Origin of the sequence: Anaerococcus nagyae (assembly GCF_017874535.1) — a bacterium.
Classification (GTDB): Bacteria; Bacillota; Clostridia; order Tissierellales; family Peptoniphilaceae; genus Anaerococcus; species Anaerococcus nagyae.
Genome location: NZ_JAGGLS010000001.1, coordinates 173015 through 288003, shown reverse-complemented (window position 1 = coordinate 288003; position 114989 = coordinate 173015). Strand labels below are relative to the sequence as shown.

Genomic DNA, 114989 nt, shown 5'->3' with positions numbered 1-114989 from the left:
AATTTAGACAACTTCATTCAAACACAGCAGGACACCCAGAACGTGGGCATATAGATGGAGTTGAGGTTACTACTGGTCCACTTGGTCAGGGTATTGCCCAAGCAGTTGGTCTAGCAATAGCAGAAAAACATATGGCAGCTTTATATAATAAAGAAGATGCGCAAATTATAGACCACTATACCTATGCACTTTGCGGTGATGGTGACCTTATGGAAGGTGTATCTTATGAAGCAATGAGTCTTGCTGGGCATTTAAACTTATCAAAATTAATAGTTTTATATGATTCAAATGATGTCTGTTTAGACGGAGCTACTAACACAACATTTTCAGAAGATATGAAAAAGAGAGCAGAAGCTCTTAATTGGAATTATATCTTTGTTGATGATGGCAGAGATTTAGATAAGATTTATGAGGCTATTAATCATGCAAAAGGTAACTGGCATGGGCCAACCATTATAGAAATTAAAACTGTAATAGGATATGGTTCTACCAATCAAGGGACTAACAAAGTTCACGGGGCTCCAATAGGCGCCGAGGATTTTAAGAGAGCTAAGGAAATCTATGAATGGAATGAAGATGATTTTTCAATTCCAGAAGACATTTATAAGACTTTTGAGGAAGGGATAGCTCATACAGGTAGTAAAGAAAATCAAAAGTGGGATGAGCTTTTAGAATTCTATAAAGAAAACTACAGAGAAGATTATAATAATTTGATGGCAGGAATTAATAGAGAACTACCAGAAAACTTTATGGATGAGGTTAGGAAATACTCATCAGAGGATAAGGCTCTTGCAACTCGTGCATCAAATGGAGAAATTATCCAAGATTTAGCAAAAATCACACCGAATTTCTGGGCTGGATCTGCAGATTTATTTTCATCCAATAAAACTAATATTAAAGATACTATAGCTTTTACAGATAGAACTCCAGAAGGACGTAATATTTATTATGGTGTTCGAGAATTTGCAATGGCTGCCATAGGAAATGGAATTATGGCTCACGGTGGAAGCTGGCATCATGTTTCAACTTTCTTTGTATTTACTGACTACCTAAAACCAGCTATTAGACTATCAGCCCTATCAAAACTCCCACTAACCTATGTTATGACTCATGATTCAATAGCAGTTGGTGAAGATGGTCCAACTCATGAGCCAATAGATCAACTAGCGATGATTAGGGCTATTCCAAACACTATCATGCTAAGACCGGCAGATGCTAATGAGACAAGACTTGCTTGGGAAATTGCTTTAGAAAGCAAGGAAAGTCCGGTAGTTATGGCTCTTACTCGCCAAAGTATTTCAAATCTTAAAGAGACAGAAAATATAAATGATATAGAAAAAGGAGCTTATATAATAAGTGATGCAAAAGGCACACCAGATCTTATATTAATAGCTACAGGTTCAGAAGTAGAACTTGCTCTAGAAAGTAAAAAACTTTTGCAAAAAGATGGTAAAAATGTAAGAGTAGTGTCTATGCCATCTATGGAATTATTTAGAAAACAAGACGAAGCTTATAGACAAGAAGTTTTGCCAAAAGAGGTTAAAAATAAAGTTTCTATAGAAATGGCAACAACATTTGGCTGGGCAGAATGGACAGGAAGCGATGGTTTAAATATAGGTATTGACAGTTTTGGGCTTTCTGGAAAAGGAAATGAAGTAACAGCGGAGTTTGGCTTTACACCAGAAAAAATTTCAGAAAAAATTAATGATAAATACTATAAAGCCTAAGCTAAAATCTATGATTGCAATACCCTTAACTTCTATAAAGGAATTAAGGGTATTATTTTATCATAAGAAAATAGAAATGGGGACTTATGAAAAAAGAAAAAAACTTATGGGACCTTTTTAAGTCGACTCTTTATTTATCAGCGTTTACCTTTGGTGGAGGTTATGTAATTTTATCACTTATGAAAGAAACTTTTGTTGATAAGCTAAAATGGCTTAGTAAAGAACAGATGCTTGATATGACAGCTATTGCCCAATCAGCTCCTGGAGCTGTAGCTGTCAATGCTGCTGTTGTTGTAGGCTATGAGACATTAGGCCTTACTGGTATGCTTGTTGCCATATTAGGAACAATTATTCCACCTCTTGTTATAATTAGCTTAATTTCCCTTGCCTATGAGGCCTTTATTACTAATAAATATATAGCCCTATTTTTAAAAGGTATGCAAGCTGGTGTCGGAGCTCTTATTATTAAGGTCGTAATAGATATGTCTGGAGATTTATTGAAAGCAAAAGCTCCTATAATCCCAATAATTATGATAGTAAGTTTTATCTTAGGATTTTTCTTTGATATGAATGTAACCTATATAATACTTGGACTCATAATTATAGGGACAATCTATACACTAATTAAAAGGAGCCGTCATGCTAATTAAATTATTTCTAAGCTTTTTAAAAATTGGTCTATTTAGTTTTGGAGGAGGTTATGCTGCCTTGCCTTTAATACAAGAGCAAGTTGTTGATATAAATCAATGGTTATCTTTAAATGAATTTAATGATTTAATAACCATAAGTCAAATGACACCAGGTCCAATTGCTATAAACTCAGCAACTTTTGTAGGAACAAGAATAGCAGGTTTTCCTGGAGCTATGGCTGCAACCTTTGGATGTGTCTTGCCTTCAGCACTTATTGTAGGAACTATTTCTTATTTTTATAAAAAATATTCTGACCTGGATGCTATTTCCAATGTATTATACTTTTTAAGACCTGCTATAGTTTCCATGATTTTGATGGCTGGTATAAGCATTCTAAGAACAGCCTTTTTTAATACAAATACTATAGCGTTTAATAATCTAGATTGGTTAATGTTCATTATCTTTGGACTATCCTTATTTGCGATGTTTAAACTAAAGACAGATCCTATCAAAATAATGCTTGCAAGTGGTATAATTTACCTTTTAATTTCAATTGTTTTTATGTAATGAATGGAGATGTATGTTAAAAAATAAAAAAGCGGCAATTATAGCAACTGTCATAGCTATGCTCTTGTGGGGGTCTGCTATACCAACTATAAAAACTACTTATCAAGAATTAGGAGTAGGAAGAAGTGATACTGGAGCTCAAATTTTTTTGGCTGGGATTAGATTTTTCTTAGCTGGAGTTTTGGGCTTTATTTATTTGAAATTATTTAATAAAGAAAAAATTATAAGAGAAGATGTCGATAAAAGATATATTGTAATCCTATCATTAATTCAAACCTTTATACAATATATGATTTATTATATAGCTTTATCAAATACAGCTGGAGTAAAGGCTGCAATAATTCAGTCAACCAATGCTTTTATGGTAGTATTAATTTCTCTAATACTTTTACCAAACGAAAAAGTCCAAGCCAATACAATATTTGCAATAGGATTAGGTACACTAGGTATAGTAGTTGTGAATGGAGGATTTAGAGAAATGGGAAGCGAATTTAATCTCATGGGAGAGGGAATGATATTATTGTCCACATTTTTTAATGCTTTATCGTCAGTATATGTAAGAAAATATGGAAAAGATCAAAATGAATTTTTAGTAACGGCAAGTCAGTTCATACTAGGCTCTCTACCACTTATAATTATTGGTTATATTATGAACAAAAGTAAATTGGTATTTACACCAAAAGCAGTAGGTTTACTATTATATGGAGCTTTTATTTCAGCAACAGCCTACGTAATTTGGAATTCGGTTCTTAAACATCATAGAGCCAATGAAATGGCAATGTATAAATTATTTATCCCCATCTTTGGTTCGATATTATCAATTATAATCATGGGAGAAAGTTTTACTATAAGCCTACTTATCGGACTAATTTTAGTAATGCTTGGGTCTGCTACTTTGAATATGGACTTGGAAAATATTAGGAATATGGGAAGATAAATAATGTTTTCGGATCGAAATAATTGTTAAATATAAAAATTAAAATAAGACGACACAATTATCTTAAGGTGATTACCTAATACCAGAATTAACATTAAATCTTACACTAGTATTTCTTTGTTCCTTCCCTTACCCCTAGGGGTAAGGGAAGATTTATGAAGTTATTATATTTTAGTAAATTAATTTGATTTTATTTTTCTTAAGGTAATCTATATATGCTTCACTAGGTTTTTTATCTGTTATTAAAATATCTAAATCTTTTAAGTCTAAAACTTTAAGCATATAAAAATTATCGAATTTGCTGGAATCCATCATGGAATAAATTTTGTCAGATATTTTAGAAGCATTTGCTTTTATCTCTTGTTCTAAGGGATTTCTATTTGTAAGACCTTTATCTACAGTTATTCCACTTGCGGATATAAAGGCTTTATCAATATTAAGATTTTCATAATTAAGCTTGGAAAAATTGGACCTATAAATAAAAGAATTGCTAATCCTACTGTAAAAATCCCCTATAAGCACTATATCTACGTTAGGCATGTTTACAGCTTTATTAACTATACTTAAATTATTAGTAAAAATAGTGAGGTTGATAAATTGATCAATATTATCAAGTAATTTAGCAGCGGTGGTACCAGAATCTATAAATATAATATCGTTTTCTTCTATTAACTTTCCTGCTTTATATGCTATACTATCTTTACCGCTTAAATTTTCGTTTAGTCTAAGGGTGAAGTTGCTCATATTTTCAAGTGCTGGTTTTACTCCACCATAATATTTGCTAATTATGCCTTTTTTTTCTAATTTACTTAAGTCTCTTCTAATAGTTACCTCTGAAACATTAAATTTTTTTGCTAATTCTTCAACTGATGCATCACCTTTGTTTATTATATACTCAGCTACTAATGTGGTGCGCTCTTTATTCATCTTTCCTCCAAGCTATTTATATTACTTTATTACTATATGATTGAAATAAAAATTATCAAATTTAGGAAAACGTACATTTTATCTTGACAAATTGATAAAATTGAATTAAAATAAACACAAAAGATGATTAAATTGATCAAATTGATCGAAAGGAGAAATTGTGGCCGATTTAAAAGTTAAAAATTTGGATCTTGATATTGGTAACGGGTTAACTTATCTTCAAAATATAGAAGTTAACAAGTCCATATTAAAATATATTGGTTTGAAAGCTTTAGTTTTTGAAGAAGGAGCACATTATAGTGAATCTTTAGAAGGAATAGAAGCCTGTGTAGTCGTAGTAGAAGGAAAAGTTAATGTAAAAGTTAATGGAGAAGAATCTTATTATGATATAGGTCAAAGAAAAAATAATTTTGATAAGAATCCAACTGATGCTGTATATGTAACAAATGGAGATAGTTTTGAGATTACAACAAATTCTAATGGCCGAGTTGTAATAGGATATGCTAAGACTGACAAAAAGATGAAATCAGTATTAATAAAAGCTGAGGAAATAGAAACTGAGCATAGAGGAAAAGGTATGAACATTCGAGATGTGAACAACATCTTAGCTGACGATAGTCTTATATCAGATCAATTAATTGTAGTTGAAGTTTATACTGGAGAAGCAAATTGGTCATCTTATCCACCACATAAGCATGATACTGCCAGTGAAGAAGAGACTCTGTTAGAAGAAATTTATTATCATGAACAAGACAAAGAACAAGGATTTGTTTTTCAAAGAATTTATACAGATGATTTAGACTTGGATGAAACTATGACGGTAAATAATTATGATACTGTACTAGTTCCAAAAGGATATCATCCAGTAGCAGTTCCTTATGGATATAATTCATATTATCTAAATGTAATGGCAGGACCACGTAAAGAATGGAAATTTCACAATCAAGAAGAACATGAGTGGATTATAGAAAGGAAGGATGTATAATGCACGAAATAAAAAATTATATTAATGGTCAATTTGTAGAGGCAAAAACAGATAAATTTGAAGATGTTTACAATCCGGCTAGCGGAGAGGTAATTGGAAAAACTCCAATGTCAACCCGAGAAGAAACAGCGGAGGCTATTAAAATTGCTTCTGAAACATTTGAAAGTTGGTCAAAAGTTTCAACTTTAAAAAGACAAAAGATTCTATTTAAATTACAAAATTTACTCACAGAAAACAAAGAAGAGCTAGCTAGACTTATTACTTTAGAAAATGGAAAAGTTTTTAGTGATGCTCTTGGTGAAGTAGGCAGAGGTATAGAAAACTGTGAGCATGCAGCAAGTGTATTCAATTTAACAATGGGTGACAGCTCGCCTTCTGTAGCAACAGATGTAGAAGTTCATAATTATAAATATCCGATAGGTGTAATAGGATGTATTTGTCCGTTTAATTTCCCGATGATGGTTCCTTTCTGGATGTTTCCACTTGCTATAGCAGTAGGCAATACTGTAGTTTTAAAACCTTCTGAAAAAACACCTTTACTTATGAAAAGAGTGGTAGAGCTATGTGAAGAAGCTGGTGTACCAAATGGAGTTTTAAATATAGTTAATGGTGGCCCAGATGTAGTAAATGAACTACTTGAAAATAAAGACGTAAAAGCTATATCTTTTGTTGGTTCAACACCAGTTGGAAAATATGTTTATCATCACGGTACAGAAAATAATAAGAGAGTACAAGTCCTAGCAGGAGCTAAGAACCATACAATTGTCCTAGATGATGCTGATATAGATGATGCTGTTACAAAAATTATAGGAGGTGCATTTGGTACTGCAGGTCAAAGATGCATGGCTTCTCCAGTTTTATTGGTTCAAGAAGGTATCTATGATAAATTTATGGAAAAATTCATAGAAGCGGCACAAGAACTTAAGATGGGTGATGGATCTAAAGATGATAGCGTAGACTTAGGTCCAGTTATAAGGAAAGAAAATCAACAAAGAACTTTCGAGCAAATAGCAAAAGGTATTGAAGAAGGAGCCACTCTAATACTTGATGGTAGAAAAAATATTCCTGAAAATGGATTCTTCGTTGGACCTACAATATTTGAAAATGTAACTACAGATATGACTCAATACAAAGAAGAATTGTTTGCCCCGGTAGTATCAGTGTTTAAAGTAAAAACTTTAAAAGAAGCAATAGGTATAGCGCAACAACATGAGTTAGCTAATGGATCTTGTCTATTTACTAATGATGCAGCTGCTATTAGATACTTTAGAGAAAATATTCCTGCAGGTATGCTTGGAATCAATTTAGGAGTACCAGCTCCAGTAGCATTCTATTCATTCTCAGGCTGGAGAAACTCATTCTTTGGTGATCTTCATACAAATGGAAAAGACGGAGTAGAGTTTTACACAAGAAGAAAAGTTGTTACAGCTCAACTTAGAACTGGGAGATTTGAAGAACAATGAAATATATAGATTTACCAAAAGATAGAGATCTAGATATTATTACAATTGGTAGGATTGCAGTAGATTTCAACCCTTCTCCTGAGGAAGGGTTTGGTCCGCTAAAAAATGTAGTTAAATTCGAAAGATATATTGGAGGATCAACCGTAAATACGGCAATAGGTACCAATAGGCATGGTCTTAAGATAGGAATGATAGCAAAGATATCTGACGATCAGCTGGGAGATTTTGCCCTTGAGCTTTTAGAAAATGAAGAAAATATAGATACTAGCCACATAATAAGAGCTAAAAATGGTGAAAAAATTGGGCTTACATTTACTGAGATGAAATCAGAAAGTGAAAGTAGCATCTTAATGTATCGTAATCAAGCAGCTGACCTTGCCTTATCCGTAGAAGATATAGACTATGACTACATTAAAAAAGCTAAAGCGATTTTAGTATCTGGGACTGCCTTAGCTGAGTCACCATCAAGAGAAGCTATTTTAAAAGCTATGTCCTTTGCTAAAAGAGCGAGAACAAAGATTATTTTTGATGTGGACTTTAGAGATTATAATTGGAAAAATGAGGATGAAATATCAATATATTATTCGATAGTTGCTCAAGAAGCTGACATAATAATGGGATCACGTAAAGAATTTGATCTAACAGAGAGATTGCTTGTAGATAATAAATTAAGTGATGAAGAGTCTGCTAAGTATTGGTTTAACGAAGGAGTAAAGCTTTTAGTCATTAAACATGGTAAAGAGGGATCTAATGCTTATACTAAAAATGGCGAGAGTTATTCTATTAAACCTTTCCCTGTAAAAGCAAGAAAAGGTTTTGGCGGTGGAGATGGGTATGCTTCAGCTTTTCTATATGCTTTATTTAATGATTATGACATTATAGATTGTCTAGAGATGGCATCTGCTCAAGCTGCTATGATGATAAGAAGTAATTCTTCTTCAGACTTGCCAAATACAGAAGAAGTTAAGAAGTTTATAAAACAAACAAAAGAGCAATACGGAGATATGGTAGCGAGAGGTGATAAGTAATGGCAAAATTGACTATGTCTCAAGCAATAGTGAAGTTTTTAGATAATCAATATATAGAATTTGATGGTAAAGAAGAAAAATATGTTGAAGGAATATTTACAATTTTTGGTCATGGGATGGCTGTAGGTTTAGGCCAGGCTCTTGAGCAAGGAAATCATAATCTAAAAACTTATCAAGGCAGAAATGAGCAAGGTATGTGCCATACAGCCATAGCTTATGCGAAACAAAATAATAGAAGAAAAATAATTCCCTGTTCAGCATCAGTTGGGCCAGGTTCTGCAAATATGGTAACTGCAGCAGCAACTGCTACGGTAAATCAAATTCCGTTGCTATTATTTCCATCTGATACATTTGCAAGCAGACAGCCTGATCCTGTTTTGCAACAAGTTCAGCAATCATATGACCTATCAATTACAACTAATGATGTCTTTAAACCAGTTAGCAAGTATTGGGATAGGATAAATAGACCGGAACAACTTATGAGTGCTCTAATTAATGCTATGAGAGTATTAACTGATCCTGAGGAAACAGGCGCATGTGTAATAGCTATGCCCCAAGATGTAGAAGGTGAATCCTATGATTATCCAGATTATTTCTTTAAAAAACGTATTCATAAAATTAGAAGAAGTGTTCCAGTTGATTCAGATATAAAAGATGCAGTAGAACTTATTAAAAATTCTAAGAAACCATTAGCTATCATTGGAGGAGGTGTAAAATATTCGGAAGCTGGTGAGAGGATAGATGAATTTTTAAATAAGTACAATATACCATTTGGAGAAACCCAAGCTGGTAAGTCAGCTATTAAATCATCATCTGACATGTGCTTAGGTGGTATAGGGGTTACTGGTACATACGCTGCAAATATTATAGCTAAAGAAGCAGACTTGATTTTGACTTTTGGATCTAGATTATCTGATTTCACAACTTCATCTAAGTGGTTGTTCCAAAATCCAAAAGTAGAATTTGTGAATATAAATGTAAGTAGATTTGATGCATATAAGATGGATGGCCTTCAAATAGTTGCTGATGCAAAATTATCAGCTTCATATTTAGATGACGAGCTTTCAAAAATTAATTACAGATCATCTTATAGTAATGAAATTTTGGAGGCTAAATCATGGTGGAGTGAAGAGTTAACTAAGCTTAAGAACTATAATTATGATGATCCAAATTTTGAACCAATAATAAAGCTAAGAGATCCGAGGACGGTAGATGAATTTGTAAAACTTACAGGAGGTACAATAACCCAAACATCTGCAATCATTGCGTTAAATGAATTTATTAAAGATAATGGAATCGTTATCACAGCTGGAGGTTCATTACCTTCTGACCTACAAAGATTATGGCAAACAGATGTTAAAGATGGATATCATGCTGAATATGGATATTCATGTATGGGCTATGAGGTAGCTGCAACTTTAGGCGTAAAGTGGGCTAAGCCTGATAAAGAAGTATTTGCTGTAGTAGGTGATGCATCTTTTCAAATGTTAAATAGCGAGCTACAAACAATTATTCAAGAAAAACAAAAAGTAAATGTAGTTATATTTGATAATAGTGGTTTTGGCTGTATCAATAACCTTCAGATGAACCATAAAGTAGGAAGCTTAGCAACTGAGTTTAGATATAGAGATGGTCAAACTACGTCAGGAGATTTACTTACAGCTGACTATACTAAAGTAGGTGAGGCATATGGCTGGACAACTTATAGCTGTAAGACACTAGATGAATTTAAACAGGCTCTAGAAGATAGCAAATCAAGCGATAAGCCAGTACTGTTCGATCTAAAAGTTATACCAAAAACTATGATAGATGGATATGAAGCTTGGTGGAATGTAGGAGTAGCAGAAGTAGGTAAAGACGAAGCTCAAAAAGAAGTCTATGAAAATATAATAAATCATAGAAATGAATCAAGAAAATATTAAGGAGATTATAATATGGCAATTAAATTAGCATGTGCACCAATAGGTTGGACTAATGATGATCTACCAGAATTAGGTGGTGAGTTAACTTTTGAACAATGTATATCTGAGATGGCTCTTGCTGGTTACCAAGGAACAGAAATAGGGAATAAGTATCCAAGAGATCCTAAAATTCTAAGATCGTATCTTGAGCCTAGAAATTTGGAAGTAGCATCAGCTTGGTTTTCAGCTTTCCTAACAACTAAACCGTTTGAAGAAACTGAAAAAGCATTTATAGACCATAGAGACTTTCTACATGCTATGGGCGCTAAAGTTATAGTGGTTGCAGAACAAGGTCATTCTGTACAAGGATTAGAAGATACACCTGTGTTTGATAATAAGCCTTCTTTTACAGATGAAGAATGGGATAAACTAGCTGAAGGACTTAATAAACTAGGTGATCTGGCTTTAGAAAAGGACATGAAGATAGTTTATCACCACCATATGGGAACAGGTGTTCAAACAACAGAAGAGGTAGATAAGCTAATGGAAATGACAGATCCAGAAAAAGTGTTCTTATTATATGATACAGGACATTTAGTATTCTCAGGTGAAGATCATATAGCTTTTCTTAAAAAATATATTGATAGAATCAAACACGTCCACTTTAAAGATATCAGACCAGAAAATCAAAAGAAATCAAAAGAAGAATCATGGTCATTCCTTAAATCAGTAAAATCAGGAACATTTACAGTTCCATCTGATGGATGTGTTGATTTTAAGCCGATTATTGATATGCTTTTAGAAAATAACTATCAAGGTTGGATAGTAGTAGAAGCTGAACAAGATCCAGCTTTAGCAAATCCATATTTATATCATAAGAAGGCACATGATTATATTGACTTACTAATGTCTAATAAAATAATTGAAGGGACAGAAAAATAAAATAGCAGAGAGGTAATATATGTTTTTTGTATTTGCAAGCTTTGCTATAGTAATCACGCTCATTGGTTTTATAGCCTATAATAAGACCAAAGGGAGTAATACTACAGAAAGTGCAGATGATTACTTTCTAGGTGGTCGCTCTCTGAGTGCTGCTGTTGTAGCAGGGACAATAATAATGACCAACCTATCTACAGAACAGATAGTTGGTCAAAATGGACAATCTTATGCTGCAGGTATGCAGGTAATGGCTTGGGAGGTTACATCAGCAATAGCGATTGCCTTACTTGCTGCAGTATTTTTGCCAAAGTATTTTAGACATGGTATAGGAACTATATCAGATTTTCTTGAAATAAGATATGATACTACAACTAAAAGAATCGTTTCCTTACTATTTATTATTACTTACATGGTAAGTTTTATGCCGGTTGTACTTTACTCTGGATCATTGGTTTTTAATAGAATTTTTGGTCTAGATCAAATGCTAGGTGTTAGTCGTGAAGTAGCAATAGCTATTATGGCTATACTGATTGGAGTAGTAGGAGTTTTATACTTATTCTTAGGTGGGATGAAGTTATCAGCTTATTCAGATACTATATATCAATTTGGCCTAATAATTGGAGGTCTTGCTATACCATTTTTAGGATTAAAGTTATTAGGAAATGGCAGCTTTGTAAGTGGTGTTGAGTCAGTTGTGGATAATACTCCAGAGTTACTTAATTCTATTGGAGCAGTTGATTCCGAGATAGTTCCTTGGCCTACCTTGTTTACTGGTATGTTTTTTAATAACTTATTCTTTTGGTGTACTAACCAAATGATAGTTCAAAAGGCTTTTGCAGCTAAAAACTTACAAGAAGCACAAAAAGGTGCTTTAATGGTGGGTACTTTTAAGATATTTGGAGCTTTATTTTTAGTATTCCCTGGAGTAGTAGCAAGAAATATTTTTGGAGATAAATTCTTAAACTTGCCAGATGCAGCTTATCCAAACTTAGTGGTTGAAGTTTTACCACAGTGGGCTTTAGGTTTCTTTGGAGCAGTTATATTTGGAGCTATACTTTCATCATTTGCAGGAAGTTTATCATCAACTTCCACTTTGTTTGTGCTAGATTTTTATAAACCGCTCATAAATAAAGAAGCTAGTCCACAGCAAATGGCTAAGATGGGCAGGATCACAAATGTGACACTAGGCATTATTGCTATTATAGTTGCACCTTTTATATCTAAAGCTGGTTCAGGACTTTATGCTTTCGTACAAGAGTTTAATGGACTTTACAATATGCCTTTACTTGTGATGATATTATTTGCTTTTTATTCTAAAACTGCAACAGCTCAAGGTGCTAAGGTAACCATGATATTCCATGTAGTATTTTATGGACTATCAAAAATACTATTAAAGAATGTCCACTACTTATATGTACTAAGCGTATTGTTCTTATTAGACTTACTGGTAATGTGGATAGTATCAAAAATTACAAATAAAGGTGAAGAATTCATTATAGAGGATTACTCAATAGCTTCAGAAGTTGGAACGGTTCAATGGCCACACGTTAGACAAGTAGCAATGATAATCAGTATTGTAGTAGTTTTAGTTTACTTATTATTCTCACCGTTGGGAATTGCAAAATAATATAGAGTCATAGGAGGTAAAATTATGGCAGATAAATTAATGGTAGGCATTTTAGGAGCAGGCAGGATTGGACAGATTCACGCAAGAAATTTAAGTACTAATCCAATTATCAAAATTAAGGCTATAGCCGATGCTTATGCAAAAGATATGGAAGAATTTGAAGAAGCAGTAGGAGTAAAAATTACGAATGATCCAGCAGTTATTTTTAATGATCCAGAAATAGATGCTGTTTTAATATGCACACCAACAAGTACACATGTTGATTACATAATAAAAGCTGCTGAAGCAGGAAAACATATATTCTGCGAAAAACCAGTTTCACTTTCAGATGAAGAAACGGTAAAAGCTTATGAAGCTGTAAAAAAAGCTGGTGTTCAATTCCAAATCGGAGTTAACAGAAGATATGATAGAAATTTCAAATATGTTAAAAAATTAGTAGATGAAGGAAAAGTTGGGAAATTAGAGTTATTAAGAGTTGATTCTAGAGATCCAGAAGCACCAGGAGTTGATTATGTAAAAACATCAGGTGGTCTATTTATGGATATGATGATTCATGATTTTGACATGGCAAGGTATATTTCTGGTCAAGAAATAGTTGAAGTTTATACTCAAGGAGATGCTCTAGTAAATCCTGATATCAAAGACCTAGATGTGGATACTGCTATAGTTAATTTAAAATTTGCAGATGGATCAATAGGTGTAATACTAAATTCAAGAAGAGCAGTTTATGGTTATGACCAAAGGCTAGAAGCGTTTGGTTCTGAAGGAACAGCTATGGTGGAAAATGACCTTGATGCAAATGTTGTTTACGCAACAAAAGATGGCTACCACACCCCAAATCCACTCCACTTTTTCTTAGAAAGATATACACAAGCATATATTGATGAACTTAATGATTTTGCAGATGCTGTCTTTAATAATAGAGAAACATCAGTGACATTTGATGATGCGATTATGGCCCAAAGATGTGCTATAGCTGCAAAAGAATCCCTAGATTTAGGTGAACCTGTGAAAGTAAGAATGATAGATGAAAAATAAAAAAAAGATATTAATAATTGCGGAAACAGGGATATCTTCAAAACTGTTTCATGAAAGATTCCAAAGATTTATAGATTTTTCTGGATCATGTGCTGAGGTTTATTTATGTAGTTTAAATATATTCGACAAAGCGATGGAAGAAAAGAGACCGACCCATATTCTCCTAGCTCCAAATGCATATGTTTTAGAAGAATATGTAAATCAATATAAGGATAGAATAGATTTGGATGCTGAGGTAGTGAAACTTCCAAATGAAGATTATACTTCTATGAATATTGAAAAAATAATGCTTGATGAATTCTAGGAGGTAAGAATGATTAATATTGGTCATATAGGTTTAGGACGCATGGGTATGTTTCATGCTGAAACTATAGCAAGTCTTAATAATGCAAATTTATACGCTCTTTGTGATTTGAATGATGAATTATTAAAAGATACAGCTCAAAGATTGGGCGTTGAGAAAACTTATAATAATTTTGATGATATGATAGAGGATGACAATATAGATGCTATTACAATTACAAGTCCATCATTTTTGCATACAGAACAAATATCTAAAGCTTTGAAAGCTGGTAAGCATGTATTCTCAGAAAAGCCACTAGGAACAACTGTAGAACAATGTAAAGAAGCAGAAAAAACAGTAGAAAAATGTCCGGATCAAATATTTATGCTAGGATTTATGAGAAGATTTGATAATTCTTATAAATACGCCAAAGAAGCTATAGATAATGGTGAAATAGGAGAAGTATACTTAGTAAGATCTTACTCTCAAGATCCTACTAAAAATATAGAAGGAGCAATTGCCTTTGGGCCACATTCTGGTGGAGAGTTCTTAGATATGGCGGTTCATGATATAGATCTCATGAGATGGTACATAGGATCTGAGCCAAAGCAAGTTTGGGCTATAGGTGGGGCTTATGCTTATCCAGAGTTTAAAGAATGGAATGATGGTGATAATGTATCAGCATTAATGAAGTTTGAAAATGATGCTATGGGATTCCTTTTTGCAGGAAGAACAGCTCCACATGGATACAATGTAGAAACTGAAATTATGGGGACTAAAGGAACTATAAGAATAGGTTCGGTTCCACAAAAGAATCTTGTTGAGATCATGGATGAAAATGGCATTAGAAAAGAGATGAGCCAAGACTTTATCGAAAGATTTGCCGAAGCTTATAAAGCAGAAATTGTAGAGTTTATAAGATGTATAGAAGAAGATACAAAGCCTGAAACTACAGTTTATGATGGTACAGCTGTTTCAAGAATAGCTTATGCAGCAAAAGAGTCGTTTGAGACTGGAAAGTTAATAGATATTCAATAAAATATGCAGTTTAAATATTTGCTAACTTAGTAACTAATAATATTTAAAATGGGGTTGTTTTGAAACTGTGGATAATTATCGTACCCTAATTAGAAAGTTCTCTTAGAAAAATTTTTATATAGCTTGCCGGCTATGGAGACAAAATTTTTGTAGATGTTCTTTTCTTCTTATGGTTTTGGGATGATTTATTCATTCTGCAACAACCCCATTTTCTGCTTGATATCATTAAATGCTTATAGCACGTAGTTACTTTATAAAATCACCAATATCAACAAAAACAGGCATTCCATTTTTGTATGTTTGTTCTATACTTCCTTCTATAAGTGGGAGGGTATAAGTTGTTATTTTTTCTTCTAATGTTTTTTTATCTACCAACCATTCTTCAGGGATTTTCATCTCTTTGTTGGCTATTTGACCTGGACTTACTGATTCGTAGTATACTTGATATTCAGGTGTATCTTTTCTTTTTAGTACTGGAATTAGATTTGTATTATCTATTCCAAGTTCTAGAGCATTATAGCCTAGATTGTAGGCTTCGTTTGCATCTATTTTGCTTATGAGATTACTTGTTCTTTGAGCTATAGAAAGTTCTACTGCTCGAGATTTTATGTCTAGTTTATCACGTACTAAGTCGGAAAGTCTGCTTGCTACACCTGCTACAATCTTATGACCAAAGGCATCGTCTTTATTTTCGAATCTTTCTTCATCTAATTTATTATCTTTGTCTCTAAATCCTTCTGCTATTGCAACTATGAGATTATTTTCATTCTCAAGTTCTGCCTGTATTTCTTCTAAAACTTGATCTAAGGATTTTTTATCTTCTGGTAGATAGACTAAGTTTACCACTTCCTTATCCATGCCATAGTTAGCTGTAAGAGCTGATGCTGCAAGCCAACCTGCATGTCTTCCCATTATTTCTACAAAAGTTACTGATTTTAAATCATAAATGTCTACATCAGTTCTAAGTGTCCTTAAAGTTGAAGTTATATATTTAGCAGCAGAAGCAAAGCCTGGTGAGTGATCCATTTCCATTAGGTCATTGTCTATGGTTTTTGGACAACCTATGATGTTTATGCCTTCTATATTATGGGCTTTCATATATTCATTTAGCTTCATGACTGTATCCATGGAGTCATTTCCGCCTATATATACAAATGTTGATATCTCATAATCTTTTAATGTTTTGAAAATATTTTCGAAAATTTTGTCGTCAAAGGATTCTGGAAGTTTGAATCTACAAGACCCCAATATTGAAGAAGGTCTTGCCATTAATCTTTCTTTTGCATTTACTTCTTCATATTTTTTCTTATCAACTTCTACTATCTCATTATTGATAATTCCCTCTATACCGTGAAGACTAAGATAGATTTTATCAAAACTATTTTCTATTCCTGCAGATATTACTCCTGCAAGTGATGAGTTAATTACACTTGTTGGTCCACCAGATTGAGCAACAATAATATTCATTAAATTTTCTCCTTTTTAAGTATAAATTTTTCCAAATAATCTGCTATTCCATCTTCATCATTTGATAAAGTTATATAATCAGCAGCTTCTTTTACTAAGTCTGTCGCATTTCCCATTGCGACACCGATACCAGCGGTTTTGATCATTGTCAGGTCATTTTCTTCATCTCCAAAAGCTATTGTATCTTCTATTGGAATATCATAATATTTTGCAATTTCTAGAAGACTTTCACCTTTCCCTATACCTTTTGGCATAACCTCATAGTAATATGGTGTTGATTTTACAAAAGTAAACTTATCATTAAAGCTATCATCAATTTGCACTATAGCTTCCTCTATTTTGTCAGGATGACAGGCAAATAGTACATTATTTGGTTCGAAGTCTATATTATATGATAGTTTCGGATCGTATATGATTTCCATATTATTTTTTGATCTAGTATCTTTAAGCTTATATGTATCCATGGAGTTGGTATAGCACTTACCATCGTAATAAATAGTATAATTTATATCCAAATCTTCAGAAAACTCTAATAATTTTTTCATTTCACTAATATTTAGTGTATGGTTGATTAATATCTCTTGTGTATTATAGTTTGTTATTCTGGCTCCATTATAGTTTGAAAGTAGGCCGTCATATTTGTCAAGCTTTAGAATTTCTGCATATTGGATGACTCCTTTAGGATCTCTTCCTGATGCTATGACAACAATATTACCCTCTTGCAAAGCATCTTCTAATGCTTTTTGAGTTTTTTTGCTGATTTTACCTTTGCTATTTAAAAGTGTTCCATCAATATCTACTGCAATAATTTTAGACATAAAACCTCCTGCTATTAATACAATGGTTTGCGCATTGATTACAATTATACCATATTATGTTGTAAACCTTAGAGAATAAATTTGTCTAGATAATACCCGATTCCGTTTTCGTTATTAGATAGAGTTATATATGAGGCCATTTCTTTTATAATATCATCTGCATTCGCCATAGCAATTGGAGTTGCTGCCATTTCAAACATACTTATATCATTTTGGGCATCTCCAAAGGCTATTATATCCTTTTGATTTATTCCGTAGTGATTAGCTATCTCTATAAGAGAATTGCCTTTGGATAGATTTTTGGGCATGATTTCGTAAAAAGATCTTAGGCTTCTGACTTGACTAGTTCTATCAGAAAAATTTTCTTCTAAGAAAGGAATTAATTCATCAATTTTTTGAGGATAGTTGACGAATATAATTTTGTGAGGATTAAAGTCAATAGCATGACTTAAATCTTCTATAATCAAAGGCTTGAGACCTAATATTTGTGTTTCAACTGTAAGAAAAGCGTTTTCTTTATTTGAGAGCATGGTGTACTCATTTGTTATAAGTGGAAATACATCAAAGTTTTTTGTTTTTTCTAAAATTTCTTTTGCTAAATCTATATTTAGAGTGTGATTTGTAACTTTTTCTCCTGTTTTAAAGTTTGTTATTACTCCACCGTTATATGATGATATTAAACCACCGTATTTTTCAAAAGATAGTTCTTTAGCTATAGGTAGAATAGCTTCTGTTGGTCTACCTGAAACTATAACTACTTTGTGACCTGCTTGCATTGCTCTTATAATTGAGTCTTTGGTATTGGATAATATTTGATGGTCATCATTTAAGAGTGTTCCATCTACATCCACAGCTATTAATTTATTCATTATAAGTTCCTTTAAGTACGAATTTTTCTAGATAATTTGCAACTCCGTCTTCATCGTTTGATAGCGTGATGTAGTCTGCTATTTCTTTTATAGCTTCTATTGCATTTGCCATTGCAATACCTACACCGGCTATCTCTATCATAGTTTTATCATTCATCTGATCCCCAAAGGCTATAATATCTTTTTGCTCCATGTTATAGTACTCTGCTATCTCTAAAAGGCTATTGCCCTTGGATAAGCCTTTGGGCATCACTTCATAGTAAAAATCTTGGCTGCGAACTAAGCTTGTTTTTTTACCATATTTTTTTTCTAGAACTGGAATAAGCTCATCTAGAGTTTTCTTGTCACTAGCAAGGAGTAATTTGTTTGGATTAAAGTCTATGTTTTCTATAATATTTTCTCTAACCTCAGTTTCAAATCCCAAAATCTCTTTTTCAAGGTCTAAATATTTATTGTCCCTATAAGATATCATAGTTTTATTTTTAGGAATTAGTACATCTATATCTAGTTTTCTGCTTTCTTTTATAATTTCTTTAGCAAGGTCAAGGTCTATGGTGTGATTAGTAAGTTCATGTCCAGTTTCATAGTTGATAATTGTCCCACCATTGAAGGCTGATATAAGTCCTCCATATTTATCAAGGCTTAGCTCTTTTGCTATATGATTTATAGCTTTTGTAGGTCTACCTGAGACTATAACTACTTTATGACCTTCTTCTAAAGATTTTATAATTGCTCTACGAGTTTTCTGGCTTATTTCATGATTAGAGTTTAAAAGTGTACCGTCTACATCAAGTGCAATTAATTTCATAATAATCCTCTATGTATAAATTTTATAAAAATAGGGCTTTTGTAAACCATAAAGTTTATAGAAAAGCCCTTATTTTTTATCTTATTTCTATTAATTCGTCGCCATGGTTAACTGCACCAGTTTTTAATACATTTATTTCATAACCATCTGGATTTGTAATAATAACAGGTGATTCGATTGATTTACCACTAGCTTCGATTTTTGCTATATCAAATTCTAATAATAAGTCTCCAGCATTTATTTTTTGATCCTTGCTAGCTTTTATATTAAATGGTTCACCTGCTAATTCTACTGTATCAAGTCCAACGTGGATTAGGATCTCAAGCCCTGAACTTGATGTAATTCCAACAGCATGTCCTGTATCAGCAAGCATTGAGATAGTTCCATCAACTGGGCTATATAATTTTCCTTCATTGGGAATTATCATAGTTCCCTTACCCACTAGCTCTTGAGCAAAAACTGGATCTTGGCAGTCTTTTATATTTTTAGCTTCTCCTGTCATAGGAGCTAATATAATATTTTCGTTAATATTTATATTTTCTGCTTCTTTATCTGTTTTTGATTTAAATTTATCAAATAATCCCATATTTCCTCCTTATAATGAGTTAGTAAATCTTTTTACAATTATACCCAATATCAAAATCTGTGAATAGTCGTATATTTATTTTTAGAAAAATTTTGGAAATGTAACATATGTTACAGATTTTATGATGGGTATATTCTATAATGTAATCATAAAAGATATTAGATATTAGACATTTAGGTTTATAAAGGAGTAATAATATGTTTTGTTATCAATGTCAAGAAACAGCTAAGAATGAAGGATGTACAGTACAAGGTGTTTGTGGTAAGAAAGAAGATACTGCAAATGCTCAAGACTTATTAGTATATGTAACAAAAGGACTTGCAGAAGTTGCCAATAGAATTGGTGATGACAATGAAGAAGTATATGATAGGATTTCAAATAATTTATTTGTAACTATTACAAATGCAAACTTTGATACAGACGCTATTATGAAAGTTGTTAAAGAAACTATAAAAATGAAAGATGAGCTAATTGAAAAGTTAGATAATAAAGATAACTTATCTGAAATAGCTCTTTATTCATCAATGGATGATAAGGAACTTGAAAGAAAGGCCATTGAAGTTGGTGTGCTTAATACAATGAATGAGGATGAAAGATCCCTTGTTGAACTTACTACATATGGCTTAAAGGGAATGGCAGCTTACAATCACCATGCGAATGTATTAGGTTATAGAGATCAAGAAGTAGATAGATTTATTGCTCATGCTCTAGAAGAAACTACTAAATCTGACAAAGAAGTAGCAAGTTTAATTGATTTAGTAATGGATACAGGAAGTCATGGAGTTAAGGCTATGGCTTTACTTGATAAGGCAAATACCGAAAGTTTTGGTAACCCAGAAATTACAGAGGTTGATTATTCTGCAGGGGATAAGCCAGCTATCCTTATATCAGGTCATGATCTAAATGATATGAAAATGCTTTTAGATCAAAGTAAAGATAGCGGCGTAGAAATCTATACTCACTCTGAAATGCTACCAGCAAATTATTATCCAGAATTCAAAAAGTATGATCACTTCCATGGTAATTATGGTAATAGCTGGTGGACTCAAAATGATGAATTTGAGGCATTCAACGGTCCAATACTTATGACAACAAATTGTATTGTTCCAATGAAAAAAGATAATACTTATCAAGATAGAATGTTTACAACAGGGGATGCTGGTTATCCAGGATGTAAACATATAGAAAAAGACGAAAATGGATACAAAGACTTCTCAGAAATTATAGAACTTGCTAAAAGTTGTAAAGCTCCAACAAATCTTGAGGATACTAAAGTTGTAGGTGGTTTTGCTCACAATCAAGTTGTTCAACTAGCGGATAAAGTTGTAGAAGAGATTAATGCAGGAAATATTAAGAAATTTGTAGTGATGGCAGGCTGTGATGGCAGATTTAAAGATAGATCATATTATACAGACTTTGCTGAAGCTATACCTAAAGATTGGGTGATTTTAACAGCAGGATGTGCTAAGTATCGTTATAATAAATTAGGTCTTGGAGATATCAATGGAATCCCAAGAGTATTAGACGCTGGTCAATGTAACGACTCTTACTCACTAGTACAAATTGCTCTTACTCTACAAGAAGCATTTGGCTTAGATTCAATAAATGATCTACCAATAGAATATAATATTGCTTGGTATGAACAAAAAGCAGTAATAGTACTACTTGCTCTATTGAGTCTAGGAGTTAAGAATATTCATTTAGGACCAACTCTTCCAGCCTTCCTATCAGAAACAGTTGTAGATTTCTTAGTAGAAAATTTTGGTATTGCTCCAAATACAAGTGTTAAAGAAGACTTAGAAGAAATGACTGCTTAAATAGAGAAAATTAGATAAAGATAAAGCTCGAAGTTCCTATGTGAATTTCGAGCTTTAATTTTTAATTTTATTTTACTATTTTGCTAGATTAGCTTTCTTTTCTTCTTTTCTTTTTTCCCAGATTTCATCTGCAGTTTTATTCCAATTTTTAGCATATGGACTACATTTTGCTTCTAGATCTTTAGGATCTTCTGGTGATATAAAGTCAGTTGATTTTGCTTTTGATTCCTCTACGATTTTTGTAAGTTTTCCAGCATTTTCTAGCATTGGACAAGGTTTAAACATATTGTCATTAAATGGTTGGTTATCATGATAAGCCATAAATAGAGGACTTTGTAAACTTTCCATAAGTGTTTTTTCTCTAATATTTGAATCTGAATAGTGGATAAATGCACAAGGTTCTACATCTCCTAGAGAATTAATATGCAAATAGTTTCTTCCACCTGCTATACAACCATTTATAAATTCACCATCATTTTGGAAATCTATAGCGTATATCTTGTATGGACTAGAGCCAGATCTTATATATCTTATTCTTTCACAAACATATTGTCTTTGTTGTGGTGTTGGTAAAAGTGAAGGATCGGCATCGTTACCAACAGGCATATAATGGAAGAACCAGGCTAGCTTACATCCGTGATCTATCATTTTTGATATAAATTCATCTGAAGTAATTTGTTCATAGTTTTTAGATGTATAGCATACAGAGACACCATATAAAAGTTTGTGCTCTCTAAGTCTATCCATGGCATCTAGAACTCTTTTATATACACCCTCTCCTCTTCTAAAGTCTGTAGACTCTTCTGTACCTTCAACACTAAGACCAAATGATATATTTCCAGCTTTTACAACTTCATCGCAAAATTCATCGTCAATTAATGTACCATTTGTAAATAAGAAGAATTCGGATTCATTAAACTCGTTAGCAAGTTTAATAATGTCATCTTTTCTAACCATAGGTTCTCCACCTGTCAATAAGAAGAAATAGCAACCGATTTCATTTGCTTGTCTAACAATATCTTCCATTTCTTCATAGCTTAGGTTGTTTTTATGTCCATATTCTGCAGCCCAGCAACCTTTACATTCTAAGTTACAAGCAGAAGTAGGATCAAAAAGAATTGCCCATGGAATATTGCAATTATATTGTCTTTGAAGCTCATTTCTTTTAGCATTTCCTTTATAAACAGCATTATAAGCTACTGTCATGATAAATTGCTTTAATACATGATCATCAACTTCATCTACTATTTCTTCAGCAAAAGAAGCCCACTTAGATGAAGGATTAGCAAATTCTGCTCTAATTCTTTCAAGAGCATGCTTTGCACTGTTTTCTTCTGAAGATTTAGGCATTATGTACTTATCCATTATCTTAGTAATATCCTTCATACCTTCAACAGGATCTTTTTTTACATGCTTTAGTGCAAGATCAATAGCTTTAGAAAAAGCTACTTTAGTAGTCTTATCTTTTAACTTAGTTTCCATAAGATTATCAAATACCTCCTATATAATGAATTTTAAAAATAACTATTAATTATATTAATTATCTGGCAAATAGTTAAGTACATAACTTTTTTTAATTATAATATGTAAAAATTAATAATAATTAAGTTATATTATTATAATACCCAAATAAATAAAGAAATTAGCTACTATGAAAAATCCACTATTTGACATCTTATATTAGTATTGGCATTAGCAATACTTCATCCTTGTATAGTGTTTTTAGAATGATTAAAGGCTAGTCAATTAGAAGTATTAAAGATAGTATAGACTTTTTTTATCTATAGTAATTTTATTGATAAATTGTGTAGTTGAAAAATTAGACGATCTTTTTTATACTTAATCTGAGGTGAAATATGAATTTAAGAGACATTTCAATTTTTAATAATCTAAGTGATGAAGATTTATCATGTATAAGAAAAAATGTGAATATAGAAGAAAAACTTTATAAAAAGGGGGAGCAGATATTTAGGGTAGGAGAAGTAGCTTCTCACATGTACTATCTTATAGAAGGTAGCATATTGGTATATAAAATAGATCCAAATGGCAAGAGATTTATTATAAAAAAGCTTAATAAACCCTCTATCTTCGGTGAAGTTTATTCCTATCTTGGTGAACCTTTTGACTTTTCAGCTGAAGCAGAAAATGATAGTAAAGTTTTAATAATTAACGATTTTAAAAAAATATTTGAAACAGATGTATCAAAAGAATTTTTGCAATCTTATATAGACCTTTTATCTAAAAAATGTCTTCAATTGAGCCGCACTAACCAAATTACCTCCCAGTCTACTCTTAGACAAAAAATAGTCAAATATCTAATACTAAATCAAGAAAATTCTAAAGTATCTATAGATCATTCCAGAGAAGAATGGGCGGATATACTTGCAACAACAAGACCTTCTTTATCTCGTGAGTTATCAAATATGATAGATGATGGATTAATAACGTTATCTGATAAATCAATAGAAATCGAAGATATAGAAAGACTGAAGGATATCATTTAGGATTTTGGGTAGAATTCTATAAAGGAGTACGCTATGAATTTAAATAAAGAAATAAAAGTAGAATATAACGACTTAGGTCGCTCTGATCTTGAAGCAAGAGTAGCAAGGCTTGCAAGGATTTGTCAGAATTTAGAAATTCCAGTCCTTGTAATGGTAGATGGATTTGAGTCGGCAGGTAAGGGCTATGTAATAAATTATCTAAGCCAAGATTTGATACCAAAGTACTTTGATGTAGATGTTTTTGAGAAAAATGAAGAATATGATAATAGGTTTCCTTTTGAGAAGAGATTTTTTGAGAATGTTCCCAAAAAAGGTCATATAAAAATTTTTGATAGATCATTATATTACAAATTATTTGATGATTTAAGCCTAAAAGAGAAAGAACTTGACAAAAAGATAAAGTCTATGGAAAATATGGAAAAGATGCTATATGATGATCAGACTATAATAATCAAGTTTTTTCTAAATGTAAGTAAGGATGAGCAAAAAAAGAGAATAGAAAAACTTAAAGATTCTAACGAAAAAAGCTTTTATCTAAAGAGAAATGATGAAGAGCAAAATAAAAATTATAAAGATTATCAAAAACATTTTGAAAATATAATAGAAAAAACAGATTTCTCTTTTAGCCCGTGGACTGTAATTGATAGTAATGATTTAAAGAAGGCTAGTAAAGAAGCACTTTATCAAATGCTTGAAGCCTTAACAATTGGTTTAGAGAGGGTATCAACCCAAAGGCTAGATAATGAAAACACTGAACGTTCTTACCAAAGTAATAATAAAATAATAGAAAATCTTGACCTTACTAAAACAATAACTGAAGAAGAATACAAAGAAAAGAAAGATAAACTTGAAAAAGAAGTGAGAGATATGATGTTTGAATATTACAAACGTGGCATATCTACTGTTTTAGTTTTTGAAGGTGTTGATGCGGCTGGAAAAGATGGTGCTATAGAAAGACTTGTAAAAAAAGTTGATCCAAGACTTTACACCGTGCATGCAATTTCAGCTCCAACTAAAAATGAATTGGACCATCATTATTTATGGAGATTTTATAATAAATTGCCAGAGGATGGTTATGTAGGAATTTTTTCTAGGTCCTGGTATGGCAGAGTCATGGTAGAGCGTGTAGAAGGCTTTGCAACAACTTATGAATGGGATAGAGCCTATGATGAAATGCTAGATATGGAAAAGCAAATACATGATCATGGAAGCTTGATACTCAAATTTTTCGTAGTTATAGATAAGGATGAAGAGTATAAACGCTTTATGGCACGTGAAAATAATCCTGATAAAAATTATAAAATCACAGATGAAGATTGGCGCAATAGAGCAAAATGGGACTCATATATAGAAGCTATGGATGAAATGCTAGATCGTACTAATGTTGATTATGCCCCTTGGATAATTGTAGAAGGCAATCAGAAATATTATGCAAGGATTAAAGTTATGGAAGAATATTTAAAGCGTGCTAAAAAGCATTTGAAAGAATTTGATAAGAATAATAATTGATAATTTTTTATTTTTAAATATTGTAATATAATTAGCTTTGGAAAGTACTGGTATGATGGATAATTTAACTATGTAGTTCTTACAGAGGGAGAAAATATTGTTACGCTAGAAATAACCCTAGATAAGGATGAAATAAGCAAGATAGTTGAATGTATCAAATAGAATATGTAAAATATACTCTTAAGAAGTAATTCTTAGGAGTTTTTTTTATTTATGCAATATTACATATTTTATTTTTTTATATATGCTATTATAGGCTGGATTTTAGAAGTATCTTTTCATGTTATTACTAAAGGAAGATTTGTAAATAGAGGATTTTTTAATGGCCCATATTGTCCTATTTATGGTTTTGGTGCTGTAGCAGTAATTCTACTATTAAATAAAGTGGGAAATATTAATAAGCTATTATTATTTTTTGTATCAATGATTATAGCAACTCTTTTAGAACTTGTAACAGGTTTTATATTAGAAAAGATATTTCATAAAAGATGGTGGGATTATACGGGCTATAAGTTTAACTTAGGAGGATATATTTGTGCTGAATTCTCATTAATATGGGGAGCTGCCTGTTTTGTATTATATGAAGCTGTCCATCCTTTGATAAAAAAGGCTACAGAACTAGTTCCTATAAAAGTAATTATAATACTAAATATAATACTAGGAATCGTGTTTTTAGTTGATTTTATATCAACAGTAATTACAATTATGGGCTTAAGTGCAAAATTCAAATCATTGGAAAATCAGTCTAAAGATATCAAAAAAGTATCTGATGGTATAGGACAAAAGGTTGCAGATAAGACATTTGTAGCTCTCGATAAGAAAAAAGAGTTTGAAAATTCTAGATTTGTAAAGGAATTTGATGAAAGAAGTGCAGAATTTAGAGCTAAATTTGATTCCTTTGGAGAAAAGAGACTACTACGTGCTTATCCGAATTTAATTAAAGATTTAGAAGATAGGTGGGGAAATAGAGACTTTATAAAAAGAAAAGAAGAAAAATAAAAGTCTTGCCTATTATTATAAATTTTGCTATTCTTAATTAAATAAAGATTTATTTAGGGGTATTTATGCTTAAAATCTATATAATTTATTTTTTTATTTATGCCATCATAGGTTGGGCGTTGGAAGTAACCTATAATGCAATTAGACAAGCAAAATATATTAACTGTGGAGTATTAAATGGGCCTTGGTGCCCTATTTATGGCTTTGCAGTTATTAGTATTTTGATACTACTAAAGTCAGTTAGAACTGATAGTAAACTTTTTTTATTTTTTGCTTCAATGATTATAGCTTCAATAATAGAACTTATAACAGGCTTTATCCTAGAAAAAGTCTTCCATAAAAAATGGTGGGATTACTCTGATAAGAAATTTAATATAGGTGGCTATATTTGTGCAGAGTATTCCATTGCATGGGCAGCTTTGTGCTTTATTCTATATGAAGCTATACATCCGATGATTGCAAATTTAGTAAAATATATTCCTTATAAATTGACTATAGGAATAAATATAATTGTGGCTGTATTATTTATCATAGATTTAGTAGCAACAATAAATTCAATTCTAGGAATCAATAAAAAGTTTAGTCAGGTAGAAAAATCTTCAGAAAAAATTAGCGAGTTTACAACAGATATTGGAGAAAAAATTGCAAATAAGGGTATAGAAGCGGCTGGTAAAACAAGTAATAAAAGAAAAGAATTTGATCAAAGGAGCAAAGACTTCAAAGAAAGCTTTGATAAATACGGTGAAAAGAGAATCCTAAAAGCTTTTCCAAATCTTATAGAAGACTTGGAAGATAGAGGATATGACTTTAAAGAAAAAAATAAATAATGCAAGCTACTGAGATTAAATCTTGGTAGCTTTTTTTAATGTGTATTTTTAGGATATAATCATATGAAAGGGGTTAATTATGGATAGATTTAAAATATTTTTGATAGAAGATGATGAGATTATAGCTAAATCGCTTAAAAAATTTTTGGAAAATTGGTCTTATGAAGTTTATCTAGTTAAAGATTATGAGAAAGTTTTTGAGGAATATGAAAGAATAGACCCAGCTATTATTTTGATAGATATATCTCTACCATTTTTCAATGGATATTATTGGTGCGAAAAAATTAGAAATGTTTCGAATGTTCCCATAATTTTTATATCTTCAGCTAGTGAAAACTTAAATAAGATAATGGCAATGAATATGGGAGCTGATGACTATATAACTAAGCCTTTTGATTTGGAGTTATTATTGGCGAAAATTAAGGCCTTACTTCGAAGATCATATGAGTATACAGAAGTAACTCACAATATTTCATATAAAGATATATTTATAGATAGGAATAGAATGTTATTGATATTTGATAATAAAGAAGTTAGCTTGTCAAAGAATGAATACTTAATTTTAGAGATGATGTTTACATATCCAGAGAAAGTATTTAAGCGAGAGGAACTGATGGATAAGATATGGCAGACTGATGAATTTATTGATGACAATACACTTACTGTAAATATTATGAGACTTCGTAAAAAACTTGAGGATGTTGGCCTAAAAGATTTAATAAAGACTAAAAAGAAAGTTGGTTATTATATTGAAAGAGATAGTTAGATTTTTAAAAATAAAGACTCATGTATTAATAATATTTTCACTTTATATAGTTTTCTTATTTGCAAGCACTTTATTTGGAATTGATAGAAATTATATCCTATATATAATATTGGTATCAGTTCTACTATTTTTAGTGGATATAGTAATTTCTTTTATAAACTATAAAAAAATTTCAAACGCATTGACCTATTGGGCTGATGATCCTTCCATGGATCCACCTGATATAATTAATAACACAAAGTTTTTTGAAGAAATTGATTCTATTAATAAGTTAAATAAGGAAATGGAAAAATCTTTTGACTTAAAGATGAAAGAATTTAAAGATTATATGACCATGTGGGCCCATCAAGTAAAGACTCCTCTTTTTTCTCTAGACCTGATATTAAATGATCACCCTGTTGATAGTCATGCTGCTAGGGCAGAGGTTTTTGAAATAGAAGAGTACATAGAAAGCTTATTATCCTATATTAGACTTGAATCCTTATCCACTGATTTTGTTTTTAAAAAGCAAAGCTTGGATAAGCTTATAAGATCATCTATAAAAAAATATTCTAAACTGTTCATAAAAAAGAAAAACAAGGTAAAATTTTGTCCTACTGAATTGTTTATAACTACTGATGAAAAATGGTTTGGCTTAATATTAGATCAAATATTATCTAATTCAAATAAATATACTCAAAATGGAGAAATCAGTATTTATATGAAAGGTAAAAATTTGGTAATTGAGGATACGGGTATAGGGATCAGAAAGGAAGATTTGCCAAGAGTTTTTGATAAATCATATACGGGCTATAATGGTAGGATTTATAAAAAGTCAACCGGGATTGGGTTGAATTTAGTAAAAACTACCGCAGAAAACTTAAGTATAGATGTAGATATTGAATCAGAGGTGGGAATAGGTAGCAAACTCATACTTAATTTAGCTCGAGAGATAAATTAAATTACTAGTAGGATCAAGAAAAATGTATAGAAAAGTTAAATATATAACGTTAAATTATTGACGATTAGAGAAAACGATATATAATGATATTGAAATAAAAATAAGGAGGTTTATATGAAAGGTTTTGCAATGTTGGGAATTGGTCAAACAGGATGGATTGAAAAACCAGAGCCAGAGATTGGTCCTCTGGATGCCCTGGTAAAGCCGATTTCTTTAGCACCTTGTACATCTGATATTCACACAGTGTGGGAAGGTGCGATCGGAGATAGACACGATATGATTTTAGGTCATGAATCAGCAGGAGAAATTGTAAAAGTTGGAGAGCTTGTAAAGGATTTCAAAGTAGGAGATAGGGTATTAGTACCTGCTATAACTCCTGATTGGTCATCTCTTGAAAGTCAAGCAGGATTTCCTATGCATTCTGGTGGAATGCTTGCAGGATGGAAGTTTTCGAACTTTAAGGATGGAGTTTTTGCAGAAGTTTTTCATGTAAATGATGCTGACGCTAACTTAGCATTGATTCCAGAAGGGGTTGATCCAGTCCTTGCACCTATGTTATCGGATATGGTAACTACAGGTTTCCATGGAGTTGAACAAGCTGATGTGCAATTTGGAGATGAAGTTTTAGTTATAGGAATAGGTCCTGTTGGCTTGATGTCTGTTGCAGGAGCAAACTTAAGAGGCGCTGGTAAAATTTATGCTGTAGGTACTAGACCAAAATGTGTAGAAGCTGCTAAATATTATGGAGCAACCGACATAATTTCTTATAAGGAAGGGTCTATTTCTGAACAAGTATTAGATCTTACCAATGGTAAGGGTGTAGACAGGGTTATTATAGCTGGTGGTGGAGTAGATACTTTTGAAGAAGCTATAAAAGCTATGAAGCCAGGTGCTAAGATTGGCAATGTGAACTATCTTGATGGCGGTGATTATGTAAAAATTCCTAGAGCTGAGTGGGGCGTAGGTATGGGACATAAAGTCATAAGCGGAGGACTAACACCAGGTGGAAGACTTAGGATGGAAAAATTGGCTAGTCTCGTATCTTGTGGCAAGCTTGATATCTCCAAACTTGTAACTCATAAATTCTATGGTTTAGATAAAGTTGAAGATGCCTTATATCTTATGAAAGATAAGCCAGCTGATTTGATTAAGCCAGTTGTAGTAGTAGCAGAAGATTTGATGGATAAATAATATGCAAATAATAATAGTATCTGGCTTTCTGGGCAGTGGAAAGACTACTTTTATAGAAGAATTTCAAAAGAGATTAGAAAACGTAGCAATATTAGAAAATGACTATGCTAAAGCAAATGTGGATTATGATATATTAGCTAATACAGGAAAAGATATTCTTTCTTTGGAGGAAGGTTGTGTATGTTGTTCAAAAAAGAAGGATTTCGCAACAACAGTTATAACTATAGAAAATACTATAGATCCTGATTACTTAATCATTGAGCCTACTGGCGTAGGATATTTATCTAATATCATCGCTAATATTAAGTCTATAGAATATGAAAAAATAAAATTATTAAATCCTATAACTATAGTAGACTACAACAGCGTTGATAGCTTAATTAGGAACTATGAAGATCTTTTCTTAGACCAGATTAAAAACTCCGGATACTTATTATTATCTAAAACCGAGAATACCAGTAAAGAAGAAATAGAAGAGGTAATAAGTAAGTTAGAAAGATTAACGAAGGCAAGTATATACGCAAATCATTACAAAGATTTTGATAAAGATATATGGCAAGAATTACTTAGCACTTATGATATAGATATAGGAGCTAATTCAGCTAGTAAAGAATTAAAGTTAGATAGCTTTAGCTATGATAATGTAAATTTTAAGGATTTTAATGAGCTAGGAACCAAGCTAAATGCTGTTACTTGTAATAGATTTGGAAAACTTATTAGAGCTAAGGGTATAGTCGATGTTACTAATAAAAAAGTAAGAGTGGATATTGTAGATAATAAATTTAATGTAGAAAAGTATGAGGGGAAATCTTCAAATAATTCTCTTATTTTTATAGGAGAAGATTTGGAAAAGGATTCTTACGATATATTATTTTCCAAATAAGCTAAAAATTAATAGTAATTAAGGAAGAGCTAAGCTTGGCTCTTTTTTTGATGGAACTATTAAAACTAACAAATTGTCACTTTAAGTCTTAAACTGTTATATAAATCCAAGGATTTTTATTTTTATCTATTGTATTATATAGACAAGAAAAGATAAGAAAGGAAAGTGATAATATGCTACTTGAAGTTTCAAACTTAGAGAAAATATATAAAACTAGATTATCAAGCAATCAGGTTGTGGCTTTAGATAATGTTAATTTTTCGGTAGAAGAAGGAGAATACATAGCTATTATGGGAGAGTCTGGTAGTGGAAAAACTACTCTATTGAATTTACTTGCTCTTTTAGATAAATCTACCAAGGGAGAAATAATTTTAGAAGGTAAAGATTTTTCGACTATAAGTGATTCTGAAATGTCAAAATTTAGACGTGAGCATTTAGGTTTTGTTTTTCAAGATTTTAATTTACTAGATACTTTAACTCTTAAAGAAAATATAATATTACCATTAATACTTGCAGAGGAAGATCCTGCAAGTTTTGATAAAAGAGCAGATGATATTGCAAAATCTTTAAGAATAAATGAACTTTTAAATAAATACCCTTATGAGGTATCAGGGGGACAAAAGCAAAGATGTGCAGTAGCTCGTGCCCTAATAACAAATCCCAAATTGCTTTTAGCAGATGAGCCTACAGGAGCCCTTGATTCTAATAGTTCTAGAGAGCTTATGGAAGTTTTTAGTAAATTAAACGAAAGTGGACAAACTATTATAATGGTAACCCACTCAGTCCAAGCAGCTGCAGAAGCAAAAAGAGTTTTATTTATAAAAGATGGAAAGATCTTTCATGAACTTTATAATTCTAGTTTTACAAGCTATGAAATGGGTGAAAAGATAGCTGATACTATGCAAATGCTTGCTAGAGGTGAGATAAAATGAAATCACTTTACAAAAATCTCGCCGAAGATGGCATAAGAAGACATAAAAGACTCTATTATCCATTTATAGGAACTACGGTGTTTTTTATAGTTTTAATAAACTTATGTCTATCTATAAGTGCCGATCCTGTTATAGAAACTTTTTTTGGGGCAACTACAATAGGAACACTTATGGATCTTGGTTCTATAATACTATTGATATTTGCCTTACTTACGATTTCGCAGAACTATAACTTTATTCAAAAGAATAAGGCAGATGAGTCGGCTCTATATCTGATGCTAGGAATGGAGAAAAAGCATTTAATAAAGATATATCTTCATGAACTATTGATTTTATACTTAAGGTCATTAATAATAGGGACTCTTATATCACTAATATCATATAAATTAGTTTTTGCTGGATTTTTGAAATTGATGAATTCTGATATTAATGTATTAGAAAGTGGGATTTTTCCAGTAATACAACCACTGATGCTTACAGCTTTAATATTTTTAGCCATATTTGCATTATTGCTTTTAAAACAAGTTTTTAAGAATAGGAATTTTACTCCTCTTAATTATATGCAAGAGTCGAAAGCAGGACAAAAAGCTCCTAAACATCCTGCTATTATAGGAATATTAGGGATTATTTGTATAGGTCTAGGGTATTATATAAGCCTTAGCACAGATAATCCTATGAAAGCTTTTAGATTATTTTTTGTAGCTGTCTTGCTAGTAATTTTAGGAACATATCTTGCTTTTTCTGTAATAATATCTGGAATATTAAAATTATTACAGAAAAATAAAAGATTTTATTACAAAAAATCAAACTTTACAGCAGTTTCTGGTTTGATTTATAGAGTGAAAAATAGTGCTAATACTCTTGCTAGTATTGCTGTCTTATCAACCATGGTAATAGTTGTTTTAACTTCGGGCTTTTCCCTTTATTTTGGAACTATTAAAATGCAAGATCAACTGTATCCAACTGATTACAAAATGAGTTTTCCTAAAAAAGAAGAAAGTTTAGATTATTATGAGAAATTAGTAGCAAACGCATTAAAAGAAGAAAATAAAACTGCTAAGATAAATTCTTTTAAGTCAAATTATTTTATTATAGATAAAAATGGAACTATAATTACCAAACGTGATTCTGAAGCTACTCTTGAAGAAGAGTTTGGAGGTTCTAGTTTTCTAGGACTTTATCTTGATGAAAATTCTACTTATAATTTCAATGGAGCTGATGCTATACTCTTATCAGATGATCAAGGTTATAATATAACGAAAATTGAAGGTAAAGATTTAAAAATTAACAAGGAAAAAGAAGAAAATTATCCTACGAAATTTCCTTCTACTGATATAACTATGACAAATACCTCTAAACTTGTTTTTAAAGATCCTAAGCTTTTTAAGGAAGTGACAGATAGTCTAAAGATAAGTGATGATCCTAGGTATGACGAAAATTGGAATATAACTTTTGATGTAGATGGACCCTATGATCCACAGTTAAAGGAAAATTTGTGGAAGAAATTTGCTGATAAGCTATCAGATCAGTGGTTTTCTTTAAGTGATGGTAGAGCTGATAGGGCAGAATTATTAGCTATGTATGCTGGAATATTCTTTGTAGGTATTATCCTAGGTTTAGGATTTTTAGTATCTACAGTACTAGCTATTTATTACAAGCAACTTTCTGAGGGTCTTGATGATAGAGCAAGATTTAAAACTATGAGACAATTGGGCATGACTAATAAAGAGGCTAAAAAAAGTATATCTAAGCAAATGGGCTTGGTATTTTTCTTGCCACTAGTATTTGCTTTTGTACACTCATTATTTGCTCTACCAATCATTACTGAGTTTTTAAAAATTCTTGGGCTTACAAAAATATCTTTATTTATAAAATGCCTATTAGCTGTCTTTGCAGCTTATATACTTTTCTACCTTGCTACATTTAAAATGACAGAAAAAACATACAACAATATCGTATTGGAATAAGCATTTAACTAAAAAAGTAGGCAAGAGAGTAAATGAGCTGAACCCCCAAAATTCGGAATACGGATGTATGGGTTCAGCTCATAAACTGACCTACTTTTTTATATTTTAAACTTCATTTTAACTACAGCTCCTTGATTGTCCTTCTCACTGTAATTATTGATTTCTAGTATACCATTATTATTTTTTGTTATTTGATTTATAATATTTAAACCGAAGCCATGATTTATCTTATCTTTTTTGCTGGTGAGTTTCTTTTGAGGGAAGGATTCTAAGATTTCATTCTCAAAACCGTCCCCTTCATCTTTTACGCTTATTACAAATAAATTATTTTCATTTTCAAAGGATAGATAAATATTTCCGTAAGGTTTACTATGCTCAGTCGCATTAACAATTAGATTCTGTAAGGCGCTTGCTATTTGCTCTTTATCTAGTCTTATTTTAGAAGTTTCTCTTTTGCTAAGGACTAAATTAATATCTTTATTAGACATAATTGTCTCTGCTATGTCTATCCAATAACTGATAGCATTTTCATCTACTGGCTGTGGATTTGTTTTTAGAGTCTTTGAAAAATTTTTAAGCTTATCGACGTAAATTTCTAGCCTAGCTGTTCCACTTTCTATACCATTTAAGTATTCAATTTGACTTTCAACTATATCTTCTTTAAGCAATTCGGTATTGCCTTTTATAATTGTAATAGGAGTGCGAATGTCGTGAGTGATTTCTTCTAGTAATTCTTTTTCAGAAGTCTCAGCTTCCCATTGGTCAGTTAGAGATCTTTTTAGCTCTTTAGATAAGGTGTCTAGGGAGTTCAAAACCCCATAGATTTCTCTATACTTTGACTTTTCTCTTTTATAATCTAAGTCCATATCTTTTATATGGCTGTTTGTTACTGATATTTTTTCTATTTCAGCTTTCAATAATCTGACAGACTTTCTTATAAAAAGTGAGAAACCTATTAGCCAGATGATAAATATGGTAAGTACATATAATATCTCTATATTATTTATTTTTTCGTATAGATTTTTGGATGTCAAAATTGGTGATATTTGATAAGCTAAAATCAGTGTTTTATCACCTGCCGAAAGCTTTTTTAAAAATTTAGGATTTAGTAGCGAACCTATATATGATAATTCATTTTTGTAAGCTTCTTTTACATAATTTGAGTATTTGTCATCGATAGTATTCTCTATAACATTACCATTTTTAGTATACTCATAATCGTAAAAATAGGGGATATTGCTGGTTTTAAAGTCATCTTGCGTGAGCATTGCATCTATTTCACTAATATGATTTTCTGCGTAATTTGCTGGATAAATAATAGACCTATTTAGGGCAAATCTTACGAGGTAAAGTGCAAGTAAAAATATAAATGCAGAATAAATAATTTCAAAAATAGCGTATTTTCTTATTAAGAAACCTAAAGATTTTCTATTTCCCATTTATATCCCACTCCCCAGACTGTTTTGATCGGATCTAGCTTGTGTTCAACAAATTTGCTTCTAATCTGTTTTATGCGCTCTGTTATAGAAGATTTGCTGTCACCATCTGCATCGTACCCGTAAATTGTCGTATAAATATATTCTTTTGAGAACACCTGACCCTTGTTTTTTAAAAGTAGGACACATATTTCGTACTCACTTTTGGTCAAATTGATTTCATTTTCGTAAGTATAAAATTTACGATTTAATAGATCACAGGAAATAGGATAATCGACTAAACGATTGTGTTTTTCTCGCCTTTCGCGTCTGATATGAGCTGCAACTCTAGCGCGAAGCTCGTTTATTGAAAATGGTTTGGTGATATAATCGTCAGCCCCTAGAGCAAAGCCCTCAATTTTATCAGCTTCAAAGTCTTTTGCAGTAAGCAAAAGTATAGGAATGTCTATCATATTCCTATACTTTTCTAAAAATTCAAAACCAGACATTTTTGGCATCATAATATCCAAAATGATCAGATCAAAATTTGAAAAAATATCTGGATCTATTATGGATGAGTCGTTATAAATTGTAAGATCATATTCTTTTTTTAGGGTATTTTTTATCAAGTTTGTAAGGTCTATATCATCATCAATTAGTAAAATATTCATCTATTCCTCCGTTTTTGCGATTACATCCCATTTACTAAACCAATCCATAGCACAAAGTAAAAACACAGATGTAAGGACGATAGCAAGAATTAAGAAAATTATAACATTATTTAGATTTATTTTGCTAGAAGCTAATAAATAAATAAGTTTAATCGGCCATACAAAAGGAAAAATAGGCCAAATAAGTTCTACAAGCCCTGTTGAACCAAACAAAATGGCAGCAAGGGTGATAAAAATTCCAGCTAAAATACTTATAGATTTACCAAATTTTAGGGTCAAAAATTGATATATAGGAATTAGGGGAACTAGAGTCAAAAAACTTATTCCAAGCAGAGTGAAATTTATTTTGTGGCTCGGTATGTCAATTCTTATTATTTTTGTCCCAAGGAAAATTCCAATGCTAGCTAGGGCTACTATTAAGACAAATAAAACTAAGATAAATAAAAATTTTCCTAAAAAAATTTTCTTTCTAGATACAGAAAATCTTATCTCGTTAAAATAGTAGCCTGCTTCTTTATCAGACTCATAGGCCATAGGTACAAAAAAACTTAAGGCAAAGGTTGCAAGTATGGTAAAGATACCAAAGAAAGAATGTATTTCTTGTCCCTTTAGGTTATGGGTAGTTGCTATATAAATAGAGAAAAATAAAGTATACATAATCGGGGCAAAGATTGATACCCAAATAAGTGCAGTTCTTTTATTTCTTATAAAATTTGATTTTATAATATTAATCATTGTTATTCCTCACATAAATTTTACTGCTAAATATCATCGTAAATGTAAAAATTATTGGACTTAATATCATCCCTATATAAATAGCACTCGGATTTGCTAGGTAAGATCCTTTCTCTAAAAAAATGCCGTTCGGGTTAAGATTAATAGCAGGTGCAAGCATCCTAAAAGTATAGGAGTGGGGGTAAATTAGCCAGTAATTTTTGATTGCAATTATTGGTCCTAGTAGGGATAGAATAAAATTAGCAATATATACTATAAAATTTTTACCAAAAGCCACCATCAATAAAAATGAAAAGGAAATTATTGGAAGTGACCCTATAAAAGTTACAAAAGTGGCTTTAACTATATCAATAAAGTATACATTCTCCTGTAACATAAATTTTCCTACTATATATAAAAGTAGACCTGAAATTACTAGTATTATAAATAAATGGCGAGTCACCACAATTACTTTTGCCCAAATGACTTTTTCTTTATTTAAGCCGAGACTTTTATAAAGATTAATATGATAATCTTTTTCCTTTACTATAATATTTACTACTAAAAGACTTAAAATTATTGGCAGAATTAAAATAGGGTACCAGTTATAAGCAGCAGCTAACAAATAACTCTTATTCTCTATGCTTCTAACCATGAGTAAAACAACTAGACTTGTAAAAATAATAAAAATAAGTGGAACTATCTTTATAAGTTTACTATTAGCTGATCTCTTTTCTTTAATAAATTCAGTTTTTATAAATTTATTCATATTAATAACCTTCTTTTTTTAAAATTTCCATAAAAAGACTTTCCAGATGATCACTTCCCTTATCATTAGCGCTTTCATAGGCAAGTTTGCCATTTACAATTATGCCGACTTTATCAGCAACTTGGTCTACTTCGCTTAAAATGTGGCTAGAAATAAGTACGGTTATACCGTCATTATTAAAAGATTTTATTAGTTCGCGCAGCTCGGCAATACCTATTGGATCTAGGCCGTTTGTTGGCTCATCTAGTATCAAAAATGATGGATTATTTATTAAAGCCATAGCAATGCCAAGTCTTTGCTTCATACCTAGGGAAAATTCACGAGCTAATTTATTACTAGTATTAGTAAGGCCAACTATTTTTAAAACTTCATTTATTCTATTTTCATCTATATTTAATAAAGTAGTTAGGACTTTTAAGTTTTCGTAAGCTGTTAGATTTGGATAAATAGCAGGACTTTCAATAATTGCTCCTATTTCAGAGAGATCTTTTTGGCAGATAGGATGCTCTTTATAAAAAATTTCTCCAGAGCTTGGCTTTATTATTTGTGTTATCTGTTTAAGTAGAGTCGATTTACCAGCCCCATTTGGACCTAAAAGTCCATAAACTTCACCTTTATGAATATTGATAGACACTTCATCAAGAGCTTTAAAATCTCCGTATTGTTTTGTTAAGTTTTTTGTTTCCAAAATATTTTTCATAATTGCCTCCTTGTTTATGATTAATTATAGAAGGTGAGAATAATTAATTTATAACTGAAAATATAAATGTTATTAAAAAAATTAAAAATTTACTCTAGCATAGAATAGATTAAAATTAGAGAGAAAAGTTGTTGACAAATATAGGATAGGTAGTATATTAAGAAGCACTTAGCAAATGGCTAGATAGCAATGGTTTTAATATAGTTTTAGGTATATTCATAAATTTTACTAAAAGTTTGTAAAATCCATTAAAAGTGCTTGCTATTATAAGCTTTTTGTTGTATTATAATAGGGTGCTTTGAAGCAAGATGTTGCTTGGAGACTAAGGCCAAGCCCCAAGGGAACTCTTGTCTAGCAAGTTTAGAAATAATTCTAAGCGGTTTCCAAAAATATCAAACGCCCGGATGGGTGGTATAGAAAGAGAGAGGAAAAATGGCTAATCAACAAAAAATCAGAATTAGACTTAGAGCTTACGATCACGAAGTAATCGATAGCTCAGCAGAAAAAATCGTAGAAGCAGTAAAAAGAAGCGGAGCGGAAGTATCTGGACCAATCCCACTTCCAACAGAAGTAGAAAAGATTACGATCTTAAGAGCGGTTCATAAATACAAAGACTCTAGAGAACAGTTTGAACAAAGAACACATAAAAGATTAATCGATATCATCAATCCAAATGCTAAAACACTTGATGCACTTAAGAAACTTAACTTACCTGCAGGTGTTGATATCGAAATTAAGTTATAATAACTGTAATTAGAATGATTGATAGATTCTAATAGAAGGAATCAATCCGCTGTAATTAAGGAGGTACTCATGAAGAGTATATTTACAACAAAAGTAGGCATGACTCAAGTCATCGATGAAGACGGAGTAGTTACTCCAGTTACTGTTCTAAAGGCTGATGAAAATGTAGTTGTACAAGTTAAAACAGAAGAAACAGACGGTTACAACGCAGTGCAAATCGGTTATATGGACAAAAAAGAAAAAAATGTTAAAAAACCAGTTAAAGGTCATTTTGACAAAGCAGGCGCATCTTACAAAAGATACCTTAAAGAAGTAAACTACGGCAATGATCCAATAGAACTTGCGGTAGGAGATAAATTAGCTGTAGATATCTTTGAAGCAGGCGAAGTCGTAGATGTTGTTGCAACAAGCAAGGGTAAAGGTACCCAAGGTGCTATTAAAAGATGGAATTATGGTAGAGGTCCTCAATCTCACGGTTCTAAATCTCATAGAGTAGCAGGTGCTCGTGCAGCAGGTTCAGATCCAGCTAGAGTATTCAAAGGTAGAAAAGGCTCAGGAAAAATGGGAAATGAAAGGGTTACTGTTCAAAACTTACAAGTGGTAAAAGTAAACTTAGAAGACTCATATATCCTAGTTAAAGGTGCGGTTCCAGGACCTAAAGGCGGACTTGTTCAAGTTAAACAAGCAGTCAAGGGCCAAAACTAAGGAGGACTTAAATGCCTAAAGTTAACGTATTAAACATTCAAGGAGAAAATGTTGGTGAATTAGAGCTTAACGAAACTCTATTTAACACAAAAGTAAGCGAACACGCAGTTTACGAAGTAGTTAAAAACCAACTTGCAAATAAAAGACAAGGTACACAATCTGCTAGAACACGTTCTGAAGTACGTGGTGGTGGACGTAAACCATTTAGACAAAAAGGAACGGGTAGAGCTCGTCAAGGTTCAATAAGAGCACCACATTATACAGGCGGTGGAGTAGTATTTGCACCAAAGCCAAGAGATTATAGCTACCAAATTCCAAAGAAATTAAGAAGAAAAGCACTTTACTCAGTTCTTACTTCAAAAGTAAACGACAATGAATTAATAGTTTTAGATAGCTTAAATTTACAAGAGCCTAAGACAAAAGAAGCAGCAAGTATATTAAATGCTATTGACGCTGGCAAAAAAGCGTATGTAGTAACAGCAGAAAATGACAACATCGTTTATAGATCATTTAGAAACATTGAAGGTGTTGATGTATCAGCTGCTAATTTAATAAATGTTTATGATTTAGTAAGACATAACAAGCTAGTAATTACAAAAGATGCAATTGCTAAACTTGAGGAGGTATTTATATAATGAAATCACCTTATGAAGTAATTAAAAGACCAATTATTACAGAAAAAAGCATGAGCTTACTTGATGAAAACAAATATACTTTTGAAGTAGATAAAAATGCAAACAAGCCAGAAATAAAAGCTGCTATTGAAGAAATCTTTGACGGAGTAAAAGTAAAAAAAGTAAGAACTATGAATTCCGAAGGTAAAAAAGTTCGTACACGTCATGGTATTGGCAAAAAAGCAGACTGGAAAAAAGCTGTCGTAACTCTTACAGAAGACAGTGCAGAAATCGAATACTTCGAAGGTTTATAAGGAGGATTTAAATGCCTATAAGAAAATTAAAACCAACTTCAAATGGTCATAGAAATATGTCTGTTTCAACATTCGAAGAAATTACCACAAATAGACCAGAAAAATCACTTTTAAGAGATTTAAAATCTAAAGGTGGTCGTAACAATACTGGTAGAACAACAGTGCGCTTTAGAGGCGGCGGAGTAAAAAGAAAATATAGAATCATCGATTTCAAAAGAAACAAAGATGATATTCCAGCAAGAGTAAAAACTATAGAATACGATCCAAATAGATCAGCAAATATCGCTTTAGTAACTTATGCTGATGGAGAAAAAAGATATATCTTGGCTCCAAGAGGACTTAAAGTAGGAGATGAAATCCTATCAGGAGAAAATGCAGATATCAAACCAGGTAATGCTCTAGAACTTAAAGATATTCCAGTAGGTACTATGATTCATAATATTGAACTTAGAGCAGGTCAAGGTGGAGTATTAGTAAGAAGTGCTGGTGTTGGGGCACAACTTATGGCTAAAGAAGGTAAGTTTGCAACACTAAGATTACCAAGTGGTGAAGTTAGACTAGTACACTTAAACTGCAAAGCGACAGTAGGAGTTGTAGGAAATTCAGAACACGAATTAGTTAGACTTGGTAAAGCAGGTAAAACAAGATATAAAGGACGCCGTCCTCACGTTAGAGGTTCTGTAATGAACCCAGTAGACCATCCACACGGTGGTGGTGAAGGTCGTACACCAATTGGTCGTCCATCACCAATGACACCATGGGGCAAAAAAGCTATCGGTGTTAAAACACGTAATAAGAAAAAACAATCTTCACAATACATTGTAAGAAGAAGAGATGAAAAATAGGGGGATATAATGGCTAGATCACTTAAAAAAGGACCATTTGTCGATGATCATTTAATGAAAAAGATTGACGAATTAAATGAAAAAAATGAGAAAAAAGTTATAAAAACTTGGTCAAGACGTTCTACAATATTCCCTGAATTTGTAGAACATACTATAGCAGTACACGATGGTAGAAAACACGTGCCAATCTATATCACAGAAGATATGGTGGGACATAAACTAGGTGAATTTGTACCAACAAGAACTTTCAGAGGCCATGCTAAAAAGGCAACTGAAATGAAAAGTAAAATGCGTTAGGAGATTACAATGGAAGTTAAAGCAACAGCTAAATATCAAAGAATATCTCCTCTTAAAGTAAACTATATTTGTAAAGAGATTAGAGGTAAACAAGTAGATGAAGCACTTAATATCTTAAGATTTACAAACAAAAAAGGTGCTAGATTACTTGAAGGTGTACTTAAATCTGCTATAGCAAATGCAGAAAACAACAACGGACTTGATAGAGAAGACCTATATGTTAAAAACGCATTTGCAAATGATGCTCCAACTATGAAAAGATGGCATCCAAAAGCTAAAGGTGCAGCATATCCAATACTTAAAAGAAGTAGCCACATTGGCATAGTTCTTGAGAATATAGAAGCGTAGGAGGAAAATATGGGCCAAAAGGTAAACCCTAAAGGATTTAGAGTTGGTGTTATAAAAGACTGGGACTCAAAATGGTATGCAGATAAAGAAGAATTCTCAGATCTATTAGTAGAAGACTATAACATCAGAAAAGTAGTTAAAAAAGAAGTTTATGATGCAGGAATTGCTGATATAGAAATTGAAAGAGCAGTAAATAACCTTAAAATCACAATCTTTACAGCAAAACCAGGTATGGTTATCGGTAAAGGTGGTTCAGGAATTGAAGAACTTAAGAAAAAAATCGAAAAAGTTGCTCCGGGCAAAAGAACAATCATAAACGTTGAAGAAATCAAATATCAAGACCTTAATGCACAATTAGTAGCAGAAAATATTGCATCAGCACTTGAAAACAGAGTAGCATTTAGACGTGCTATGAAACAACCTATCCAAAGAACAATGAGAGCTGGAGCTAAAGGTATTAAGACTATGGTATCTGGTCGTCTTGGTGGAGCTGATATGGCTAGAAGCGAAGGATATTCAGAAGGAACAATTCCACTTCAAACACTAAGAGCAGACATTGACTATGGTTTTGCAGAAGCTGATACAGAATATGGTAAAATTGGTTGTAAAGTTTGGATTTATAAAGGCGAAATTCTTCCAGGAGAGAAAGCTGTACGTGAACCAAAAATGAAGCAAAGACCAAATAATAGAAATAAAAAGAGAAGAAACAACAATAGACGTCCTAACAGAAATAATAACGAAAATACTAATAAATAGTATTTATATAAGGAGATAAACTTATGTTAATGCCTAAAAGAGTTAAATATCGTAGACAACACAGGGGCAGAATGAAAGGTGAAGCTCAAAAAGGTAACCAATTAGCTTATGGTGAATATGGCTTACAAGCATTAGAAGCTACTTGGATGACAGCTAACCAAATCGAGGCTGCTCGTCGTGCGATGACAAGATATATCAAAAGAGGTGGTCAAATCTGGATTAAAGTATTCCCAGATAAACCAGTATCTAAAAAACCTGCAGAAGTTAGAATGGGTTCTGGTAAAGGTGCTCCTGAATATTGGGTAGCAGTAGTAAAACCAGGCCGTGTACTATTTGAAATGAGTGGTGTTAGTGAAGAAACTGCAAGAGAAGCTATGAGACTTGCTGCACAAAAGCTTCCTATCAAAACTAAATTCATACAAAGACTTGAAGTTACAGGTACGGAGGAATAATAATGAAAGCAAAAGAAATCAGAAATTTATCAGACCATGATTTAGATAAACAATTATATGATTTACAAAGTGAGCTTTTTAATCTTCGTTTCAGACTTGCAACTGGACAATTAGAAAATCCATCAGCAATTGGAAGTGTCAAAAAAGACATCGCTAGAGTTAAAACAATACAAACTGAAAGAAAGCTTAATATAAATAGGGAGGCTTAAATTTCATGGAAAGAAACAGTAGAAGAGTAGCACGTGGTGTTGTAGTATCTGATGCGATGGATAAGACTATTACAGTTTTAGTAGAAGATAAAATTTCACACCCAGTGTATAAAAAAAGAATCAATAGAAGTAAAAAATATAAAGCTCATGATGAGAAAAATGAAGCTAAAGTAGGCGATACAGTAGTAATTATGGAAACCCGCCCTCTATCAAAAACAAAAAGATGGAGACTAGTAAGAGTTGCCCAAACTGCTGAAATTGTTTAATGGTTTAAGGAGATTATAATGATACAACAAGAAACTCGTATGAGAGTTGCAGATAACTCCGGAGCACGTGAATTACAAGTAATCAAAGTTCTAGGCGGAACTGGCATAAGATATGCAAATATAGGTGATGTTGTAACTTGTTCAGTTAAAAGTGCAACACCCGGCGGAGCGGTAAAAAAAGGTGATGTTGTAAAAGCGGTTATTGTTAGAAGCAAAAGAGGCCTAAAAAGAGTTGATGGTTCAAAAATTGCTTTTGATGAAAATGCAGCAGTAATCATTAAAGATGATAAGTCACCAGTTGGTACACGTATATTTGGACCAGTTACTAGAGAATTAAGAAGGGAAGGATTCATGAGAATTATATCCCTTGCTCCAGAAGTATTATAGGAGGATTCAATGCACGTTAAAAAAGGCGATAAAGTTCAAATTATATCTGGCCAATATAAAGGTCATGTTGGTGAAGTTATAAAAGCTTTCCCAAAAGAAAATAAAGTTATTGTAGAAGGTGCTAATATTCAAATTAAACACCAAAGAGCTATGCAAATGGGTGGCGAATCTGGAAGACTTGAACAAGAAGGTCCAATTGATGCGTCAAAAGTACTTCTATACTCAGAAGAACTTGGCAGAGGTGTTAGAACTAGCAAAGTATTTGAAGATGGCAGAAAAATCAGAGTAAGCCATAAGACAAATGAGAAGTTCGACTAGTCTAAGGAGATATTATGGCAAGCAGATTAAAAGAAAAATATGAAAACGAAGTAGTAAAAGCTCTTATTGAACAATTTAACTACGAGAATGTAATGCAAGTACCGAAGTTAGAGAAAATAGTTATAAACGTTGGTCTTGGTGAAGCGAAAGATAATGAAAAATTATTAACTTCAGCAAAGAATGAACTTGCATTAATTACAGGTCAACAACCTATAGAAGCTCGTGCTAAAAAATCAGTAGCTAACTTCAAATTAAGAGAAGGTCAACCAATCGGAGCTAAAGTAACACTAAGACGTGAAAAAATGTATGACTTCTTAGATAAGTTAATCAGTATTTCACTACCACGTGTAAGAGACTTTAGAGGTATAAACCCAAACTCATTTGATGGTCGTGGAAACTATTCATTAGGAATTAAAGAACAATTAATATTCCCAGAAATCAAATATGATGATGTAGATTTCTTACATGGTATGGATATTACAATTGTTACTACAGCTAATACAGATGAAGAAGCTAAAGCATTCTTAGAATTAATGGGAATGCCATTTAAAAAATAAAGGAGCGCTTAATGGCTAAAAAGTCAATGATAGCTAAACAAAAGAAAGCACATAAGTATTCAACTCAAGAATATAACAGATGCAAAATTTGTGGTAGACCACACGGCTACCTTAGAAAATATGGAATATGCCGTATTTGTTTTAGAGAATTAGCAAATAAGGGACAAATTCCTGGAGTAAGAAAATCTAGCTGGTAATTAGGGAGGATAAATATTATGATGACAGATCCAATTGCGGATATGCTAACAAGAATTAGAAATGCAGTTAAAGCTAATCATAAAGAAGTTAGCTTACCATCTTCTAATGAAAAAAAAGCTATTGCACAAATTCTTCTTGATGAAGGCTTCATTAACGGATTTAACGTAGAAGAAGATAACAAACAAGGAATTCTTACAATAGATTTAAAATATACTGAAAACGGTGAAAAAGTAATCTCAGGCCTTAGAAGAATTAGTAAACCAGGTCTTCGTGTTTATGTAAAAGCGAACGAAGTACCAAAAGTATTAAATGGTCTTGGGATAGCAATTATTTCAACATCAAAAGGACTTTTAACTGACCAAGCTGCAAGAAGTCAAAATGTAGGTGGCGAAGTTATTTGTTACGTATGGTAAGGAGAAATATATGTCAAGAATAGGTAAACAACCAATTGAAATCCCAAATGGAGTTTCAGTTGTAATTGACGGACAAAATATTAGAGTAGAGGGCCCAAAAGGAAATCTAACTCAAAGTTTCCCAACAACAATTGAAGTAGTAGAAGAAGATAATCAGCTACTAGTTAAAATTCCAGAAGAGTATACAAAGCAACAAAATATAGACCACGGTTTATTTAGATCACTTATTGCTAACATGGTAAAAGGTGTTACAGAAGGATTTAGCAAAACATTAGAAATTGAAGGTACAGGTTATAGAGCTCAAAAACAAGGTGATAACTTAGTAATGAATTTAGGTTTTTCACACCAAGTTACAATGCCAGATCCAGAAGGAATCAAAACTGAAGTACCAAATGATAGAACTATTGTTGTTAATGGAATTGATAAACAATTAGTAGGCTTACATGCAGCTAATATCAGAAAATGGAGAAAACCAGAACCATATAAAGGTAAGGGTATAAGATATGAAGGCGAATATGTAAGACGCAAAGTTGGTAAGACAGGTAAGTAGGAGAGATAAATGGCTAAAGATAATAAAAAACAAAGACTTCAAACTCGTAAAAAAAGAGTTAGAGCAAAAATCAGCGGTACTCCTGAAAGACCAAGACTTTCCGTATACAAATCAAATGCTAATATCTACGCACAAGTCATTGATGATGTAAATGGTGTAACATTAGCAAGTGCAAATACTTTACAAGAAGATGTAGCTAATGGTTTAGAATCCAAATCAAATATTGAAGCTGCAAGTAAAGTAGGTGAAGCTATAGCGAAAAGAGCAATTGAAGCTGGTATAAGTGAAGTTGCTTTTGATAGAAATGGTAATATTTACCATGGGAAAGTTAAAGCTCTAGCTGAAGCAGCAAGAGAAGCTGGTCTTAAGTTTTAATAGGAGGTATTAGATGAAATATTTATTAAGAAGTGAAGTAGAAAAGCTAAACCTCGAAGATAGAGTAGTATCAATCAACAGAGTTGCTAAAACTGTAAAAGGTGGACGTAACATGAGATTTGCAGCTCTTGTAGTAGTAGGAGATTCTAACGGTGTAGTTGGAATTGGAACAGGAAAAGCTACAGAAGTACCAGAAGCAATTAGAAAAGCAACAGAAGATGCTAAAAAACATATGATCAAGGTTCCAGTAGTAGGAACAACAATTCCACATAGAATAGAAGGGCATAAAGCAAGCGGACATGTACTATTAATGCCAGCAGCAGAAGGTACTGGAGTCATCGCTGGTGGACCTGTACGTGCTATATGCGAACTTGCAGGTTATAAAGATATCAGAGCTAAAAACTTAGGAAGCAACAATCCTAGAAATATTATCAATGCTTGTCTAGATGCTTTCTATAACATGAAAACTGTTGAAGATGTTGCTAAACTTCGTGGTAAATCGGTAGAAGAATTCGATTATTAAGGAGCAAATATGAGCCAATTAGAAATCAAATTAAAAAGATCTTTTATCGGTAGAAAAGATGATCAGATTGCAACAGCAAAAGCTCTAGGTCTTAAAAAGATCGGACAAAGTGTTGTAAGAGAAGATAATCCAGCAGTTAGAGGAATGATTAATAAAATTCCTTTTATGCTTGAAGTAAAAGAAATTAACTAGGAGTGTAAGATGAAATTACATGAATTACAACCTAATCAACCACTAAAGAAGAAAAAAAGAAAAGGTAGAGGTCCAGGTTCAGGAAATGGTACACGTGCTGGTCGTGGACAAGATGGACAAAACTCAAGATCTGGTGGTGGAGTAAGACCAGGTTTTGAAGGTGGTCAAATGCCTTTATATAGACGTCTTCCAAAAAGAGGCTTCCAAAATATCAATAAAAAACAATACGAAGTTATCAATGTAGAAACATTAAATATGTTTGAGGATGGAACAGAAGTAACACCAGAATTACTATTTGAAAATAAAATATTGAATAAAAACAAAGCTAAAGATGGAGTTAAGATCCTTGGTGATGGAGAACTTACAACAAAACTTAATGTAAAAGCTCACAAATTCACAGCAAGTGCTAAAGAAAAAATCGAAGCGGCTGGTGGATCAGTTGAAGAAATTGAAGTTAAAAAATGGGTAAGACCATCTGAGAAAGATACAAAAGCAGAAAACTAAGAAGGTGAGCAATGCTAGAAACAATTAAAAAAGCATCTAGAGAGCCTGAAATCAGAGAAAGATTCTGGTTTACCATGCTTATGCTTTTGGTTTATAGGTTTGGAAATAATATTCCATTACCATTTATAGATCAAGAGGCTCTCAAAAGTGCTTACTCATCTGTTGAAGGTACCTTAGTTGACTATCTAAATATGTTAACTGGTGGTGGCCTATCAACCCTATCAATCTTTGCCCTAGGCGTTCAGCCTTACATTACGTCTTCTATCGTCATGCAACTATTAACAGTAGTTATACCAAGACTAGAGGAACTTACACGTGAAGGAGAACAAGGACGTAAGCAAATCCAAAAATACACTAGATATGTAACAATAGTATTAGCGATATTCCAAGCTATAGCAGTTACTAACGGTTTATATGGAGCAGCACTTTCAAATGCAACAACATTCCAAAAAATAGCAATGAATGTAATCCTTATCGGTGGAACAATGTTTGTTACATGGATGGGTGAAACTATTACAGAAAAAGGACTTGGAAATGGTACAAGCCTTCTAATCTTTATGGGTATCATAGCATCATTTCCAAAGACACTATCCAGATGGACTTCACAAGTTCACTATGGATTAGTAGGATATTTACCAATTATAATAATGGCGATTTTAGTAATCCTTATTGTAATTGCAGTAGTATTAATATCCGAAGGTGAACGTAGAATTCCAATTCAGTATGCTAAAAGAGTCGTAGGACGTAAGATGTATGGTGGTCAATCAACCCATATACCTGTTAAGGTAAATATGGGTGGAGTTATGCCAATAGTATTTGCTTCAGCAGTGTTGGCTATACCATCTACAATTAGTTTATTCTTTGGCAATGGTGGACAAAGTGGTATAACAAATTTCTTCCAAAATACAACTGGAGGTTTTATTCTATACCTAATAATCCAATCAGCACTTATCTTAATATTTGCATATTTTTATAACCAAATTCAGTTTAATACTGTAGAATATGCAAAACAATTACAACAAAATGGTGGGTTCATTCCAGGAATTAGACCAGGAAAGCCAACAAGTGAATACTTAGCAAAAGTTGCTACCAGGATTACTTTTATAGGCTCAATAGCCTTAGCGCTTCTTACAATAATTCCAGCAATTGCTTCCAAACTTTTAGGATTGAGACTATCATTTGGTGGTTCTTCAGTAATCATAGTAGTTGGAGTTATAATTGAAACTATAAAACAACTTGAAGCAATGATGACAATGAAACAATACAAAGGATTTTTAAATAGGTAAAAGATGAATATTATATTGTTAGGCCCCCCAGGAGCAGGTAAAGGTACACTATCAAATAAAATTTTAGAAAATTTAGATGCAGTACAAATAGCCACAGGAGATTTATTTAGATATAACATCCACAATAAAACTCCTCTAGGCTTAAAAGCAAAAGAGTATATGGATCAAGGTAATCTTGTACCAGATGAATTAACCATTGATTTATTATGGGACTACTTTGATAAGCAAGAAAACACAAAAAGTTCTGATAAGATTGTTTTATTCGATGGTTTTCCAAGAAACCTAAGCCAAGCCCAAGCTTTAGATCAAGGTATGGAAGATAGGGGCCAAAAAATTGATGGAGTAATCTACTTTGATGTAGATGAAGATATATTAATTGAAAGAGTAACAGGCAGAAGAGTTTGTCCAAATTGTGGAGCTACATATCACATAATTAATCATCCACCAAAGGTAGATGGAATATGTGATAAATGTAAAACAGAACTAATTCAAAGGGCAGATGATACACTTGAAACAGTAAAAAATAGAATCGATGTTTACAATGAACAAACAGCGGTACTCATTGATTATTACACAAACAAAGGTATATTAAAGAGTATTGATGGCAGCAAAACTATCGATGAAGTTTTTGAAGAATTTAAACATAAATTAGGAGAAATAAACTAATTTATGATTAGTAGAAAAAGAGAAAATATCGAATCTCTTTGAGCAAATATGTCTTATGGATATAAGGCAAATAAATTAGTTTTATAAGACATGTTAGAAGCAAAAAAGGAGGTTCTATATATGTCAAAAAAAGATGCTATAGAAGTTACAGGAGTTGTTACAGAAGCTCTACCAAACGCAATATTTAAAGTAGAACTAGACAATGGACACGAAATCCAAGCCCATATCTCAGGCAAGCTTCGAATGAACAGCATAAGAATACTAGAAGGAGATAAAGTAACAGTAGAACTATCTCCATATGACTTAAGCCAAGGAAGAATCACTTGGAGGAAGAAGTAGTCCCATCATCATGGGTGGAAAATGCGAAGCATTTTACATTTTCGAGACGAAGTCCTAGATTAACCGGACGGGCGATCATGAGTCCGAAAAACTAAGCGAGAAGAAGAGCATCTTCTTTGAGAGGAAAATCATCATGGGTGGAAAATGCGAAGCATTTTACATTTTCGAGACGAAGTCCTAGATCGACCGGACGGGCGATCATGAGTCCGAAAAACTAAGCGAGAAGAAGAGCATCTTCTTTGAGAGGAAAATCATCGTGGGTGGAAAATGCGAAGCATTTTACATTTTCGAGACGAAGTCCTAGATTAACCAGACGGGTGATTATGAGTCCTAAAGACTAATCTATAAAGCCTTGAGAGGATAATTCCATTAGGACTTAAAAATAAGTCAGATAAAGACAAGGAGAATAACATGAAAGTTAGAGCATCAGTAAAAAAAATGTGCGATAAATGCAAAATTATCAAAAGAAATGGTAAAGTTATGGTAATTTGCGAAAATCCAAAGCATAAACAAAGACAAGGTTAGGAGGGTTTAATGCCAAGATTAGCTGGTATAGATTTACCTAGAGAAAAAAGAGCAGAAATAGGCCTTACTTATATCTATGGTATCGGTCGTGCAACTGCAAACGAAATATTAAAAAATACAGGAATCAATCCTGATACAAAAATGAAAGATCTTACTGAAGAAGAATTAGGTAAAATCCGTGAACAACTAAACAACTATACAATCGAAGGTGATTTACGTCGTGAAACATCTATGAATATTAGAGCACTTCGTGAAATCAACAGCTATAGAGGTCTTAGACACAAAGCGGGACTTCCAGTAAGAGGACAAAATACAAAAAATAACGCTAGAACTAGAAAAGGAAGAAAGGGTTAAGGAGAACAATGGCTCAAAAAGGAAAAACAACATCACGTAAACGTAGAGTTAAGAAAAATGTTGAACGTGGCCAAGCTCACATTAACTCAACATTTAATAACACAATGGTAACTATTACAGATATGCAAGGTAACGCTTTATCTTGGGCATCTGCTGGACAACTTGGTTTTAGAGGTAGTAGAAAATCTACACCATTTGCTGCACAAGAAGCTGCAGAAACAGCTGCTAAAAAAGCAATTGACCAAGGACTAAAAACAGTAGAAGTATATGTAAAAGGACCAGGTTCTGGACGTGAATCTGCAATAAGAAGCTTACAAGCTGCAGGACTTGAAGTTACAATGATTAAAGATGTAACACCAATTCCACATAATGGATGCAGACCACCAAAAAGAAGAAGAGTTTAATAAGGAGAAATTATGGCAGTATCAAAAGATCCAGTTTATAAAAGAGCAAGAGCTTTAGGAATTTCTCCAGCATACCTTGGATACACAGGTGAATCTAAAAGACAACTCCCACAAAGACGTGGTAAAATGTCAGACTACGGTATGCAACAAAGAGAAAAGCAAAAAGCTAAATTTATCTATGGAGTATCTGAAAAACAATTTAGAGGATACTATGAAAAAGCAACTACAATGGAAGGACAAACAGGTGAACAACTTATAATCCTTTGCGAAAGAAGATTAGATAATATAGCATTTAGATCAGGTCTTGCAAGAACAAGAAGAGAAGCAAGACAAATAGTAACTCACGGACATTTATTAGTAAATGGTAAACAAGTAGATATCCCTTCATATCTTGTAGAAGAAGGCGATGTAGTCGAAGTACGTGAAAAATCTAAAAACAAAGAATTATTCAAAACTATCAAAGAAACAAACGCAACTTTTGGAGTAGTTGATTGGATAAATTCTGATATAGAAAACTTAAAAGTAACAATTGATAGATTCCCAACTAGAGAAGACATTGATATACCAGTAGAAGAACGTATGATCGTAGAGTTCTACTCTAAATAATAATTAAAAAAAGTTAGAACTAAGGAGTTACCATGATCGAAAAATTAGATACAAATATTGAAATATTGGATATAGACGAAGCCAGCAATTATGGCAAATTTGCCTTATATCCACTTGAACGAGGCTATGGTACAACCATTGGAAACAGTATGAGAAGGGTGTTACTTTCATCCTTACCTGGTTCTAGCGTCTCAAAAATTCTCATAGAAGGAGTCCTCCATGAATTTTCAATAATTGATGGAGTAGTAGAAGACGTTCCTGAAATCATCCTAAACTTAAAGGGTCTTGATATTAAGAAAAATAGTGATGAAGATGTAACATTATTTTTAGATATTGAAGGACCAAAGATTGTAACAGCAAAAGATATAAGCAAGGATAGTTCAATTGAAATTGCAAATCCTGATCATTATATAGCAACTGTTAATGACAAGGCTAAGCTATTTATATCACTTGAAGTTACAAATGGTAAGGGATATAGAATTTCAGATCAAAACAAATCTGACTCAGATCCTATCGGAACTATCGCTATTGACTCTTCATTTACTCCGGTTGAAAAAGTAAACTACTATGTAGAAAATACTAGAGTAGGAGAAGCAACAGACTATGATAAACTTGTCATAGAAGTATGGACAAATGGAACTATCTCACCACAAGAAGCTTTATCAGAAGGTGCAAGTATTCTTATAGATGACTTCACTTACTTCAAAGATCTTCCAAATGTAGAATTTGTTGAAGAAGAAGAAATCGAGGAAGTTGAAGAAGAAACTTTCACAGAACCAAGTGATACAGAGTTAGGCAAGACGATTGAAGAAATGGATCTATCTTTACGTTCATTTAACTGTCTAAAAAGAGCTGGTTTTGATACAGTAGGTGATATAGTAGAAAAATCTGAAGCAGAACTTAAAACTATCAAAAATTTTGGTAAAAAATCATTAGAAGAAGTAAAAGATAAGATTCATGATATGGGTCTAAGTCTAAAAGATGAATAGGAGGTAAGAATGGCTAATAAAAGAAAACTTGGCAGAAGAACTGACCATAGAAATACCATGCTTAGAAACCAAGTGACTTCTTTATTCGAAAACGGTAGAATTGAAACTACTATTTCAAGAGCTAAAGAAACACAAAAGATGGCAGAAAAAATGATTAGTCTTGGCAAAGAAAATACACTTCACTCAAGAAGACAAGCAGCAGCTTACATTTATAAACCTTCAACAGTTCAAAAGCTATTTGACGAAATAGCTCCAGAATATGCTGAAAGAAACGGTGGATACACAAGAGTATTAAAACTAGGACCAAGGAGAGGAGATGGCTCAGAAAGAGCTATACTTGAATTAGTTTAATAATAATCCAGTCTGATAAGAGAGTAATATTGGGCTTAGTTATTAGTATAAAAATAAATTAATAAGTTAAAACAAGACTTCTAGCATCTTTGGCGAAACAAAGGTGCTTTTTTATTTATCTTAATTTTAAAAATAGCAATTTGACAAAGCTAATACATAGTGTTAGGATGATTGTAGGTTAAATTAAATAAATCGCAGGGGGACTTTACTATAAAAGTTGAGAAGGTAAAACCTGACCCTTAGAACCTGTTAGTTAATACTAGCGTAGGGAGCAAAAAGATGTAGTACTTGCATATTTTTGCAGGTATTTTTTATTTTATAATCCTTAACGTAGATGTATTACGATTAACATGGGTTCTCCTCTATATATAAATCAACCTTGAATAATAAAAATTAAAAAAGGAGAGCTAATAAAATGCAAAGAAATTACAAGACACAAATGCAAGCTGCTAGAATGGGGATAATAACTTCTGAAATGGAAGTCGTTGCTAAAAAAGAAAATATAGATCCAGAGACTTTAAGAGGATACATAGCTGAAGGTAAAGCCATTATTCCAGCAAATATTAAACATAAAGCAATAGATCCAGAAGGATTAGGATCAATGCTTACAACAAAGGTTAATGTTAACTTGGGTATATCAAGAGATGCAAAAGACTATGATAAGGAAATAGAAAAAGTAAATAAAACTATAGAACTTGGTGCTCATGCAATTATGGACTTATCAAGTCATGGAAACACCCAACCATTTAGACAAAAACTTGTTGAAGAAAGCAAGGTAATGCTTGGAACAGTACCAGTATATGATGCTGTAATCCATTATCAAAGAGACCTTAAAGATATAAGTGGAAGAGATTTTGTAGATGTAATAAGACTACACGCAGAAGATGGTGTGGATTTTGTAACTCTTCACTGTGGTATAAATAAAAAAACTATGGATCAAATAAAGAATGAAAAGAGAAAGATGAATATAATTTCTCGAGGCGGTTCTCTAGTATTTGCTTGGATGAGTATGACTGGAGAGGAAAATCCATTCTATGAATATTACGATGAAATCTTAGATATTTGTCGTGAATATGACGTTACTATATCCCTAGGAGACGCTTGTCGTCCAGGTTGTCTTGCAGATGCATCTGATATATCTCAAATTGATGAGCTAGTTAGACTTGGAGAACTTACACAAAGAGCTTGGGATAAGGATGTACAAGTAATGGTAGAAGGACCAGGACACATGCCTATGGATCAAATAGCAGCTAATATGAAAATACAACAAAGTTTATGTAAAGGAGCACCTTTCTACGTATTAGGGCCAATAGTTACAGATATAGCTCCAGGTTATGATCACATAACAGCAGCTATAGGGGGAGCTATAGCTGCTCAAAATGGAGCTAGCTTTCTTTGTTATGTAACTCCTGCAGAACACTTAGGCTTACCTAATGTAGAAGATACTAGAGAAGGTATTATTGCAACTAAAATTGCAGCTCATGCAGCAGATATAGCAAATAAGTTGCCAAAATCAAGAGAGCTAGATGATCAAATGGCAGATGCTAGAAGAAATCTAGATTGGGAAGCACAATTTAACATTGCCATGGACCCAGAAAAAGCACGCACAAAAAGGGATGAATACAAGCCAGAAAATGAAGATTCATGTTCTATGTGTGGTAAATTCTGCTCAATTAGGAGCATGAACAAGGCCCTAGAAGGTGAAGAAATAGATATATTATAATAAAAGTATTAGTAGAGGTAAGGCTTATTATACCTTGCCTTTTTTGTTATTTATATTAAAGATTTAGATAAATAAAAAATATATACCTACCATTATGTTTTATAGACTTTGATTTAATAACTAAAAATAGTAATATTATTAATTAATACGAAAAACATAGTTAGGAGATTGAAATGAAATATAAGCTAATAATATTTGACATGGATGGTTTGATGTTTGATACTGAGAAAATGTATTATGAATCTTGCAAAAAGTTTGCTGCAGATTATGGATTTTCCTATGATATAAATAAAAGAAACCAAATGGCTGGAATGAGTGAAGCTGGTATTCATAGATTTATTGCAGATGATATAGGCAGTGAAGAAAAAACTACACAGTTTAGAAATAAACTTAAAGATTATAGAGAAGAATATTTTAAGAGTTATGAAAAAAGTATCAAAAAAGAAGGACTTGACCAACTATTAAAATTTATTAAAGAAAATAATATTAGGGCTTGTGTAGCATCATCTTCTTCTAGAGAAAAAGTTTCATTTTTATTAGAGAAGGAAAGAATTTACGAATACTTTGATTTTATTATATCCGGAGAAGAACTTAAAGAAAGTAAACCAAATCCAGAAATATTTATAAAGGCAATCGAAAAAGCTAGGGTTGAAAAAAATGAAGCACTTATATTAGAAGATTCAAATAATGGATATAAGGCTGCCAAAGCTGCTGGTATTGACTACTTTATAGTTCATGATACTTCTTTTGATAAAAATTTTGATGCTGATAGAGAGCTTGTTGATCTTTATCAAGTTATTAATTACATAAATTAATCATTAGATAATTATATTATAAATACAAAGATAATAAAGTATTATACAATATACTTTGGCATGTGATATAGGTTAATACGAGTTTATTATCTTCAATTTATCTTTCTATATGTAAAAATAGGAAGAATAGTTAATAAGTATTATTTTTATATTTTATAAAAAAACTTACTTGTTATATAAAATGAATCCATTTTATTATAGTATTGTAATTTTTGGTCAATATATTTATCTTTATTACTTATATAAAGCTTATAAAATTAGAAATTTTAAATATTGCTTTCCTTAAATTCAATTTAAATCTTATAAACGTTGAAATTCCAAGTATATATACTTTGAGAATTATTTGCCAAAGTTTAGGTAAAATGATATAGTTATTAGTAAGAAGTTTCAAAAATTAATGTGTTAAGGGATGGAAGTTATGGCAAAAACACTTGTAGATAAATTAGAAGAAACAAATTTTGCTGTGTTAAACTCAATGGATGATTGGGTTAGGATAGTGGACCCTAAAGGAAACACTATGTTTATTAATGATTCTTTAAAAGAAGCTAGGAAGAAGTCCGAAGATCTTAAGATATATCTAGATGAAAATGTCCCCCGTAACCTTGCAAGTGAGAATGAGTCTATTAGAAATACCACTGTAGTTGAGGAAAAACTTATTTCAGAAAGATACTATAGCATAAAGGCTTCTCCTATTTTTTATGAAGATAAATACAAGGGTACAGTTGAAGTTTTTCGTGATATAACTAGAGAAACTATGATGAAAATTGAGTTATTTGAAGCTAATCGAAGTATGCTTGATGATATAAGATTTGTTAGAAAAGTTCAGTCTTCTATTTTACCTAAAAGTAAGGATTATGGAAATATTATTTTAGAAGGTATATATATACCTAGTGCTAATGTTTCTGGAGATCTTTATGACATTATAAGGCTAGATGATAGTAGATATGCATTTTATATAGCTGATGTAATGGGACATGGGGTCAAGGCATCTATAATGACTATGTTCATTAAGGTATCTATAGGCTCAATTTTTGATAAGCACCCAGAATTTACTCCTTCAGATGCCTTTCTTAAACTTCGTGAAAGATTTTTTGATTTAGATATAGATTCTTCTCAGTATTTTACAGCTTGGCTTGGAATTTTCGATTTTAAAGACAATAGCTTAATATTTTCTAATGCTGGTCATAATTGCCCACCAATGCTATATAAGAATAGTGCCTATACTTGCAAATTTCTCCATGCTAATGGTAGAATGATTTCAAATATTATAGAACCAGATGTATATAATGAAGTGACCTTAAACTTAGAAGAAGGGGACAAAATTCTTTTTTTTACTGATGGAGCAATAGAAGCTAGTAATGAAGATAAAAAAGAATTTGGTCTTGAGAAATTAAGAGAAACTTTTTGTAAATTTCAGGATATAAATAAGATATATGATAGAATAAGTGATTTTACTTGGGGAGAGCAACAAGATGATATAACCCTTGCTATGATTTCTTATAAGGAGAACGAAGATGAGGTTAAATAGATTGATTGACCATACGAATCTTAAGCCAGAGGCTACAAGCTCTGATATAAAAAAGCTTGTAGATGAAGCCATAGAAAATGATTTTTACAGTGTATGTGTAAATTCATCATTTGTAAAACTTATAAAAGACTATAATAAAGATGTAAAAATAACTGCGGTTGTTGGATTTCCATTAGGAGCTATGGCTACATCTGCTAAGGCTTATGAGACAAAATGTGCTATAGAAGATGGTGCTAATGAAATTGATATGGTTATAGAAATTGGCCGACTCAAGGAAAAAGACTATGACTATGTTATAGAAGATATAAAAGCAGTTAAAGAGGCTTGTGGAAATAATATTTTAAAAGTTATCGTGGAAACTTGTTTACTTACAGAAGAAGAAATTATAAAAGCTTGCGATCTTGCAGTAAAAGCAGGAGCTGATTTTGTAAAAACATCTACTGGTTTTTCAACAGATGGTGCAAAAGCTAAACATATAGCTACTATGCGAAAAACAGTGGGTCCTAATATAGGAGTGAAAGCTAGTGGAGGAATTCATACGGCAAGTGAAGCATTAGAAATGGTAGAAGCAGGAGCTAGTAGAATTGGAGCAAGCAAGTCTATAGAAATTTGTGCAGAGGATAAATAATGGCAAATGAAGTAATGATGCAATCTTTCGAGTGGGACACTCCAGCAGATGGCAGTTTTTATAAAAATCTAAGAAAAAATGCAAAAAAACTTAAAGAAAATGGCATAGATGCACTATGGATGCCACCAATGACCAAGGGTGGATCCGATATGGATGTAGGTTATGGTGCCTATGACCTTTGGGATTTGGGAGAATTTGACCAAAAAGGAACAATAAGAACCAAATATGGTACTAAAGAAGAGCTACTAGAGGCGATAAACTCTCTTCATGAAGCAGGAATAAAATGCTATGCTGATGTAGTTTTAAACCATAAGGGAAATGGAGATGCAAAAGAAAAGTTTAAGGCAGTAATGGTTGATCAAAATAACCGTACTCAAGATGTTGGAGAAGAAACTGATATAGAAGCTTGGACTCATTTCACTTTTCCAGGTCGTAAGGGAAAATATTCCGGAATGCAATGGCACTGGTATCACTTTACCGGTGTAGACTATGATGATTTATCAGAAACTTCTGCTATCTATAGGATAGTTGGAGATGGGAAATATTGGGATATCGATGTTTCCAATGAAAAAGGAAACTTTGATTACCTTATGAATAACGATATAGACCATACTCACCCAGAAGTACGTGATGAAATATTTAAATGGACTGACTGGTTTATAAAAGAGACTGATGTAGATGGCTTCCGTTACGATGCTTTAAAACATATATCAGAAGACTTTATCAAAGATTTATCAGGTCATATCATAGATGAAAATGGGATAGAAAACTTTTATCTATTTGGAGAATTTTGGCAATATTCTAAGGATACTATTAGTGCATATTTAGAATCTACAAATTATCAAATAGATCTATTTGATGTGCCGCTTCACTTTCACTTTGAAGAAGCTAGTAAGTCCATGGGCAATTACGATATGAGAAAGATTTTTGATAATACTATTGTAAAAGACTTTCCAGAACAAGCGGTTACTTTTGTAGATAATCACGATAGCCAACCAGGTCAAGGACTTGATTCTTGGGTAGATGGATGGTTTAAGGAAATAGCCTATGCCTTAATTTTATTTAGAAAAGATGGCTACCCATGTATATTTGCAGGTGATTATTATGGACTTTGTGGACCAACAAAAACAGATTCATTAGAAGGTATGATTAATAATATGATAAAAGTTCGTAAGAACTATAATTATGGAGATCAAGATGATTACTTCGATGATCCAGCAGTTATAGGTTGGGTTAGACGCGGAGATGAGGAACACAAGCCACTAGCAGTACTAATTTCAATCAAAGATAATGCAGAAAAACAAATGCACGTTGGAGAAAGTGAAGCAGGTGCTACTTATGTAGATCTATCAGGTAAAAATGAAGAAGTAGTTATAGATGATGATGGAAATGGATTATTTACAGTAGGCGGCGGGAAAGTAACTTATTGGACAAATAAAGAAACATTATGAAATATTATGCAGTAAAAAAAGGTAGGAATCCTGGGATATATACATCCTGGGATTCTTGTTTAGAAGAAGTAAAAGGCTATAGTGGAGCAATCTATAAGTCATTTAAAAGTTTAGAAGATGCTAATACTTTTATGGATGATAGCAAAAAAGAGTTAGAATTAACAGAAAATTCTGTAATAGCTTATGTAGACGGTTCTTACAATCAAAAACTAAAAGTTTATGGATCAGGAGTAGTATATATTACAGAAGGAAAAGAAAAAGAATTAATGAGGTCTTACGATGATTCTTATCATACTCATAGAAATGTAGCAGGAGAAGTTAAGGCAAGTGAACTTGCCATAAGTGAAGCTATCAAAGATAAGAAAGATCAAATAGTAATCTACCACGACTACCAAGGCATAGCAAGTTGGGCAGATGGGCACTGGAAGACTAATAATGATCTTACCAAATCCTATAAGAGATTTATATATGAAGCAAGAAAAAGAATAAAAATAAATTTTGTAAAAGTAAAAGGTCATTCTAACGATAAGTACAATGATAAAGCAGATTTACTTGCAAAGAAAGCTTGTGGTATAGAAATATAAAAGAGGCTGTTGCAAATAATAGATATTTATTTTGCGACAGCTCTTTTTAAAGTTATTATTTTGTTATTGAATCTATATAGAATGTTGTGTAATTTAATTATTATTTTAGTGTGTTATATCTACTCGCGTTCTCGGGATCGTGGAGATTACTGTAATCATAATCACCATACCACCGAGAGAGTATACATAAGTTATAAAATAATATTTAATAAAAATATATGAAAATCATAACTAAGCAAGCACCATAAATATCAAGTGAGCTGAAAAGCCAGCAACGATACCACCAATTGTATGTGACAAAATGGCTTTACCAGTAAGATCTTTTGATCCAATAGCATCCATCATTGCAACATGGGTGGATAAATATCCTGACCAGCACATGCAAATTGCTGTGAACACTGCTAAATCATTGGCGCTTGCAAGATTAGAAGTTACAAGTCCTTTAGCAACGCCCATAGCTGCCCCCGCAGATCCTAGGGCTGTTATTGGAACTGCTATTGATTCACTATGAGTAAATCCAAATAAAGGATTTAATATAAAAGAAAGCTTATTTCCTATCCATGGTAGAACAGGAATACCTTCATTAATGGCACCTGTATAAATCCCATCAGGATTTGCTGTATTTGTTAGAAGCATTATGATAGTGCATATACTTATAACACCTGGAATTATTGATACTCCCATGTTTACACCAGACTTGCCACCATCGAGTAAAGCTTCTATAAATCTTACTCCAACAGAGCCATTTCGAATAGTTCTAGAATCTTTAGGCAAATCTTTAAGTGACTCTACATTTACCATTTCTTCTGTGCCATATTCTTTTTTAGTAAATGATTGCATCATTCTAACGCTTACAATGGAACCTATGAAAGCGCCAAGATTTCCTATAAGAGCAGCTTTGCCAGCTTTTTCTAGTGGTAAGGCACCTAGGCTAGTAGTAACTATTAGTCCCATGCCAAATGATGTCCCTAGATTAGTCAAAGATGGTAGTTGAAACTTTTTAAATAGTGATTTAAAATTTTCCTCATCTGCCAGAGTTAATATTGATGGGTTATCAGACAAATAGCAATTTAATATACCTAGAGAAGATGCTCCTGGAAGATTATAGATAGGCTTCATTATTTTTGAAAGCAGGACATCTATTAAGGCAATAAATCCAAACTCAGCAAATAAAGCTGATAGAGATCCTGTTAATACACATATTGCCATAAGATAAAGGCAAGTATTTATAAGTAAATCAAAGGCTTGACTCATAATTGTTGAAAGCATATTAGTAAGGCCCATTGTTTTTGCGATAGGGATAAAAAATCCGAAAAATAGGACTACGAATATAAAATTTTCCTTGCTAATATTTTTTATGTATTTTCTCTGATTATTCATTATAACCTCTTTTCTAATATGTATAATTATAATAGATTAACAAAATATTGTCTATTAATACTTGTAAAATATAGAGATATTAGTAAAATTTATTATAGAAATGGAAATGAAGTTCTTCCATGAAATTATTCAAAACCGCTAAAAGCTGATGACTTCTGCGAGTGCAGATAGTATCAGCTTTTTTTTTAATATGAGGAGATTTTATGTTAACAGATATAGCTATTATTTTTATTTTTGGTATTATTTTTGCAAGATTTTCAGAAAAAATAGGGCTTGCACCTATTATCGGCATGCTCATTGCGGGGATATTAATAAGTCCTAATCAATTTGGGCTTGTTAGTGAAAATATTGTAAATTTAAGTGCTGATTTAAGGCAAATTGCCTTGGTAACTATATTGACTCGTGCGGGACTTTCTTTAAACTTTGATAAACTAAAAAAAGTTGGACGTCCAGCTATTTTTTTAAGCTTTTTGCCAGCTACTTTTGAGATGCTAGGATTAATTATTTTTGGCAAGATGATATTTAAGATAGACACTATAGACGCAGGTATACTTGCAGCAGTTTTAGCAGCAGTAAGCCCAGCTATAGTTGTGCCACGAATGATAAAACTTATGGATGAGGGGTATGGAAGAGATAAAAGTATTCCTGAGATGATTTTAGCTGGAGCTAGTGTAGATGATGTATTTGTAATAGTATTTTTCTCCTCTTTTTTAGCTCTAAAAACTGGAGGTGAATTATCAGCTATGAGCTTTATAAATATTCCTATTTCTATATTTACAGGAATTTTATTTGGGATTATAGTTGGAAAAATTTTAGCTATTTTATTTAATAAAATTTATATTAATTCTATTTATAAGGCAATGATTTTTATAAGTACTTCATTTTTGATGATGAAATTTCAAAATTTAATAGAAAACTATATAGCTATGGCAGCCTTAATAGCAATTATGGTCAGTGGGATGACTATTAATAGGAAAGATGAAACTTTAACAAAAGAACTTTTAAGTTCATATGACAGACTATGGAAAGTATTTGAATTATTCTTATTTGTACTAGTAGGAATATCTGTAGACATGTCATATGTAAAAGAAGCTGGAATACTAGCCGTATTATTAATTTTAATAGGTTTGATATTTAGGATGATTGGAGTAAATGTTTCCCTTTTAGGAACAAATCTAAATAAAGATGAAAGATTATTTACATCATTCGCCTATTTACCAAAAGCCACAGTCCAGGCAGCCATAGGACCTGTAGCTTTATCCATGGGTCTTTCTAGTGGAAATTTAATCTTGTCAGTATCAGTAATAGCAATACTAATTACAGCACCTTTAGGTGCAATACTAACAGATAAGACTTATAAGAAGCTACTTAAAAAGGGAACTGTTGAAAAACGATAAATGATTATCGTTCTGCAACAGCACCTCATTTTACTTATAAGATTCTTCTACTCTAGCAACTTCATTGGCGAGTTTTAGATAATATTGTTGGGCTACTTCTAGTTCAAAGAGGCTTGAATCATCAAAGTATGCTTGCATTTCATCTACTAATCTTTTAAGTTTAGGATCTTCTCCATGTTCTTCTTTTAATTCGCCTGCTCTGGCTAATAACCCATTAATGCTGTGAATAAGGCCCATGGTTTTTGCTTCTTTATCATTTTCAGTAAGTAGTTCACGCAATGTCCATTTAACATTATTTTCCGTCTCTCCTGCCTTATGTTGTATAGCAAGACCATTTTCTCTCATTAGATCTAAGAATTCAAATAATTGATCGCGATCAAATCCTGCAAAAAGTATGAATGGAAAATCTAAACTTGCATCAAATTCTAAATCTTTATCATTTTTTTCATAGCCATCGAAACCTAAAAGATAGCCAATGTTTTGATCAATATCATCTTTTTCAACACGAATAATTTCAATGTCTTTGCTATCAGCAAGCTCCTTAAATTTTTCTATGTCGTAATCTTTTTTAATATTATATAATAAAACTTTTGTCATAATTTCCTCACTTTACTAAAACAACTATACTTTATAAGCAAATGATAAACAAATAATAAATCTGGGTATAAGTATCATAAATACTAGACATAGGGAGGGACTATGGCAATTAAAACAACAGCTGGTTACCAAAGACCAGATTATCAATTAAAATTAAAGCAAGTAGAAAGTTTATTAAGACAAGCAAAAGATGTTTTTAATCAATTAGATAGAGCGGAAAGAAAAATCGATAGTAAATATGATTACTCATCTCATGAAGCTCTTAGAGGAAATTTTTTAGGAAATTTCTTAAGAGGAAATAAGGTTAGTGCTGTTAATAGCAATATTGATCGCGCACAGCAAGCGTTATTAGATTTTCATGCAAATTTACTTTTATTTGATGAAAGATTAGCTAATAAGATTTCATTACCAAGCAAAATGAGTGAATTTTCTTCAGCTAATAGTAAGCCGAGTGATGTTGCTATTAAGACTAATATGCGTTTTAAGCAATTTGATATCACAAAATCTAAGAGAACAGTTCAAACTATAATTAGAAGACTAGAAGCTGAAAAGAAGAAAACTGTTTACGAAATTTCTAAAGAAAAAGAACTTGATGAATATATTAAAGATGATTATAAAGGTTCTATAACAGAGCCAAAGAAAGATAATAAGAAAAAATAGTGAAAGAAAAGAGCGCTTTTATGAAACGCTCTTTTTATGTGAACTTTTCTAAATTATTATCTATTAATTTATTAATAGCAAATCCAACACCTGATTTTCGGTTAGATTTTGTTATAAAATCTGCGTGTGATTTTAATTCTGCTACAGAATTTTCCATAGCTACTGCAAATCCAGCTTGCTCTAGCATGGGTATATCATTTCTCTCGTTACCAATGCTCATTATTTCCTCTTGTTTTATACCTAAATCCTCTGCCATTACGGATATGGCATATCCTTTATTGGTCTTTTTATTCATTACTTCAATTAAAAATGGGGCTGTTCTAACAGCATAATATTTTTCGCAAAGATCCTTTGGCATATTGCTATAAAGTTTATCTACAGCAGATCTTTTACCTAAGATTAAGATACGACCGAAAGTTTTATTATCAGCAAAATCATCGTATTTTACATAGGTTATAGGGAGTTTTGATATTCTAGCATCTATTTTAGTATAAATACTCGGCTTTTTGTGTCTTGAATAAAATCCCTCATGATCCATTGCAGAAACTTCTACATTAAAATCTTTTACTAGATCATCTACAATTTTTAAGTCTACTGGATTTTGGAAAGTGCCTGAAATAGGCTTGTGGCTTGCATTATCAAAAATATATGATCCATTTTGGCAGACAGTAAAATTTCCCTTTCTATCTAAACCAATTTTTTTGTTAATGGATTTCATACCAGAATAAGGTCTGCCGGATGCTAAAGCTATATGTACTCCCATATCACGAGCCTTGTCTATAGCCTTTATATTTTCACTTGTAAGTCTTTTTAGTGGTGTAACAAGGGTGCCATCCACATCAATGGTTATTAATTTAATCATAGTAGAACTATACCTTTAATAAGTAAGACAAGCATATAGCTCTAAATAATTAGGCTTACCTAAAAATATATTTACAAAGTGCGAAAAATATATTATAATATTCCTGAATGAAACAAATATAAGGAGTAAAATATGAAGAAAAGAATTTTAGCGTTGATTTTGATTATGGCAAGTTTGGTAGCTTGTTCTAATAAAAAAGATATAAATAATGATGATACTCGAGCAAAGATAAATACAAAAGAAGTGACTGATAAGAAAGCTATTACAGTTACTACTACATTTATAGCGGATATGGTAAATGAACTTATTGGGGATAAAGCAGATATTGAGCTGATTATACCTGCTGGAGAAGACCCTCATCTTTATGTTGCCAAACCAGAAGATTTAAAAAAACTTAAAGATGCTGATTTAGTTTTATATCATGGTCTTCACTTCGAAGGGAAAATGGTAGATGCTTTAGAGGCTGTTGGTTATCCTATAACTGAAACTTTTGATAAAAAAGATATAGGTCAGATGGATGAAGATGGAGAAACTATAGTTGACCCACATTTTTGGTTTGATATTGACCTTTATAAGGAAGCTTTTACCAATACAGCTAATAAATTAAAAGAACTTTACAAGAATGATGAAAAAATGCAAGATTTAATTGATACTAATTGCAAAAAGTACTTAGCCAAACTCGATGATTTAAATACTTATGTAGTAGATAGATTAAATGAGTTACCAGAAGATAAAAGATATTTAATAACACCTCATGATGCCTTTAATTATTTTTCAAGAAAATATGATATAAGTGTTATGGCACCACAAGGTGTATCTACAGATTCTGAGTTATCTAATAAAGACTTAGAGGATACAGCAAGTTTTATTGCTGATAAAAAAATAAAGGCCATTTTTGCAGAATCTACCACAAATCCGGAAAGAATGCAGAAATTAGCTGACATAGTAAAAAGCAAGGGTTTTGAAACTAAGGTAGTAGGTGGAGAGGGTCAAGAACTTTATTCGGATTCTTTATCGGCTAAATCTGGTGAGGCTGACACATATATTAAAATGTATAAGCATAATATAGATCTTATGGTCGATAATTTAAAGTAGGTAGAAATGGATTATGCAATAGAGGTAAAAAATCTTGATGTTTCTTATGGTAATAATTTGGTTTTAGATAATATAAATGTCAAGATTCCCATTAATACAAGAAGTGCAATAGTAGGATCAAATGGAGCTGGCAAGTCTACTTTTATCAAAGCTATCTTGGGTCTAATAAAAAAGGATAGAGGAGAGATTAAAATTTTGAATAAATCTTTAGAAGAAGTTAAGACATCTATTGCCTATGTTCCTCAAAAAGATTCTGTAAATTGGCAATTTCCAACCACTGTAATAGATGTTGTTATGATGGGAATGTATAAAAAAATGAAGTCCTTTGGTCGTATATCTAATAAAGAAAAAGCTTTAGCTATGGCTGCCCTAGAGGAGATGGGCATAGCAGATTTAAAAAATAGGCAAATCAATAATCTATCAGGTGGGCAAAAGCAAAGAGTCTTTTTAGCAAGAGCCTTGGTTTCTGATGCTGATATTTATATACTAGATGAACCCCTAACAGGAGTTGATATGAAAACAGAAGATATTATATCAGATGAATTTTTGAGACTACAAAAAAGAGGAAAAACAATTATAGCTGTTCATCATAATATATATACTCTCAATAAGTATTTTGATAATCTTGTTGTTTTGAATAAGGATATCAAATATTGTGGACCTTTATTCATTAATAAAATTGATGAAGTAATTAACCTTGGATTTAGGAGTTAGCTATGAAACTTTTGAGTTTATACTCTTTTAAGATAATATTAATAGGAACCTCTCTTTTGGCAATAATATCTGCTATAGTAGGTTCCCTGAATGTTTATAAATCTCAATCTCTTATTGGGGATGCTTTAGGTCATTCAACATATCCAGGCATAATCTTAAGTTTTATGTTAAGTGGTCAAAAAAATCCAACGATTTTACTTATAGGCGCTATGCTTACAGCTAGCCTTTCTTATTTTCTGATACAGTATTCTAATAGGAATAGTAAAATTGGAGCTGATGCAAATATGGCCATACATTTAACAGGATTTTTTGGTCTTGGATTACTTCTTAAGTCATATATTCAGGGTAATCCTGTTTATTCTCAAGCTAGTAAGGCAGGACTTGATAAGTATATTTTTGGGCAAGCAGCTTATCTTATGAAAGAAGATATTTTTTTGCTTGCTATAGCTTTTTTGATTTGTCTATTTATAATTATCTTAAATTATAGAGATATAAAATGTTATTTATTTGATAGAGAATTTGCTGAAATGATGAGTATAAGAACCAATAAATTAGATTACTTAATTTTATTTATGACTATTCTAGTCATTGGTCTTGGGATAAAAACTTGTGGTGTAATACTTATTAGCTCTCTATTAATAATACCTACTATTACTGCTGCAAAGTTAAGTGATAAATTTATAGGAGTTTTGATAATCTCTAGCCTTTTATCAGTCCTTGCATCAGTAGTTGGAAGTATTATATCAACAGCATATGTTGGATTTTCTACAGGGCCTACTATTATTCTTTGCCAAGGATTTATAGCTATTCTTGTAATTACATTTACAAAATTTTTAAAGATAAGGAGCTAGCTTATGATTGATTCACTTATAGTTTTAATAATAACTTCAATAACTTGCTCCTTACTTGGTGTATTCTTGATTTTGAGAAATCTTTCTATGCTTACAGATGCCATAAGTCATACGGTATTGTTAGGTATAGTTTTGGCATATTTTTTAGTTAAAGATTTAGACTCTCCTTTATTAATAATAGGTGCATCTTTAATAGGTTTACTTACAGTTTATCTAGTAGAAAATATAGGTAAAAGAGGAATTAGTAAATATGATGATGCCATAGGTATGGTATTTCCAATATTTTTTGCGCTTGCCGTAATACTTATTAGTAAGTTTTTTAGAAATGTTCATCTAGATACTGATGTTGTTTTGATGGGGGAAGTTTTATTTTCCTCTTTAGTAACTGCTAATATATTTGGTCATCAGATATCTGTGGCAATAGTTTATGGAATATTAATTTTGATATTGACTATACTTTTTATAATTATTAATTATCAGAAGTTAAAAATATCTACTTTTGATAATAATTTTGCTTATTTGATAGGCATACCAACTAGTTTTTTATTTTATGGACTGATGACATTAACTAGTATCACATCAGTTATTTCTTTTAATAGTGTGGGTGCTATACTAGTTATATCGTTTTTTATAGGGCCTGGAGCTAGTAGTCTTCAACTTGTAAAGAGTTTAAAATCAGCGCTTATAGTGGCCTGCATTATAGCAGCTATAAATTCTATAGTGGGATTTTATCTTGCCCTATTCTTAAATGTTTCTGTGGCAGGTTTTATTGCATTTATCAATATGATTACTTATCTAGCTATACTTTTAGTTAAGAAGTATATTAAATATACAAATTAAGGAATATTTAGTAGTTAGATAAGGAAATTTAGACATATGCCAGAAGTAAATTCACAAAAGGAAGATTATTTAATAACAATTTTCAAACTGATGGGAGAAGGGGAGAAAGTAACTAATAAATCCATAAGTGAACAGCTTGACTTGGCTCCATCTTCAGTTACAGAGATGCTTAAAAAACTTAAAGACCAAGGTCTAGTTAAAAATAGCAAAGAGAATATACTAACAGATAGTGGTCTAGCTTTAACAAAAAAGATTTTATCAAAGCATAGATTATGGGAGTACTTTCTTGAAAAGGAACTAGAATTTTCTTGGAAAGATGTCCATCCTATAGCGAATAATTTGCAATCTGTAACAGATGATGAATTATTAGACAAGTTAAATGCTTATCTAGGATATCCTGATTATTGCCCTCATGGTTCAGTTATTTTTATTAACAATGAAAGTTCTTCAAAGGATCTTATAAAAATGAATCAAGCAAATCCAGATAAAGAGTATATAATTAGTAGAATAAGAGATAAAAGAGATTTACTTGAGTATTGCGAATCTATTGATATAAAAATAGGCGATAAAATAAAACTTATTGCTTATGATAACTTTGATAATACGGTTATTGTTAAAACTAAAAATAAGGAAATAAGAATCTCTCCGAAAGCTAGTAAAGATATATATTTATTAGATGAAAAATAAAACTTATTATATTGCAAGTTTTAATATTTATTATAAATGGGTATAAAATTAAAGTCACAAAGAGAATTCGTTAAATAGTATATAAGGAGTTAAAATATGATTATAGGAATACCAAAAGAAATAAAGGATAATGAAAACAGAGTTGCTGTTATACCAGGGTCTGTATTAGAACTAAGTAAAAATAATACAGTTTACATCGAAAAAGGTGCAGGAATTGGATCAGGTATTTCAGATGAAGATTATAAAGAAGCTGGAGCAGAAATTTTAGATACTGCAAAAGAAGTTTGGGAAAAATCTGATATGATTTATAAGGTTAAAGAACCTCTAGAAGAGGAATACCAATACTTTAGAGAAGGTCTTATATTATATACTTACCTTCACCTAGCAAGTAATAAAAAATTAGCACAAGCTTTAGTGGATAATAAAGTTATAGGTATAGGTTATGAAACTGTTCAACTAGAAAATAAACTTCCATTACTACGTCCAATGTCAGAAATTGCTGGACGTATGGCTGTACAAGAAGGTGCAAGATATCTAACAAGTCCAGAAGGTGGAGAAGGAATCCTACTTCAAGGTGTACCAGGTGTTAGACCTGCAAACGTAGTTGTAGTAGGAGCTGGTACAGTAGGTACAGCTGCAACAAGAATAGCAGTTGGTATGGGAGCTAGAGTTACAGTTCTAGATGTTAATATTGATGCACTTACAGAAATTACAAATATATTCCCAGATAAGGTAGAAACACTTTATTCAAATCCACTTAATATCAAAGAAGCTACTAAAAATGCAGATTTAGTAATTTCTACAGTATTAATTCCAGGACGTAAAGCTCCACAACTTATCAAAGAAGAATATGTAAAAGAGATGAAAGAAGGCTCAGTAGTAGTAGACGTTGCTATTGACCAAGGTGGTTCTACAGACCTTACTAAGAATAGACCAACATCACACTCTAATCCAGTGTTTAATGAATATGGAGTAGTTCACTATGCTGTAGCAAATATACCAGGTGCGGTTGCTAGAACAAGTACTTACGCATTAAGCAATGCTACAACAAGATATGCAAAAGCTATAGCGGATAATGGCCTAAAAACAGCTTGTGAAAGATTCCCAGAAATAATCAGTGGTATTAATACATTTGAAGGAAGCATAGCTTACGAACCAGTAGCAGAAGACCTTGAAATGGAATATAAAGAAATAAATATGTAATATGTTTACAAATACATTAAAAAATAGAGCTGGTCAAACAGCTCTATTTTTTAATATAAAATTTTATTAAATATTTAATAAATTAGTGATTGGAAGAAAGAGACTTCCTTAATAATAAAACAGCCAACGCTTCATGTTGACTGTTGAAAGCTCTCACGGAGTTTGCAAAATATATGCTAAGAAGAGTTTAAGTGAGAGAGCACAAAAGTTTGAGGGTAAGGACCTTTGCACATATAGGTAAACAGTTTATATAATTTTTTATTAAGGAAGAGTACGCATTGCGATGAAAATTAATACGTTGAACTATAACTGTTTCCTTATTAAGTATGATAGTGGATAATTGTTTTAGAAACATAAGAGATTTGTAAAGTATTTGTTAAGTTATATTTATTTTAATAAAAAATATATAATGTTTATCGTATTATTACAAAGTAAGATTAAATTTATATTTTTAATAGTCTTGATATCTGTTATAATATTTCTAGAATAAGAGGAGCATATGGGATTTACTTTATTTACGCTTAGTGAACTAAGCTTGTTTTTAATAAATACTTTAATAAAATTTAAAGATGAAAGGGAGAAGAAACTTTTAGCAGGGTTAATGTTTTTTATCATGTTTATCTTTGCAGCCTTTCGTGGTTCTGGAGATGCGGATTACTATAATTATTTGTGGTTTGCCCGTGATATAGGAACTGATTTTTCTAAAGTTATGAATTTTTCATATCCTGTAGAATTTTCTTTTAGATTATTTTCCTATCTAATAAATATTTTAAGCTTATCACGTCAGTGGATAATTGTACTTATGAATATTTTATCTATTATTCCTGTAGCCTTTATAAGTTTAAAGTATAGTCCAAATCCTTTTCTATCAGCCTTAATATTTTTACCTATATTTATCCAGTTTGATATGCAGACTGCAAGAACTGCTAGTGCTGTGGGGCTTGGACTAATAAGTATACATTCTTTTAGTGAAAAAAGATGGCTAAAGAGCTTTTTATTTTTTCTATTTGCCTTTAGTTTTCATAGAGCGAGTATAATTCTCTTGCCATTTTTATTTTTTATGTCTTTTAGTATAGGCAATCTTTTTAAGATTATTACAGCGGGTTTAGCCTTTGTTATATCGGTATTTTCTAGTTTTATGTTTAGAATGCTAGCTAATATATTAGCAGCAATAGGACTTGGAAGAATGTCTACTAAGGTAATGACCTATACTTTTACAGGAAAATTTGCAGGAGCTATGAAATTTTATGATCCTAGGATAATTTTTGTTATAGCTTTATTTATGACAAGCTTAATGTATTTTAACAAAAAGAGTTTCGATAAATTATCTATGAAAGAAGCGAGTAACAAGGCTATTTGGTTTAGTCTTTTAGTGTTATTAGTATTTAGATCATCTATAGCTATAGCTTTCAGATTTTCAACATTTTTTACAATATTAGAGATTATTTACATACCACTTGTTATGGAAGAAATAAAAGAGGAAGATGAGCTGGGCAGATTTTTGATAGGATTAAGTGTTCTAATATTTTTAATTCCTTATGCCATATTTTTAATGGCTAAGGCACCAGCTTATGATTTTTTCTTTACAAACTTAAATGCTATCCATTCGTTAAGGTAAGGAGGACAAATGGAAAAAATAACTACAAAACAAATTATGGAGTCAATCAAAAGGAATAAATGGCTTATTTTAGTTCCAGCTCTTGTATTAGGACTTGGAATTTTTGGGACAAAAGTTTTAAATAGTGATTCTTATGAGGCTCAGGCAGTACTTATGGTAACAAGTAATGACGATGAACCCATCAGTTATAATAAGTTGATTTTAAATGAGAAATTAGCAAATATTTATGCACAATTTTTGGAATCAGAGGATTTATACGAAAGAGTATCTGAAAAACTAGATACAAACTTAGAATCAGATGATATTGAAGATAAATTAGAGTATGAAGTAAATCCACAAGGCGGAGTAATTAGCTTTAGTTATAAAGATAGAAATGAAAATCGAGCAAGAGATAGCCTTACTTTAATAATTGAAGAGTTTAGAGATTATGCTAAAAATTATCTAAATATGGAAAATATTGAATATCTACAAAATGTTGTGGTTAAAGAATCATCTAAGACTAGAGGAATAGTATTTTCTATCATAGGACTTATAGTAGGAGCTTTAGTAGGTCTTTTAATACTATTAATTAAGGAAATTTTTTCCGATAAGATAGAAGAGGCTGATGATATAAGACAACTTGGCCTTGAGGTTTTAGGAGATTTTTCCTATGATAATAAAAGTGAGCTTGGTAAGATTAGAAGAAAAATCATAAATACTTCTAACAAAGCAGTTATTGGTCTAAGTTCTATAAATGATAAATCTTATGAAGCTAATATCACAAAAAAATTAGCTGAGAGTATAGAGGCACCAGTTGTATCTTCACAAGGACTTGATTATAGGCAAGTCAAAAAGCAAATTCTAAATTATGATGTGGATAAGGATTATATACTCGTAGATGAAGAGTCTCTAGAAAATTCAGAAGCCTATGATTTAGCAGGTTTAGAAGATTATAAGATAATTGTTGCTAAAAAGTCTACACATAAAAAAGATTTAATAAAGCAAGTTAGAGAATTAGAAAGACTTGGTATAAAAGTACTAGGGGTGATTTATTATAAATAAGCGCTTAATTTTACTCATAGCTCTAACATTAACATCGTGTACAAATCAAGTGACATATAATCCTCAGCATATAGAAATTAAAGAAAATAAAAAAAGCAAATATATAGATGAAGAAGTCCAAATAAATGGACTTTATGAGACTATAGAAGATGCTAAAATGTACTCTAAAGCAGATGATAGCACAGCTTTTGATAGTCTTGATAAAGGTTCTGTAGTAACAATTCTAGAAGAAGCTGAAAAAGGATTTGTTAGGGTAGACTATAATGGGAATCAAGCTTATGTGAAGGTAAGCTTATTAAAAGGTATCTAAGTATCTGTAAATTAAACATTGTAAGGAGTAAATGATTCTATTATCATTATGGATATATGATAGGCTAATATCTAGATCAGAGACTCCTTACTCCGATTTGCAAAAATTTATCAAAAAGTTATAATATACATATGCACTAGGGGTGCCTTATGGCTGAGAATATACCCTTAAACCAGTTCAAGGTAATGCTTGCGGGGGAAAGTGTCTGACCTCTTATTAGCATTGTGCTAGAAGGAGGTATTTTTTATGGAAAATAATAAAAATTGGACAACGAGAATGTTAACTGAGGGAGCTATTTGTTTAGCCTTATCATTTGTGTTGGGACGTATTAAGCTTTTTACCATGCCTCAAGAAGGTTCAGTTACTGCTGGACAAATGATTCCTTTGATTATATTTGCTATGAGATATGGAACAGGAAAGGGGTTTGTTGTTGGAGCCTTATATGGGATTATAGATATGATGCTAGGTGGGGGTATATATCATCCAGTGCAAGCAATCCTAGACTATCCATTAGCGTTTGGACTGTTAGGTCTTGCTGGGATCTATGCAGAAGAATTCCAAAAGACCAAATCAATAGCACCTGTGTTAAAAGGATCTGCTATTGGAGTTTTAGCTAGATTAATTTGTCATGTGTTGTCAGGAGTTATATTTTTTAAAGAATATACACCAGAAGGGATGAATTCATGGGTTTATTCAATAACCTATAATGGATCTTTCTTGGCGGTAGAATTTATAATAACTGTATTAATCATATATCTACTAAGAAATTTCTTGACAAGAGATTTACCTAAATTAGAAAATAGATAATATTTTTTTGGAGCAAGCTTTAACTTGCTCTTTTTTTATTTAATTTAAAAAAATGAAAAAAGTGCTTGCATTTATTTAAAACCATGCTATAATATTATTGTACTAAGATAGTAATACAATAATACAAATTAAGGAGACGTAGATGGACTTTGATAATTCTAGACCTATCTATCTGCAACTTCTAGAAGAATTTAAGCTAAAAATATCGACTGGACAATGGCCCGCAGGTTCTAAGATTGATTCCGTAAGAAACCTTGCAAGTACTTATGAGGTCAATCCAAATACGGTTCAAAAAGCTCTGGTAGAGCTTGAGCGTGCTGGACTTACAGAAACCAGACGAACAGCTGGTAGATTTGTTACAGAAAATAAAAACTTGATATTAAAATTAGAAAATTCTTCCTTTTATGAATTAGCAGACCAATTTATAGAAGGAGCGGAAAATTTGCACTTAGATATTAATCAAGCTATTGATCAATTAAGGTTATATTGGGAGGGAAAAGATGATTGAGGCTAAAAACTTAACTATGGTCTATAACGGCAAAGCTGTTTTAGACAATGTCAACTTAAACTTAGATGATGGGCAGATTGTTGGACTTGTAGGTGAAAATGGATCTGGTAAAACAACGCTTATAAGAATACTTGCAGGTCTTGAGAGAAACTACCAAGGTAGAGTAAAAATAAATGGTGAATTACCTGGTGGAGATACTAATAATATGGTGTCATATCAACCAGATCATCTGGCTTTAGATGATAACTTAAAAATCTATCAAGTAGTAGATATATATAATAAATTTTTTGAAGACTTCTCTAGCGATCAATTTTATAAACTATTAGAAAAATTTGAAATATCCAAAGATCTAAAGATTAAGGAATGTTCTAAAGGAATGAAAGAAAAACTTCAAATAGCCTTAACTTTATCAAGAAAATCTAAGATCTATCTTTTAGATGAACCATTAAGTGGTATTGACCCAAAATCAAGAAAGATGGTTTTAACTACTATAATCGATAACTTTGATTATGATGGAACTTTGCTTTTATCAACACATTTAATCGGTGAAGTAGAACGTGCCTTAGATAGAGTCCTATTTATGGATCATGGTAAACTAGTGGTAAATGAGAGCGTTGATGATATAAGGGAAAAACACCACATGGGTGTTGAAGATTACTTTATGGAGGTTATATAATGGGAAAACTTTTAGGACAAATATTTAAAGAAGACTTTAAGTCTATAATATTATGGTTATTATTGCCAATAGCTTCGGCCTTAATGTTTTTACAATTATTAAATATCTTTAAAGATAGCCCTTTTTTAGGAATTGGAATGACAATTTCTATGACTTTGCTTACCATAGGTCCTCTTATAGCTCTAGGGATAGCTGCTAAAAATGATTATGAAAGATTCTATGGGAAAAATGCAGCCTTCTATTCAGCCTTACCCTTAGCTTCATCAGCAATTAGTGGTGCAAGGCTTGTAGGATTCATATTACTAGGGATTTTAATAGCTATTGTTACTTTTATAAACTATATCATATTAATATTAGTTACTTCTAACTTAAGCATAGGAGAGCTTTTAGACTCAATAGCAAATGGTATCGGACAAATAGGTTCAAATACTGTGCTTGCTTTGATAATTACTATATTTACTATAGGACTTTATTTAGTAAATATAATAATGCTAGCTAATACAGCTGGATCTACTAAGTTATTTGGCAAAAAATCAAAATGGACACCTATAATTATATTCCTAGTATTATTTTTTGCCCTAGGTATGCTATCATCTAAGATTCAAGCATCTGCTTTAGCTGAGTATGTATCTTCTACTTTTAATTATGGGCCAAATAATTTAGAGATATCTGCAGAGCTTCCTAGTGCTTCTATGGCTTTTCCTATAATTATAAATATAGTAATATCAGCTATTCTTTATGGTCTAACATATTACTTCCATGATAAAAAGTTATCAGTAAACTAAGAAGTTTTGAGGGGGATACTCCCCCTTTTTTCTTTTATAAAATATTGATTTGGTGTATACTTGACTTAGCTAACTTAGTAAAAGGAGAAACTATGAAAGAAGCCCTTTTTATATACAATCCTAATAGTGGTCAAAGAATAATCAATGAGCACTTGTCTTGGATTGTTGATTATTTAAGTGAGAGAGAATATTTAGCAAGTATATATGCAACTCAAAGCCCAAAAGATGCAAGTGAAACTATTGTAGAATTGGGAAATAGATTTGATGAAATTATAGTAGGTGGTGGTGATGGAACACTTGATGAAGTCATAGCAGCTGTATCAAAACTTGATATAGACCCTTTGATAGGATACATACCAACTGGTTCAACAAATGATTTTTCAAAATCTTTAAATATTCCAAAGGATGTAGAAAAGGCTACTAAAGTAGCCACAAGAGGTTATCAAAAGCGCATAGATATAGGGAAAATTGATGATAAGTTTTTTGTATATGTAGCAGCTTTTGGAACAATAGCAGAAGTTTCCTATAATACTGGCCAAGATGTCAAAAATATCTTTGGTAGAAATGCATATATATTTGAAGGTCTTAAGCAAACTTTACCTCTAATTAACATTCCAACCTATAAAATAGAAGTATCAGTAGATGGAGATACCATAAAGGGAGATTTCATCCATTTTATGGTAACTAATTCAGTGTCTGTAGGCGGTTTTATAGGCATAACAGGAGATAATGTCGGTTTATCGGATGGGATATTTGAGCTAACCATGGTAAAGCGTCCCCAATCTCTTTCTGATATAAATAAGATAATATTTGGTTTAACAAATAGAAAAGAAAATGATATGTTAATTCTCCGTCAAGGAAGTGAGTTTGAGATAAAAACTAACAGTAAAGTAGCCTGGTCTTTGGATGGTGAGTATGGTGGATCTACTACTCATGCAAAAATTAAGGTGGAACAAGAAAAAATAAGAATGCGAACTGGATTACGTAACTAGTCTATCTTTTTACCCCAAAAGAGCTAGATTTTCAAATTTGTTTTACGAAAAAGTGCTAATTTGATATAATATAATTGAGAACCTAGGAGGTAAAAATGTTTAAAATAGGCGATAAAATCGTATACCCCAACCATGGTGCGGGTATAATTGATTCTATTGAAAAAAAAGAATTTTTAGGAGAAGAGAAAGATTATTTTATCCTAAAAATGCCAATCGGTTCTATGGATATTTCGATTCCAATGGCAAATATTGACAAAATGAACATAAGAGAGGTCATCGGCAAAAAAGAAGGCGATGAAGTACTTAGAATCTTAGATGATGATCCTACCCAAATGTCAAATAACTGGAATGTCCGCTATAGACAAAACCAAGAAGTTATTAAGTCTGGGGATATATTTGAAATTGCAAAAATGGTTAGGAACTTAGCGATTTTAGATAAAGAAAAGGGTCTATCCACTACTGAGAAAAAATTATTAAACAGGGCAAGACGAATTATGGCTAGTGAGTTAGTCATGGCAGGTTCTCTAGAAAAAGAAAAAGCTGAAGAAATGATAGATGAATCTATTGGTCTTTGATTGTTTTCTTTAAAAATGATAACAAGGAGCATAAATGAAGCGAATAATTCAATTGGTTATTACGCTAATTGGAGCTGCTCTTGGTATTGTAATATTAAATGTGGTTAATGCCGCAAGTTCTTTCATAGATTCTAGCGGCATTATATTTATAATTGCAAACATAATAGCAGGGCTAATTGGAGGAATAATCTTTTATTTTATATCTACATCATTTGTAGATAAATTTCTCGTTAATTTCTCGAATATAGAAGGACAAATTAGTGAGATACCAGCAGGAAATCTTATAGTCGGTACAGTTGGAGCGATAATTGGTATTCTTATAGCAACCTTAATTACAAGACCTTTAACCAGCTTACAATTACCATATGTAGGCAATTCTATTTTTGTGTTATTATCTATTTTATTATATATTGGTTTAGGTTATTTAGGATGGAGAGTTGCTACAAAAAATAGTGATGATTTTTTAAATCTTTTTAAGACCTCTAAAGAGAACAAAGAAAATAAAGATTCTCGTCATATTTTAAAATCTAGTAAAAATAGTAAGATTGCTAGTCCAAAAATCCTTGACACATCTGTAATTATAGATGGCCGTATAGTAGATATTATAGATACAGAATTTATAGAAGGTGAGCTTATTATTTCTGAGTTTGTCCTAGAGGAACTTCAACATATAGCTGATAGTCCAGATGATCTTAAAAGAGAAAGAGGCCGTAGGGGCTTAGATATAGTAAACACTATCAAAAAAAGTGGTAAGATTAATTTTAGAATAACTGATGTTGATTATCCTGAGATTAAAGAAGTTGATAGCAAACTTTTAAAGTTAGCTATGGATATGGATGGTAAAATATTTACCAATGACTATAATCTAAATAAGGTTGCAGATGTTCAAGGCATACCAGTTTTGAATATAAATGATCTTGCCAATGCACTTAAACCGGTAGTAATTCCTGGAGAGCATATGAAAATAGATGTAATCAAGGAAGGTAAGGGTAAAAACCAGGGAGTTGGATACTTAGATGACGGAACTATGGTTGTAGTTGAAGATGGTGATAAATATATAGACCAAACCATAAATGCTGTCGTTACCAGTGTTTTACAAACTTCTGCAGGGCGTATGATTTTTGTAAAGAGTGAAGAGGACTAGATGTTTGATAACAAATTTTTATCAGCTATCATAACTTCAGCTGGATCTGGAAGACGTATGAATAGCAATATAAATAAGCCCTTTTTAGAAATTGAAGGTAAAAAGATTATAGAACGTACTTTAGATACCATAGTAGGTATCGAGGAATTTGATGAGATTATCTTAGTTATCAGACGTGAAGATGAGGATATTATCAAAGATATACTCAAAAATTATGATAGAAAGATTAAGTATGTTTACGGTAGTGATACTAGAGAAAAGTCAACCTTTGAAGGACTTAAAGCTTTAAATAAAAAAACACAATTGGTCTTAACCCATGATGGGGTAAGGCCTTTTGCTAGTAGAGAGCTTTTCTATAAAACATTAGATGAACTTAGAGAATATAAGGCAGTAGTAAGCGCTACAAAAACTAAAGATACAGTTAAAATCGTAGATGAAAATATGCTTGTGGATTTTACCCCACATAGGGACTTTGTTTATAATATTCAAACTCCCCAAGCTTTTGATAAAAATATACTATTTTCTATGTATAAGAAGTATGTTGCTAGTGAATTTATGATAACAGATGATAGTCAGTTATTTGAATTTTTCAATAGACAAGAAGCAGTAAAAGTAGTTGAAGGAGAATATTCTAATATAAAAATCACTACTAATGAAGATATATTATTTGCAGATGCATATATTGAAACCCAGAATAGAGGGCAAAGATGAGAATAGGAATAGGATATGATGTTCATAGGCTAGTAGAAAATAGGGATTTGATTCTTGGTGGAGTCAAATTTGATTATGAAAAAGGCCTATTAGGGCATTCTGATGCAGACGTACTTACACATGCTATTATGGATGCTATACTAGGAGCTTTAGCAGAAACTGATATAGGAAATTTATTTCCAGATACAGACCCTAAATATAAAGGTATTTATTCAATAGAATTACTTGATAATGTAGTAAAGCTAATGGATGATAGAGGGTATAAGATAGGTAATATTGATAGTGTAATAATTTGTGAAATGCCTAAGATAAGTCCAAAGAGAGAAGAAATAAGGAAATTACTTAAAGAGCATCTAAATACTGATATGGAAAACATATCAATCAAAGCTTCAACAAGTGAAGGTCTAGGCTTTACAGGAGAAGGTCTAGGTATAGAAGCTCGTGCAGTTGTAATATTAGAGGAGAAATGATGAAAAGATTTGTAACAAGTGAATCAGTAACAGAAGGCCATCCAGATAAAGTTTGTGATAGGATTTCTGATGCAATACTAGATGAATGTTTAAGACAAGATAAAAATAGTAGAGTTGCTTGCGAGACAGTAACCTCAACTGGTTTAGTTTTAGTAGTTGGAGAAATTTCCACAACAGCCTATGCACCAGTAGAGCAAATAACTAGAAATGTCATAAAAGAAATAGGATATGATGATCCTAGTTTAGGGTTTGACTATTCAAATGTAGCAGTTTTAACCTCGTTAATAGAGCAATCAGCAGACATTGCCCAAGGTGTAAATAGTGCCCAAGAATATAAATCAACTAATGAAAAATATGACCGAATAGGTGCAGGAGATCAAGGTATTATCTTTGGATATGCAGATAATGAAACGGAAGAATATCTACCAGTATCCGTAACCTATGCTCATAAACTTTCCATGAGACTTACTGAAGTGCGTAAAGATGGAACTCTTTCATATCTAAGACCAGATGGAAAAACTCAAGTGACTGTAGAATATGATGATGATAAACTAGTTAGAATCGATAATATAGTTATTTCTGTTCAACATACAGAAGATGTATCATTAGAAAAAATTCGTCAAGATATAATAGATGAAGTAATAAATAAAGTTATAGATGATAGTTTAATTGATGAAAATACAAGAATCTATGTAAATCCAACAGGTAAATTTGTAATAGGCGGTCCAAAGGGAGACAGTGGACTAACAGGTCGTAAGATCATAGTTGATACTTATGGCGGATACTCTAAAGCAGGTGGTGGAGCATTTTCTGGAAAAGATCCTACTAAAGTTGATAGATCAGCTGCTTATATGGCAAGATATGCAGCTAAAAACATGGTTGCAGCAGGACTTGCGGATAAACTTGAAATAGGTATATCCTATGCTATAGGTGTAGCACATCCACTTTCAATTTACGTAGATAGCTTTGGAACTGGCAAATATGATGACGAGAGACTACTGGAAATACTAAGGGAAAACTTTGATTTTAGACCACAAGCAATTATAGATTATTTAGATCTGTTAAGACCAATCTATAAAGAAACATCATCTTATGGACACTTCGGTAGAAATAATCCCGATTTTACATGGGAAAAACTAGATAAGGTAGATATACTTAAAAATTATTAGGAGAAAAAATGGCAAGCTTTAGAAGAAGTGTAGCAATAGATTTAGGAACAGCTCAAGTTCTAGTCTATGTAAATAACAAGGGAATAGTTTTAGAAGAACCATCAGTAATAGCCATTGATATCCTAACAGATGATATACTTGCAGTAGGAAGCGAAGCTAAAAAACTTGTTGGCAGGACTCCAGGTAACATTAAGGCAGTTATGCCTATGAAAGATGGAGTTATAGCAGACTTTCCAGCAACAGAGCGCATGCTTAAGTACTTTTTAGAAAAATCAATAAGCAAGGCTCTTATAAAACCAGACGTTCTCATCTGTGTTCCAAGTAGATCAACTCAAGTTGAAAAAAGAGCAGTTCTTCAAGCAAGCGAAAATGCTGGAGCACACAGGACTTATCTTATAGAAGAACCTTTAGCAGCAGCAATTGGAGCTGGGGTTGATATAACAGATGCAGGTGGAGAATTAGTCCTTGATATAGGTGGAGGAACCACAGATATAGCGGTTATTTCCATGGGTCAGATTATAGCAAGTACATCAGTGCCAGTAGCAGGTCTAAGCTTTGATAAAGCTATTAAAGATTATATAAGATCAAGATATGGATTACTTATTGGAGATAACAAGGCAGAAGAAATAAAAATTGAATCAGGTAAGGCAGAACCTAGCGAATCCATAGAAGTTGCAGGTAGGCAAATAACAGATGGACTTCCAGCAAAAGTATATGTCCCAGTAGGAGAAATTGCTCTAGCGATAAAACCTGATGTGGATTTAATCGTGGATGGGGTAAAAAAAGTATTAGAGGTAACACCTCCAGAACTAGCTGCAGATATATATGAAAAAGAAATTATTCTAACAGGTGGTGCAGCTTATACATTAGGTCTGCGTGAGCGTATAGGAGAAAAATTCCAAATAAACGTAAAAATAGCAGAAAATGCAGAACAATGTGTAATAGTAGGCACAGGTAGAGCTTTAAATTGGCTAGATGAAATAGATAAAGGACATAATGAATCTATTAAGGCTAAGCAAAAAGAACTTGAAAAGAATGAAAAATTAAGGAGAAGATAATGACAAAAACATTAGTAATGGTAAGACACGGTCAAAGTGAATGGAATCTTGCAAACAAATTTACAGGATGGGTAGACGTAGATCTTTCTGAAAAAGGAACAGAAGAAGCTATAGAAGCTGGTAAAAAAATAAAAGAAGCAGGTATAGTATTTGACCATGCACATACATCTATACTAAAACGTGCTATAAAAACCTGTAACTATGTACTAGAATATTCTGAGCAACTATTTGTTCCAGTAGAAAAATCATGGAGACTAAATGAACGTCATTATGGAGCTTTACAAGGGCTAAACAAAGCAGAAACAGCTGAAAAATACGGGGATGAACAAGTTCACATTTGGAGAAGATCATATGATACACTCCCTCCATTATTATCAGAAGAAGCTCAAAAAGAACAATTAAACATGAGACAGTTTAAAAATCTTCCACAAGATGTAATCCCAGCAGCAGAAAACTTAAAGATTACTCTAGATAGAGCATTACCATATTTCTTTGATAATATAGCTCCACAGTTACTAAAAGATGAAACAGTATTAGTAGCAGCTCATGGTAATAGCTTAAGAGCATTAGCAAAGCACATAGAAGAAATTTCAGATGAAGATATAATGGACTTAGAAATCCCAACAGGTCAACCACTAGTTTATGAATTAGATGATGATCTTAAGATGGTTAAAAAATATTATTTATAAGCGTACGCTTATAAATAATTTAAATTAAGCTATAGCCATTTCGACTAGATGAATATACCCTAATTTGGTACATTCATCCCTGAAACTAGTGCGAAAGCACGGAAAAGTTTGCCTAGCAAACGAGTTTTAGTGTGAGTGAAGCGAACTCATGGATAGATCTAATGGGATTTCTCTACTCACTATGTTCTGTCGAAATGGTCGAATTTTATATTTTATCAATAGTCTAAGTAGAGTTTAATCTCTACTTTTTTAACTTATAGAATGATAGAACTTTATTAAAATTATTTTCTATAAGAAAAATATAATGATGATTTATTTAATAATATTTAGCTAATTAATTGGCAGATCCTTACTTAACTTAGGATCTGCCAATATAATTTAAAGAAATATTAGTAGTATATATAAAATAAATTTTAAACTTTGTAAATTAAAGCTCTATTCATTATTTTAGGGTTTATGTATAGTATATATATTAGGTAAATAAGTATAACCAATATACCACTATAAAAATAAGTTATATATTGAGGTAAATATTTCATTATAAGAAAGATAGATAATGCATATAAAAACTCTATAAGAGAATTTTTAGCTCTATCTTTATAGATATTAAGAGCCATTGTAGTAGCTGAGCTAAAAGTAACAATTAAAACAGCAATGCTAAAAATTTTAATACCTTCAAAAGAAAAAAGCGATATTATCATTGCTGTAAAAATAGTAATTGGTTGAAAATATTTGTGTTCTATTATAGTCATGGAATAATTGCCTTTCATATTTACCTATTAAATTTTTTGCTACAATATACTTTTTATAGTTTGAACTATATAATGTATAAATATCTTCCTATTAAAAGCGTAATACTTTTATCATTATTTTTTTAAAGAATTAATATCTTAATTATCTTTTATTATATTTAGAATTTATTGTAAATTATTTTTATAATATTTTGCATAATAATAAAAAGAATGTATGTATTCAGTATTTTTTTAATTTAGTTTTCATCAATGGTAATTTATATAAAAATATATTTACATTTGTCATTAGAAAGTATATAATCTATATATAAACAAAAAGGAGAAAATATGAAAATAGCATCAGTAGAAAATGAAAACGGTGTATCTTCTCTCTTAAACTCACATTTTGATAAACATGAAGTAGTTATACATAAATTCGAACAAATGGAAGACTTGATTGACTTAGATTTAGATAGCTACGATCTAATCTTGGTAGATATGACCTATAATAAGTGTCTTCAAGTAATTCAATACATAAAACAAACTACATCCGTTCCAGTAATATATCTAACAGAGAGAAATACAGATAATCCTTACGAGCAAGAATTAGATGATAAGGACTTTGTCATCCACTCTAATACTCGTGAGGAATTTATCAACAATATCTTTGATAAGGTAGAAGAAATCAACGATACAAATATTGTAAGATTAGGATTTTGTACTATGGAAGAAGATAACGGTATCTTTAGAATAGGTAATGATATCCTAGACCTAACCAAGTTTGAAATAAGCATCTGCTCAGTACTAATATCTAATATGGGTAAAACCTTATCCAAGGATGAAATAGTAGAGGCTATGGAAAAGAAAGGACTTAAAACGACAGAAAGATCAGTTAGGGAGCATATTAGAAAAATAAGACTAGAATTTAAAAAAGCTGACTTAAATCCAATTGAAACTGTAAACCGTAAGGGTTATAGGTGGGTACTTGATTCTTGTACACCTTAAAAGGAGTTAATAATGGACTATAATTTAGATTATATAGGTAATGAAATAAGGAATATAAGAAAAGAAAAGAAACTAACCCAAGAGGATTTGGCCTTTGCTGCTGACTTATCAGTAGATACAATAAGGAGGCTTGAAAGCGGAAAGGTAGATATAAAGCTTAGCTCTTTATTGGTTATTTTAGAAGAGCTGGGTCTTGAATTTGACACTATATTCAATTATTTTCAGGGATCTATATGGTCGTATATAGATGATTACATAACTGACTTAGATTATTATATGGATGAATTTAACTATGAAAAAGTAGAGGAAACATTAGGAGAATTTGAGAAGGTAAATAAAGATATTCTACCTAATTTTTATCAAAAAAAATATAGTCAGTATCTTAAATTTTACCAATCTATAATTTATAATCCGAAAAGAAGTAGCCAAAGTTTTATAAAAGGTCTAAATGAGGCTATGGTCATATCTCATAAAGACTTTAAGATTAAAAAGTATAAAAATTATAACTATACAAATTTCGAATACAGGATATTATCTGCTATGGTCCCTTATTATAGGGAGAATGGAGACATTGGATTTAGCTACGACATACTACTATTTATATTAAATAATATAGGTGAAAATAATAATTTATATCCGAAAATATCTTATAATATTAGTAGGTCATATAGCAATGATGGTGATGTTGAAAAAGCTTTAGAGTGGAATAAAAAATCTATCGATTCATCTATTAGAAATAATGACACTATTAACTTGATTAATTCATATTATCAGAGAGGAGATATTCTTTTTAAAGAGAAAAACCCAGAGTTTTTATCATATTTAAATAAATCTATGGACTTATGTTTACTAACAAATAGGCCAGAATTAAAAGAAAAATTTAATAAATTAATTTATCGAGACAAGTAACCATGCTTCAAAGCCAGTTTTTGTTAAGTTAGTACTAAAAATTTCAAATTCTTTTTCAGTATGAACTAATAAAGATTGGTTTTTGCTTATTTATCAGTATTTGTACAGGTATTTTGAACATGCACATAGGCTATTAAATAATATTTTAAAATATTTTATAATAAAGACATAGAATAAGTGTACACTTTCTATTCTAAAAATATAATTGGTAGGTTTAATTATGGAAAACAAAATAAAAGCATTAGCGGTAGCAGGACTAATATTATTTAGTACGCCAGTTTCTTTTGCAGATCAAGAGTATAGATTTGATTCATTAAACAATGATGTGGTTACAGTAGAATCAGAGAGTGTTAGCACTTATTCATCAAAAACCTACGACAGTGGAGTTAAGGATTGGCTAGGTGGAAAGTGGAGACACGGGGTTAATACTTCTCAGGTATGGTCACGATTTTATCACGCAAGTAAATATCATAATACTAGTGTAAAGGGCGCAGGCGGAAAGATAGCAAGATCTGGTAGAGTTGCTCCTAGCAATACAGCCTATGCTAGCTGGGAAAGTGCAGCTTTTGGAAATGAAGCATATGCAAATGTAGAATAAGATACTGTTAAATCCAGCTAGATAAAATACTTTTGTTTTTTTCTAGCTGGATTTCTATTAAGGTAAATAAATATATGAAAAAAATACTCAAGATACTCACGACAATAACATTAATACTAAGTTCCCTAACTTATTTCTATTACATAGATAACAATCAGGCTATAGGTAAATTTCCTGATTTTGATAAGTTTGTAAATCTTGTCAACTATAATGATGAGGATATTAGAGATGACATTGCTAAAGCTGCATCAGATAATAATATCAATTTAATAAAGTTTGTCAAGAAGTCTAGAGTTGATAGAAAAGAAAATATAGATGTAGATGCTTATTTATTTTTAAGTGATCCGAGTAGTTTTAATAAGTCCCATAAGGACTTAAAGATAAATGAAGATAGCAATACTTCTAATAAATTTCATAGCATAAGTTCTAATAATCTTTTAACTAAAAACAATATAGATATAAAAAAATATGAAGATATCGACATAGATAATATATCTGGAGACTATGCTATAAGTGGAGATCAAAATAATGTCGAATCATTTATAGATGATTTAAAAGCTTATGCAGATATTGTACAGACACCTGATTATATGAGTGCTTCTGAAATGACTATGAAAGAGTTTTTCTTAATGCTTGTCATTAATTTGATTAGTATTTTTGCTACTATATTTGCTTTGCTTATTTATAATAGGAGCCTAGTTAAGGAGCTGTCCATATCACTCCTATTTGGATATGATGATAAGAAGATTGCCGCAAACAAGTCTGTTAATCTTATAGCTATGCCTATATTAATAGCTTTAATAATTGATTCCGCCTTGCTCTATAACTTAGTTAATCCAGATAGTATTGGTGGATTTTTGATAGCTATGAATCCTATGTATATATTTATTTTATTATTTGCTTTAGTAGTATTTTTATTAGAATTTATCCTATTATTATATAAAACAAATTATGAAGATATATTAAGTGTATTAAAGGGAGAGAGAAAGGTTTCTGCTAAGTTTTTATCAATATTTAAAATAATATTTGCAGGATCCTTGGCCTACTTACTAGCTATCACTGTCTTTTCTTTAAAAGACTATAAAGATGTAAATGAATATTTAAATGATTGGGACGATGCAAAATCATACGCCAACATAGCCACTGGGGCGCCTTGGCAATATGTAATTGATGGAGATAAAGATAAAGAATTAGTTGCAAAACCTACAGAAGAATTGGCTAGACTCTTGGTAGATAGAGGGGCAGTATTATTCCTAAACCCATACCAAGACGTCGAAGGGTTAAATATAGATGATGACTTATTTGGAGAACATAGGTTAAATAATGGAAAATTTGCCTTCATTAACCACAATTACCTTACAAAGTTTGATATATTAGATGATAAGGGACATGCTTTAGATACTAAAGCAAAGGAAAATGAATGGGTTATATTAGTTCCAGAAGATATTAACCTTACTGATCAAGATTTGAATGATATCAAAGAAAAACAAATATCTGAATCTAAAAATAGTGATGATTTAGTTCGGAATATTGTAAAAATAAAAAGCGGCCAAAAGCTACCATGCCTAGATTCCAGTGCTAGGATCGATCAGCCTTATTCGGACAATTATGTTTACATTTTAATAAATGAGGACGGACTTAGGTCAGAAGAAAGCTTACTGTCTAATGGATTAGATAATGGGCAGCTACACCCTTATCTAGATAAGGGTGAGGAGAGTCTAGCAGATTTAAAGGAACTAATATCCACTACGCCAGCTAGTAAGTATGTTCTTTGGATAGAGACAGCCTATGACTATGTAGAATACCAGGTTCAAAGATACAAAAATGAAACTATAATTTATATTATAGCTTCAATTATCCTACTATGTATTTATGGATTTATAGTAAATACAGATCATAAAAATTATTATTTAAACTATGGAGATGAAGCTGCAGTAAAGAGCTTATTTGGTTATCCTTTTAAGGATATCCACAAGGCTAAGATAAGATCTATAGCTTTGTCATATCTACTATCTATAGCTATCTACTATCTAGTACTCAGACTGAGTGTAGTTTTTGGAGGATTAGGCTTTTATGCTCCAAGAGAAGGTTGGACTAACAGGATGGTTTTAATAGGCTTTGGGATTAGCCTCCTCTTATTTATAATATTTACTCTTGCTGAAATAGTAATGTTAAGAAAAGAAGCTAATATAATCAAAAGTTTAAAGGAGGATAAGTAATGAAACCCCAAATAAGCTTGAAAAATATAAACAAAACTTATGGTGACCACGAGGTGCTTAAGGATGTAAATCTTGATATATATTCTAAAGACTTTATAACTATTTTTGGAAAAAGTGGTAGTGGTAAGTCTACCTTGCTAAATATCCTAGGAACCCTGGAAGACTATGATAGTGGTAGTATAAGAAGCTTTGGTTATTCTGATCCTTATAAGGATAAAAATAAGTCAATGATCTTAAGGAGAGAAAGGATAGCTTATCTGTTTCAAAACTTTGCCCTTGTAGATAATATGACTGTTAAAGAAAACATTGACATAGCCCTAAAATATAGTGAGTTTAAAAATGATAAAGAAAAGATAAATATTACTTTAGATAAGCTAGGCATAGCTGATAAGCTAAATAATAAAGTATATGAATTATCAGGTGGGGAGCAACAAAGGGTAGCTATGGCAAGAGTTTTATTAAAGCCTTATGACCTGCTCCTGGCAGATGAGCCTACAGGGTCATTAGATACTATAAATAAAGATATTTTGATGCAGCTTTTTCTAGAGGAAAATGCTAAGGGCAAAACTATAGTAATAGTAAGCCATGATAAAGATTTTGCAAATATAAGCAAGACTAGCTATGAAATAATTGATAAATGTTTGGAGATTAAAAAATGAAGAGAAATAAAAAGAACACAGCCTTATTTGTTTTGATAGCTGTAGTAGTTATAGGATTAGCAGTTTATTTTATAAATAGAAATAACAATAAGCTAGAAGCGGTGCACATAGGAAATGATAGTAAGCAAGATTTTGAAGCTTTAGGAATTGCAGATGATAGCCAAATCCTCCTTTGCAAGGATGAGAATAGCAACTATGTAATACCAAATAGTCTTTTTGCTAATGGCGGCACTTTTAGGATAGTGGCAAAAGACTCAGAGGGTAATAGCTATACTAGCAAAGAGATAAGTCTTAAAGAAAATGATAAGATAAAAATAAAAAATGTTTCAGATAATGAACTTATTTTAGAAAATGAAAATAAGGGAGAAAAGAAAGATATAGACATACCAGATATCAAAAACTGGGATATTAGCAAAGATGGAGATAATCTAGGAGCAAACTTTAGTTCAAAGACTGATTATGATTATACAGTGTATGTTGTAGGTAAGGGTGGCGAACTTGCTATATCTGATACTTTAAATAATGGAAAAGAAGTTTCAGCAAGTTGGGAAGCAGGGAAAAATATGACTTCCTTAGTTAAATTTGACCTAAAATAAACTTGAAAAATGTTTTCCTTGTGATATAATAATAACAAGAAGTAAATAATTTATAAGTTTGTTTGGACTTGAATATATTATAGGATTATTCTAGTCATACGAGCTTAATTCGGGGTAAGGTGAAATTCCTAAACCGGCAGTTATAGTCTGCGAGCCATCTTGGTTGAATTGGTGAAATTCCAATACCGACAGTATAGTCTGGATGAGAGAAGTATATAATAGCACTTCCTTTATGTTATGGATGGATTAGCTAACTTTCATGCCCTGATTATTAGGGCATTTTTTATTGCCCATATTAGGAGGTATTAATGAATCAAAGTAGAAGTAAATCATTTAGTTTAGATAGGATTACAAAAGTTGGAATTCTTTCAGCTTTATCATATGGGCTTATGTTTATCCAAGTACCAATACCTATAGCACCACCATTTATGAAACTAGACCTAGCAGATGTCCCTTCTTTAATAGGTGGCTTTGCCCTAGGACCTTGGTATGGGGTTATGATCCAATTTATAAAAAACTTACTCAATCTTTCAAAGACAATGACAGGTGGAGTAGGAGAATTATCTAACTTTATAGTAGGATCAACATTTGTTCTAGTATCAAGTTTAATTTATAGAAATAACAAGACCAAAAAGAACTCTATATTATCTTTAATATTAGGAGTTCTTGCAATGAGTGCAGTAGCAACTATATCCAATGCCTTTGTAGTATTCCCATTATATGGTAAGGCAATGAATATGGACTTATCAGCTTTTGCAGCTCAGGCTGGAAAAAATTCTTTAGTAAAAAATTATTTTACACTTATGATATTTTCAATCGCACCATTTAATATAATTAAAGGTGCTGTAGAATCTATTGTAACTGAGCTAATTTACAAGCGTATTTCGCCAATACTAAAATATTCGTAAGTTTTTAGGCCCTGATATCCACTACTTGGATTCAGGGCTCTCTTTGTACTCGTCCTCTTATCTTAAAGAAGAAAGTAGTAATTAATGAATAATATTGAAATAAAAAATTTAAATCTAAAATTAGGAAATAGTGATATCCTTAATAATATAAGTTTTGATATAATAGCTGGGAAAATTACAGGTTTTATAGGGAATAACGGAGCAGGAAAGACTAGTTTGATAAAATGTTTGACTAGTTTTTATAGAAATTATGATGGAAGTATAAAGATAAATAATCAAGATCTAAAAACAATTCACATATCCTATATAACAGATAGTCCTGTTTACTACGAAGAGTTAACTTTTGGCGAGCATATAGAATTTATATCGGCTATCAATGAGTCCAAAGAGTTAATAGATTATTATATAGATTTATTTGAAGTTAGAAGATATCTTAATCATTTCCCGAGTGAACTTTCTAAAGGAACACTACAAAAAATGATGATCATCTTAGCCTTACTAAGAAATAAGGAACTTTTGATAGCGGATGAACCCTTCACAGGGCTTGACCCAAGTCAATTAGATGTATTTAAATCTGAACTAATAAGCTTAAGAAATAAAGGCTGTGCTATACTTATATCCTCCCATCAATTGAGTTTGATAGATGAGATATGTGATAATTTCGTTTTTATTAAGGAAGGACAAGTAGTCTATGCTTCTGATAAGTCTGCTAAGGATAATAATACTTACGACTTATATAGGAAATATTTTGGGAAGTGATATGTTTGCGAATAAAGTATTAATTGCAAATGATATAAGAATAAAAAAACGTCAATTTTTAAAACTTATAAAAAACTATCCCTTAATCTTGATCCTGATTCCAGCAATATTTGCTATGGCAATATTTTACGCCGATAAATACATAATTTATTATATTCCATTAGTTGATAAGAGTCTATTAACAACTAGCTTGGCTCTATTAATAGCACTTTATGGTTTCTTGTCTAGGAAAAGTCTAATAAGAATTGACCATGCTCATCTACTGTATTTAAATGATGAAGAAATAGTTGATTTATTAAGATTAAAGTTTCTCAAAAAGGCTGGTATTTACATAATAGTTTTTTATCCATTAAATATACTATTAAAGCTTGGAAATGCTGATATAGCACTTATATTTCTAACACTGGTCTATCAAGATATACTGGGATTATTTTTCTATAATTTGAAAGATAAAAAATTAGCTAATATATTTAGATTTTCCTTGATTTTAATGCTAGTCTTATTATATTTTAATTATAAACTTATCATAGTAGTATTTTTTATAATACTTACTGAGCTTATAATATTAGCTCATAAGTTTAGACTAGAAAACCTTGATAAGGACCAGTTATTTAAAGAGTTTAGGACCTATAATACTATCCAATCAGCAGCTAGGAATAAGGATTATTCTAAAATGCAAGTTATTAATAAGCAAAATCTTGCTAATAAGGGCAGATCTTATAGTTATTTTAATAAGCTAAGTTATAAAAATGCTATAAGCCAACAAGCTATACTGAGTCTTAGAAGAACTAGTTCTAGGGCAATAATTGGACTTGCTATAGGAGCCTATGTATTATTAGTAATTAATAAGTTTTACTTAGACAAATATTTTATAAATATTTTTATACTTTATAGCTACTTAACTAATGTGAATGCTATAGTATGTGAAAATTTTAAAAATCTTTTAAGAAAAGATCGACAAGGATTATTTATAGATGTAGAATACAAAGATTTGGTAAAATCTTATTCTATAATAAATTTTACTATCAATACTATATTTTTACTTGGATTTTCTATAATACTTAAGAACATATACTATTTAGGAATTAGCTTATTTTATGCTCCTATGCTATTATCTAGTATATATTTTAGCAAATATAATAAGAAAATAATTACTTACCTTAGCACTATATACCTACTAGCTATATTATTAATATTTCAAATTTCCTTATAGTTAGTAATACAAAATATTTTAGGGTATATTGCTAATAATAGATGTATTAGTTTTTAGTATCATATAGAAGTAGGAGGGTAATATATGAAATTGAGTCCTTTAGCTTATATTGTTATTATTGCGTCTGGGATAATATTAGCTTGGATTTTAATCAGTATAATAAAATTTATAATCAAGCTGATTAAGAAAAATAAGTAAAACTAATATTTGATTTTAAAATAATAAATTTATTGATTATATAAATCTATTTTACATAGAATATATGAACTAATATAGGTAGCAATGAACTGTATTAGTTCATTTTTTTTATTACAAAAATAGTATAATAGATAGATAAAGAGGATTTATGATTATTAATAATTTAGAAGAAATGAAAATTTTTGCAAATAAATTGGCATCTGGTCTTAAAGAAGGCGATGTCCTTAATTTGATAGGGGAGATGAGTGCTGGAAAGACTACTTTGACTAGCTTTATTAGCCAGTATTTTTCCGTAGATGATAGCTCATCTCCAACCTTTGCAATTGTAAATATATATGAGGGTGATATCAAAATATACCACCTAGATCTCTATAGATTTGATGATCCTGATGAGATTTTGGATATTGACTATGAGACTTACTTTTACCCAGATGATGGACTTACTATCCTTGAGTGGGGAGAGAATGTAGCTTACTATCTACCAGAAGATATGATAAATCTAGAGATTAGAAAAATTGATGAAAACAAGAGAGAAATAACAATTTCTGATGATTCAAGAAGGGGACGAGAGCTTAATGAATATCTTGACGATTTTAATATAAAATGATAGAAACATATAATTAATCTCTGATAATAATAATCTAATTATGTTATATTATTTACTTAATAGAAGTCAAGAAAAAAACTGCTATATCATTATAAAATTCAAGTTATTTATTGATGGAAAGGATTTTATATATATAGTTATTTTAGTTAAATATTTGACTGGACTTTGAACTTGTATTAATATTATGTGTAATTAATGTTGTATATTCGATTATCTTTATTATAGCATGGAGGATTTAATGATTAATGATTTAATAATACTTTTTATATTAATTTTAGCTTTTATTACACCATACTTACTTATAAAATCTATATTGGAGAAGAAAAAAAAGTATATAATTTTAACATGCTTATGTAATATGACTTTATTCAATTTAATTCTAGAATTTTTGTAAATTCTTTTTTTATAAATAGTGTATAATACTGAATAAGTAAGAGATTGTTTGATTTTAAAATAATAAGTTTATTGATTATACAGATCTATTTTACATAGAATGTATGAACTAATACGGGGAGTAATTAACTGTATTAGTTCATTTTTTTTTACTACAAAAATAGTATAATACAAAGATAAAGAGGGATTATGATTATTAACGGATTAAGTGAAATGAAAAAATTTGCAAATAAATTGGCATCCGGCCTTAGAGAGGGTGATGTCCTTAATTTGATAGGAGAAATGAGTGCTGGAAAGACAACCTTAACAGGATTTATAAGCCAGTATTTTTCTATAGAAAATAGCTCATCTCCAACCTTTGCAATTGTAAATATATACGAAGGAGATATCAAGATTTATCACCTAGATCTCTATAGATTTGATGATCAAGATGAGATTTTGGATATAGATTATGAGACATATTTTTATCCAGATGGTGGACTTACTATCCTTGAGTGGGCAGAGAATGTAAGTGATTATCTGCCAGATGATATGATAAATATAGAGATTAGAAAAATCAGCGAAAATAAGAGAGAAATAGAAATTTATGAGGATTCGGAAAGGGGAAAAGAAATAAATGAATATCTTGGCAATTGATACATCGACTATGATTTCTACTGTCACTATAGCTAGTGATAGTGAGATCATAGGCGATTTTAATGTAAACCAACAAAAGACCCATAGTGAATCCCTAGTTCCTATGATAGAAACTCTTTTGGATTTGCTTGGCATGAATATAAAGGATATTGATAGATTTGTTATATCTAAGGGTCCTGGCTCTTTTACTGGTCTTAGAATAGGAATGACTATAGCAAAAACTCTTGCACAAGCAAATGATAAAAAGCTAATAGCAGTGAGCACGCTTTTGGCTCTTGCTAATAATTCGTGTAGTGATAAGCTAAAAGTTCCTATGATTGATGCCAGAGGTAATAGGGTTTATGGAGCAGTGTATGATAAGGGCTTTAATGAAGTTATAAAAGAAGATTTGTATACCATAGATGTATTCTCAAAACTTGTTAATGAACTTGATGATGAAGTTGAATTGATAGGGGAAGTATCTAGTAAATACGAAGATTTATTTATTAATAGAAGGACTTTACCAATTTCTTTTAATAATTGTATAGGCAAATCTTTAATAAAAGTATGTCTTGAAAACCTTGATCAGTCCTACAACTTGTATGAACTAAGCCCAAATTATCTTAGAAAATCACAAGCTGAAAGAGAGCTTTTAAATGATAAGAAAAATGCAAATTAGTGATGCTGATGTAGTTTATGATATAGAAAATAAAGCCTTTTTTGAACCCTGGTCTAAGAAACATTTAATAAAGGAACTAGAGTCCAACTCCTTTTTGCGTCATTTTGTTGAAGAAATTGAAGGTAAAGTTGTAGGATTTTACATATCAAGCCATGTACTGGATGAAGTAGAAATTTTTACTATAGCAGTAGATCCAGCTTACCACCATATGGGCATTGGCACAAGGCTATTAAATCATTTAGTTAAATCTAGTAAAAATGAAAATGTCAGACAGATTTGGCTAGAGGTATCTACTAAAAATCTTGCTGCTATAAATTTATACGAAAAGTTTGGCTTTAGAATAATGGGCTTGCGTAAAAACTATTATCAAAAAATAGGTGAAGATGCCTATAATATGTTAAAGGAATTATAAATGTCTGATTTTTATACAATGGGAATTGAAACCAGTTGTGATGATAGCTGTGTGGCAATTCTTAAAAATGATAGAGAACTTTTAGTAAATTTAATATCATCACAAATCGATATTCATACTCTTTTTGGAGGAGTTGTTCCAGAGATTGCAAGTAGAAAGCACCTTGAAGCTATCAATCCTTTGATAGATAAGGCTCTTAATGAAACAAATCTTAGCTATGATGATATCGACTTAATATCTGTAACAAAGGGACCAGGTCTAATGGGGTCTTTACTTGTAGGCATCTCTGCGGCCAAGGCTCTATCTTTAGCTACAAATACTCCAATGATAGGAGCGAATCATATGAGAGGGCACATATGTGCAAATTATCTAGCAAATAAAGATCTCAAGCCACCTTTTGTATCTCTTGTAGTAAGTGGTGGTCACACCTATTTAGTAAAGGTAAAAGGCTATACTGATTATGAGATAGTTGGCAAAACCCGAGATGATGCTGCTGGTGAATCCTTTGATAAGGTGGCTCGAAAAATGGGATTGGGTTATCCTGGTGGTCCAAAGATAGATAAAATAGCGAAAAAGGGTAATAAAGAAGCAGTAGTATTCCCTAGGGTTATGCTGGAAAAAGATTCATATGATTTTTCATTTTCAGGACTTAAAACAGCTGTAATTAATTATATGCATCAACTTGAGCAGAAAGATGAAGAGCTTAATAAAGCAGATATAGCAGCGAGCTTCGAGGAAGCTGTGGTAGATGTTTTAGTAGAAAAGTCTATGAGGTTAATCGGTGAAACAGACTATAATAAATTAGCTGTGTCTGGCGGAGTAGCTGCTAATTCTAGATTAAAAGAAAGATTAGAAGTAGCCTGTAAAGAAAAGGATATAAAATTCTATTATCCTTCCCTAGAGCTATGCACAGACAATGCAGCTATGATAGCTATGACAGGTTATCTAGATTATAAGTCAGGGCAAAGAAGTAATAAATTTATGAAAGTTTACCCAAACTTAGAATTATAATATAATTAAACTATGAGAAGAAGAAAAAGTGAGAATACTAATTTATTAAAAAAATATAATAAAATGAAAACTATAAGTTCCATAATTTGGATCTTATCAGGGCTGGGTATTTTGGCTTTTGGCATCTATTATAAGGAAATTTTTGAGATTATCTTTGGCATACTTGCATCTATTTATGGTATGGCGAGCCTAAGAACAAGGAGGCTTACAAGCTTAGCAGCTATTGCAAGAAGTGAAAGAAGCCGACTTAAATTTCTTGTTATAAGTATAGTGGTATTTTCACTAGTAAATCCTATAGGAAATATTGCAGTAATATTTGACTTATATAAAAGAGATTATGCCATAAAAGGAGGATTTGATGAAAAATAAAGCTAAGATTTTTTGTCTGATCCTTGTTTTTATGCTCATAAATACCTCGTGTGCAAAAAGAAGACTAGACAAATTAGAAGCAAATCGAGCCGAAGATATAGTAGAAAATAATGGCTTTGATGCAAACAGCAATATCTTTTATCCTGAGAATATTGACAAATTTGATGTAGATAGCTATCTAAAGTGGTATAAGGATTTAGATAAGCCTCCTAAATTACAATTGCCAGCAACAGAAAATCCAAAGTCTCTTACAAATAAAGAGATGGTAGATGATTTCAATTATTTATTTGAAGAGCTAAAGGAGAATTATCCTTTTTTTGACGTTCTTAAAAGAGAACAAAATGTAGATTTTATAGGTAATTATAATAAATATTTAAAAAGGGTAGAGGAAGCTAAAACTGATCAAGAGTTTATAGATGTAATGACTGGTATTATGGGAGAGCTTAATAACCATCACGCCAGAATTGCAGATGAAGCTTACGTAAAAAGTACTTTAGATTATTATTCAAAAAACTGGAATTCCCCATCAATTTATTATGAGTTTTTAAGTCTAAATAAACAAGTGGTGAGAAATAGATATCATATAGATGGCAAGCAAATAGTAGATAATGGACAAAATAATAAGCTTGCAATATCAACAATTATCCCAAACAACCAAGCTAGCAATATGACTCTTGATACGAGTAATGAAAATATAGCAATTATAAAAATAAATGGCATGGTGGATCCTGATAAGTTTGCAGCTGATCAAGATGTTTTAAATGAATTTTTGAGAAATAAACATCTTTATAAGGCTTTAGTAATAGATATTAGAGAAAATTACGGTGGCAATATGGAATACTGGCAAAATTTCTTGTTACCTAAGCTTTTAACCAGCCAAAAATCAGTAACTAATCATTTATTCTTCAAAGATTCTGATAGAGCAAAGTTGATACTTGCCGATGATACATTAAATGTAGAGAAGCTAAGCAATGTAGATATTTCAGGAGTAAAATTAGATCATTCAGCTGATTTAAAAAATTTTGACTATTATATAAAGGATACTATAAGCATTAGTCCAGATGAGAAAAATAAAAATAATGGTTTTGATGGAAATGTATATCTTTTAGTGGATAAGGCTGTGTTTTCTGCTGCAGAAGGAATGGCTAGTTTTATGAAAAATAGCGAATCAGCAACTCTAGTAGGAGAGAAAACAGGAGGAGATGGTATAACTCTTGGCGTCATAAATGATGTCATGCCAAATTCAGGCCTAGTATTTACATATACAAATACTTTAGGTTATGCGCCAGACGGCACAATAAATGCAGAAAAAAAGACCAGCCCAGATATACAATCAGGTAGTTTTAGAAATTCTATAGATACTATTGAAGAGATAGAAGATGGAAATTTTTAAATAAGAAATTTGATTATTAATAAAATGACCTCCAAAAGTTGAGCTTAAAAGCAACTAATGAAGGTCATTTTTAATGATATTTTTTAGTAATACTATAAGCAAAAGAAGAGCTTATTAGTAAGACTAAAGGCAATTTTAGTTTTTTAATCCCTGTCTTTACATTCTTATTTGCTTGGATATTGGGTGTTGATTTCATACTAGATACTTTTTGTGTACTAGGATATGAGTTAGAAGTTATTTTCGGATAGCTTGTAGAATTTTGTGGTATTGTATTTTCTTTAAAATAATAATAGTCCTCACCTATTAGGCCATCATTATTTTTATCAATCATAAATGGATAAACCCAGTCATTTTCACTTATTGGTAGAGTAAATAATCCAGAAGCTAAAACTTCATCTATAGTTAAAGGATAATTGCCATCAGTATTCATTTTATCTAACAATTCCTTTTTTTCATCTGGTAAGTTTAGATAAGCATTACGAGTCTTGTTATTTTTATAGAATGATGAATCATAATTATTTGAAATAGATTTTGTTTCACTGCTTTTTTGATTTACATTATTTTTTTGGTAATTATCATTATAGCTATTGTCATATTCTTGCTTAGCTTTATTATTTCTATCGGAGTCATCAATTATACCGTCTTCATTTTTATCAAACATAAAAGGATATAGCCAATCTATGCCGTCTTTAATAGGTAAAGCATATTTTCCATATTTTTCTAGCTCCTCAATACTTAAATATTCATCACCATCTGTATTCATATTATCTAAATCTTCCCTTTGGTCATCAGTTAAAGCAACATATAAATCCTTAGTTCTATTTTTTATATAAAACACAGAAGAATACTTATACTTATCAGTATTGTCTTCTTCTATCTTATTATCTTTGGATATATCGTTAATATTATTTTCAGAAATACTATCATCAAGCTCATTTTTAGAAAAATCTTCTTCATTATTAGGATTAATATCTGGAATTTTATCATCATCTCTAGTATTATAAGGATTTTGAGAGTCTACTTCTGTCAAATTGTTATCTGTATTTAATAATTGATCCTTGCTAATAACTTTTTCTTTATTATATAATCCTTGTTTTAGTTCATATCTTTTCTCTAAACTAGTATTTCTATAAGCCTCTAATAGATCCTTATCCCTTGTAAAAGCTTCTTGTTCGGCACTACTTTCTCCAACTGTTCCATCTAGATCTTTATCTTTCATAAAAGGATATAGCCAATCACTAAAAAATACGGGGAGGGCAAACTTTCCTGAATTGTCTACTTCTGCTATTGTTAAAAAACTTTGTTTGCTTTTATCAGACTTTAACTTATCTAAGATATCTTGCTTTTCTTTATCTAGCTTCAAATAGGCTATCTTATAAGAAGAATCTGTATAAAAAGGGGAATGCAAGTTTATATTTGAAATATCCTTATTATCATTAGCTAGTTCTTCTATAATTTTAATATCACCTTTCAAATTATTATAAGAAAATTCTAACCATTCTTTATTATCTTTTTTTAAGGCTCTTGAATTAAAGTCTATTGCATTATCATACAGTAATTTTATCTCGCTGTTTGAGGATAAATACTGGGGACTATTTTTTATTTCTTCAATATATGATAAAAGAGTGTAGTTATCTAAGGTATCAATATTATCTGAGTTTTCTATTTCTAGAGATTGGATATTTTCCTTATTATCTAGTTCATCTGCATAGGAAAGATTATTCGACATCATTAAAGATAGACTAAGTATAATAAGAAAACTACTTTGTATTTTCATAATTCACCTCATTATTATATTATAATATGAGACAAATTAATGCAAGGAAAAAGGGGCTGTGCAGAATGAACGATAATTATTCATAGTTTTGCAACAGTCCCTTTTATATATTATTTTCTTTTATTCTTATCCTTGGCCATAAAGTAATAAGCTATAATTGCTACAATTAATACTACTAATATTATTTTAATGCCTTTGATGCCTGTTTTTACTATGCTTGCAGCTGAGGTGTTTTTCTTTACTGCTTCTTGACTTGCCTGAGCTTCGTTGAAATTTTTATTTTCATCGTTTTTATTATAAGTAGATTTATTGTCATCATCAGACTTTAATTCCGGTGACTTCACTTTTTCCTCATCAATGGTAACTGTCTGAGGCATTGCTTTGCTGGAAGTATCTTTGTTATCATTTGTACTTGTGTTTTTTTCTGAGCTTTTATGATCTGAATCATTAGTAGATGAATTGCTACTAGTATCTTTGGATAAGGCTTCTTCGGTAAAAGGGTATATCCATGAGTCCTCTCCGAGACTTGAAGAATAATTTGCTGAATTATCTAATTCTTCTTTAGAAATTTTACCGTCTTTATTAGTATCTATAGCATCTAGTTCACGTTTTTGAGAATCTGATAACTCGCTATACTTAGATTTAGTCTTTTCATTCTTTAAAAAAGCTGATTGACTACTTGTAGTAGTTTCATTGGAGGTATTTTGACTTGGATTTTCAAAGGTAGTTTCATCTATTGTTAAGCTGTCTTCGGCATTCTCATTATTTGAAGATTGAAAGTTTATATTTTCATTATCGGAAGCCTTACTACCTTCTAATCTATATTCTTCTTTATTTGGATCTTTAATAAAATCAACTATTAGTTCATTAGCTTCTTTATAATCTTTATTTTCACTAGCAGATTTGAGTACTTCATCATATTTTTCTTTTAGTTTATCATTAGCTTCATAATAAGATTTTGAATTTTTAATAGCTTCTATAAAAGTATTCAAATTATCCTTATTTTCGACATCTAAGCCTACGAGTATACCATCACTTAGATATCCTCTTACACTTTCCTGGATAGCTTTTTCTTCTTGATCATCAATAGATATAGTTTTTTCTGGATTTTGTTTTTGGATTTGATCAATTAATATTTGTAAAGCTTGTGTTTGTCCTGAGATTTTTTCTAAATTACTAGAATTTAGGATATCATAAGATTCTTTTAAAATTTCTTTATCTTTATAATCATATTTTTCTAAAAGTTTGATTTCTCTAGCTAAATCTAGACGAGTTTGGAATTCTTTGCCAAATATATTTTCTTTATTATCAGAAACGTCAATTTTCTTGTAGGATTCAATTTCTCTTTTAGAAGCTAGATCGTAGTTTGGAAGATTTTTAATATCAGTATTTTGTTTCTCTATTATATTTTCATTGGTATTTATAGTGAGTTCACTTGCTTGGGCAGGTAGGTTTGTTAAAGGAAATACTAAAGCACATCCTAAAGCAAAGGCTCCTATATAATTTTTTATTTTCATAATATACTCTTTCTTTTATATATTCTTTAACTATTATTATATTAAAAAATACGAATATTTCAATAAAAAACTAGAACCGAAGTTCTAGTCTTATAAGTTATTAGCCTTTTAATCCTTCGGCCTGTCTTAGCATATTTTCTACAACTATATCATGTATTTCTCCAAGACTTGCAGCATATTCTAAGACTTCCCAAGGTTTGTTTGTATGAAAGTGAATTTTGATTAGTTCTTCATCACCTACAGCAAGTAGGCTATCTCCTTCAAAATTTTCTGTTATATGATCAAAGATCTCATCTTCATCTAAATCCTCTCCTGCTATTAGCATTTGAGTATCAAATTTATAATCTCCTATATCTACCATTGTTTCTCCTAATTTGTATTTCCTTTTGTTAAGTTACTTTTTAGTTCATCTTCTAGCCTTGCGATTTCTGCTTGAGCTAGTGACCTATTCTTTTTACCCTCGATTTGTATATTTCTAACTTCTTCTATTGTAGAAATAAGTTGATCGTTGGTATGTTTAATAGTATCTAGGTCAATTATACCACGCTCTGTAGCTTTAGCAGTTTCTATAGTATTTTGTTTTAGAGTATCTGCATTTTTACGAAGTAAATCATTGGTAAGGTCTGTTACTCTTTGTTGGGTAGCTATAGCTTGGTTAGTATGATTCATACCTAAAGCTAGTACCATCTGGTTTTTCCATAGGGGAATGGTATTTACTATTGTTGTTTGAATTTTTTCTGCCATTATAGAGTTTGAAGATTGTACCATTCTGATTTGTGGAGCCATTTGTATGGAAACCATACGTGTTAAATCTAGGTCATGAAGTTTTTTCTCAAAGCGATTTGCTTGAGATTTTATGTCATTTACTTTTTGAGCATCAAGTGGTAAGTTGCTTTCTTTAGCCTTAGATTCTAGGGCTGGGATTTCATTGGCATAAGTTTCTTTAAGCTTTCTATTGCCAGCCTCTATATACATGGTGATTTCTTTGTAGTATTCTTCATTTAAATCATACATTTGATCAAGCATAGAAATATCCTTCATCAAAGTGATTTGATGATTTTCTAGAGCTTTTGCTACATCGTCTATATTTTTTTCAGCTGATTGATAGCGTACTTTCATATCGTCTATTTTATTTGCTTGTTTTTTTAGAAATCCTAAAGGGCCTGATGGTTCTTCGCGTTCCATAGATTTTATATCCATTACAACAGAATCAAGTAAACCACCTATTTCGCCAAGGTCTTTGTTCCTTACCGTATCTAAAGTTTTTTCTGAAAAGTTTGAAATCTTTTTTTGCGCTCCGGATCCGTATTGAAGTATTATGTTGGTATCTTCTAGGCTAATTTTTTTAGAAAAATCATCTATCATCTTTTCTTCTTCTGGTGAAAATTTGATATTATTTTCTACAAGATCAGGTCCTTGGTTAGTTATGCTTTCTAGCTTATTGTCTTTTTTTTCTTCTGCACCGTCTAAGGTTAATTCAATATCACTCATTCCTTGCTCCAATCATCTTCTGTGTAGCCTTCTTGATTTAAAAGTAGGTTGATGGTATCTATATCAGTTTTAATGTCCATAGCTCTATCACCTAAAAGTTCTACTTTTATTTTATCAAAGGCTTCTGTAATTGTTATTATAGATTCATTTATATCATGCATTGATTTTTTTATTCTGCTATCATCTGTACGCATAAGTTCAAATTCATAGTAAGTGTCTGTAAGTTTTTCCACGGTAGGTAAGTAATAGTCTGAAAATTTATTAAGGGCGTAGGACTTTTCTGGATGATTTTCTACAATTCTTAGAATATCAGTAGAATTGTGGCTCACCTTTTCTACATTTGACTTAAAGTCTTCACTTTTTATATTAGCCTTTGTCTTGTTAATTCTTGCTAATATATCATTACCCTTTTTAAGTATTTCACTTGCTTTCTCATAGCTTAGATCTTCTACCAATTCTTCGTTATTTTCTCTGTTATCCTCATTTCTGCTAGTTTGTGGAATTTCCTTTTTCTTTTCCTTATATAGGCGGAAAGTTGGAATATCTAGGATAAATAGTGAATCATCTTCTACTATACGTGCTTGGTAGAAATAGCCTCGTTTCATCATTTTTGTAAGGTCCGAAACAGTTTTTTCTTCACTTTGGGTAACGGAGCTAGCCAAGTCTCTTATTGATATAACTGTATTATTGCCTAGTTCTCTAAGAAATCTTATATAGTTATTAGATAGTCTTAGATATTCTTTGCTAGCTTTCCAAAAAACGTAAGGAATAGCAATCGTCAACAGTAAAGTAAATATTGATCCAAAGAAGTTTCCAAAACCTTTAAAGCTAAAAAAACTAAATAAAAAGTAAAAAAATACTATAGTTAGTCCAATTGCTGATAGTATAGTAAGAGCCTGAAAAGTATGAGCTTTGCTTATTTCAGGTGGTTTTTGAGCACATACTTCCTTATTTCTAGTTTGTGGTAGGTTTTCAGTCTCTGTTGCTTCTGTAAATTTTTTCAGGGTAGAGTTTACAGATTTTTTAATAGAATTACCAATTTCGCTAAAATTTATATCATTTAAGTTAAAATCATCAAATTTAAATTTATTTTTATTTTCACTCATAAAAGCTCCTTATATCTTATAAACATCATACCCTAAACTTTAAAATATTTAAATATACAATTGATATTCATTAATTAATCATTTAAATCTATTATTTTATCAAACTCATTCTTTATATCTGTTATATTTTCTCTATTACCGAAGACACATATATTTTCTTCTTGCATTGATTTTTTAAATAAATCATTATAAGCCTTAATTTCATCAAGAGTACTTGTCTTGATTTCAGATAAAAGTTTTTCGGGATCAATAGGATTTTCTTTTTTATATCTTACATAATCTTCATCAGCGAGGGTGGATGGAGATTTTGGACGTAATATTGATCCCATAGAGGATATTTTTTGATTTTCAAAATCCCTTTTGCTTATATCAATATTTTTAGTTAAATCACTTATCTTATCAAAATTTTCTATAGTTTTTAGGATATTTGGGTCTCTATATGAATAAGCTGATAATAGTCCGTTTTTACTTATTGTAAGACCTGCACCATAAGCACCACCCTTAGCTCTTATTAATTCATAGAGATAAGGATTTGATAGTATTGTTGTTGCTAACATTATCTTACCATTAAATTTTGATTTTAGTTCTTTTATATTTGCACTTTTTGCTACATAGTTTACATTAGCTCCACTAATTATAGCTTCTTTATAAGATTTTGGAATAAAATCTAACTTAACTTTATTTTCTTTTTTATCTAAAGAGTTGAATTTGTTATTTAAGAGCTTTTTTACTTTTAAAAAATTTTCTCTAGAACCAGTTATATTTACTTCAAGATTTGATGTAAATATTTTTTTGTATATATCATTTAACTTATTTATAAATCCATCAAAGTCTTCTTGTGCTTGATTTATAACTTCTTTAGTAAATAAATAAGAGCCAATGCCACTTAATTCATCTTTTAGCATAATATTCTCATCTATATGGCTATTTGCCCTATTAATCGCTAGGATATGACCGTTATCATACATAGTGGATTCAAAGTATGACTTTCTCATTCTTAAAAGTTCTATGATCCTTTTCTTGTTGTCAAACTTTGAATTAAACATAAAATCAGCTATAAGATCTATAGATTTTTCTATAGTTTCTATAGTTGAAGTAAATGAAACTTTTTCTAGCCTTGCTGAGTCTTTATCATTAATACTTATGAAAGCATTTGAAAAGTTAGGGCTTGATAAATTTTGAAATAAGATATCATCTATTTGTGTGTATGGCAAATTGTTAGTATCTACAGAACCCATGAAGTCGTTTATTAGTGATAGATATCTTAATTCATCAAGGCTTAGATGATCAACATCAAAGTAGAGCGAAGTATATATTAGTCCTGCTGTATCTATATTATGGTAAACATACTTAAATTTGTCATCAACAATTTCTCTAGGAGTCTTTTCTACATGAGTTTCCACATCTTTTATATTTAAAACAGGAATTGTAGCTTTTTCTTCTTCATTGTCTTTTTTATTTTGATGGATATCTAATCTTTCCAAGTCTGTTCTTATGAGTTCGAGTTTTTCTTTAGTCATAGTAGAATTTAAATTTTCTATATATGATTTTAATTCAGCTTGTTTTTCTTCTGTATACTTAGTACTTGGTTTAGCAATGTAGATTAATTTTGTAGGATTGTCTATAAAATTATCTCTTATAAAGTTTTCATAATAGTCAGTATCTATTAAGTCACGTAATTCATCTAGGTAATCAACTATTTTAAAGCTTTCGAATACTGGCTTTTCAAAAGACCACATAAGAAAATAGGTGAGTCCTCGCATTACAGAGATTAGTTGTTCCCTTTGGCCGTATTCAAATATTGAAAAGGCTGACTTTAGACTTTCTTTATTCATTCCTTTGCTAGCTTCTTTTAGTCCATCTTCGATTATTTGGATAAATCTATCTAGTTTTGATGCATCTGTTTTTTGAGCTTGAAGAATTATAGAACTACGTACACCATAGCCAACACGAGCTGTAAAATCTTCTGGATCAATTTGTTCGTATATTTGATTACGGATTTTTGAAGAATCCATATGAAAAAGTGCGCTAAGAAGTATCAAAAGTGTTAGATAATATTTTGTATCTGTATTTTCCTTAGTCAAAAATCCATAGACTAAATAATCACTACTTTCATCTAGTCTGCTAGCTGGATAGGTTGATTCGATTATTTTATCATATTGATTACTAGGGACTTCTATATTAAAATCAAGATTTTTATATTCATAATTTGATAAATATTCCTTATCTAGATGGTCTAGATAAAAGTCTATATCTAAGTCACCATAAAAATAGATATAAGCATTGGATGGATGATAATGGTTCTTATAAAATTTCTTAAATTCATCAAAGCTTAGTTTATAAATTTCAGCTGGATCCCCGCCAGATTCATATTGGTAAGGACTATTTTTGTATAAGTAAGATATAAAGTCATCATAAACCAGCTCATCAGGATCTGTTAAAGCTCCCTTCATTTCGTTATAGACAACTCCAGAAATACCAGTTATTTTTCCATCTTCCATGACATAATGCCAGCCTTCTTGGTCTAGTATTTCTTTTTTATTAATAACTTGTGGATTAAATACAGCATCCAGATAAACATCAGTTAAATTGAAAAAGTCCTTGTCATTTTCGCTAGAAACAGGGTAGACGGTTTTATCTGGATAAGTCATAGCATTTAGGAAAGTCTGCAATGATGAGCTAGCCATATCCATAAAAGGCTCACGAGTCCTATATTTTTTGGATCCATTTAGAACAGAATGCTCCATTATATGAGCCATACCTTTGGAATTAGTAGGAGGCGTCTTAAAGCCTATTCCAAAAGTTTTGTTGTGATCATCATTTTTTACATAAGCTACTTGAGCTTTTGTTTTATTATGTTCATATAAAAAGACGGTAACCCCCATCTTTTTATAAGTTTGTTTTTCTTTTAAAGTGTAAGTCATATTTCTCCTCCATTTGTTTAACTATACTACAAGATGTATTATATTAACTTATATAAGGATAAGTTTGTAAAAAACTAGTTAAAGTAAGGAGAATTTATGAAATTAGGAATTTTAGGCTCTGGTAAAATTGTAAAGGAAGTTTTACCTGTATTAGATCAAATAGAAAATATTGATGTATATGCAATAGCAGCAAGAAATGAAGAAAAGCTACAAAAACTTGCTAAAGATTTTTCTATAAAAAATTATTATACAAGTATAGAAAGTTTATTAGAAAATCCAGAAATTGATACTGTTTATATTGCCTTACCAAATAATTTGCATTTTGAAGCAATGGATAAGACCATCGATTATAAAAAGAATATTATTTGTGAAAAGCCATTTACATCAAATGCTTATGAAACAGAAAAAATAATCAAAAAAGCAAAAGCAAATGACCTTATGATAGTAGAAGCAATGAGCCATAGATTTATACCAAATTCTATTGAAATTAAAAAACTTATAGGAGAATTGGGAGATATAAAAATTGTTTCTCTTAACTATTCTCAATATTCATCAAGATACGATAAATTCAAGGAAGGTATTATAGAGCCGGTCTTTAGTCTAGAAAATTCTGGAGGAGCTTTAATCGACTTAAATTTATATAATGTAGCCTTTGCTGTTGATGCTTTTGGTTTGCCAAAAGATGTAAGGTATTTTGCAAATATTGAAAATGATATAGATACTTCTGGGGTTGTCATCTTAGATTACGGTGACTTTAAAGTATCTTCTATAGGGTCAAAAGATTCTGCCGCACCTCTTGTAAATACTATTCAAGGAACGGATGCCACAATTGAAATTCCTGATGCCTTAAATAGCTTTAGAGAATTTAATATTAGTAGAACTAATGGAAGTAGTAAAGAATATTTTAATTATAATTTAGAAAATAAGTCAAGATTATACTATGAATTTGTAGAAATTGAAAGAATATTAAGAAATAATGATAGGAAAAAAATAGAGGATCTATTAAATCTTACTCAAAATTATATGGAAGTTTTAACACGTGCTCGCTTTGATGCAAATATTTTTTATCCTGCTGATAAAGTTGACTAATAATCTGTTATAATATAAGCATAAATAATTATTTGTATTTATATAAATTATATATGAAAGGAGAAAAGATGGTAGGAATAATACTTGCAAGTCATGGCCACTTTGCTGAAGGTATAAAAGAATCTGCTCAAATGATTTTTGGTGAGCAAGAACAATTTGAATCAGCTATACTTTTACCTTCCATGGGACCAGATGACTTAAGAAATGATCTAGAATCTGCTATAGAAAAAGTAGACTGTGATCAAATTTTATTCTTAGTAGATTTGTGGGGAGGTACTCCCTTTAATCAAACATCCAATTTACTAGAAGGCCATGAAGATAAGTGGGCAATAGTAGCTGGAATGAATCTACCTATGGTTATCGAAGCTTTATCAGAAAGATTCACTAGCGAATCTTCTCATGATATTGCAAAAGCAATTATAGGCTCAGCTAAAGAAGGGGTCAAGATAAAGCCAGAAGACTTAAATGAAGTAAGTGAAGCTAAAGCTAGTGATAATGAGGCTAATGAGGCTGATGATGCTGATAAAGAAATAGCCCAGGCGACCAAAAATGGATCTATACCTGAGGGAACAGTTATAGGAGATGGAAAGATTGATATAGTACTAGCTCGTATAGACACTAGACTTTTGCACGGTCAAGTGGCAACTAGCTGGACAAAATCAACAAAACCTGATCGAATTATAGTTGTATCTGATGCAGTTAGCCAAGATGATTTGCGAAAGAATATGATTATGCAAGCTGAGCCACCAGGGGTAAAGGCACACGTAGTACCAATTTGGAAGATGAAAGAAATCTTAGAAGATCCTAGATTTGGGGCTACAAGAGCTTTGTTATTATTTGAGAAACCTCAAGATGTGTTGCAGTTATTAGAACTTGGGGGCGAAATTGATACAGTAAACCTTGGTTCCATGTCTTATTCAGAAGGAAAAGTAAATCTTTCAACTTCTGTTGCTATGGATAAGGATGATGTAGAAACAATAGAAAAGATCAAAGAGTACGGCGTAAACTTTGATGTTCGTAAAGTTCCAGCTGATAAGCCGGAAAATTTAGATAATATGCTTAAAAAAGCAAAAAAAGAATTAAATATATAGGAGAGATGAATGAATGCTATTAATATTATTTTAATATTCGTAGTTGCCTTTTTAGCAGGTTGTGAAGGGATATTAGACCAGTTCCAATTTCATCAACCACTTGTTGCTTGTACCCTAATAGGACTTGTAACAGGGCATCTTAAAGCAGGTATTATACTTGGAGGTCAACTACAACTTTATGCACTAGGTTGGTCAAATGTAGGAGCGGCTATAGCTCCAGATGCGGCACTTGCATCTACCGCTTCAGCTATAATAATGGCTCTTGCCTTAAATGGTGGCACCTCTAATATAGATGAGGCAATATCAACGTCTATAACTCTTGCTATCCCACTTTCAGTTGCAGGTTTGTTTTTAACAATGCTTGCAAGAACCCTTGCTATACCAATGGTTCATGGAATGGATAGCGCAGCAGAAACAGCAAACTTTGCAAAAATAGAAAGAATCCACTGGTCTGGTGTTGCTATGCAAGGACTTAGAATTGCTATACCTGCCCTCATCCTTTGCTTTATCCCAGCCTCAGCTGTAACAAATGCTTTAAATGCTATGCCAGCTTGGCTAAAAGAGGGTATGCAAGTAGGTGGTGGTATGGTTGCAGCAGTAGGTTATGCAATGGTACTTAATATGATGAGTACAAAAGAAACATGGCCATTTTTTGCCTTAGGTTTTGTACTTGCAGCTATCCCTCAAATTACTCTTATAGGATTAGGAGTAATAGGGCTAGCACTTGGACTTATATATATGAAACTTAAAGGATTAGCTCAAAGTAGCAGTAGCTCATCTCATGGATCTGGTGATCCTTTAGGTGATGTAATAAATGATTATTAAGGAGAGCTAAATGAGTGAAAATAAAAATAAAAAAGATGTAGAAGTATTTGAAACTAATACTGATAAAAAAGTAAACGATACTTCTGCTATAGATAATAAAGAAGAAAAAGATCAAATAGTAGAAGAATCTAGTGAAAATAGAGTTATAGAAAACAAAGATAGAATAGTTTTGGATAAAAAAACTAGAAAAAATATTTGCAATAGACATCAATTTTTACAAGGTACTTGGAACTTTGAAAGGATGCAAAATGGTGGTTGGGCTTATTCTATGATTCCAGCTATCAAAACCTTATACAAAGACAAAGACAGTCAAGTTAAAGCCTTAAAACGTCACTTAGAGTTCTATAATACTCACCCTTATGTATCAGCACCAGTTTTAGGTGTAACCCTAGCTATGGAAGAAGAAAGAGCGAATGGAACACCAATAGATGATGCAGCTATAAATGGTGTAAAAGTAGGTATGATGGGTCCTCTAGCAGGTGTAGGAGATCCAGTCTTTTGGTTTACTATTAGGCCGATTTTAGGAGCTTTAGGAGCTTCTCTTGCCCTTGGTGGAAGTATATTAGGACCTATTATATTCTTTGTTTTTTGGAATCTAATAAGATATATATTCCTTTGGAAGACTCAAGAATTTGGCTATAAAGCAGGTAAGGAGATCAGCAAGGATTTATCAGGAGGTCTTTTAGGTAGAGTTACATTAATGGCTTCTATAATAGGTATGTTTGTCATAGGAGCATTAGTACAACGTTGGGTAAATATTGACTTTACAGTTCCAATTACAAGAGTTACTCAAGACAGCGACTTATATATAGACTGGGCAAATCTACCAGCAGGTGCTGAAGGTATTAGAGAGGCTCTTAAGGCATATACTACTTATGGACCAAGTTCACTAGATCCAGTAAAAGTTACTACATTACAAGATAACATAGACTTATTAATACCAGGATTAGTTCCATTACTATTAACCTTAGGTATATCTAAGCTTCTTAAAAAAGATGTATCTCCAATAACTATAATCTTAGCTTTATTTGCAATAGGAATTATAGCTAGAGTCTTTCATATAATGTAGGCTTATGATAGAGTCACAAAATAAAAAAGTTGACTTAACTATTCCTGCTAACCACCTACAAGGCCTCACTAGTAGAGGCAATGTAGTGGTTGGGGATAGGGCCTTTGAATATTATAATGAAAGAAACCCTAATGACTATATACAAATTCCTTGGCAAGAAGTAGATTTAATTACAGCAGAAGTTGTATTTAAAAAGAGAATTCCTAGATTTGCTGTCCATACAAAAAAGAACGGCGACTTTATCTTTTCAACTAAAGATAATAAGCTTACTCTTAGAACTATCAATAAATATATAGCCAGTGATAAGCTTAGAAGATCCCTTACAATTAAGGATTATATAAAAAAAGCTTTTAATAAATAAGATATTAATATGGACCCACATAAATTATATATATTAAAAAATAGCAGATTTTTGTTTGAAAGAATATAAAAAAAGATGATGTATAGAATAGATAAAACTATTATGTGCATCATCTTTTTTCTTAAATCTTTATATTAATACTAAATACTAATTGAAAATATTAAACTAGCTAATTTCTATTAGTTAGCATTTTTAACTATTATATCATTTTTTATTTATTTGTTAGCTAATATTAGTTATATTGACAATAAAATATAAATAGGTGTATAGTTTTATTGGCTTAAGTTTAACTTATTTGAAAAAGTAAGAACGTTTTCGCAGCTTATCACTAAGTATTATTGAAGTTGATTTATTTATAAATTAATTAGATTTTTCAGTTTTAGGATGTTATATTAAAAAAGTTGCTGTAAATGATAGTAGAAGTAAATATAAAGGTAATACTTACTATGATGGTGTAACTGGAAGGGACTCTAAAACATCAAGGTTGGCTAGTATGGTAATAAGCTCCGTATTTGGAAGGAATTACGTAAATGATTATGCATACACGTTCAAATAAAAAAACAATATTATATCTTCTTATCATATTATTAATATTTTTATTTACTCTTAATGGCAATAAAATTTTTACTATAAATTATGATGATATTGAAGCTAAAAATATAGAAATACTAGAAAAAGAAAACTTAAACAATTATAAACTAGATGCTAAAGAGCAGGCTAACTATAATATAGTCTATGCTTATAGGATAGATGATAGTAAAGAATACATATTTATTTATAGTAAGTCTTTACTTTTTAATCTATATCATCTTGATGATAAGTTTGTTTCAGATGAGGATGATATTAATACACTAGCAAGTAATATTAAATACCATAATTTAGTTAATATTAATAATACCAAAAATAGTGCTAAAATAAAAATAAGCCAAAGGCGAAATAAAGATACGATATCAAGCTTTATTTATATGATTGTGATATTAATTTTAATTATTTTTATAAGCTATAAAATACAATTAAAAAATAAAAAATAAATAAAACTGCATAAGATGAATAAATGAAAATGTGATTTATAGGATTATGATAACCACATAAATCTATACTAAATACCAGAGTTAGAATTAAGATAAGCTCTGGTATTTTTTCGCTGATTTTTCAATGTCTATATTAGCTTCTAAATATATTTTTATAAATTTTATTTTAAATTCTATGCTTATTTTGACATTAAAGAATTGATCTTCTTAAGTTAATTTTATGTCTAATTTTTGGCAGTCAGTTAAAAATTGCATCTTTTTTATTTGCATAATCTGTTGCATTCAATTTTACAAACTATCAGATAAAAATATTAATTATAAAACGATATATTATAAGTAAATTGAGTAATATAGTAACGGTTAAAATATTCTAAGATATAAAGTGGGAGAAAGATATGAGAAATTATAAAAAATTAGCCGCAGCAACCTTGGCAATTTCGTTTTCTTTTCTAGGAGCAAATGTTATAGTTAATAATAACGTAAGTTTGGCATCTGAAGAAAAAAATGCTCCAATAGCTAACTTAGAAATTACACAATCAAATGCTCCTTATCAAGAAAGTGTTGTTAAATTAAATCAAAGTGATGCTACTAGACAGCAAGCTTTGGATCAGCTTAAAGCTATTAGATCTAAAGCTTGGGATGATAATGTGACTCTAGAGGGAGCAAAGGATGGAAGAACAGCTACAATTAGAGATGTAGCTAATTATTATTATCCGAAAGGAAATCCCAGTAAAGAAGATTACGTAAATAAATATGAATATAGCTTGGAACTTGAGCATCTAGCTTTACAAAGAGCTTATGAATTGACTTTAACAGGAGATAGTCAATTAAGACCAGATGATTCTTCTTATGAGACAATTGCTTATAAAGATTTAAGATTAGGCAAACATGATTGGGTTTGCTATGACTATGGTGAAGAAATATCTCCGGAAAAGTTATTTGATACTATTTTGTATAATAAGGATAAAAAAGGTGAAAATGGCTATCAGAGATTAATTGATGAAAACGGTGCATATGACGGAAATGAATCTGTTTATAATATGCTAATATACAGTCCACCGCGTATAGGTGTAGGTTATGGTCAGGTTGAAAATCCTAAGACTGGTAAAAGTGCAGCAGTAATTGCTTTTGACGACAAAGATCCTTTCTTTTTTCTAGATAAAGTTGAAAAAGTTGATTACGTTGGCGATTACAGAATGAGTTTTGGTAATCCAAACTTCAAGAAATCTTCAAAAGAATCTTTAGATGAATTAGAAAAAGCGGTCGAAGATGCAAAAGAAACTATAGAAGGTGCAAAAATATTAATGAACAAAATGCCTAACTTTTCCAAAAAGCATGGCGATGAACTTAATCAATTGATAGAAGAACAAAACAAACTTATAGATAAAGCCGAAGCTATTTTAAAAGCAAATGGTAGATAAAAACTAGTATATATTCGTTTCAGAATGTCGATAAAGTAGGTAAGAAAGCATAATCTTATCTACTTTTTGTCTTTAAACGGTTTGATTTCAATATAAATATATTATAGAAAAAGGTGTATTATATTAAATAAAACTGATGAGGATAGACAAAAGAAAATCTAGTTTAATTCGAAATTGTCTAAGAGTAAGTGAACTTAATCATAACAAAAAGAATCAGAAAACGATAATAAGATATATATGGTAAATCCACTTATATATATTAGAGGAGTATAGAAAAAAGTAGAATACAAACAAAGAAAAGAAGCAATAGAGCGATGCTTTGACAGTAAGAAATATCATGGATTTAGATAAACTAATATGTAAGGACTGTTGTAGAATGAAAAATCGTCTTAAAATCATTAGGATAAGTTTCTAAGGATGATATGAGAATTATTAATAGTTTTGCGATTGCCTTTTTATTTATAGAAAGGCAATTGTTTATGAAAACATTTTCGATATACTAGATTAATTTATAAAATTATCTTATAATATAATATATAAATATAATTGAGGGTATTTTTATTTTTATAAATACAAATGTTTTCATAAGGAGGGAATATGAAAAATTATACTACTGACAAGATTAGAAACTTAAGTTTAGTTGGCCACTCTGGCAGTGGAAAGACATCTTTAATAGAAGCTCTTTTATATAAAACAGGAGCAATAGATAAAAAAGGTCGTGTTGAAGATGGATCTACAGTTTCAGATTATGAAAATCAAGAAAAAAAGAGACATATTTCCATTCAAACATCAATTATTCCTATAGAATTCGAAGATTATAAGATTAACTTTATAGATTCACCTGGATTTTTTGACTTTGAAGGTGAAGTTTTACAAGCTCTTAGAGCTAGTGAGGCAGCACTTTTTGTTATAGATGGAGAAAATGGTATAGAAGTTGGAACTGAAAAATACTGGAAATATACACAAGAAATCAATCTGCCATCTATAATATTTGTAAATAAGTTAGATAAGGAAAATGCAAACTTCAACAAGATCGTATCAGATCTACATATAGAGTTTGGCAAAAAAGTTATACCACTTACCCTTATGCTTGGTGAGGGAGATAAGTTTGAGGGT

The 114989-nt window shown here is 31.3% G+C and carries 128 protein-coding genes and 4 riboswitches (2 of these 132 running past the window's edge); of the genes, 107 read left to right on the top strand and 21 right to left on the bottom strand.

All coding sequences use genetic code 11. The annotated features are described in order from the left end of the window. The 4 genes from tkt to J2Z39_RS01440 form a co-directional block, all read left to right on the top strand. A protein-coding gene (tkt, locus tag J2Z39_RS01455; protein WP_117520316.1) for a transketolase crosses the window boundary here: on the top strand, positions 1-1727 show its 3' portion. 271 nt of this gene lie to the left of the window's left edge; only the last 1727 of its 1998 coding nucleotides appear in the window; its start codon lies off the left edge, out of view; its stop codon occupies positions 1725-1727. Positions 1728-1813: 86 nt separating this feature from the next. Continuing rightward, complete coding sequence (locus tag J2Z39_RS01450) at positions 1814-2377, top strand: chromate transporter (RefSeq protein ID WP_209813419.1); 564 nt, start codon at positions 1814-1816, stop codon at positions 2375-2377. Next, on the top strand, positions 2367-2924 hold the full coding sequence (locus J2Z39_RS01445) for a chromate transporter (RefSeq protein WP_117520312.1): 558 nt from the start codon (positions 2367-2369) through the stop codon (positions 2922-2924). The genes J2Z39_RS01450 and J2Z39_RS01445 overlap by 11 nt, the downstream gene beginning before the upstream one ends. Positions 2925-2937: 13 nt before the next feature. Continuing rightward, positions 2938-3861: a DMT family transporter gene (locus tag J2Z39_RS01440; protein ID WP_209813418.1), complete on the top strand. Its 924-nt coding sequence runs from the start codon at positions 2938-2940 to the stop codon at positions 3859-3861. A 171-nt stretch (positions 3862-4032) separates the two neighbouring features. Here the strand turns inward: J2Z39_RS01440 and J2Z39_RS01435 are convergent, their stop codons facing one another. Further along, positions 4033-4788, bottom strand: a complete 756-nt coding sequence (locus tag J2Z39_RS01435) for a DeoR/GlpR family DNA-binding transcription regulator (RefSeq protein ID WP_209813416.1) — start codon at positions 4786-4788, stop codon at positions 4033-4035. Between the two features lie 160 nt (positions 4789-4948). On the opposite strand from J2Z39_RS01435, the gene iolB reads away from it, so the two are divergent. From iolB to iolG (J2Z39_RS01390), 9 genes are read left to right on the top strand one after another with little or no spacing between them, the layout of a single operon-like run. Then, entirely contained in the window at positions 4949-5773 is an 825-nt protein-coding gene (iolB, locus tag J2Z39_RS01430) for a 5-deoxy-glucuronate isomerase (RefSeq protein ID WP_316115828.1), read from the top strand. Beyond that, a complete protein-coding gene (locus J2Z39_RS01425; protein ID WP_209813414.1) occupies positions 5773-7236 on the top strand; it encodes a CoA-acylating methylmalonate-semialdehyde dehydrogenase in 1464 nt (487 codons plus the stop codon). The genes iolB and J2Z39_RS01425 overlap by 1 nt, the downstream gene beginning before the upstream one ends. Then, the gene (gene iolC, locus J2Z39_RS01420) at positions 7233-8264 is read left to right on the top strand and encodes a 5-dehydro-2-deoxygluconokinase (protein WP_209813412.1); all 1032 of its coding nucleotides are present in this window, start codon (positions 7233-7235) and stop codon (positions 8262-8264) included. The genes J2Z39_RS01425 and iolC overlap by 4 nt, the downstream gene beginning before the upstream one ends. Continuing rightward, positions 8264-10186 (top strand): 3D-(3,5/4)-trihydroxycyclohexane-1,2-dione acylhydrolase (decyclizing), encoded by a 1923-nt coding sequence (gene iolD / locus J2Z39_RS01415; RefSeq protein WP_209813410.1) that lies wholly within the window; start codon positions 8264-8266, stop codon positions 10184-10186. Before iolC ends, iolD begins: the two co-directional genes overlap by 1 nt. A 12-nt stretch (positions 10187-10198) precedes the next feature. Continuing rightward, complete coding sequence (gene iolE, locus J2Z39_RS01410) at positions 10199-11107, top strand: myo-inosose-2 dehydratase (RefSeq protein WP_209813409.1); 909 nt, start codon at positions 10199-10201, stop codon at positions 11105-11107. 19 nt (positions 11108-11126) lie between these two features. Beyond that, positions 11127-12731, top strand: coding sequence for a solute:sodium symporter family transporter (locus tag J2Z39_RS01405; RefSeq protein WP_209813406.1), 1605 nt, complete (start codon positions 11127-11129; stop codon positions 12729-12731). A 24-nt stretch (positions 12732-12755) separates the two neighbouring features. Beyond that, the gene (gene iolG, locus J2Z39_RS01400) at positions 12756-13769 is read left to right on the top strand and encodes an inositol 2-dehydrogenase (protein ID WP_209813405.1); all 1014 of its coding nucleotides are present in this window, start codon (positions 12756-12758) and stop codon (positions 13767-13769) included. Then, positions 13759-14073 (top strand): hypothetical protein, encoded by a 315-nt coding sequence (locus J2Z39_RS01395; RefSeq protein WP_209813404.1) that lies wholly within the window; start codon positions 13759-13761, stop codon positions 14071-14073. The genes iolG (J2Z39_RS01400) and J2Z39_RS01395 overlap by 11 nt, the downstream gene beginning before the upstream one ends. Positions 14074-14082: 9 nt before the next feature. After that, on the top strand, positions 14083-15090 hold the full coding sequence (gene iolG, locus J2Z39_RS01390) for an inositol 2-dehydrogenase (RefSeq protein ID WP_209813403.1): 1008 nt from the start codon (positions 14083-14085) through the stop codon (positions 15088-15090). A 246-nt stretch (positions 15091-15336) separates the two neighbouring features. Here the strand turns inward: iolG (J2Z39_RS01390) and J2Z39_RS01385 are convergent, their stop codons facing one another. The 5 genes from J2Z39_RS01385 to J2Z39_RS01365 form a co-directional block, all read right to left on the bottom strand. Beyond that, a complete protein-coding gene (locus tag J2Z39_RS01385; protein WP_209813402.1) occupies positions 15337-16557 on the bottom strand; it encodes a diphosphate--fructose-6-phosphate 1-phosphotransferase in 1221 nt (406 codons plus the stop codon). Next, positions 16557-17375 (bottom strand): Cof-type HAD-IIB family hydrolase, encoded by an 819-nt coding sequence (locus J2Z39_RS01380; RefSeq protein ID WP_209813401.1) that lies wholly within the window; start codon positions 17373-17375, stop codon positions 16557-16559. The genes J2Z39_RS01385 and J2Z39_RS01380 overlap by 1 nt, the downstream gene beginning before the upstream one ends. Positions 17376-17443: 68 nt before the next feature. After that, entirely contained in the window at positions 17444-18244 is an 801-nt protein-coding gene (locus J2Z39_RS01375) for a Cof-type HAD-IIB family hydrolase (protein ID WP_117520304.1), read from the bottom strand. Beyond that, positions 18237-19052, bottom strand: a complete 816-nt coding sequence (locus J2Z39_RS01370; protein WP_209813400.1) for a Cof-type HAD-IIB family hydrolase — start codon at positions 19050-19052, stop codon at positions 18237-18239. The genes J2Z39_RS01375 and J2Z39_RS01370 overlap by 8 nt, the downstream gene beginning before the upstream one ends. A gap of 76 nt (positions 19053-19128) precedes the next feature. Continuing rightward, positions 19129-19638 carry a PTS sugar transporter subunit IIA gene (locus J2Z39_RS01365; protein ID WP_117520299.1) on the bottom strand — a complete coding sequence of 170 codons (510 nt, stop codon included), beginning with the start codon at positions 19636-19638 and terminating at the stop codon, positions 19129-19131. 197 nt (positions 19639-19835) lie between these two features. Here J2Z39_RS01365 and hcp point away from each other — a divergent pair, with 197 nt between their 5' ends. Then, entirely contained in the window at positions 19836-21455 is a 1620-nt protein-coding gene (gene hcp, locus J2Z39_RS01360; protein ID WP_209813399.1) for a hydroxylamine reductase, read from the top strand. Between the two features lie 75 nt (positions 21456-21530). On the opposite strand, the gene J2Z39_RS01355 is transcribed toward hcp, so the two are convergent. Continuing rightward, positions 21531-22937 carry a radical SAM protein gene (locus J2Z39_RS01355; RefSeq protein ID WP_209813398.1) on the bottom strand — a complete coding sequence of 469 codons (1407 nt, stop codon included), beginning with the start codon at positions 22935-22937 and terminating at the stop codon, positions 21531-21533. Between the two features lie 374 nt (positions 22938-23311). Here J2Z39_RS01355 and J2Z39_RS01350 point away from each other — a divergent pair, with 374 nt between their 5' ends. From J2Z39_RS01350 to J2Z39_RS01305, 10 genes are all read left to right on the top strand, one after another. Then, the gene (locus J2Z39_RS01350) at positions 23312-23959 is read left to right on the top strand and encodes a Crp/Fnr family transcriptional regulator (RefSeq protein ID WP_117520294.1); all 648 of its coding nucleotides are present in this window, start codon (positions 23312-23314) and stop codon (positions 23957-23959) included. Positions 23960-23992: 33 nt separating this feature from the next. Next, positions 23993-25468 (top strand): hypothetical protein, encoded by a 1476-nt coding sequence (locus J2Z39_RS01345; RefSeq protein WP_209813396.1) that lies wholly within the window; start codon positions 23993-23995, stop codon positions 25466-25468. A 213-nt stretch (positions 25469-25681) separates the two neighbouring features. Continuing rightward, on the top strand, positions 25682-26467 hold the full coding sequence (locus J2Z39_RS01340) for a putative ABC transporter permease (RefSeq protein ID WP_117520290.1): 786 nt from the start codon (positions 25682-25684) through the stop codon (positions 26465-26467). 65 nt (positions 26468-26532) lie between these two features. Beyond that, positions 26533-27294 (top strand): putative ABC transporter permease, encoded by a 762-nt coding sequence (locus tag J2Z39_RS01335; protein WP_209813394.1) that lies wholly within the window; start codon positions 26533-26535, stop codon positions 27292-27294. A gap of 79 nt (positions 27295-27373) precedes the next feature. Then, on the top strand, positions 27374-28060 hold the full coding sequence (locus tag J2Z39_RS01330) for a response regulator transcription factor (RefSeq protein ID WP_209813392.1): 687 nt from the start codon (positions 27374-27376) through the stop codon (positions 28058-28060). Then, positions 28044-29000 carry a sensor histidine kinase gene (locus J2Z39_RS01325; RefSeq protein ID WP_209813390.1) on the top strand — a complete coding sequence of 319 codons (957 nt, stop codon included), beginning with the start codon at positions 28044-28046 and terminating at the stop codon, positions 28998-29000. The genes J2Z39_RS01330 and J2Z39_RS01325 overlap by 17 nt, the downstream gene beginning before the upstream one ends. A gap of 114 nt (positions 29001-29114) precedes the next feature. Further along, the gene (locus tag J2Z39_RS01320; RefSeq protein ID WP_117520282.1) at positions 29115-30191 is read left to right on the top strand and encodes an NAD(P)-dependent alcohol dehydrogenase; all 1077 of its coding nucleotides are present in this window, start codon (positions 29115-29117) and stop codon (positions 30189-30191) included. 1 nt (position 30192) lies between these two features. After that, on the top strand, positions 30193-31074 hold the full coding sequence (locus J2Z39_RS01315) for a GTP-binding protein (RefSeq protein WP_209813388.1): 882 nt from the start codon (positions 30193-30195) through the stop codon (positions 31072-31074). A gap of 173 nt (positions 31075-31247) precedes the next feature. After that, entirely contained in the window at positions 31248-32006 is a 759-nt protein-coding gene (locus J2Z39_RS01310; RefSeq protein WP_209813387.1) for an ABC transporter ATP-binding protein, read from the top strand. After that, the gene (locus tag J2Z39_RS01305; RefSeq protein ID WP_209813385.1) at positions 32003-33973 is read left to right on the top strand and encodes an ABC transporter permease; all 1971 of its coding nucleotides are present in this window, start codon (positions 32003-32005) and stop codon (positions 33971-33973) included. The genes J2Z39_RS01310 and J2Z39_RS01305 overlap by 4 nt, the downstream gene beginning before the upstream one ends. 98 nt (positions 33974-34071) lie before the next feature. Here J2Z39_RS01305 and J2Z39_RS01300 read toward each other — a convergent pair whose 3' ends face one another. The 5 genes from J2Z39_RS01300 to J2Z39_RS01280 are packed head-to-tail and all read right to left on the bottom strand — an operon-like array spanning position 34072 to position 38242. Then, complete coding sequence (locus tag J2Z39_RS01300) at positions 34072-35412, bottom strand: sensor histidine kinase (RefSeq protein ID WP_209813384.1); 1341 nt, start codon at positions 35410-35412, stop codon at positions 34072-34074. Further along, a complete protein-coding gene (locus J2Z39_RS01295; protein WP_209813383.1) occupies positions 35391-36059 on the bottom strand; it encodes a response regulator transcription factor in 669 nt (222 codons plus the stop codon). Before J2Z39_RS01295 ends, J2Z39_RS01300 begins: the two co-directional genes overlap by 22 nt. After that, the gene (locus J2Z39_RS01290; protein WP_209813382.1) at positions 36060-36794 is read right to left on the bottom strand and encodes an ABC-2 family transporter permease; all 735 of its coding nucleotides are present in this window, start codon (positions 36792-36794) and stop codon (positions 36060-36062) included. Then, positions 36787-37542 carry a lantibiotic immunity ABC transporter MutE/EpiE family permease subunit gene (locus J2Z39_RS01285; RefSeq protein ID WP_209813381.1) on the bottom strand — a complete coding sequence of 252 codons (756 nt, stop codon included), beginning with the start codon at positions 37540-37542 and terminating at the stop codon, positions 36787-36789. The genes J2Z39_RS01290 and J2Z39_RS01285 overlap by 8 nt, the downstream gene beginning before the upstream one ends. A 1-nt stretch (position 37543) precedes the next feature. Beyond that, the gene (locus J2Z39_RS01280; protein ID WP_209813378.1) at positions 37544-38242 is read right to left on the bottom strand and encodes a lantibiotic protection ABC transporter ATP-binding subunit; all 699 of its coding nucleotides are present in this window, start codon (positions 38240-38242) and stop codon (positions 37544-37546) included. A gap of 432 nt (positions 38243-38674) precedes the next feature. On the opposite strand from J2Z39_RS01280, the gene rpsJ reads away from it, so the two are divergent. The 36 genes from rpsJ (at position 38675) to J2Z39_RS01100 (ending at position 60058) form a co-directional block, all read left to right on the top strand. Further along, entirely contained in the window at positions 38675-38986 is a 312-nt protein-coding gene (rpsJ, locus tag J2Z39_RS01275) for a 30S ribosomal protein S10 (RefSeq protein ID WP_044565289.1), read from the top strand. A gap of 69 nt (positions 38987-39055) precedes the next feature. After that, positions 39056-39691, top strand: coding sequence for a 50S ribosomal protein L3 (rplC, locus tag J2Z39_RS01270; protein WP_117520265.1), 636 nt, complete (start codon positions 39056-39058; stop codon positions 39689-39691). An 11-nt stretch (positions 39692-39702) separates the two neighbouring features. Further along, positions 39703-40326 carry a 50S ribosomal protein L4 gene (gene rplD / locus J2Z39_RS01265; RefSeq protein ID WP_117520263.1) on the top strand — a complete coding sequence of 208 codons (624 nt, stop codon included), beginning with the start codon at positions 39703-39705 and terminating at the stop codon, positions 40324-40326. Next, a complete protein-coding gene (gene rplW / locus J2Z39_RS01260) occupies positions 40326-40619 on the top strand; it encodes a 50S ribosomal protein L23 (protein ID WP_209813375.1) in 294 nt (97 codons plus the stop codon). Before rplD ends, rplW begins: the two co-directional genes overlap by 1 nt. An 11-nt stretch (positions 40620-40630) precedes the next feature. Further along, positions 40631-41464 (top strand): 50S ribosomal protein L2, encoded by an 834-nt coding sequence (gene rplB, locus J2Z39_RS01255; protein WP_117520259.1) that lies wholly within the window; start codon positions 40631-40633, stop codon positions 41462-41464. Between the two features lie 9 nt (positions 41465-41473). Next, the gene (gene rpsS / locus J2Z39_RS01250; protein ID WP_101539548.1) at positions 41474-41761 is read left to right on the top strand and encodes a 30S ribosomal protein S19; all 288 of its coding nucleotides are present in this window, start codon (positions 41474-41476) and stop codon (positions 41759-41761) included. Positions 41762-41770: 9 nt separating this feature from the next. Continuing rightward, positions 41771-42109, top strand: a complete 339-nt coding sequence (gene rplV / locus J2Z39_RS01245; RefSeq protein ID WP_117520257.1) for a 50S ribosomal protein L22 — start codon at positions 41771-41773, stop codon at positions 42107-42109. Between the two features lie 9 nt (positions 42110-42118). After that, entirely contained in the window at positions 42119-42865 is a 747-nt protein-coding gene (gene rpsC, locus J2Z39_RS01240; protein WP_117520255.1) for a 30S ribosomal protein S3, read from the top strand. Positions 42866-42888: 23 nt separating this feature from the next. After that, positions 42889-43317: a 50S ribosomal protein L16 gene (gene rplP / locus J2Z39_RS01235; protein ID WP_117520253.1), complete on the top strand. Its 429-nt coding sequence runs from the start codon at positions 42889-42891 to the stop codon at positions 43315-43317. Positions 43318-43319: 2 nt separating this feature from the next. After that, positions 43320-43526, top strand: a complete 207-nt coding sequence (gene rpmC, locus J2Z39_RS01230; protein WP_117520251.1) for a 50S ribosomal protein L29 — start codon at positions 43320-43322, stop codon at positions 43524-43526. A 5-nt stretch (positions 43527-43531) separates the two neighbouring features. Then, positions 43532-43792, top strand: a complete 261-nt coding sequence (rpsQ, locus tag J2Z39_RS01225) for a 30S ribosomal protein S17 (protein WP_117520249.1) — start codon at positions 43532-43534, stop codon at positions 43790-43792. Positions 43793-43810: 18 nt separating this feature from the next. Then, a complete protein-coding gene (gene rplN, locus J2Z39_RS01220) occupies positions 43811-44179 on the top strand; it encodes a 50S ribosomal protein L14 (RefSeq protein WP_117520247.1) in 369 nt (122 codons plus the stop codon). Between the two features lie 9 nt (positions 44180-44188). Further along, a complete protein-coding gene (rplX, locus tag J2Z39_RS01215) occupies positions 44189-44497 on the top strand; it encodes a 50S ribosomal protein L24 (protein ID WP_117520245.1) in 309 nt (102 codons plus the stop codon). Between the two features lie 14 nt (positions 44498-44511). Further along, a complete protein-coding gene (gene rplE, locus J2Z39_RS01210) occupies positions 44512-45054 on the top strand; it encodes a 50S ribosomal protein L5 (protein WP_117520243.1) in 543 nt (180 codons plus the stop codon). An 11-nt stretch (positions 45055-45065) separates the two neighbouring features. Next, positions 45066-45251, top strand: coding sequence for a type Z 30S ribosomal protein S14 (locus J2Z39_RS01205; protein WP_117520241.1), 186 nt, complete (start codon positions 45066-45068; stop codon positions 45249-45251). 18 nt (positions 45252-45269) lie between these two features. After that, positions 45270-45665 (top strand): 30S ribosomal protein S8, encoded by a 396-nt coding sequence (rpsH, locus tag J2Z39_RS01200; protein WP_117520239.1) that lies wholly within the window; start codon positions 45270-45272, stop codon positions 45663-45665. Between the two features lie 10 nt (positions 45666-45675). Then, positions 45676-46215 carry a 50S ribosomal protein L6 gene (gene rplF, locus J2Z39_RS01195; RefSeq protein WP_117520237.1) on the top strand — a complete coding sequence of 180 codons (540 nt, stop codon included), beginning with the start codon at positions 45676-45678 and terminating at the stop codon, positions 46213-46215. A 9-nt stretch (positions 46216-46224) separates the two neighbouring features. Further along, a complete protein-coding gene (rplR, locus tag J2Z39_RS01190; protein ID WP_117520235.1) occupies positions 46225-46590 on the top strand; it encodes a 50S ribosomal protein L18 in 366 nt (121 codons plus the stop codon). 13 nt (positions 46591-46603) lie between these two features. Continuing rightward, on the top strand, positions 46604-47113 hold the full coding sequence (rpsE, locus tag J2Z39_RS01185; RefSeq protein ID WP_117520233.1) for a 30S ribosomal protein S5: 510 nt from the start codon (positions 46604-46606) through the stop codon (positions 47111-47113). 9 nt (positions 47114-47122) lie between these two features. After that, positions 47123-47305, top strand: a complete 183-nt coding sequence (gene rpmD, locus J2Z39_RS01180; RefSeq protein WP_117520231.1) for a 50S ribosomal protein L30 — start codon at positions 47123-47125, stop codon at positions 47303-47305. Between the two features lie 9 nt (positions 47306-47314). Next, positions 47315-47809, top strand: a complete 495-nt coding sequence (rplO, locus tag J2Z39_RS01175) for a 50S ribosomal protein L15 (protein WP_117520229.1) — start codon at positions 47315-47317, stop codon at positions 47807-47809. 11 nt (positions 47810-47820) lie between these two features. Continuing rightward, complete coding sequence (secY, locus tag J2Z39_RS01170) at positions 47821-49095, top strand: preprotein translocase subunit SecY (RefSeq protein WP_117520227.1); 1275 nt, start codon at positions 47821-47823, stop codon at positions 49093-49095. Between the two features lie 3 nt (positions 49096-49098). Further along, positions 49099-49761 carry an adenylate kinase gene (locus J2Z39_RS01165; RefSeq protein WP_209813373.1) on the top strand — a complete coding sequence of 221 codons (663 nt, stop codon included), beginning with the start codon at positions 49099-49101 and terminating at the stop codon, positions 49759-49761. Between the two features lie 120 nt (positions 49762-49881). Continuing rightward, complete coding sequence (infA, locus tag J2Z39_RS01160; protein ID WP_004834664.1) at positions 49882-50100, top strand: translation initiation factor IF-1; 219 nt, start codon at positions 49882-49884, stop codon at positions 50098-50100. A gap of 411 nt (positions 50101-50511) precedes the next feature. Then, a complete protein-coding gene (rpmJ, locus tag J2Z39_RS01155) occupies positions 50512-50625 on the top strand; it encodes a 50S ribosomal protein L36 (protein WP_004818043.1) in 114 nt (37 codons plus the stop codon). 9 nt (positions 50626-50634) lie between these two features. Further along, positions 50635-50979: a 30S ribosomal protein S13 gene (gene rpsM, locus J2Z39_RS01150; protein ID WP_117520223.1), complete on the top strand. Its 345-nt coding sequence runs from the start codon at positions 50635-50637 to the stop codon at positions 50977-50979. A gap of 8 nt (positions 50980-50987) precedes the next feature. Next, complete coding sequence (rpsK, locus tag J2Z39_RS01145) at positions 50988-51383, top strand: 30S ribosomal protein S11 (RefSeq protein ID WP_117520221.1); 396 nt, start codon at positions 50988-50990, stop codon at positions 51381-51383. Between the two features lie 12 nt (positions 51384-51395). After that, on the top strand, positions 51396-51989 hold the full coding sequence (gene rpsD, locus J2Z39_RS01140; RefSeq protein ID WP_117520219.1) for a 30S ribosomal protein S4: 594 nt from the start codon (positions 51396-51398) through the stop codon (positions 51987-51989). A gap of 32 nt (positions 51990-52021) precedes the next feature. After that, a complete protein-coding gene (locus tag J2Z39_RS01135; RefSeq protein ID WP_209813371.1) occupies positions 52022-52978 on the top strand; it encodes a DNA-directed RNA polymerase subunit alpha in 957 nt (318 codons plus the stop codon). Positions 52979-52987: 9 nt separating this feature from the next. After that, positions 52988-53329, top strand: coding sequence for a 50S ribosomal protein L17 (gene rplQ / locus J2Z39_RS01130; RefSeq protein WP_117520214.1), 342 nt, complete (start codon positions 52988-52990; stop codon positions 53327-53329). Between the two features lie 186 nt (positions 53330-53515). Beyond that, positions 53516-53617, top strand: a riboswitch (TPP riboswitch). Positions 53618-53744: 127 nt separating this feature from the next. Beyond that, positions 53745-55052 carry a phosphomethylpyrimidine synthase ThiC gene (thiC, locus tag J2Z39_RS01125; RefSeq protein ID WP_117520212.1) on the top strand — a complete coding sequence of 436 codons (1308 nt, stop codon included), beginning with the start codon at positions 53745-53747 and terminating at the stop codon, positions 55050-55052. Positions 55053-55225: 173 nt separating this feature from the next. After that, on the top strand, positions 55226-55867 hold the full coding sequence (locus tag J2Z39_RS01120; protein ID WP_117520210.1) for an HAD family hydrolase: 642 nt from the start codon (positions 55226-55228) through the stop codon (positions 55865-55867). A 418-nt stretch (positions 55868-56285) separates the two neighbouring features. Beyond that, positions 56286-57395: a PP2C family protein-serine/threonine phosphatase gene (locus tag J2Z39_RS01115; protein WP_209813369.1), complete on the top strand. Its 1110-nt coding sequence runs from the start codon at positions 56286-56288 to the stop codon at positions 57393-57395. Then, positions 57382-58023 carry a deoxyribose-phosphate aldolase gene (gene deoC / locus J2Z39_RS01110; protein ID WP_209813367.1) on the top strand — a complete coding sequence of 214 codons (642 nt, stop codon included), beginning with the start codon at positions 57382-57384 and terminating at the stop codon, positions 58021-58023. The genes J2Z39_RS01115 and deoC overlap by 14 nt, the downstream gene beginning before the upstream one ends. Continuing rightward, positions 58023-59474, top strand: a complete 1452-nt coding sequence (locus J2Z39_RS01105; protein WP_209813366.1) for an alpha-amylase — start codon at positions 58023-58025, stop codon at positions 59472-59474. The genes deoC and J2Z39_RS01105 overlap by 1 nt, the downstream gene beginning before the upstream one ends. Continuing rightward, positions 59471-60058 (top strand): ribonuclease H1 domain-containing protein, encoded by a 588-nt coding sequence (locus J2Z39_RS01100; RefSeq protein ID WP_209813365.1) that lies wholly within the window; start codon positions 59471-59473, stop codon positions 60056-60058. The genes J2Z39_RS01105 and J2Z39_RS01100 overlap by 4 nt, the downstream gene beginning before the upstream one ends. A 231-nt stretch (positions 60059-60289) precedes the next feature. Here the strand turns inward: J2Z39_RS01100 and J2Z39_RS01095 are convergent, their stop codons facing one another. Then, a complete protein-coding gene (locus J2Z39_RS01095; protein ID WP_117520200.1) occupies positions 60290-61438 on the bottom strand; it encodes a CD0519/CD1768 family membrane protein in 1149 nt (382 codons plus the stop codon). A gap of 93 nt (positions 61439-61531) precedes the next feature. Beyond that, positions 61532-61603: riboswitch (Fluoride riboswitch) on the top strand. 38 nt (positions 61604-61641) lie between these two features. On the opposite strand from J2Z39_RS01095, the gene J2Z39_RS01090 reads away from it, so the two are divergent. Beyond that, the gene (locus J2Z39_RS01090; protein WP_209813362.1) at positions 61642-62835 is read left to right on the top strand and encodes a cation:proton antiporter; all 1194 of its coding nucleotides are present in this window, start codon (positions 61642-61644) and stop codon (positions 62833-62835) included. Positions 62836-62865: 30 nt separating this feature from the next. Here the strand turns inward: J2Z39_RS01090 and J2Z39_RS01085 are convergent, their stop codons facing one another. After that, positions 62866-63432: a DUF3783 domain-containing protein gene (locus tag J2Z39_RS01085; RefSeq protein WP_209813361.1), complete on the bottom strand. Its 567-nt coding sequence runs from the start codon at positions 63430-63432 to the stop codon at positions 62866-62868. A 102-nt stretch (positions 63433-63534) separates the two neighbouring features. Between J2Z39_RS01085 and J2Z39_RS01080 the strand changes: the two genes are divergently transcribed. Beyond that, positions 63535-64092: a hypothetical protein gene (locus J2Z39_RS01080; RefSeq protein WP_209813359.1), complete on the top strand. Its 558-nt coding sequence runs from the start codon at positions 63535-63537 to the stop codon at positions 64090-64092. A gap of 34 nt (positions 64093-64126) precedes the next feature. Here J2Z39_RS01080 and J2Z39_RS01075 read toward each other — a convergent pair whose 3' ends face one another. Beyond that, the gene (locus J2Z39_RS01075) at positions 64127-64954 is read right to left on the bottom strand and encodes a Cof-type HAD-IIB family hydrolase (RefSeq protein ID WP_117520195.1); all 828 of its coding nucleotides are present in this window, start codon (positions 64952-64954) and stop codon (positions 64127-64129) included. A gap of 132 nt (positions 64955-65086) precedes the next feature. Between J2Z39_RS01075 and J2Z39_RS01070 the strand changes: the two genes are divergently transcribed. From J2Z39_RS01070 to J2Z39_RS00895, 37 genes are all read left to right on the top strand, one after another. Beyond that, on the top strand, positions 65087-66049 hold the full coding sequence (locus J2Z39_RS01070) for a metal ABC transporter solute-binding protein, Zn/Mn family (protein WP_117520193.1): 963 nt from the start codon (positions 65087-65089) through the stop codon (positions 66047-66049). Positions 66050-66055: 6 nt separating this feature from the next. After that, entirely contained in the window at positions 66056-66763 is a 708-nt protein-coding gene (locus tag J2Z39_RS01065) for a metal ABC transporter ATP-binding protein (RefSeq protein WP_117520191.1), read from the top strand. Between the two features lie 2 nt (positions 66764-66765). Further along, positions 66766-67614 (top strand): metal ABC transporter permease, encoded by an 849-nt coding sequence (locus J2Z39_RS01060; RefSeq protein WP_209813356.1) that lies wholly within the window; start codon positions 66766-66768, stop codon positions 67612-67614. Between the two features lie 3 nt (positions 67615-67617). Further along, positions 67618-68454: a metal ABC transporter permease gene (locus J2Z39_RS01055; protein WP_117520187.1), complete on the top strand. Its 837-nt coding sequence runs from the start codon at positions 67618-67620 to the stop codon at positions 68452-68454. Between the two features lie 36 nt (positions 68455-68490). Then, positions 68491-69141 carry a metal-dependent transcriptional regulator gene (locus tag J2Z39_RS01050; RefSeq protein WP_209813353.1) on the top strand — a complete coding sequence of 217 codons (651 nt, stop codon included), beginning with the start codon at positions 68491-68493 and terminating at the stop codon, positions 69139-69141. 96 nt (positions 69142-69237) lie between these two features. Beyond that, positions 69238-70344, top strand: a complete 1107-nt coding sequence (gene ald, locus J2Z39_RS01045; RefSeq protein WP_209813350.1) for an alanine dehydrogenase — start codon at positions 69238-69240, stop codon at positions 70342-70344. Positions 70345-70843: 499 nt separating this feature from the next. Beyond that, complete coding sequence (locus tag J2Z39_RS01040; RefSeq protein WP_117520181.1) at positions 70844-71962, top strand: EpsG family protein; 1119 nt, start codon at positions 70844-70846, stop codon at positions 71960-71962. Between the two features lie 9 nt (positions 71963-71971). Next, the gene (locus J2Z39_RS01035; RefSeq protein WP_209813348.1) at positions 71972-73003 is read left to right on the top strand and encodes a YveK family protein; all 1032 of its coding nucleotides are present in this window, start codon (positions 71972-71974) and stop codon (positions 73001-73003) included. Between the two features lie 49 nt (positions 73004-73052). Further along, positions 73053-73313, top strand: a complete 261-nt coding sequence (locus tag J2Z39_RS01030) for an SH3 domain-containing protein (protein ID WP_117520177.1) — start codon at positions 73053-73055, stop codon at positions 73311-73313. A gap of 128 nt (positions 73314-73441) precedes the next feature. Beyond that, positions 73442-73530, top strand: a riboswitch (TPP riboswitch). 29 nt (positions 73531-73559) lie between these two features. Then, on the top strand, positions 73560-74120 hold the full coding sequence (gene thiT / locus J2Z39_RS01025) for an energy-coupled thiamine transporter ThiT (protein ID WP_117520175.1): 561 nt from the start codon (positions 73560-73562) through the stop codon (positions 74118-74120). 142 nt (positions 74121-74262) lie between these two features. After that, the gene (locus J2Z39_RS01020) at positions 74263-74628 is read left to right on the top strand and encodes a GntR family transcriptional regulator (protein WP_117520173.1); all 366 of its coding nucleotides are present in this window, start codon (positions 74263-74265) and stop codon (positions 74626-74628) included. Then, positions 74621-75304, top strand: coding sequence for an ABC transporter ATP-binding protein (locus tag J2Z39_RS01015; protein ID WP_117520171.1), 684 nt, complete (start codon positions 74621-74623; stop codon positions 75302-75304). Before J2Z39_RS01020 ends, J2Z39_RS01015 begins: the two co-directional genes overlap by 8 nt. Further along, entirely contained in the window at positions 75304-76089 is a 786-nt protein-coding gene (locus J2Z39_RS01010; RefSeq protein ID WP_117520169.1) for a hypothetical protein, read from the top strand. The genes J2Z39_RS01015 and J2Z39_RS01010 overlap by 1 nt, the downstream gene beginning before the upstream one ends. Positions 76090-76181: 92 nt before the next feature. Continuing rightward, positions 76182-77081 (top strand): diacylglycerol/lipid kinase family protein, encoded by a 900-nt coding sequence (locus J2Z39_RS01005; RefSeq protein ID WP_117520167.1) that lies wholly within the window; start codon positions 76182-76184, stop codon positions 77079-77081. Between the two features lie 95 nt (positions 77082-77176). Continuing rightward, the gene (locus J2Z39_RS01000) at positions 77177-77656 is read left to right on the top strand and encodes a CarD family transcriptional regulator (protein ID WP_117520165.1); all 480 of its coding nucleotides are present in this window, start codon (positions 77177-77179) and stop codon (positions 77654-77656) included. Between the two features lie 34 nt (positions 77657-77690). After that, entirely contained in the window at positions 77691-78800 is a 1110-nt protein-coding gene (locus J2Z39_RS00995; RefSeq protein WP_117520164.1) for a PIN/TRAM domain-containing protein, read from the top strand. Further along, a complete protein-coding gene (gene ispD, locus J2Z39_RS00990) occupies positions 78801-79511 on the top strand; it encodes a 2-C-methyl-D-erythritol 4-phosphate cytidylyltransferase (protein ID WP_209813345.1) in 711 nt (236 codons plus the stop codon). It abuts the gene before it with no gap. After that, positions 79508-79981 carry a 2-C-methyl-D-erythritol 2,4-cyclodiphosphate synthase gene (ispF, locus tag J2Z39_RS00985; RefSeq protein ID WP_209813343.1) on the top strand — a complete coding sequence of 158 codons (474 nt, stop codon included), beginning with the start codon at positions 79508-79510 and terminating at the stop codon, positions 79979-79981. Before ispD ends, ispF begins: the two co-directional genes overlap by 4 nt. Next, positions 79981-81150, top strand: coding sequence for a methionine adenosyltransferase (metK, locus tag J2Z39_RS00980; RefSeq protein WP_117520158.1), 1170 nt, complete (start codon positions 79981-79983; stop codon positions 81148-81150). Before ispF ends, metK begins: the two co-directional genes overlap by 1 nt. Before the next feature lie 8 nt (positions 81151-81158). Next, the gene (gene mreB, locus J2Z39_RS00975; RefSeq protein WP_117520156.1) at positions 81159-82208 is read left to right on the top strand and encodes a rod shape-determining protein; all 1050 of its coding nucleotides are present in this window, start codon (positions 81159-81161) and stop codon (positions 82206-82208) included. Beyond that, positions 82208-82897, top strand: coding sequence for a 2,3-diphosphoglycerate-dependent phosphoglycerate mutase (gene gpmA, locus J2Z39_RS00970; protein WP_117520154.1), 690 nt, complete (start codon positions 82208-82210; stop codon positions 82895-82897). Before mreB ends, gpmA begins: the two co-directional genes overlap by 1 nt. A 1079-nt stretch (positions 82898-83976) precedes the next feature. Continuing rightward, a complete protein-coding gene (locus J2Z39_RS00965) occupies positions 83977-84633 on the top strand; it encodes a winged helix-turn-helix domain-containing protein (RefSeq protein WP_117520150.1) in 657 nt (218 codons plus the stop codon). A gap of 12 nt (positions 84634-84645) precedes the next feature. Next, positions 84646-85542, top strand: coding sequence for a helix-turn-helix domain-containing protein (locus tag J2Z39_RS00960; protein WP_209813340.1), 897 nt, complete (start codon positions 84646-84648; stop codon positions 85540-85542). Between the two features lie 220 nt (positions 85543-85762). Further along, positions 85763-86140: a lactococcin 972 family bacteriocin gene (locus J2Z39_RS00955; RefSeq protein WP_209813338.1), complete on the top strand. Its 378-nt coding sequence runs from the start codon at positions 85763-85765 to the stop codon at positions 86138-86140. A 74-nt stretch (positions 86141-86214) separates the two neighbouring features. Next, a complete protein-coding gene (locus tag J2Z39_RS00950; RefSeq protein WP_209813336.1) occupies positions 86215-88359 on the top strand; it encodes a hypothetical protein in 2145 nt (714 codons plus the stop codon). Further along, complete coding sequence (locus tag J2Z39_RS00945) at positions 88359-89018, top strand: ABC transporter ATP-binding protein (RefSeq protein WP_209813334.1); 660 nt, start codon at positions 88359-88361, stop codon at positions 89016-89018. The genes J2Z39_RS00950 and J2Z39_RS00945 overlap by 1 nt, the downstream gene beginning before the upstream one ends. Beyond that, positions 89015-89614 (top strand): hypothetical protein, encoded by a 600-nt coding sequence (locus J2Z39_RS00940; protein WP_209813333.1) that lies wholly within the window; start codon positions 89015-89017, stop codon positions 89612-89614. The genes J2Z39_RS00945 and J2Z39_RS00940 overlap by 4 nt, the downstream gene beginning before the upstream one ends. Before the next feature lie 101 nt (positions 89615-89715). Then, a riboswitch (FMN riboswitch) is annotated at positions 89716-89832 on the top strand. 90 nt (positions 89833-89922) lie between these two features. Beyond that, positions 89923-90522: an ECF transporter S component gene (locus J2Z39_RS00935; RefSeq protein WP_209813331.1), complete on the top strand. Its 600-nt coding sequence runs from the start codon at positions 89923-89925 to the stop codon at positions 90520-90522. Between the two features lie 84 nt (positions 90523-90606). Next, entirely contained in the window at positions 90607-91281 is a 675-nt protein-coding gene (locus tag J2Z39_RS00930) for an ABC transporter ATP-binding protein (protein WP_209813329.1), read from the top strand. 1 nt (position 91282) lies between these two features. Beyond that, a complete protein-coding gene (locus tag J2Z39_RS00925) occupies positions 91283-92494 on the top strand; it encodes a hypothetical protein (RefSeq protein WP_209813327.1) in 1212 nt (403 codons plus the stop codon). 346 nt (positions 92495-92840) lie between these two features. Continuing rightward, on the top strand, positions 92841-93299 hold the full coding sequence (tsaE, locus tag J2Z39_RS00920; RefSeq protein ID WP_209813325.1) for a tRNA (adenosine(37)-N6)-threonylcarbamoyltransferase complex ATPase subunit type 1 TsaE: 459 nt from the start codon (positions 92841-92843) through the stop codon (positions 93297-93299). 582 nt (positions 93300-93881) lie between these two features. Then, positions 93882-94328, top strand: a complete 447-nt coding sequence (tsaE, locus tag J2Z39_RS00915) for a tRNA (adenosine(37)-N6)-threonylcarbamoyltransferase complex ATPase subunit type 1 TsaE (RefSeq protein ID WP_209813323.1) — start codon at positions 93882-93884, stop codon at positions 94326-94328. Then, positions 94309-94986 (top strand): tRNA (adenosine(37)-N6)-threonylcarbamoyltransferase complex dimerization subunit type 1 TsaB, encoded by a 678-nt coding sequence (tsaB, locus tag J2Z39_RS00910; RefSeq protein ID WP_209813320.1) that lies wholly within the window; start codon positions 94309-94311, stop codon positions 94984-94986. Before tsaE (J2Z39_RS00915) ends, tsaB begins: the two co-directional genes overlap by 20 nt. After that, positions 94964-95398: a ribosomal protein S18-alanine N-acetyltransferase gene (gene rimI / locus J2Z39_RS08410; protein ID WP_245325646.1), complete on the top strand. Its 435-nt coding sequence runs from the start codon at positions 94964-94966 to the stop codon at positions 95396-95398. The genes tsaB and rimI overlap by 23 nt, the downstream gene beginning before the upstream one ends. Beyond that, a complete protein-coding gene (gene tsaD / locus J2Z39_RS00905) occupies positions 95399-96409 on the top strand; it encodes a tRNA (adenosine(37)-N6)-threonylcarbamoyltransferase complex transferase subunit TsaD (RefSeq protein ID WP_245325645.1) in 1011 nt (336 codons plus the stop codon). 12 nt (positions 96410-96421) lie between these two features. After that, entirely contained in the window at positions 96422-96778 is a 357-nt protein-coding gene (locus J2Z39_RS00900) for a hypothetical protein (RefSeq protein ID WP_117520129.1), read from the top strand. After that, positions 96768-98171, top strand: a complete 1404-nt coding sequence (locus J2Z39_RS00895) for a S41 family peptidase (RefSeq protein WP_209813318.1) — start codon at positions 96768-96770, stop codon at positions 98169-98171. Before J2Z39_RS00900 ends, J2Z39_RS00895 begins: the two co-directional genes overlap by 11 nt. A 70-nt stretch (positions 98172-98241) precedes the next feature. Here J2Z39_RS00895 and J2Z39_RS00890 read toward each other — a convergent pair whose 3' ends face one another. The 6 genes from J2Z39_RS00890 to J2Z39_RS00865 all read right to left on the bottom strand — a co-directional run bounded on the left by J2Z39_RS00890 (position 98242) and on the right by J2Z39_RS00865 (position 106986). After that, positions 98242-99948 (bottom strand): hypothetical protein, encoded by a 1707-nt coding sequence (locus J2Z39_RS00890; protein ID WP_209813315.1) that lies wholly within the window; start codon positions 99946-99948, stop codon positions 98242-98244. 110 nt (positions 99949-100058) lie between these two features. Then, positions 100059-101465 carry a hypothetical protein gene (locus J2Z39_RS00885; protein ID WP_209813312.1) on the bottom strand — a complete coding sequence of 469 codons (1407 nt, stop codon included), beginning with the start codon at positions 101463-101465 and terminating at the stop codon, positions 100059-100061. A gap of 100 nt (positions 101466-101565) precedes the next feature. Beyond that, the gene (locus tag J2Z39_RS00880) at positions 101566-101826 is read right to left on the bottom strand and encodes a kinase to dihydroxyacetone kinase (RefSeq protein ID WP_209813309.1); all 261 of its coding nucleotides are present in this window, start codon (positions 101824-101826) and stop codon (positions 101566-101568) included. Positions 101827-101834: 8 nt separating this feature from the next. Continuing rightward, a complete protein-coding gene (locus J2Z39_RS00875) occupies positions 101835-102956 on the bottom strand; it encodes a toxic anion resistance protein (protein WP_209813305.1) in 1122 nt (373 codons plus the stop codon). Then, complete coding sequence (locus J2Z39_RS00870) at positions 102953-104062, bottom strand: 5-bromo-4-chloroindolyl phosphate hydrolysis family protein (RefSeq protein WP_209813303.1); 1110 nt, start codon at positions 104060-104062, stop codon at positions 102953-102955. The genes J2Z39_RS00875 and J2Z39_RS00870 overlap by 4 nt, the downstream gene beginning before the upstream one ends. Positions 104063-104136: 74 nt before the next feature. Then, on the bottom strand, positions 104137-106986 hold the full coding sequence (locus J2Z39_RS00865; protein ID WP_209813301.1) for an insulinase family protein: 2850 nt from the start codon (positions 106984-106986) through the stop codon (positions 104137-104139). Positions 106987-107082: 96 nt separating this feature from the next. On the opposite strand from J2Z39_RS00865, the gene J2Z39_RS00860 reads away from it, so the two are divergent. The 8 genes from J2Z39_RS00860 to fusA form a co-directional block, all read left to right on the top strand. Beyond that, entirely contained in the window at positions 107083-108075 is a 993-nt protein-coding gene (locus J2Z39_RS00860) for a Gfo/Idh/MocA family protein (protein ID WP_209813299.1), read from the top strand. Positions 108076-108143: 68 nt separating this feature from the next. Beyond that, entirely contained in the window at positions 108144-109166 is a 1023-nt protein-coding gene (locus J2Z39_RS00855; RefSeq protein WP_209813298.1) for a PTS sugar transporter subunit IIB, read from the top strand. A 9-nt stretch (positions 109167-109175) separates the two neighbouring features. Beyond that, positions 109176-109991, top strand: a complete 816-nt coding sequence (locus J2Z39_RS00850; RefSeq protein WP_209813293.1) for a PTS mannose/fructose/sorbose transporter subunit IIC — start codon at positions 109176-109178, stop codon at positions 109989-109991. Positions 109992-110001: 10 nt separating this feature from the next. Continuing rightward, positions 110002-111060, top strand: coding sequence for a PTS system mannose/fructose/sorbose family transporter subunit IID (locus J2Z39_RS00845; RefSeq protein WP_209813292.1), 1059 nt, complete (start codon positions 110002-110004; stop codon positions 111058-111060). Between the two features lie 4 nt (positions 111061-111064). Then, positions 111065-111421, top strand: coding sequence for a DUF956 family protein (locus J2Z39_RS00840; protein WP_117520105.1), 357 nt, complete (start codon positions 111065-111067; stop codon positions 111419-111421). 530 nt (positions 111422-111951) lie between these two features. Further along, positions 111952-112452, top strand: a complete 501-nt coding sequence (locus J2Z39_RS00835; RefSeq protein ID WP_209813290.1) for a hypothetical protein — start codon at positions 111952-111954, stop codon at positions 112450-112452. A 395-nt stretch (positions 112453-112847) separates the two neighbouring features. Continuing rightward, entirely contained in the window at positions 112848-113873 is a 1026-nt protein-coding gene (locus J2Z39_RS00830) for a hypothetical protein (RefSeq protein WP_209813288.1), read from the top strand. Between the two features lie 597 nt (positions 113874-114470). Next, positions 114471-114989 carry the 5' portion of an elongation factor G gene (gene fusA / locus J2Z39_RS00825; RefSeq protein WP_209813287.1) on the top strand. It continues 1536 nt past the right edge of the window, so 519 of the gene's 2055 nt are visible here — the first part of the coding sequence; the start codon lies at positions 114471-114473; the stop codon falls past the right edge of the window.

What these genes read in the sequence shown, in the direction of transcription:
- J2Z39_RS01450 (WP_209813419.1), top strand. Translation starts at nt 1,814, where the DNA reads ATGAAAAAAGAAAAAAACTTATGGGACCTTTTTAAGTCGACTCTTTAT.
- J2Z39_RS01445 (WP_117520312.1), top strand. Translation starts at nt 2,367, where the DNA reads ATGCTAATTAAATTATTTCTAAGCTTTTTAAAAATTGGTCTATTTAGT.
- J2Z39_RS01440 (WP_209813418.1), top strand. Translation starts at nt 2,938, where the DNA reads ATGTTAAAAAATAAAAAAGCGGCAATTATAGCAACTGTCATAGCTATG.
- J2Z39_RS01435 (WP_209813416.1), bottom strand. Translation starts at nt 4,788, where the DNA reads ATGAATAAAGAGCGCACCACATTAGTAGCTGAGTATATAATAAACAAA.
- J2Z39_RS01425 (WP_209813414.1), top strand. Translation starts at nt 5,773, where the DNA reads ATGCACGAAATAAAAAATTATATTAATGGTCAATTTGTAGAGGCAAAA.
- iolC (WP_209813412.1), top strand. Translation starts at nt 7,233, where the DNA reads ATGAAATATATAGATTTACCAAAAGATAGAGATCTAGATATTATTACA.
- iolD (WP_209813410.1), top strand. Translation starts at nt 8,264, where the DNA reads ATGGCAAAATTGACTATGTCTCAAGCAATAGTGAAGTTTTTAGATAAT.
- iolE (WP_209813409.1), top strand. Translation starts at nt 10,199, where the DNA reads ATGGCAATTAAATTAGCATGTGCACCAATAGGTTGGACTAATGATGAT.
- J2Z39_RS01405 (WP_209813406.1), top strand. Translation starts at nt 11,127, where the DNA reads ATGTTTTTTGTATTTGCAAGCTTTGCTATAGTAATCACGCTCATTGGT.
- iolG (WP_209813405.1), top strand. Translation starts at nt 12,756, where the DNA reads ATGGCAGATAAATTAATGGTAGGCATTTTAGGAGCAGGCAGGATTGGA.
- J2Z39_RS01395 (WP_209813404.1), top strand. Translation starts at nt 13,759, where the DNA reads ATGAAAAATAAAAAAAAGATATTAATAATTGCGGAAACAGGGATATCT.
- iolG (WP_209813403.1), top strand. Translation starts at nt 14,083, where the DNA reads ATGATTAATATTGGTCATATAGGTTTAGGACGCATGGGTATGTTTCAT.
- J2Z39_RS01385 (WP_209813402.1), bottom strand. Translation starts at nt 16,557, where the DNA reads ATGAATATTATTGTTGCTCAATCTGGTGGACCAACAAGTGTAATTAAC.
- J2Z39_RS01380 (WP_209813401.1), bottom strand. Translation starts at nt 17,375, where the DNA reads ATGTCTAAAATTATTGCAGTAGATATTGATGGAACACTTTTAAATAGC.
- J2Z39_RS01375 (WP_117520304.1), bottom strand. Translation starts at nt 18,244, where the DNA reads ATGAATAAATTAATAGCTGTGGATGTAGATGGAACACTCTTAAATGAT.
- J2Z39_RS01370 (WP_209813400.1), bottom strand. Translation starts at nt 19,052, where the DNA reads ATGAAATTAATTGCACTTGATGTAGACGGTACACTTTTAAACTCTAAT.
- J2Z39_RS01365 (WP_117520299.1), bottom strand. Translation starts at nt 19,638, where the DNA reads ATGGGATTATTTGATAAATTTAAATCAAAAACAGATAAAGAAGCAGAA.
- hcp (WP_209813399.1), top strand. Translation starts at nt 19,836, where the DNA reads ATGTTTTGTTATCAATGTCAAGAAACAGCTAAGAATGAAGGATGTACA.
- J2Z39_RS01355 (WP_209813398.1), bottom strand. Translation starts at nt 22,937, where the DNA reads ATGGAAACTAAGTTAAAAGATAAGACTACTAAAGTAGCTTTTTCTAAA.
- J2Z39_RS01350 (WP_117520294.1), top strand. Translation starts at nt 23,312, where the DNA reads ATGAATTTAAGAGACATTTCAATTTTTAATAATCTAAGTGATGAAGAT.
- J2Z39_RS01345 (WP_209813396.1), top strand. Translation starts at nt 23,993, where the DNA reads ATGAATTTAAATAAAGAAATAAAAGTAGAATATAACGACTTAGGTCGC.
- J2Z39_RS01340 (WP_117520290.1), top strand. Translation starts at nt 25,682, where the DNA reads ATGCAATATTACATATTTTATTTTTTTATATATGCTATTATAGGCTGG.
- J2Z39_RS01335 (WP_209813394.1), top strand. Translation starts at nt 26,533, where the DNA reads ATGCTTAAAATCTATATAATTTATTTTTTTATTTATGCCATCATAGGT.
- J2Z39_RS01330 (WP_209813392.1), top strand. Translation starts at nt 27,374, where the DNA reads ATGGATAGATTTAAAATATTTTTGATAGAAGATGATGAGATTATAGCT.
- J2Z39_RS01320 (WP_117520282.1), top strand. Translation starts at nt 29,115, where the DNA reads ATGAAAGGTTTTGCAATGTTGGGAATTGGTCAAACAGGATGGATTGAA.
- J2Z39_RS01315 (WP_209813388.1), top strand. Translation starts at nt 30,193, where the DNA reads ATGCAAATAATAATAGTATCTGGCTTTCTGGGCAGTGGAAAGACTACT.
- J2Z39_RS01310 (WP_209813387.1), top strand. Translation starts at nt 31,248, where the DNA reads ATGCTACTTGAAGTTTCAAACTTAGAGAAAATATATAAAACTAGATTA.
- J2Z39_RS01305 (WP_209813385.1), top strand. Translation starts at nt 32,003, where the DNA reads ATGAAATCACTTTACAAAAATCTCGCCGAAGATGGCATAAGAAGACAT.
- J2Z39_RS01300 (WP_209813384.1), bottom strand. Translation starts at nt 35,412, where the DNA reads ATGGGAAATAGAAAATCTTTAGGTTTCTTAATAAGAAAATACGCTATT.
- J2Z39_RS01295 (WP_209813383.1), bottom strand. Translation starts at nt 36,059, where the DNA reads ATGAATATTTTACTAATTGATGATGATATAGACCTTACAAACTTGATA.
- J2Z39_RS01290 (WP_209813382.1), bottom strand. Translation starts at nt 36,794, where the DNA reads ATGATTAATATTATAAAATCAAATTTTATAAGAAATAAAAGAACTGCA.
- J2Z39_RS01285 (WP_209813381.1), bottom strand. Translation starts at nt 37,542, where the DNA reads ATGAATAAATTTATAAAAACTGAATTTATTAAAGAAAAGAGATCAGCT.
- J2Z39_RS01280 (WP_209813378.1), bottom strand. Translation starts at nt 38,242, where the DNA reads ATGAAAAATATTTTGGAAACAAAAAACTTAACAAAACAATACGGAGAT.
- rpsJ (WP_044565289.1), top strand. Translation starts at nt 38,675, where the DNA reads ATGGCTAATCAACAAAAAATCAGAATTAGACTTAGAGCTTACGATCAC.
- rplC (WP_117520265.1), top strand. Translation starts at nt 39,056, where the DNA reads ATGAAGAGTATATTTACAACAAAAGTAGGCATGACTCAAGTCATCGAT.
- rplD (WP_117520263.1), top strand. Translation starts at nt 39,703, where the DNA reads ATGCCTAAAGTTAACGTATTAAACATTCAAGGAGAAAATGTTGGTGAA.
- rplW (WP_209813375.1), top strand. Translation starts at nt 40,326, where the DNA reads ATGAAATCACCTTATGAAGTAATTAAAAGACCAATTATTACAGAAAAA.
- rplB (WP_117520259.1), top strand. Translation starts at nt 40,631, where the DNA reads ATGCCTATAAGAAAATTAAAACCAACTTCAAATGGTCATAGAAATATG.
- rpsS (WP_101539548.1), top strand. Translation starts at nt 41,474, where the DNA reads ATGGCTAGATCACTTAAAAAAGGACCATTTGTCGATGATCATTTAATG.
- rplV (WP_117520257.1), top strand. Translation starts at nt 41,771, where the DNA reads ATGGAAGTTAAAGCAACAGCTAAATATCAAAGAATATCTCCTCTTAAA.
- rpsC (WP_117520255.1), top strand. Translation starts at nt 42,119, where the DNA reads ATGGGCCAAAAGGTAAACCCTAAAGGATTTAGAGTTGGTGTTATAAAA.
- rplP (WP_117520253.1), top strand. Translation starts at nt 42,889, where the DNA reads ATGTTAATGCCTAAAAGAGTTAAATATCGTAGACAACACAGGGGCAGA.
- rpmC (WP_117520251.1), top strand. Translation starts at nt 43,320, where the DNA reads ATGAAAGCAAAAGAAATCAGAAATTTATCAGACCATGATTTAGATAAA.
- rpsQ (WP_117520249.1), top strand. Translation starts at nt 43,532, where the DNA reads ATGGAAAGAAACAGTAGAAGAGTAGCACGTGGTGTTGTAGTATCTGAT.
- rplN (WP_117520247.1), top strand. Translation starts at nt 43,811, where the DNA reads ATGATACAACAAGAAACTCGTATGAGAGTTGCAGATAACTCCGGAGCA.
- rplX (WP_117520245.1), top strand. Translation starts at nt 44,189, where the DNA reads ATGCACGTTAAAAAAGGCGATAAAGTTCAAATTATATCTGGCCAATAT.
- rplE (WP_117520243.1), top strand. Translation starts at nt 44,512, where the DNA reads ATGGCAAGCAGATTAAAAGAAAAATATGAAAACGAAGTAGTAAAAGCT.
- J2Z39_RS01205 (WP_117520241.1), top strand. Translation starts at nt 45,066, where the DNA reads ATGGCTAAAAAGTCAATGATAGCTAAACAAAAGAAAGCACATAAGTAT.
- rpsH (WP_117520239.1), top strand. Translation starts at nt 45,270, where the DNA reads ATGATGACAGATCCAATTGCGGATATGCTAACAAGAATTAGAAATGCA.
- rplF (WP_117520237.1), top strand. Translation starts at nt 45,676, where the DNA reads ATGTCAAGAATAGGTAAACAACCAATTGAAATCCCAAATGGAGTTTCA.
- rplR (WP_117520235.1), top strand. Translation starts at nt 46,225, where the DNA reads ATGGCTAAAGATAATAAAAAACAAAGACTTCAAACTCGTAAAAAAAGA.
- rpsE (WP_117520233.1), top strand. Translation starts at nt 46,604, where the DNA reads ATGAAATATTTATTAAGAAGTGAAGTAGAAAAGCTAAACCTCGAAGAT.
- rpmD (WP_117520231.1), top strand. Translation starts at nt 47,123, where the DNA reads ATGAGCCAATTAGAAATCAAATTAAAAAGATCTTTTATCGGTAGAAAA.
- rplO (WP_117520229.1), top strand. Translation starts at nt 47,315, where the DNA reads ATGAAATTACATGAATTACAACCTAATCAACCACTAAAGAAGAAAAAA.
- secY (WP_117520227.1), top strand. Translation starts at nt 47,821, where the DNA reads ATGCTAGAAACAATTAAAAAAGCATCTAGAGAGCCTGAAATCAGAGAA.
- J2Z39_RS01165 (WP_209813373.1), top strand. Translation starts at nt 49,099, where the DNA reads ATGAATATTATATTGTTAGGCCCCCCAGGAGCAGGTAAAGGTACACTA.
- infA (WP_004834664.1), top strand. Translation starts at nt 49,882, where the DNA reads ATGTCAAAAAAAGATGCTATAGAAGTTACAGGAGTTGTTACAGAAGCT.
- rpmJ (WP_004818043.1), top strand. Translation starts at nt 50,512, where the DNA reads ATGAAAGTTAGAGCATCAGTAAAAAAAATGTGCGATAAATGCAAAATT.
- rpsM (WP_117520223.1), top strand. Translation starts at nt 50,635, where the DNA reads ATGCCAAGATTAGCTGGTATAGATTTACCTAGAGAAAAAAGAGCAGAA.
- rpsK (WP_117520221.1), top strand. Translation starts at nt 50,988, where the DNA reads ATGGCTCAAAAAGGAAAAACAACATCACGTAAACGTAGAGTTAAGAAA.
- rpsD (WP_117520219.1), top strand. Translation starts at nt 51,396, where the DNA reads ATGGCAGTATCAAAAGATCCAGTTTATAAAAGAGCAAGAGCTTTAGGA.
- J2Z39_RS01135 (WP_209813371.1), top strand. Translation starts at nt 52,022, where the DNA reads ATGATCGAAAAATTAGATACAAATATTGAAATATTGGATATAGACGAA.
- rplQ (WP_117520214.1), top strand. Translation starts at nt 52,988, where the DNA reads ATGGCTAATAAAAGAAAACTTGGCAGAAGAACTGACCATAGAAATACC.
- thiC (WP_117520212.1), top strand. Translation starts at nt 53,745, where the DNA reads ATGCAAAGAAATTACAAGACACAAATGCAAGCTGCTAGAATGGGGATA.
- J2Z39_RS01120 (WP_117520210.1), top strand. Translation starts at nt 55,226, where the DNA reads ATGAAATATAAGCTAATAATATTTGACATGGATGGTTTGATGTTTGAT.
- J2Z39_RS01115 (WP_209813369.1), top strand. Translation starts at nt 56,286, where the DNA reads ATGGCAAAAACACTTGTAGATAAATTAGAAGAAACAAATTTTGCTGTG.
- deoC (WP_209813367.1), top strand. Translation starts at nt 57,382, where the DNA reads ATGAGGTTAAATAGATTGATTGACCATACGAATCTTAAGCCAGAGGCT.
- J2Z39_RS01105 (WP_209813366.1), top strand. Translation starts at nt 58,023, where the DNA reads ATGGCAAATGAAGTAATGATGCAATCTTTCGAGTGGGACACTCCAGCA.
- J2Z39_RS01100 (WP_209813365.1), top strand. Translation starts at nt 59,471, where the DNA reads ATGAAATATTATGCAGTAAAAAAAGGTAGGAATCCTGGGATATATACA.
- J2Z39_RS01095 (WP_117520200.1), bottom strand. Translation starts at nt 61,438, where the DNA reads ATGAATAATCAGAGAAAATACATAAAAAATATTAGCAAGGAAAATTTT.
- J2Z39_RS01090 (WP_209813362.1), top strand. Translation starts at nt 61,642, where the DNA reads ATGTTAACAGATATAGCTATTATTTTTATTTTTGGTATTATTTTTGCA.
- J2Z39_RS01085 (WP_209813361.1), bottom strand. Translation starts at nt 63,432, where the DNA reads ATGACAAAAGTTTTATTATATAATATTAAAAAAGATTACGACATAGAA.
- J2Z39_RS01080 (WP_209813359.1), top strand. Translation starts at nt 63,535, where the DNA reads ATGGCAATTAAAACAACAGCTGGTTACCAAAGACCAGATTATCAATTA.
- J2Z39_RS01075 (WP_117520195.1), bottom strand. Translation starts at nt 64,954, where the DNA reads ATGATTAAATTAATAACCATTGATGTGGATGGCACCCTTGTTACACCA.
- J2Z39_RS01070 (WP_117520193.1), top strand. Translation starts at nt 65,087, where the DNA reads ATGAAGAAAAGAATTTTAGCGTTGATTTTGATTATGGCAAGTTTGGTA.
- J2Z39_RS01065 (WP_117520191.1), top strand. Translation starts at nt 66,056, where the DNA reads ATGGATTATGCAATAGAGGTAAAAAATCTTGATGTTTCTTATGGTAAT.
- J2Z39_RS01060 (WP_209813356.1), top strand. Translation starts at nt 66,766, where the DNA reads ATGAAACTTTTGAGTTTATACTCTTTTAAGATAATATTAATAGGAACC.
- J2Z39_RS01055 (WP_117520187.1), top strand. Translation starts at nt 67,618, where the DNA reads ATGATTGATTCACTTATAGTTTTAATAATAACTTCAATAACTTGCTCC.
- J2Z39_RS01050 (WP_209813353.1), top strand. Translation starts at nt 68,491, where the DNA reads ATGCCAGAAGTAAATTCACAAAAGGAAGATTATTTAATAACAATTTTC.
- ald (WP_209813350.1), top strand. Translation starts at nt 69,238, where the DNA reads ATGATTATAGGAATACCAAAAGAAATAAAGGATAATGAAAACAGAGTT.
- J2Z39_RS01040 (WP_117520181.1), top strand. Translation starts at nt 70,844, where the DNA reads ATGGGATTTACTTTATTTACGCTTAGTGAACTAAGCTTGTTTTTAATA.
- J2Z39_RS01035 (WP_209813348.1), top strand. Translation starts at nt 71,972, where the DNA reads ATGGAAAAAATAACTACAAAACAAATTATGGAGTCAATCAAAAGGAAT.
- thiT (WP_117520175.1), top strand. Translation starts at nt 73,560, where the DNA reads ATGGAAAATAATAAAAATTGGACAACGAGAATGTTAACTGAGGGAGCT.
- J2Z39_RS01020 (WP_117520173.1), top strand. Translation starts at nt 74,263, where the DNA reads ATGGACTTTGATAATTCTAGACCTATCTATCTGCAACTTCTAGAAGAA.
- J2Z39_RS01015 (WP_117520171.1), top strand. Translation starts at nt 74,621, where the DNA reads ATGATTGAGGCTAAAAACTTAACTATGGTCTATAACGGCAAAGCTGTT.
- J2Z39_RS01010 (WP_117520169.1), top strand. Translation starts at nt 75,304, where the DNA reads ATGGGAAAACTTTTAGGACAAATATTTAAAGAAGACTTTAAGTCTATA.
- J2Z39_RS01005 (WP_117520167.1), top strand. Translation starts at nt 76,182, where the DNA reads ATGAAAGAAGCCCTTTTTATATACAATCCTAATAGTGGTCAAAGAATA.
- J2Z39_RS01000 (WP_117520165.1), top strand. Translation starts at nt 77,177, where the DNA reads ATGTTTAAAATAGGCGATAAAATCGTATACCCCAACCATGGTGCGGGT.
- J2Z39_RS00995 (WP_117520164.1), top strand. Translation starts at nt 77,691, where the DNA reads ATGAAGCGAATAATTCAATTGGTTATTACGCTAATTGGAGCTGCTCTT.
- ispD (WP_209813345.1), top strand. Translation starts at nt 78,801, where the DNA reads ATGTTTGATAACAAATTTTTATCAGCTATCATAACTTCAGCTGGATCT.
- ispF (WP_209813343.1), top strand. Translation starts at nt 79,508, where the DNA reads ATGAGAATAGGAATAGGATATGATGTTCATAGGCTAGTAGAAAATAGG.
- metK (WP_117520158.1), top strand. Translation starts at nt 79,981, where the DNA reads ATGAAAAGATTTGTAACAAGTGAATCAGTAACAGAAGGCCATCCAGAT.
- mreB (WP_117520156.1), top strand. Translation starts at nt 81,159, where the DNA reads ATGGCAAGCTTTAGAAGAAGTGTAGCAATAGATTTAGGAACAGCTCAA.
- gpmA (WP_117520154.1), top strand. Translation starts at nt 82,208, where the DNA reads ATGACAAAAACATTAGTAATGGTAAGACACGGTCAAAGTGAATGGAAT.
- J2Z39_RS00965 (WP_117520150.1), top strand. Translation starts at nt 83,977, where the DNA reads ATGAAAATAGCATCAGTAGAAAATGAAAACGGTGTATCTTCTCTCTTA.
- J2Z39_RS00960 (WP_209813340.1), top strand. Translation starts at nt 84,646, where the DNA reads ATGGACTATAATTTAGATTATATAGGTAATGAAATAAGGAATATAAGA.
- J2Z39_RS00955 (WP_209813338.1), top strand. Translation starts at nt 85,763, where the DNA reads ATGGAAAACAAAATAAAAGCATTAGCGGTAGCAGGACTAATATTATTT.
- J2Z39_RS00950 (WP_209813336.1), top strand. Translation starts at nt 86,215, where the DNA reads ATGAAAAAAATACTCAAGATACTCACGACAATAACATTAATACTAAGT.
- J2Z39_RS00945 (WP_209813334.1), top strand. Translation starts at nt 88,359, where the DNA reads ATGAAACCCCAAATAAGCTTGAAAAATATAAACAAAACTTATGGTGAC.
- J2Z39_RS00940 (WP_209813333.1), top strand. Translation starts at nt 89,015, where the DNA reads ATGAAGAGAAATAAAAAGAACACAGCCTTATTTGTTTTGATAGCTGTA.
- J2Z39_RS00935 (WP_209813331.1), top strand. Translation starts at nt 89,923, where the DNA reads ATGAATCAAAGTAGAAGTAAATCATTTAGTTTAGATAGGATTACAAAA.
- J2Z39_RS00930 (WP_209813329.1), top strand. Translation starts at nt 90,607, where the DNA reads ATGAATAATATTGAAATAAAAAATTTAAATCTAAAATTAGGAAATAGT.
- J2Z39_RS00925 (WP_209813327.1), top strand. Translation starts at nt 91,283, where the DNA reads ATGTTTGCGAATAAAGTATTAATTGCAAATGATATAAGAATAAAAAAA.
- tsaE (WP_209813325.1), top strand. Translation starts at nt 92,841, where the DNA reads ATGATTATTAATAATTTAGAAGAAATGAAAATTTTTGCAAATAAATTG.
- tsaE (WP_209813323.1), top strand. Translation starts at nt 93,882, where the DNA reads ATGATTATTAACGGATTAAGTGAAATGAAAAAATTTGCAAATAAATTG.
- tsaB (WP_209813320.1), top strand. Translation starts at nt 94,309, where the DNA reads ATGAATATCTTGGCAATTGATACATCGACTATGATTTCTACTGTCACT.
- rimI (WP_245325646.1), top strand. Translation starts at nt 94,964, where the DNA reads ATGATAAGAAAAATGCAAATTAGTGATGCTGATGTAGTTTATGATATA.
- tsaD (WP_245325645.1), top strand. Translation starts at nt 95,399, where the DNA reads ATGTCTGATTTTTATACAATGGGAATTGAAACCAGTTGTGATGATAGC.
- J2Z39_RS00900 (WP_117520129.1), top strand. Translation starts at nt 96,422, where the DNA reads ATGAGAAGAAGAAAAAGTGAGAATACTAATTTATTAAAAAAATATAAT.
- J2Z39_RS00895 (WP_209813318.1), top strand. Translation starts at nt 96,768, where the DNA reads ATGAAAAATAAAGCTAAGATTTTTTGTCTGATCCTTGTTTTTATGCTC.
- J2Z39_RS00890 (WP_209813315.1), bottom strand. Translation starts at nt 99,948, where the DNA reads ATGAAAATACAAAGTAGTTTTCTTATTATACTTAGTCTATCTTTAATG.
- J2Z39_RS00885 (WP_209813312.1), bottom strand. Translation starts at nt 101,465, where the DNA reads ATGAAAATAAAAAATTATATAGGAGCCTTTGCTTTAGGATGTGCTTTA.
- J2Z39_RS00880 (WP_209813309.1), bottom strand. Translation starts at nt 101,826, where the DNA reads ATGGTAGATATAGGAGATTATAAATTTGATACTCAAATGCTAATAGCA.
- J2Z39_RS00875 (WP_209813305.1), bottom strand. Translation starts at nt 102,956, where the DNA reads ATGAGTGATATTGAATTAACCTTAGACGGTGCAGAAGAAAAAAAAGAC.
- J2Z39_RS00870 (WP_209813303.1), bottom strand. Translation starts at nt 104,062, where the DNA reads ATGAGTGAAAATAAAAATAAATTTAAATTTGATGATTTTAACTTAAAT.
- J2Z39_RS00865 (WP_209813301.1), bottom strand. Translation starts at nt 106,986, where the DNA reads ATGACTTACACTTTAAAAGAAAAACAAACTTATAAAAAGATGGGGGTT.
- J2Z39_RS00860 (WP_209813299.1), top strand. Translation starts at nt 107,083, where the DNA reads ATGAAATTAGGAATTTTAGGCTCTGGTAAAATTGTAAAGGAAGTTTTA.
- J2Z39_RS00855 (WP_209813298.1), top strand. Translation starts at nt 108,144, where the DNA reads ATGGTAGGAATAATACTTGCAAGTCATGGCCACTTTGCTGAAGGTATA.
- J2Z39_RS00850 (WP_209813293.1), top strand. Translation starts at nt 109,176, where the DNA reads ATGAATGCTATTAATATTATTTTAATATTCGTAGTTGCCTTTTTAGCA.
- J2Z39_RS00845 (WP_209813292.1), top strand. Translation starts at nt 110,002, where the DNA reads ATGAGTGAAAATAAAAATAAAAAAGATGTAGAAGTATTTGAAACTAAT.
- J2Z39_RS00840 (WP_117520105.1), top strand. Translation starts at nt 111,065, where the DNA reads ATGATAGAGTCACAAAATAAAAAAGTTGACTTAACTATTCCTGCTAAC.
- J2Z39_RS00835 (WP_209813290.1), top strand. Translation starts at nt 111,952, where the DNA reads ATGATTATGCATACACGTTCAAATAAAAAAACAATATTATATCTTCTT.
- J2Z39_RS00830 (WP_209813288.1), top strand. Translation starts at nt 112,848, where the DNA reads ATGAGAAATTATAAAAAATTAGCCGCAGCAACCTTGGCAATTTCGTTT.